Source organism: Bradyrhizobium sp. GW821-FHT13H06 (assembly GCF_058803975.1).
Map to the genome: position 1 here is coordinate 1,215,715 of NZ_JBXAPN010000001.1, position 113,470 is coordinate 1,329,184.

General features: G+C 63.9%; 107 protein-coding genes (1 of these 107 cut by a window edge). 35 read left to right on the plus strand and 72 right to left on the minus strand.

All coding sequences use genetic code 11. The features are described 5' to 3' along the window. Positions 1-559, plus strand: a 559-nt coding sequence (locus tag AC1RQP_RS05855) for a tetratricopeptide repeat protein (protein WP_492936215.1), incomplete at its 5' end; no start/stop codon positions are given. Positions 560-875: 316 nt separating this feature from the next. Here the strand turns inward: AC1RQP_RS05855 and AC1RQP_RS05860 are convergent. The 5 genes from AC1RQP_RS05860 to AC1RQP_RS05880 form a co-directional block, all read right to left on the minus strand. Further along, positions 876-1,040 (minus strand): hypothetical protein, encoded by a 165-nt coding sequence (locus AC1RQP_RS05860; protein ID WP_492936216.1) that lies wholly within the window; start codon positions 1,038-1,040, stop codon positions 876-878. Between the two features lie 450 nt (positions 1,041-1,490). Then, entirely contained in the window at positions 1,491-2,075 is a 585-nt protein-coding gene (locus AC1RQP_RS05865; RefSeq protein ID WP_492936217.1) for a hypothetical protein, read from the minus strand. Between the two features lie 1,927 nt (positions 2,076-4,002). Further along, positions 4,003-4,614: a DnaT-like ssDNA-binding domain-containing protein gene (locus AC1RQP_RS05870; protein WP_492936218.1), complete on the minus strand. Its 612-nt coding sequence runs from the start codon at positions 4,612-4,614 to the stop codon at positions 4,003-4,005. Between the two features lie 18 nt (positions 4,615-4,632). Next, on the minus strand, positions 4,633-5,253 hold the full coding sequence (locus AC1RQP_RS05875) for a hypothetical protein (protein ID WP_492936219.1): 621 nt from the start codon (positions 5,251-5,253) through the stop codon (positions 4,633-4,635). Positions 5,254-5,333: 80 nt separating this feature from the next. Further along, a complete protein-coding gene (locus AC1RQP_RS05880; RefSeq protein WP_492936220.1) occupies positions 5,334-5,870 on the minus strand; it encodes a hypothetical protein in 537 nt (178 codons plus the stop codon). Positions 5,871-6,838: 968 nt separating this feature from the next. Here AC1RQP_RS05880 and AC1RQP_RS05885 point away from each other — a divergent pair. Further along, positions 6,839-7,129 (plus strand): helix-turn-helix transcriptional regulator, encoded by a 291-nt coding sequence (locus AC1RQP_RS05885; RefSeq protein ID WP_492936221.1) that lies wholly within the window; start codon positions 6,839-6,841, stop codon positions 7,127-7,129. Next, positions 7,116-8,300, plus strand: coding sequence for a hypothetical protein (locus AC1RQP_RS05890; protein WP_492936222.1), 1,185 nt, complete (start codon positions 7,116-7,118; stop codon positions 8,298-8,300). Before AC1RQP_RS05885 ends, AC1RQP_RS05890 begins: the two co-directional genes overlap by 14 nt. A 23-nt stretch (positions 8,301-8,323) precedes the next feature. On the opposite strand, the gene AC1RQP_RS05895 is transcribed toward AC1RQP_RS05890, so the two are convergent. The 7 genes from AC1RQP_RS05895 to AC1RQP_RS05925 all read right to left on the minus strand — a co-directional run bounded on the left by AC1RQP_RS05895 (position 8,324) and on the right by AC1RQP_RS05925 (position 17,659). Further along, positions 8,324-9,742, minus strand: coding sequence for a UvrD-helicase domain-containing protein (locus AC1RQP_RS05895; protein ID WP_492936223.1), 1,419 nt, complete (start codon positions 9,740-9,742; stop codon positions 8,324-8,326). After that, positions 9,735-11,450 (minus strand): ATP-dependent nuclease, encoded by a 1,716-nt coding sequence (locus tag AC1RQP_RS05900; protein ID WP_492936224.1) that lies wholly within the window; start codon positions 11,448-11,450, stop codon positions 9,735-9,737. Before AC1RQP_RS05900 ends, AC1RQP_RS05895 begins: the two co-directional genes overlap by 8 nt. 462 nt (positions 11,451-11,912) lie before the next feature. Next, a complete protein-coding gene (rnz, locus tag AC1RQP_RS05905) occupies positions 11,913-12,815 on the minus strand; it encodes a ribonuclease Z (RefSeq protein WP_492936225.1) in 903 nt (300 codons plus the stop codon). Positions 12,816-12,864: 49 nt separating this feature from the next. Next, entirely contained in the window at positions 12,865-13,848 is a 984-nt protein-coding gene (locus tag AC1RQP_RS05910; RefSeq protein WP_492936226.1) for an antibiotic biosynthesis monooxygenase, read from the minus strand. A 15-nt stretch (positions 13,849-13,863) separates the two neighbouring features. Beyond that, positions 13,864-15,261 carry a guanine deaminase gene (guaD, locus tag AC1RQP_RS05915; RefSeq protein WP_492936227.1) on the minus strand — a complete coding sequence of 466 codons (1,398 nt, stop codon included), beginning with the start codon at positions 15,259-15,261 and terminating at the stop codon, positions 13,864-13,866. A gap of 14 nt (positions 15,262-15,275) precedes the next feature. Beyond that, positions 15,276-16,493: a multidrug effflux MFS transporter gene (locus AC1RQP_RS05920; protein WP_492936228.1), complete on the minus strand. Its 1,218-nt coding sequence runs from the start codon at positions 16,491-16,493 to the stop codon at positions 15,276-15,278. Positions 16,494-16,885: 392 nt separating this feature from the next. Further along, the gene (locus AC1RQP_RS05925) at positions 16,886-17,659 is read right to left on the minus strand and encodes an alpha/beta fold hydrolase (protein WP_492936229.1); all 774 of its coding nucleotides are present in this window, start codon (positions 17,657-17,659) and stop codon (positions 16,886-16,888) included. Between the two features lie 155 nt (positions 17,660-17,814). On the opposite strand from AC1RQP_RS05925, the gene AC1RQP_RS05930 reads away from it, so the two are divergent. The 3 genes from AC1RQP_RS05930 (at position 17,815) to AC1RQP_RS05940 (ending at position 21,433) form a co-directional block, all read left to right on the plus strand. After that, positions 17,815-18,465, plus strand: a complete 651-nt coding sequence (locus AC1RQP_RS05930; RefSeq protein WP_492936230.1) for a GntR family transcriptional regulator — start codon at positions 17,815-17,817, stop codon at positions 18,463-18,465. Beyond that, entirely contained in the window at positions 18,462-19,991 is a 1,530-nt protein-coding gene (locus AC1RQP_RS05935; RefSeq protein ID WP_492936231.1) for an aldehyde dehydrogenase, read from the plus strand. The genes AC1RQP_RS05930 and AC1RQP_RS05935 overlap by 4 nt, the downstream gene beginning before the upstream one ends. Positions 19,992-20,065: 74 nt before the next feature. Next, positions 20,066-21,433, plus strand: a complete 1,368-nt coding sequence (locus AC1RQP_RS05940; RefSeq protein WP_492936232.1) for an MFS transporter — start codon at positions 20,066-20,068, stop codon at positions 21,431-21,433. Positions 21,434-21,625: 192 nt separating this feature from the next. On the opposite strand, the gene AC1RQP_RS05945 is transcribed toward AC1RQP_RS05940, so the two are convergent. Beyond that, positions 21,626-22,231: a TetR/AcrR family transcriptional regulator gene (locus tag AC1RQP_RS05945; protein WP_492936233.1), complete on the minus strand. Its 606-nt coding sequence runs from the start codon at positions 22,229-22,231 to the stop codon at positions 21,626-21,628. A gap of 200 nt (positions 22,232-22,431) precedes the next feature. Here AC1RQP_RS05945 and AC1RQP_RS05950 point away from each other — a divergent pair, with 200 nt between their 5' ends. After that, positions 22,432-23,676, plus strand: coding sequence for an efflux RND transporter periplasmic adaptor subunit (locus AC1RQP_RS05950; RefSeq protein ID WP_492936234.1), 1,245 nt, complete (start codon positions 22,432-22,434; stop codon positions 23,674-23,676). Positions 23,677-23,840: 164 nt separating this feature from the next. Continuing rightward, a complete protein-coding gene (locus tag AC1RQP_RS05955) occupies positions 23,841-27,029 on the plus strand; it encodes an efflux RND transporter permease subunit (protein ID WP_492936235.1) in 3,189 nt (1,062 codons plus the stop codon). Positions 27,030-27,081: 52 nt separating this feature from the next. On the opposite strand, the gene AC1RQP_RS05960 is transcribed toward AC1RQP_RS05955, so the two are convergent. The 6 genes from AC1RQP_RS05960 to AC1RQP_RS05985 all read right to left on the minus strand — a co-directional run bounded on the left by AC1RQP_RS05960 (position 27,082) and on the right by AC1RQP_RS05985 (position 32,075). Beyond that, positions 27,082-27,579 carry a hypothetical protein gene (locus AC1RQP_RS05960; RefSeq protein WP_492936236.1) on the minus strand — a complete coding sequence of 166 codons (498 nt, stop codon included), beginning with the start codon at positions 27,577-27,579 and terminating at the stop codon, positions 27,082-27,084. Positions 27,580-27,672: 93 nt separating this feature from the next. Beyond that, a complete protein-coding gene (locus AC1RQP_RS05965; protein ID WP_239623091.1) occupies positions 27,673-28,119 on the minus strand; it encodes a MaoC family dehydratase in 447 nt (148 codons plus the stop codon). A 388-nt stretch (positions 28,120-28,507) separates the two neighbouring features. Then, positions 28,508-28,930: a hypothetical protein gene (locus tag AC1RQP_RS05970; RefSeq protein ID WP_492936237.1), complete on the minus strand. Its 423-nt coding sequence runs from the start codon at positions 28,928-28,930 to the stop codon at positions 28,508-28,510. 12 nt (positions 28,931-28,942) lie between these two features. Continuing rightward, the gene (locus AC1RQP_RS05975) at positions 28,943-29,164 is read right to left on the minus strand and encodes a hypothetical protein (RefSeq protein WP_007592399.1); all 222 of its coding nucleotides are present in this window, start codon (positions 29,162-29,164) and stop codon (positions 28,943-28,945) included. 201 nt (positions 29,165-29,365) lie between these two features. Next, positions 29,366-30,184, minus strand: a complete 819-nt coding sequence (locus AC1RQP_RS05980) for a lytic murein transglycosylase (protein ID WP_239623089.1) — start codon at positions 30,182-30,184, stop codon at positions 29,366-29,368. Between the two features lie 37 nt (positions 30,185-30,221). Continuing rightward, positions 30,222-32,075: a flavin-containing monooxygenase gene (locus tag AC1RQP_RS05985; protein WP_492936238.1), complete on the minus strand. Its 1,854-nt coding sequence runs from the start codon at positions 32,073-32,075 to the stop codon at positions 30,222-30,224. Positions 32,076-32,254: 179 nt separating this feature from the next. Between AC1RQP_RS05985 and AC1RQP_RS05990 the strand changes: the two genes are divergently transcribed. Both AC1RQP_RS05990 and AC1RQP_RS05995 read left to right on the plus strand, forming a co-directional pair. After that, positions 32,255-33,880 carry a long-chain fatty acid--CoA ligase gene (locus AC1RQP_RS05990; protein WP_492936239.1) on the plus strand — a complete coding sequence of 542 codons (1,626 nt, stop codon included), beginning with the start codon at positions 32,255-32,257 and terminating at the stop codon, positions 33,878-33,880. Between the two features lie 54 nt (positions 33,881-33,934). Further along, complete coding sequence (locus tag AC1RQP_RS05995) at positions 33,935-35,146, plus strand: acyl-CoA dehydrogenase family protein (RefSeq protein WP_492936240.1); 1,212 nt, start codon at positions 33,935-33,937, stop codon at positions 35,144-35,146. 431 nt (positions 35,147-35,577) lie between these two features. On the opposite strand, the gene AC1RQP_RS06000 is transcribed toward AC1RQP_RS05995, so the two are convergent. Beyond that, entirely contained in the window at positions 35,578-36,807 is a 1,230-nt protein-coding gene (locus tag AC1RQP_RS06000; protein ID WP_492936241.1) for a hypothetical protein, read from the minus strand. 2 nt (positions 36,808-36,809) lie between these two features. Next, positions 36,810-37,190, minus strand: coding sequence for a hypothetical protein (locus AC1RQP_RS06005; protein ID WP_492936242.1), 381 nt, complete (start codon positions 37,188-37,190; stop codon positions 36,810-36,812). Positions 37,191-37,490: 300 nt separating this feature from the next. On the opposite strand from AC1RQP_RS06005, the gene AC1RQP_RS06010 reads away from it, so the two are divergent. Next, a protein-coding gene (locus AC1RQP_RS06010; RefSeq protein WP_492936243.1) for an IS3 family transposase occupies positions 37,491-38,659 on the plus strand; the annotation gives its coding sequence in 2 pieces (ribosomal slippage) (positions 37,491-37,779 and positions 37,779-38,659; 1,170 coding nt in all). 176 nt (positions 38,660-38,835) lie between these two features. On the opposite strand, the gene AC1RQP_RS06015 is transcribed toward AC1RQP_RS06010, so the two are convergent. From AC1RQP_RS06015 to AC1RQP_RS06035, 5 genes are all read right to left on the minus strand, one after another. After that, positions 38,836-39,744, minus strand: coding sequence for an amino acid ABC transporter substrate-binding protein (locus AC1RQP_RS06015; protein WP_492936244.1), 909 nt, complete (start codon positions 39,742-39,744; stop codon positions 38,836-38,838). Positions 39,745-39,881: 137 nt separating this feature from the next. After that, the gene (locus AC1RQP_RS06020) at positions 39,882-41,315 is read right to left on the minus strand and encodes an amidohydrolase family protein (RefSeq protein WP_492936245.1); all 1,434 of its coding nucleotides are present in this window, start codon (positions 41,313-41,315) and stop codon (positions 39,882-39,884) included. Between the two features lie 16 nt (positions 41,316-41,331). Continuing rightward, entirely contained in the window at positions 41,332-42,357 is a 1,026-nt protein-coding gene (locus AC1RQP_RS06025) for an ABC transporter substrate-binding protein (protein ID WP_028179218.1), read from the minus strand. Between the two features lie 39 nt (positions 42,358-42,396). Next, positions 42,397-43,173, minus strand: coding sequence for an ABC transporter permease (locus AC1RQP_RS06030; protein WP_194387869.1), 777 nt, complete (start codon positions 43,171-43,173; stop codon positions 42,397-42,399). Further along, a complete protein-coding gene (locus AC1RQP_RS06035; RefSeq protein ID WP_239623083.1) occupies positions 43,173-44,030 on the minus strand; it encodes an ABC transporter ATP-binding protein in 858 nt (285 codons plus the stop codon). The genes AC1RQP_RS06030 and AC1RQP_RS06035 overlap by 1 nt, the downstream gene beginning before the upstream one ends. Before the next feature lie 190 nt (positions 44,031-44,220). On the opposite strand from AC1RQP_RS06035, the gene AC1RQP_RS06040 reads away from it, so the two are divergent. Continuing rightward, the gene (locus tag AC1RQP_RS06040; RefSeq protein WP_239623082.1) at positions 44,221-44,979 is read left to right on the plus strand and encodes a GntR family transcriptional regulator; all 759 of its coding nucleotides are present in this window, start codon (positions 44,221-44,223) and stop codon (positions 44,977-44,979) included. Here AC1RQP_RS06040 and AC1RQP_RS06045 read toward each other — a convergent pair. After that, entirely contained in the window at positions 44,976-45,392 is a 417-nt protein-coding gene (locus tag AC1RQP_RS06045; RefSeq protein ID WP_239623081.1) for a nuclear transport factor 2-like protein, read from the minus strand. The genes AC1RQP_RS06040 and AC1RQP_RS06045 overlap by 4 nt on opposite strands. Before the next feature lie 150 nt (positions 45,393-45,542). Between AC1RQP_RS06045 and AC1RQP_RS06050 the strand changes: the two genes are divergently transcribed. Continuing rightward, positions 45,543-46,799: an amidohydrolase family protein gene (locus tag AC1RQP_RS06050; protein WP_492936246.1), complete on the plus strand. Its 1,257-nt coding sequence runs from the start codon at positions 45,543-45,545 to the stop codon at positions 46,797-46,799. 81 nt (positions 46,800-46,880) lie between these two features. Here the strand turns inward: AC1RQP_RS06050 and AC1RQP_RS06055 are convergent, their stop codons facing one another. Genes AC1RQP_RS06055 through AC1RQP_RS06080 form a run of 6 tightly spaced genes read right to left on the minus strand, consistent with a single transcriptional unit; the run spans position 46,881 to position 51,770 of the window. Then, positions 46,881-47,804: a DUF1932 domain-containing protein gene (locus AC1RQP_RS06055; RefSeq protein ID WP_492936247.1), complete on the minus strand. Its 924-nt coding sequence runs from the start codon at positions 47,802-47,804 to the stop codon at positions 46,881-46,883. Beyond that, complete coding sequence (locus AC1RQP_RS06060) at positions 47,804-48,673, minus strand: substrate-binding domain-containing protein (protein ID WP_492936248.1); 870 nt, start codon at positions 48,671-48,673, stop codon at positions 47,804-47,806. The genes AC1RQP_RS06055 and AC1RQP_RS06060 overlap by 1 nt, the downstream gene beginning before the upstream one ends. A gap of 24 nt (positions 48,674-48,697) precedes the next feature. Next, positions 48,698-49,381 carry a 4-carboxy-4-hydroxy-2-oxoadipate aldolase/oxaloacetate decarboxylase gene (locus tag AC1RQP_RS06065; RefSeq protein WP_492936249.1) on the minus strand — a complete coding sequence of 228 codons (684 nt, stop codon included), beginning with the start codon at positions 49,379-49,381 and terminating at the stop codon, positions 48,698-48,700. Next, the gene (locus tag AC1RQP_RS06070) at positions 49,378-50,091 is read right to left on the minus strand and encodes a PIG-L deacetylase family protein (RefSeq protein ID WP_008552603.1); all 714 of its coding nucleotides are present in this window, start codon (positions 50,089-50,091) and stop codon (positions 49,378-49,380) included. Before AC1RQP_RS06070 ends, AC1RQP_RS06065 begins: the two co-directional genes overlap by 4 nt. 51 nt (positions 50,092-50,142) lie before the next feature. After that, on the minus strand, positions 50,143-51,021 hold the full coding sequence (locus AC1RQP_RS06075) for an amidohydrolase family protein (protein WP_492936391.1): 879 nt from the start codon (positions 51,019-51,021) through the stop codon (positions 50,143-50,145). A 38-nt stretch (positions 51,022-51,059) separates the two neighbouring features. After that, entirely contained in the window at positions 51,060-51,770 is a 711-nt protein-coding gene (locus AC1RQP_RS06080) for a TetR/AcrR family transcriptional regulator (RefSeq protein WP_239623076.1), read from the minus strand. A gap of 117 nt (positions 51,771-51,887) precedes the next feature. Here AC1RQP_RS06080 and AC1RQP_RS06085 point away from each other — a divergent pair, with 117 nt between their 5' ends. Continuing rightward, positions 51,888-52,865 (plus strand): tripartite tricarboxylate transporter substrate binding protein, encoded by a 978-nt coding sequence (locus AC1RQP_RS06085; RefSeq protein ID WP_492936250.1) that lies wholly within the window; start codon positions 51,888-51,890, stop codon positions 52,863-52,865. 226 nt (positions 52,866-53,091) lie between these two features. Here the strand turns inward: AC1RQP_RS06085 and AC1RQP_RS06090 are convergent, their stop codons facing one another. Next, positions 53,092-54,234, minus strand: a complete 1,143-nt coding sequence (locus AC1RQP_RS06090; protein ID WP_492936251.1) for a mechanosensitive ion channel family protein — start codon at positions 54,232-54,234, stop codon at positions 53,092-53,094. 127 nt (positions 54,235-54,361) lie between these two features. Here AC1RQP_RS06090 and AC1RQP_RS06095 point away from each other — a divergent pair, with 127 nt between their 5' ends. Continuing rightward, positions 54,362-55,612, plus strand: a complete 1,251-nt coding sequence (locus AC1RQP_RS06095; RefSeq protein ID WP_492936252.1) for a DUF763 domain-containing protein — start codon at positions 54,362-54,364, stop codon at positions 55,610-55,612. A gap of 33 nt (positions 55,613-55,645) precedes the next feature. On the opposite strand, the gene AC1RQP_RS06100 is transcribed toward AC1RQP_RS06095, so the two are convergent. The 6 genes from AC1RQP_RS06100 to AC1RQP_RS06125 form a co-directional block, all read right to left on the minus strand. Continuing rightward, the gene (locus tag AC1RQP_RS06100) at positions 55,646-55,888 is read right to left on the minus strand and encodes a hypothetical protein (protein ID WP_492936253.1); all 243 of its coding nucleotides are present in this window, start codon (positions 55,886-55,888) and stop codon (positions 55,646-55,648) included. Positions 55,889-56,037: 149 nt separating this feature from the next. Beyond that, entirely contained in the window at positions 56,038-56,238 is a 201-nt protein-coding gene (locus AC1RQP_RS06105; RefSeq protein ID WP_061877671.1) for a hypothetical protein, read from the minus strand. A gap of 15 nt (positions 56,239-56,253) precedes the next feature. Beyond that, positions 56,254-56,439 carry a hypothetical protein gene (locus AC1RQP_RS06110; protein WP_061877672.1) on the minus strand — a complete coding sequence of 62 codons (186 nt, stop codon included), beginning with the start codon at positions 56,437-56,439 and terminating at the stop codon, positions 56,254-56,256. A 143-nt stretch (positions 56,440-56,582) separates the two neighbouring features. Then, positions 56,583-57,848, minus strand: a complete 1,266-nt coding sequence (locus tag AC1RQP_RS06115; RefSeq protein ID WP_492936254.1) for a cytochrome P450 — start codon at positions 57,846-57,848, stop codon at positions 56,583-56,585. Between the two features lie 92 nt (positions 57,849-57,940). After that, a complete protein-coding gene (locus tag AC1RQP_RS06120; protein ID WP_061877674.1) occupies positions 57,941-58,261 on the minus strand; it encodes a hypothetical protein in 321 nt (106 codons plus the stop codon). A 106-nt stretch (positions 58,262-58,367) separates the two neighbouring features. After that, positions 58,368-59,141: a ferredoxin--NADP reductase gene (locus tag AC1RQP_RS06125; protein ID WP_492936255.1), complete on the minus strand. Its 774-nt coding sequence runs from the start codon at positions 59,139-59,141 to the stop codon at positions 58,368-58,370. Between the two features lie 157 nt (positions 59,142-59,298). Here AC1RQP_RS06125 and AC1RQP_RS06130 point away from each other — a divergent pair, with 157 nt between their 5' ends. Beyond that, complete coding sequence (locus tag AC1RQP_RS06130; RefSeq protein ID WP_197965871.1) at positions 59,299-60,495, plus strand: amidohydrolase family protein; 1,197 nt, start codon at positions 59,299-59,301, stop codon at positions 60,493-60,495. A 167-nt stretch (positions 60,496-60,662) separates the two neighbouring features. On the opposite strand, the gene AC1RQP_RS06135 is transcribed toward AC1RQP_RS06130, so the two are convergent. The 8 genes from AC1RQP_RS06135 to AC1RQP_RS06170 all read right to left on the minus strand — a co-directional run bounded on the left by AC1RQP_RS06135 (position 60,663) and on the right by AC1RQP_RS06170 (position 68,902). Then, positions 60,663-61,118: a MarR family winged helix-turn-helix transcriptional regulator gene (locus AC1RQP_RS06135; protein WP_239623071.1), complete on the minus strand. Its 456-nt coding sequence runs from the start codon at positions 61,116-61,118 to the stop codon at positions 60,663-60,665. Positions 61,119-61,131: 13 nt separating this feature from the next. After that, the gene (locus AC1RQP_RS06140) at positions 61,132-61,836 is read right to left on the minus strand and encodes an ABC transporter ATP-binding protein (RefSeq protein WP_492936256.1); all 705 of its coding nucleotides are present in this window, start codon (positions 61,834-61,836) and stop codon (positions 61,132-61,134) included. Further along, complete coding sequence (locus AC1RQP_RS06145; RefSeq protein ID WP_061877678.1) at positions 61,833-62,624, minus strand: ABC transporter ATP-binding protein; 792 nt, start codon at positions 62,622-62,624, stop codon at positions 61,833-61,835. The genes AC1RQP_RS06140 and AC1RQP_RS06145 overlap by 4 nt, the downstream gene beginning before the upstream one ends. Further along, on the minus strand, positions 62,621-64,510 hold the full coding sequence (locus AC1RQP_RS06150; RefSeq protein ID WP_492936257.1) for an ABC transporter permease: 1,890 nt from the start codon (positions 64,508-64,510) through the stop codon (positions 62,621-62,623). Before AC1RQP_RS06150 ends, AC1RQP_RS06145 begins: the two co-directional genes overlap by 4 nt. 150 nt (positions 64,511-64,660) lie before the next feature. Next, positions 64,661-65,863 carry an ABC transporter substrate-binding protein gene (locus tag AC1RQP_RS06155; RefSeq protein ID WP_239623068.1) on the minus strand — a complete coding sequence of 401 codons (1,203 nt, stop codon included), beginning with the start codon at positions 65,861-65,863 and terminating at the stop codon, positions 64,661-64,663. A gap of 77 nt (positions 65,864-65,940) precedes the next feature. Then, a complete protein-coding gene (locus tag AC1RQP_RS06160) occupies positions 65,941-66,525 on the minus strand; it encodes an amino acid synthesis family protein (protein WP_024338309.1) in 585 nt (194 codons plus the stop codon). A 26-nt stretch (positions 66,526-66,551) separates the two neighbouring features. After that, the gene (locus AC1RQP_RS06165) at positions 66,552-67,448 is read right to left on the minus strand and encodes a UPF0280 family protein (RefSeq protein ID WP_492936258.1); all 897 of its coding nucleotides are present in this window, start codon (positions 67,446-67,448) and stop codon (positions 66,552-66,554) included. Next, complete coding sequence (locus AC1RQP_RS06170) at positions 67,445-68,902, minus strand: 6-hydroxynicotinate reductase (RefSeq protein WP_492936392.1); 1,458 nt, start codon at positions 68,900-68,902, stop codon at positions 67,445-67,447. The genes AC1RQP_RS06165 and AC1RQP_RS06170 overlap by 4 nt, the downstream gene beginning before the upstream one ends. 239 nt (positions 68,903-69,141) lie before the next feature. Here AC1RQP_RS06170 and AC1RQP_RS06175 point away from each other — a divergent pair, with 239 nt between their 5' ends. Further along, entirely contained in the window at positions 69,142-69,624 is a 483-nt protein-coding gene (locus AC1RQP_RS06175) for a (2Fe-2S)-binding protein (RefSeq protein ID WP_239623066.1), read from the plus strand. Then, positions 69,624-73,145 carry a molybdopterin cofactor-binding domain-containing protein gene (locus AC1RQP_RS06180; protein WP_492936259.1) on the plus strand — a complete coding sequence of 1,174 codons (3,522 nt, stop codon included), beginning with the start codon at positions 69,624-69,626 and terminating at the stop codon, positions 73,143-73,145. Before AC1RQP_RS06175 ends, AC1RQP_RS06180 begins: the two co-directional genes overlap by 1 nt. 206 nt (positions 73,146-73,351) lie before the next feature. Here the strand turns inward: AC1RQP_RS06180 and AC1RQP_RS06185 are convergent, their stop codons facing one another. Beyond that, entirely contained in the window at positions 73,352-74,317 is a 966-nt protein-coding gene (locus AC1RQP_RS06185; protein WP_239623064.1) for a catechol 2,3-dioxygenase, read from the minus strand. Between the two features lie 435 nt (positions 74,318-74,752). On the opposite strand from AC1RQP_RS06185, the gene AC1RQP_RS06190 reads away from it, so the two are divergent. The 3 genes from AC1RQP_RS06190 (at position 74,753) to AC1RQP_RS06200 (ending at position 77,730) form a co-directional block, all read left to right on the plus strand. After that, positions 74,753-76,492 (plus strand): ATP-binding protein, encoded by a 1,740-nt coding sequence (locus tag AC1RQP_RS06190; RefSeq protein WP_370113871.1) that lies wholly within the window; start codon positions 74,753-74,755, stop codon positions 76,490-76,492. A 145-nt stretch (positions 76,493-76,637) separates the two neighbouring features. Beyond that, on the plus strand, positions 76,638-77,216 hold the full coding sequence (locus tag AC1RQP_RS06195) for a peroxidase-related enzyme (RefSeq protein ID WP_492936393.1): 579 nt from the start codon (positions 76,638-76,640) through the stop codon (positions 77,214-77,216). A 10-nt stretch (positions 77,217-77,226) separates the two neighbouring features. Further along, positions 77,227-77,730, plus strand: coding sequence for an MgtC/SapB family protein (locus AC1RQP_RS06200; RefSeq protein ID WP_239623061.1), 504 nt, complete (start codon positions 77,227-77,229; stop codon positions 77,728-77,730). A 107-nt stretch (positions 77,731-77,837) separates the two neighbouring features. On the opposite strand, the gene AC1RQP_RS06205 is transcribed toward AC1RQP_RS06200, so the two are convergent. The 3 genes from AC1RQP_RS06205 to AC1RQP_RS06215 form a co-directional block, all read right to left on the minus strand. Next, positions 77,838-78,005 (minus strand): hypothetical protein, encoded by a 168-nt coding sequence (locus AC1RQP_RS06205; RefSeq protein WP_239623060.1) that lies wholly within the window; start codon positions 78,003-78,005, stop codon positions 77,838-77,840. 149 nt (positions 78,006-78,154) lie between these two features. After that, positions 78,155-78,298 carry a hypothetical protein gene (locus AC1RQP_RS06210; RefSeq protein ID WP_239623059.1) on the minus strand — a complete coding sequence of 48 codons (144 nt, stop codon included), beginning with the start codon at positions 78,296-78,298 and terminating at the stop codon, positions 78,155-78,157. Between the two features lie 139 nt (positions 78,299-78,437). Then, positions 78,438-79,061: a ParB-like protein gene (locus AC1RQP_RS06215; protein ID WP_492936260.1), complete on the minus strand. Its 624-nt coding sequence runs from the start codon at positions 79,059-79,061 to the stop codon at positions 78,438-78,440. Positions 79,062-79,379: 318 nt separating this feature from the next. On the opposite strand from AC1RQP_RS06215, the gene AC1RQP_RS06220 reads away from it, so the two are divergent. From AC1RQP_RS06220 to AC1RQP_RS06250, 7 genes are all read left to right on the plus strand, one after another. Continuing rightward, positions 79,380-79,721, plus strand: a complete 342-nt coding sequence (locus AC1RQP_RS06220) for a hypothetical protein (protein WP_492936261.1) — start codon at positions 79,380-79,382, stop codon at positions 79,719-79,721. Between the two features lie 235 nt (positions 79,722-79,956). Beyond that, positions 79,957-80,244 carry an acyl carrier protein gene (locus AC1RQP_RS06225; protein ID WP_007592476.1) on the plus strand — a complete coding sequence of 96 codons (288 nt, stop codon included), beginning with the start codon at positions 79,957-79,959 and terminating at the stop codon, positions 80,242-80,244. 10 nt (positions 80,245-80,254) lie between these two features. Then, a complete protein-coding gene (locus AC1RQP_RS06230; RefSeq protein WP_035673180.1) occupies positions 80,255-80,725 on the plus strand; it encodes a 3-hydroxyacyl-ACP dehydratase FabZ family protein in 471 nt (156 codons plus the stop codon). Beyond that, a complete protein-coding gene (locus tag AC1RQP_RS06235) occupies positions 80,722-81,927 on the plus strand; it encodes a beta-ketoacyl-ACP synthase (RefSeq protein ID WP_239623057.1) in 1,206 nt (401 codons plus the stop codon). The genes AC1RQP_RS06230 and AC1RQP_RS06235 overlap by 4 nt, the downstream gene beginning before the upstream one ends. Before the next feature lie 21 nt (positions 81,928-81,948). Next, a complete protein-coding gene (locus AC1RQP_RS06240; RefSeq protein ID WP_061877691.1) occupies positions 81,949-83,226 on the plus strand; it encodes a beta-ketoacyl-ACP synthase in 1,278 nt (425 codons plus the stop codon). Positions 83,227-83,234: 8 nt separating this feature from the next. Continuing rightward, a complete protein-coding gene (locus AC1RQP_RS06245) occupies positions 83,235-84,167 on the plus strand; it encodes a lipid A biosynthesis lauroyl acyltransferase (protein WP_239623056.1) in 933 nt (310 codons plus the stop codon). A 404-nt stretch (positions 84,168-84,571) separates the two neighbouring features. Then, the gene (locus AC1RQP_RS06250) at positions 84,572-85,015 is read left to right on the plus strand and encodes a toll/interleukin-1 receptor domain-containing protein (RefSeq protein WP_492936262.1); all 444 of its coding nucleotides are present in this window, start codon (positions 84,572-84,574) and stop codon (positions 85,013-85,015) included. Here the strand turns inward: AC1RQP_RS06250 and AC1RQP_RS06255 are convergent. From AC1RQP_RS06255 to AC1RQP_RS06285, 7 genes are all read right to left on the minus strand, one after another. Further along, entirely contained in the window at positions 84,978-86,090 is a 1,113-nt protein-coding gene (locus tag AC1RQP_RS06255) for a polyamine ABC transporter substrate-binding protein (protein ID WP_492936263.1), read from the minus strand. The genes AC1RQP_RS06250 and AC1RQP_RS06255 overlap by 38 nt on opposite strands. Before the next feature lie 7 nt (positions 86,091-86,097). Continuing rightward, a complete protein-coding gene (locus AC1RQP_RS06260) occupies positions 86,098-87,291 on the minus strand; it encodes an aminotransferase (RefSeq protein ID WP_492936264.1) in 1,194 nt (397 codons plus the stop codon). Between the two features lie 8 nt (positions 87,292-87,299). Continuing rightward, positions 87,300-87,626: a rhodanese-like domain-containing protein gene (locus AC1RQP_RS06265; protein ID WP_492936265.1), complete on the minus strand. Its 327-nt coding sequence runs from the start codon at positions 87,624-87,626 to the stop codon at positions 87,300-87,302. Positions 87,627-87,782: 156 nt separating this feature from the next. Beyond that, on the minus strand, positions 87,783-89,711 hold the full coding sequence (locus AC1RQP_RS06270; RefSeq protein WP_492936266.1) for a potassium transporter Kup: 1,929 nt from the start codon (positions 89,709-89,711) through the stop codon (positions 87,783-87,785). 140 nt (positions 89,712-89,851) lie between these two features. Next, positions 89,852-91,753 carry a potassium transporter Kup gene (locus AC1RQP_RS06275; RefSeq protein WP_061877698.1) on the minus strand — a complete coding sequence of 634 codons (1,902 nt, stop codon included), beginning with the start codon at positions 91,751-91,753 and terminating at the stop codon, positions 89,852-89,854. A gap of 173 nt (positions 91,754-91,926) precedes the next feature. Next, on the minus strand, positions 91,927-92,757 hold the full coding sequence (locus AC1RQP_RS06280) for an OmpA/MotB family protein (protein WP_061026303.1): 831 nt from the start codon (positions 92,755-92,757) through the stop codon (positions 91,927-91,929). A 22-nt stretch (positions 92,758-92,779) separates the two neighbouring features. After that, positions 92,780-93,553: a motility protein A gene (locus tag AC1RQP_RS06285; RefSeq protein ID WP_239623050.1), complete on the minus strand. Its 774-nt coding sequence runs from the start codon at positions 93,551-93,553 to the stop codon at positions 92,780-92,782. 303 nt (positions 93,554-93,856) lie between these two features. On the opposite strand from AC1RQP_RS06285, the gene AC1RQP_RS06290 reads away from it, so the two are divergent. Then, positions 93,857-94,147, plus strand: coding sequence for a hypothetical protein (locus AC1RQP_RS06290; protein WP_492936267.1), 291 nt, complete (start codon positions 93,857-93,859; stop codon positions 94,145-94,147). A gap of 16 nt (positions 94,148-94,163) precedes the next feature. Here AC1RQP_RS06290 and AC1RQP_RS06295 read toward each other — a convergent pair whose 3' ends face one another. The 4 genes from AC1RQP_RS06295 to AC1RQP_RS06310 form a co-directional block, all read right to left on the minus strand. Beyond that, positions 94,164-94,883 (minus strand): RraA family protein, encoded by a 720-nt coding sequence (locus tag AC1RQP_RS06295; RefSeq protein ID WP_492936268.1) that lies wholly within the window; start codon positions 94,881-94,883, stop codon positions 94,164-94,166. A gap of 123 nt (positions 94,884-95,006) precedes the next feature. After that, the gene (locus AC1RQP_RS06300; protein WP_492936269.1) at positions 95,007-95,888 is read right to left on the minus strand and encodes a CDP-alcohol phosphatidyltransferase family protein; all 882 of its coding nucleotides are present in this window, start codon (positions 95,886-95,888) and stop codon (positions 95,007-95,009) included. A gap of 86 nt (positions 95,889-95,974) precedes the next feature. Continuing rightward, on the minus strand, positions 95,975-96,697 hold the full coding sequence (locus tag AC1RQP_RS06305) for a phosphatidylserine decarboxylase (protein ID WP_448035407.1): 723 nt from the start codon (positions 96,695-96,697) through the stop codon (positions 95,975-95,977). A 54-nt stretch (positions 96,698-96,751) separates the two neighbouring features. Beyond that, complete coding sequence (locus AC1RQP_RS06310) at positions 96,752-98,710, minus strand: ABCB family ABC transporter ATP-binding protein/permease (RefSeq protein WP_492936270.1); 1,959 nt, start codon at positions 98,708-98,710, stop codon at positions 96,752-96,754. Between the two features lie 201 nt (positions 98,711-98,911). Between AC1RQP_RS06310 and AC1RQP_RS06315 the strand changes: the two genes are divergently transcribed. Beyond that, a complete protein-coding gene (locus tag AC1RQP_RS06315) occupies positions 98,912-99,517 on the plus strand; it encodes an LOG family protein (protein ID WP_028179969.1) in 606 nt (201 codons plus the stop codon). 4 nt (positions 99,518-99,521) lie between these two features. Here AC1RQP_RS06315 and AC1RQP_RS06320 read toward each other — a convergent pair whose 3' ends face one another. From AC1RQP_RS06320 to cysS, 4 genes are all read right to left on the minus strand, one after another. Next, positions 99,522-99,899, minus strand: a complete 378-nt coding sequence (locus AC1RQP_RS06320) for a VOC family protein (protein WP_492936271.1) — start codon at positions 99,897-99,899, stop codon at positions 99,522-99,524. A 118-nt stretch (positions 99,900-100,017) separates the two neighbouring features. Then, positions 100,018-101,625, minus strand: coding sequence for a citramalate synthase (cimA, locus tag AC1RQP_RS06325; RefSeq protein ID WP_492936272.1), 1,608 nt, complete (start codon positions 101,623-101,625; stop codon positions 100,018-100,020). A gap of 178 nt (positions 101,626-101,803) precedes the next feature. After that, complete coding sequence (locus AC1RQP_RS06330; RefSeq protein WP_239623042.1) at positions 101,804-102,295, minus strand: GNAT family N-acetyltransferase; 492 nt, start codon at positions 102,293-102,295, stop codon at positions 101,804-101,806. A gap of 115 nt (positions 102,296-102,410) precedes the next feature. Beyond that, complete coding sequence (gene cysS / locus AC1RQP_RS06335; RefSeq protein WP_492936273.1) at positions 102,411-103,790, minus strand: cysteine--tRNA ligase; 1,380 nt, start codon at positions 103,788-103,790, stop codon at positions 102,411-102,413. Between the two features lie 290 nt (positions 103,791-104,080). On the opposite strand from cysS, the gene AC1RQP_RS06340 reads away from it, so the two are divergent. Beyond that, positions 104,081-104,386 (plus strand): hypothetical protein, encoded by a 306-nt coding sequence (locus tag AC1RQP_RS06340; protein ID WP_492936274.1) that lies wholly within the window; start codon positions 104,081-104,083, stop codon positions 104,384-104,386. A gap of 144 nt (positions 104,387-104,530) precedes the next feature. Next, positions 104,531-105,721: a DUF2865 domain-containing protein gene (locus tag AC1RQP_RS06345; RefSeq protein WP_492936275.1), complete on the plus strand. Its 1,191-nt coding sequence runs from the start codon at positions 104,531-104,533 to the stop codon at positions 105,719-105,721. Between the two features lie 233 nt (positions 105,722-105,954). On the opposite strand, the gene AC1RQP_RS06350 is transcribed toward AC1RQP_RS06345, so the two are convergent. The 3 genes from AC1RQP_RS06350 to AC1RQP_RS06360 all read right to left on the minus strand — a co-directional run bounded on the left by AC1RQP_RS06350 (position 105,955) and on the right by AC1RQP_RS06360 (position 109,556). Further along, positions 105,955-107,712: an NAD+ synthase gene (locus AC1RQP_RS06350; protein WP_492936276.1), complete on the minus strand. Its 1,758-nt coding sequence runs from the start codon at positions 107,710-107,712 to the stop codon at positions 105,955-105,957. A gap of 97 nt (positions 107,713-107,809) precedes the next feature. Then, entirely contained in the window at positions 107,810-108,163 is a 354-nt protein-coding gene (locus AC1RQP_RS06355) for a diacylglycerol kinase (protein WP_028179961.1), read from the minus strand. 4 nt (positions 108,164-108,167) lie between these two features. Further along, positions 108,168-109,556, minus strand: a complete 1,389-nt coding sequence (locus tag AC1RQP_RS06360; RefSeq protein WP_492936277.1) for a class II 3-deoxy-7-phosphoheptulonate synthase — start codon at positions 109,554-109,556, stop codon at positions 108,168-108,170. A 180-nt stretch (positions 109,557-109,736) separates the two neighbouring features. Between AC1RQP_RS06360 and AC1RQP_RS06365 the strand changes: the two genes are divergently transcribed. Beyond that, the gene (locus AC1RQP_RS06365) at positions 109,737-110,633 is read left to right on the plus strand and encodes an alpha/beta hydrolase family protein (protein ID WP_492936278.1); all 897 of its coding nucleotides are present in this window, start codon (positions 109,737-109,739) and stop codon (positions 110,631-110,633) included. A 7-nt stretch (positions 110,634-110,640) separates the two neighbouring features. Here the strand turns inward: AC1RQP_RS06365 and AC1RQP_RS06370 are convergent, their stop codons facing one another. Together AC1RQP_RS06370 and AC1RQP_RS06375 are read right to left on the minus strand one after the other, a co-directional pair. Beyond that, positions 110,641-110,904, minus strand: coding sequence for a hypothetical protein (locus tag AC1RQP_RS06370; protein WP_492936279.1), 264 nt, complete (start codon positions 110,902-110,904; stop codon positions 110,641-110,643). Between the two features lie 155 nt (positions 110,905-111,059). Beyond that, a complete protein-coding gene (locus AC1RQP_RS06375; protein WP_492936280.1) occupies positions 111,060-111,833 on the minus strand; it encodes a response regulator transcription factor in 774 nt (257 codons plus the stop codon). 382 nt (positions 111,834-112,215) lie between these two features. Here AC1RQP_RS06375 and AC1RQP_RS06380 point away from each other — a divergent pair, with 382 nt between their 5' ends. Further along, complete coding sequence (locus AC1RQP_RS06380) at positions 112,216-113,448, plus strand: acyl-CoA dehydrogenase family protein (protein WP_492936281.1); 1,233 nt, start codon at positions 112,216-112,218, stop codon at positions 113,446-113,448. A gap of 18 nt (positions 113,449-113,466) precedes the next feature. Continuing rightward, a protein-coding gene (locus AC1RQP_RS06385) for an NAD(P)H-dependent oxidoreductase (protein ID WP_239623032.1) crosses the window boundary here: on the plus strand, positions 113,467-113,470 show its beginning. The gene runs 545 nt beyond the window's last position; 4 of the gene's 549 nt are visible here — the first part of the coding sequence; the start codon lies at positions 113,467-113,469; its stop codon lies beyond the right edge, outside the window.

Genomic DNA, 113,470 nt, shown 5'->3' on the forward strand with positions numbered 1-113,470 from the left:
TGGCCTCCCGAAAGACGATCGTGAAGCAGCTCGTCTATACAAGCTAGCGGCCGATGGGGACGATGATGATGCTCGAGTCGCACTCGCTCGGTTATACAAAACCGGCCGTGGAGGCCTGCCGAAGGACGACCGGGAGGCAGCGCGCTTGTACAAAGTTGCTGCCGACAATGGTGATTCTGTAGCGCTAGCCAATCTCGCTGTGTTCCACGAATCTGGCCGCGGCGGCTTGCCGCAAGACGATCGTGAGGCAGCGCGCCTCTTTAAGACGGCAGCGCAGAAGGGCAATCCCGGAGCGCAGTTCAAGCTTGCTGGATATCATGAGACCGGCCGCGGTGGCCTGCTGAAGGACGATCGCGAGGCCGCGCGCCTCTACCGGCTTGCTGCCGACCAAGGCGTTGCCAAAGCGCAAGTTAAGCTTGGAGGCTTCTACGAAGCCGGCCGCGGTGGCCTGCCAAAGGATTTCGGCGAGGCGGCTCGCTATTACGAACTTGCTGCGAGGCAGGGTAACGCAGACGGAGCGGCTTCAATCCGGAGATTGGGGCTGGATTTCCCAGAATGAGCGGCTTCATGAACGTCGATAATCGAGCGTTATCGAAAGCGACCCCTGCGGGTTAGAACAGGGTCCATGGCTCGCAGACTAACGTTCGTGAAGCTCAACTTGCCGACGGTGGTCGCCAGCTCTCTCCTGTTCGATACCAGCCAGCCCTCAGCGTTAGCCGCGGCCTTTTCGTGACCCGAGTCAGTCGCTGCCGATAACGATCGAAAGCGAACCGAGAACTTCGGACTGAATCATCCGATTTTCTCAAAGACTGTGGTTGCGGGCGTTGGGCGGTGAGACCACTCTACGCCCGCATTATTGAGGGGGACTGTTCGACCTACGCGGGATGATCCAGCATCGAGACAGGGTTGAAGCCGAGCGTGTCGCCCTTGATTGTCCGTCCTCCGATGCAGTTGGCTGCGCTAAAGTTCACTGCCTGCTGATAGGCAGCATACGCGTCGGGCGTATCGAACTCGGCCTGCAAAGCCGAGTGGCGGCCCATTCGGCTTTCCATGCGTCAGCTGTAGCTTTGGTCAGCATTTCGAAGATTCCTTTCTCGTTGAGTTCGGCGGCGCGGAAGCCGTTGAAAGGGAGAAAGCCGACTTCCACACCGCCGGTGGCTACCGAGCCCACGTTCACTGACTACGCCGAGGCGGTGTCTAGGAAAGAACAGAAAGGGTGAGAAAGGTGGGTTTTCGTCGCCAAACCGAGCCACAGCTCCGCGATGGATTGACCCTGGCAACCGGCCAGGGCCAATTCCGGAGGAAGAGCCGGCCGCCGATACTGTTCCCAAAGAGAACAGTTTTGATCGGCTGTCCACTATTGGGAGTTTCTGCGCGAGAACAGCGCAAGCTCCGGCTTTCGGAAAGAATTCTGACAAATCGGCAGAATTCTTTAGCTGCAGATCCCAACACACGCTGGGTGAATTAATGCCAGGCTGGCCGCTGTCCGGTCAGTCCGGCGCGGCACTTTGATCATCTGCGAGCTGCTCAATTCGCTGCTCGAGCCCTAGGCGGACATTGCGGATCAAACTCTTCAGAACATTTCGAACACCTAGGGCGCCGTCCCGCGTACCCGCGGCGAGGATCTCATCCGCAAAATTGGGAATATCCTCCAGCTCGCGAACGATTGTGGAAGCGATCTTCTCGATAGACTGCTTGACGTCGTCGGCGAGCAGCAGCTTTCCTACCTTTTCATCAAACTCGAGCTCGGCCATTCGCGCACGATAGATCTCGGTGGCCGTTCGCGCTCGCGTGAGCGCGGCGATGTTCTCGCCTTGCAGGGATCGTGAGGCACCGGCATTCGATCCGAACGTAGGGTCAAAGGCTTCGGGATCATCGCCCCCGGCATCCCCGACTAGAACACGCTCGCGCGTCTCACCGAGCGCGAAATCAGCGGCCGCAGCATCGATCAAACGCTTGCCGTTCTCGTTGACGAATGCGGAGTCTGGAATCCGGCCCGCCGTGATTAGATGGCTGATCGCTTGACGAGTGACGCCGCGATGCCGAGCGTATTCTGCTTGTGTCATCCCGCTCATGACGAATCCCTTCGCGAGAAAGTCAGTTGTAAAGTGTCAAGCACGTCAAGTGTGTCAAGGCAGCTTTTTATAAACTCCGGCTAGCGAAAGTCCGGGGTGCGAATTACCCGCGTCGATTCTGCATAGCCAGAGGGACCCATGCTTGGACTTAATCTTCGCAATCTGCGAAGTTTTCACCGTGCATTGGCACCAAGCCTTCAGTGTCACGGCGTTCGGCACGAGCCTGTGACCTCGGCCACCTGTTCCGTGGGAGAACAGGTGGAGGCTACAGCGTCATCCAAAGCCAATACTTCCGTTTTGGAAGGATTGGGGGTGCCCACAGGTGGGCACCCCTGATGAGAACCGACGGGATACACTGAGATCCCGCAATGCGGTCTCCGGCAGGTCGGGCTCGCAAACCTGTAACAACTCCTCACTGGTTTTTCCAGATCGTGGGCGCCCGCCCTTCGCCACGTTCGTAAGATGATCGCGTCGATGCCGGGCGGCCTGCCGACACTTAAGCTGTTCGCCCGCGTCGATGCCCAGAACCCGCTGCCGGAAGGCCTCGCGGCGGCGTGCAAGCCGTCGTCGCCTACGTCGATCGTGGCATCTCCGGCGGCATGGAGGCGGGCATCAAGACCGCTGAATTCCTGGGCCTTCCCGTCGAGCGCCGTTGATCCTGCGTTTACCGAATGCCTTCCGGCGATCGAATAGGCCAGGCCTAAAGGGTTCTCCAGGATAGCAGCTGAAGCCAAAACCCTTCCAATCAGGAAGGGTTTCGATGCAACGTCTTGCTCGAAAACTCCTGACAATTCGTCAGGGGTTTGTGGGTTCGCCCACGCGTCGCTCCGCACCGTCGCGCTCTAATTGTTCCGATTGAGAACAATTAGACTTGGGCACCGCGGGCGTCTCGTCATGCGCATTGGAAGCGGCGGATTCAAAGGCAAGCAACGGTCAAATGCACAGCAGGTGAAGGTTTGTTGCGGAGGACATAGGCGAGCTATCCCGACGCTTTCGCAATCGAGATGCTTCCCATGTCCTCGACGATCATGCACTAGCGGAGCCAGGATGTCGCTATCGGACCCCGCACTGCCGATGGCAGGCGTACGGGTTGCGTCTACTTACGACGATGTCCACTCGCCGGCAGCCACCCTCACGCGTTAGGCCGGGTGTACCCTTTGGCTGCTATCCCACGGTAGGGCATTATCGCAGGCGCCGCCGCCGTTAACCGACCGGTGCCCACGTACACACACAAGTGACCTCGTCCTGGTCGACGAAGCCGCGTTTTGACTCCGAAAACCTGTTCCTTGTCGGAATAGGTTTTCGAGGATAAGCCGGAGTCGCGCGAAGCCGCCGCCGATCTCCCAACTGTTCCGATTGGGAACGGTTGAAAGACGCCAAAGTAGTCCTCAGAAAATGCCGCAGATTGCGGCATTTCCCACTAAGAGACTCGACGCAGCGAAGGCCCGCCTTGAAGACCACCCTCCCCTAACCCAACCTCCTCAGCTCCGCAGCGAGCTCGGAAAACCGACGCTGCATGTTCGCGCAGTGCGCCTCGTCGAACTCGACAAGCGGCTCAGCCGCAAGGAGGCGCTCAATGGGCAGCAACCAGGGCTCTCTCAGCTTCCAGGCGGCCTCGAGGGCTAGCCCACGTAGAGCCGCAGAATCCGGCCGCCATTGGTATTCGTACGGACGGCCGTTTGGAGCCGCCCCACAATCGCCCCTGCACCACCGAAACGCCGCGGCTTTAACGGCCCACCATGGCACGTCCACAAGCGCAACCAGGTAGGCCTCGCCAGAGGCCTCTACGCCAAGCTCGTTTTGGTGCTGAGAGGCGCGGTTCAACATAAGCCAAGTGACGACGGCTAACGTCTCGTCGCGCCACCGGGCCGCTCCGTCGGGCGTTTGAGCGAACAGGGCCCCCATTGCGGCCGCGTACCGTTCGCACTCAGCGCGTTCTGGGGGGCTCAAGAGCGAATTGCGGGGAAGGGTCGGAATATTTCCGTATCGCCCGTGCTTCACCGATTTCTGGTCGACCATTTTGATCAAGGCGAGCCGCGAGCTTACCCATGCCGGCCAAGACGGCATCCGATCCGGATGCTGAACGTCTGGCAGCGCCAGCGGCGCCGTAGTTTGGATCACGGAATCCATGTTGCCGTTCCAATGCGTTTAGAACCCAGTTTCGCCAAGTCGCACTCCAATCGCGCTTGGTCGCACCGGCGCCCGTTCTTGAAAGCCAGTAGTTGCGGAATTTCTCGATCTCAAAGGCTATTCGCTGCTCCGGGAGGCCCGCGCTGATTGCATACGCGAGCTCCGATGACGAAGGTGCCCAGTCGGAAGGAAGCCGCGATCCCTTACTGGCCGCCCCCTCGCGCTTGCGCGCCGGCTGGCGAGACGCGGCACGCTCGATAGCCTCAACGAGCCGCACCGCATCGGCCTTTGAGCCGCCCCTCGCAAAGTACGCATGAAGCTCCGCTGCGATCGGAGTGACCGGCGCTGGAGCAACCAGGGCCAGAAAGGAAGGCTCCGCAGCCTCCGGCTCATCTAACGCTTCATTCATTTGCCGCTCCTGCATCAATTATGAGGGCAGCTCGACGTCCTTCATACGCGCTAAGGCGGGTCCAGCCTTTGGAGATGAAGGGTAATAGCCACGGATGAGCACTCCGGTCACCGGAAACTCCTCAACGTGATGCGAAGTCCCGATGACGTTGCCGAGATGCCACCAAGGGCTGCGGACGATAAGATCGCGCCGATCGTGGCGGAGCACTAGTTCATTCGTGGACCGGAGCTTTTCTTCGGCATCTCGCGCCTTCGATAGAAGATCCGATGCCGCTGAGAAGTGACGGTCCAGCTCGATGTAGACTTGACGGAGATCAGCTTGCACCCGCTTGGCTTCGCTCGAAAGCCCTTCCAGCCGCTTGCGCTCTTCATCAGCTTGCGCCGACTTCTGACGACGGAGCGCTACTTTTCGCGCGGTCGAGAGTGTTTCTTGCTCGTCCTCGTTTTCACGAATCGCCTTGCGGACCGATTGAACTTTGGTTGGAGAATCACAGATCGCCGCCTCGAGCTCCTCCGCCAGATCAGCACGCTGCTGCCTCAGCCGCTCAAGGCTTGCTTCAATTTCGGGAAGAACATTCGCGAAGTCTTCCGACCTCGTTGAGCGAGAGAGCTTTTCCACGATGCTCGAAAACAGGCCCATAGGCCACCTCCATGTGTTTGAATCGAATGAAGGTGACTTACGGGCTTCGCATGACTTCTCCCAACGGAAAGGGGCGGGAATTAATTTCCGCTGGCGGGCTTCCGAGCCCGGCACCGCTCAACAAGAGGAGCAGCGTGCTCCTTCAGCCAGTCACCGGCCGACGATTCTTGCGGTCTTTTTTGGGGATTAAAGCTTTTGCCGGGACGCCGTATTGGAAGGCAATGGTCCGCAAACCCGGCTTCCAGGTTGCCAATCGTGGAGGGAAACGCCGACGGAGCATTTTCGGCAGGCTCCTTCGGATATGCCTTCCGATGGAGATCTCTCATTCTCTGATCTGCCTCCTCCAACAATGACATCAGGTAGGTCAAAAGGCCGGTGCTGTACAAATACTCCTCGCGACGTCCGCGCGCTTGTTGGGGTGATGTCTTTATCGAACCATCGCAGAAGCGAACGTCATAGAGTCGTTCACCCGGTCCACTCAAAACACCTGTTTCGATATCTTCAATGTCATAAAATCGGACCGCGACACCATCGATTTGCACCAACTCCTCGCTCGGACAACCTTTCCTCGCCCAAAATTCGATATCTCCTTGAGCGACCTTTTCCTGCAGATCCACCCAAGCATCTTTCGAATTCCGCCATCGTGTCCAACCACGCGCGGCTGCTGCCGCGAGTGCTTCTGCCGCTTTGGGAGATTTACCCGCTCGACATAGAAAGGGCGGTAGACCAGACGAATGGTCAATCCGCCACTGTCCATATTCCTCCAATGCCGGTCCGAGCGGCAGGAAGTTCTCATCCCTCGATGATCCCATGAATTGTCACCTGGAAAACGCGGGGTGACTGAGATCAGGCGATAAAATGCCGGCGGCAAGCTCGATCAGCCTCGGGGCGACCCCGTTCGGCCTACCCGCAAGCAGCCAATCCAGACTGATTTCGAAGTCGCTCGCGAACGCAAACAACAAATCGTTCTGAGCATCATCGTCCAAGTGAGCCGCCGCTCGCATCGCGCCCCATAGCGTATTGATTGGCACATCACGACAGCAGCTCACGGCCAACACGCGAGACCGGATCGCTTCCGGCGCAACTGCCTCTTCGGAATATGGCAACGGGTGCATAGTGGATTCTCCTTTTTGAAAACCAATTCGGACTGCAAGACCGGGGGCTGAAAAGCCGCGAGTGATTTCGGGCCGGCGGCCTTTAGGGCTTTATCTCATGCCCCTGGACATATTCCGCCGCCCCCGGTCAATTGACAGGCGAGGCAAACTTCGGGATTTCGGCAAATCACTCGACTCGGGTTTTCAGGTCCCGGAAAAAGGGTCCCTCCGTGTCGACAAAACATCAAGTCCTATTTCGTATTTCTCCAAGGCCGGAAATTGATTTCCGCCCTTTTCCGTTGGAGTTGCCGCCGAATCTGCACGTATCTCAGCGGGCGATGAAGGATCGGAGACGAAATTGCTGATCAAGGCCCGCCGCAACAACAAAGCTGATGGCAGCTTACGAACGCGCGCAACGGTGCCTCCCAGAAGAGGGACGAAACGTCGCACGCGCACCTGGTTTGTCCCTCTCCTGGCCGAGACGGTCCGAGATGACCATCCGTAAGGACGAAAACCTGCTTCGCGGGGACCGCACTCCGGCCTATGTCAGCAGAGAAACCGGCGCAGCAGAGCTGCAAATCTCGCCGGACACATGGGACAATTGGGTCAAAGACGGCACTCTGCCCGCCCCGTGCGATAGTTTTCCGACCAGCACTGCTCGCTGGCGCTGGGAAGACGTTGACCGTAAGCTATCTGGCAGGGCGGTTGCCGGTCTCGACGCCGCCCTGAAGGGAGCGGCTAACTTTGGCAAGAAACCGGGAAGCCGGCGTGATGCTGCCTGAGGGCGTCGAAAAGACCATCGTTCGCAAGCCGAACGGCAAGGTCTACACCTACTATTACTGGAATCCTGGGCGCGGCACTGCTCGCGAGGGCGAGCGCATCAAGCTGCCGAGCGCGGAGACGCAGCCGGATGCGTTCTGGCGAGAAGTGAAGCGGCGGCGCGACGCGATGCCGTCGAAGTTGCCGCCCGGATCGGTTGGCGTCCTGATCACCCGCTACCGAGACAGCGATGAATTCAAGCGGCTCTCCGAAGGCACGCAGAGCAATTACAACGTCCACATGCGTCGCTTCGAATCCGCGGAGACCTGGGGCCTCGTTGCCGTCGGCGAGCTGGTGCCGCTCGTTGTACAGACAGCACGCGATGCAATGAAAGACACGCCTGTCATGGCCAACCAGATGCTCTCGGTCGGCCGCACGATCTGGGATTGGGCTATTCCGCTTGCGCTTGCCGAGGTTAATCCATTCGACAAGGTGCGCGACTTCGAGATCCCGGATCGCGGGCACGTGCCCTGGCCAGCCTTCGCGATCGAGCACGTGCGCGCGCATGCCCCGCCCGACCTGGTGCGAATGATGCGGCTCGGCGTCATGACCTGTCAGCGCGGCAGCGATATGATCAGGATGGGGCCGGAGCACCGCGAGCGAAATGGCATCTGGTGCCGGCCGAAGAAGACGCGCAAGCGCCGGCGCGCCTTCCACATCCCGCTCGCGACGGCTGATATACTTGAGCTCGACCGTTGGGCGGAGACGCCGGTGCGCTACACCAACCCGCGCTGGAAGAAGCCGATCGATCGCTTCCGCGAGGACCTGTATCTCTACTCGCCGAAGGGCGTGCAATACACTGGCGACGGTTTGCGTGCACGCTGGAATCGCTGGCTGGAAGACACCGAGCACGGCCGCGCGCTGTGCAAGCGCTGGAAGCTATGGGTCGCCAGCCAGGTCAAAAAGTACGAATGGGACATTGACCCAGAAGACGCCGACCATCCGACCATTCATGGTCTACGCGGCACCGGCATCCTCGCCCGCGCCGAGGCCGGCTACGACGTCGACCAAATTGCCAATGACATCGGCATGTCGAGACAGAACGTCGAGCACTACATGCGTTTTAAGGACCAGATGAAGGTCGGCGCCGACGGGCAGCAGCGGCTGAAGGTGGTCAACGGCAGAGAAGATTGAGGAAGAGGACCTAAGCCTCGAGCTTACCACCGAGGGGTCAAACTTGAGTTGCGGCTGCAGATAACGAGGCGCTTCGCGCCTCTCGTCATTGCCACGTAGAGATTTCGAGCGTTCATTCCACTTGCGTCGAGTATCACGGCAGCGTCGGCCTCTAGACCCTTGAGCGTAAGCGTGCTGCCCACAGACCGTCCGCTGATTTTACGGCCCGTAGCTCGCCCCTGTTCACGAATACGAACGGCCGCCTCTGGGAAGCTGACCGCATCCGGTCCGCACGACAGCTCAAGTGCTCGCATACAGGCGCGCAGCACCGCCGGCCTGAAGACGCGCACGCCGGCATCCTTGTTGATTTCTACTAGCAGATCACGGACGCGCTGTATGCTGGGATCGCTGTGCAGCGCCATTGCTGCGATTTCGACATTGCTCGCCTCCCGGCGCGCCGTACCTCGCAGGAGAGCGCCGACGCGTCGCACCAAGTCTGCCGAACCAACATTGGTCATCAGACTTTCGGCAAAATCAGCAACCACTTCTACGGCTCCCGACGATCGCACATCCAGTCGCGCTGAAAAGGCGACCAGGTCCCGCAGGTCGACGGCCTCGACCGTCACTGCACCTGGGATCGCACTGGCGAACCTCTGCTGGCTTGCCGGGCTGGTGCTTTCTCCAATGATGAGAACGGACCCATCTCCGGGCGGCCTGACGCGGCCAGCTTTGAGCATCTTTTGATAATCGTCGGCTGAACCGTCAAGCTTTATCCAGGTGACTTCGGAGGGAGCGCCGAGCAAATCTATGGGCCTCCCGGCGATCAACCTTTTTCTCGATTCAAGTAGCCACTCGCCCAGGTCCGGGGCTGATGCGTTATGCCAACGCCATGGATAGGAAAGCTCACCAGCTATTGGAAAGTGCTCGCAAACATGCTTATCCCAGTCAGCAAGATCGTCATCGCCAAAATCGAAAATTGACTGCGCCTGATCACCCACAACGCAAGTTGGAAGTACTTTGGCAGCATGGTAAACAATCGCGTGCTGACGAAGCGAGCAGTCCTGGTACTCGTCGACCAGCAGGCGCGAGTAGCTGGCCGCGATCACGTCGTTGACGTGCCTTGATTTTAGAAGCGCTGCCGCTGCGCTTCTGATGGCGGGATAATTCGGCCGCTGCCTTTCGATGATCTGCGGGTCATGTCCCGACCGCAATGGAAAGGTCGAGATCAGTCGAATAGCCCACCCATCAATGGTTGAGAGCCGATATCTCGATGGCAACACACCGGCGCGTTCGAGACGACTTCGTAGAGCAGCAACTCCGGAATTTGTGTGAGTCAGCACGAGGATCGGTTTGCTGCAATCGTGTTCCTCCAGCGCGTTCGCGATCAACTGGGTTTTCCCGCATCCCGCTGGGGCGATGACCAGCCCGCGCTCGATGGCAAGTAGGTTTAGCTTGTTAGTCATCTCGGACCCAACGGAAAATGGAAAGGACCTTGGCCCGAAACGCTCTATCTGCATTGCCGAGTGTCGGGCCTATCACCTCGCGGGCCGCCTGCTCCATCGCCGACACAGTTTTGAACCAGCCAGCGCCGCTCTTCGCCGCTTTCGCGAGAACCGCTCGGGTCTCCCGCGGAATTACTCCACGCTGGATCTGGCGCTGTACTTCCGCAAGGCTAATGCTGTTGTCGGATGCGGAAGTGATGTGATCCCGCACCAACGAGTGTTCCTTGAACTCAATCGCTTTATCCAGAAGCCCATCGATGCCGGTGTCTGGCAGGCTTTCGAACAATTCATCTTCAATGGACCGGCCTGTAGTCCATGAAAAAATAGTGCCACCATTGTTTAAAAAACGCTTTTCCGCGGCAGCATTCAGCGGAGCATCACTATCCCGCAACACTGCGGTTCGGTAGCCAAGTGACCGAAAGGCGTTGGCGCGGCGCAAGGTATTGGTGCCACCGCCGTCGACAAGCGCGACCCCGTTTGCGGCAAGAGCCGATTTGCCTGCGGAGACTCGATGTTGGTCCAAGCCACGCATGAAGCCAACCTCAGTAGCACCTTCACATACGAGGATTGACGGCGCGAGAAGCGCCTCCGGAAAGACACGAATCGTGCCCTGAACGTCATTATTCGTACCGACACGACGGGCTGAATGCTGCCCATCTACTTCGCGCACAACGAAGAGCTGTTCGCCGGAGAGTTCGCGAACCGCGACGGGAGAATGGGTGGTGATGAATACCTGCAGTGTCGGATCCAGCTCCTTTGCGCCGAGCGCATCGACCAACCGAATGATGCGGTGTGGTTCCAAGCCGTACTCGAGTTCATCGACCAGCGCGATCGGCGAGCTCGCGGAAGCTTTGCGCTGCAGTCCAGCAATAAGAAGTCTGGCTGAGCCAAGGCCAAGCTCCCTGAGTGGCACACCGTTCTGATCGTGAAGGGAAATAGTGCCTCCGCTAACCGACACGGAATGCGAGTCGAGCAAGGCTTTGATACCGCCGCCGAGGGAGATTCCCAGTTCCTTCGCCGCGCCGGCAACGATCGCCAAAGTCTCGCTCAATTGTTCCTCTGCTTGCTCGCCAAAGCTCGCACGAACTTCTCTCGCGGCGGCAACAAGTGCGGCTGATGCATCCGGGCGCTCCTCGGTTAGCCGGTTGAGAATCGAGCCCCTGCGCCAGCTCAGATTGTGGTCTGAAAAGGCTCCAAGCCGCGTTGGAGCAATCCTCAGCCTATCCTGCCAGCCGAGATTGCGGGTAAGCCCCTGAGAGGCTGCACGTTCGGAGACAAGGGTCCACTGAGGCTCAAGATCGGCTGTGACTACCAATTGCAGCGTCAGGACAGTCTCGAGTGAGGCGTCCGGTTCTTCGGCAACGTCACCAGTCAGGGCATCAAACCCACGAAGAAAGGGGCCGTAGGACTCGATGCTCTTCAAAGCATCATCGAGCTTACCGAGCGTGACGGTGATGTTGATAGGCTGCGAGACGTCAAGGCAGTGGAAGTCGCTATCTGCAAACTGAAGATTGCGTCTTGCGCCCAGGCAGTAATCGATCGCGTCAAGGATCGTCGATTTGCCGCTATCTCCAGGACCGATAAGGGCGTTGACCCCTGGTTGCGGCTCCCAGCTGAAGTTCTCGAGGCTTCTGAAATTCGTGACCACAATCTTGCGAACGATTGCCATACCTGTCCGGGGCGTGAGAGACGCGACCTCTGCCGCAGCGGCCGCCTACAACCTCCGCGGACTGTAGCAGCACTCGTTCCCGCTGGCTCCCCTGAGCAAGAGCCGAGTTTTGCAAACCCGCGGTTTTACCCGGAATTCCTCGGGCGCAGACCGGGGTTACTTACAAAACCATCGTTGGAAAATCAAAGGGTTAGCCGAAAATCAGAAAGGCTACCGTTACACCATTCCCCACCGAAGCGCTTGAAATTGCTAAGCTTTCTCCGGAAGTCCTGCAAGGCTGGCTGACGTTCGGCAAATCAGCGCTCGCAGGCCGCTCATATAGCCGCGCTGACCTTCGGGGTCCAGTCCTTCTGTGAATATCGTCGCGTGTTCTCGCTGCGTTCGCGCTCGAGCGAAACGTCTTGCTGCTCCCTTTTCAGCCGGTCTTGGCCTCAACCTTGGCCAAGCCTCGCGGCAGGCTGATCAGACGACGATGCGATCGAAGTCCGCGGCGATCCGGGTGCTCGGGAAGATCTTTGCGGCTTCGGCGAGAATCTCCTCGTCTTCGTAGCGTCCCGACAGATGCGTCAGCATGAGCTGCCCGACGTTGTTCGTGGCTGCAAAGGAAGCTGCTTCTGCCGCGGTGAGGTGGCCATAATTCCGCGCGGTCGGCGCGTCGCGATCGAGAAACGTCGCCTCGATCACCAGCATGTCGGCGTCGGCAACGTATTGCGACAGCCCCTCGGTGGTCTCGGTGTCGCCGATCACGACGAGCTTCGTGCCGCCGCTCGGCGGGCCTAGGACGTCTTCCGGGTCGACGGTTCGGTTGGCAAGCACGATCGGCCGGCCCGCGGCCAATTCGCCGCGCAAGGGACCGTCGGGGACACCAAGCGCTTTGAGGCGATCAGGCCGAAGACGACGGCGCGCGGGGCTCTGGAACACGAAAGCAAAACTGTCGGTGTCGCGATGGCGAACCGGAAAACAGTCGATGGCGAATTCACCGGCGTCAATGACCTGTCCTTCGGTCAGCGGCGCGAACTCGACCGGGATCGGCGCCCTGCCCGCACCCCACAGGCCTGCGAGCATTCGGACGACGATGTCGAGCGTTCCTTCCCCGCCGTGAATTGTCATCACGTCGGAGGTCTGCCGCAAGCCCAACGTCGAGAAGAGGCCGGGGATGCCGAGCATGTGATCGAGATGCGCGTGCGTCAGCAGCATGCGGTCGAGCCGCCGAAAGCCGGCGCCGCTGCGCAACAACTGGCGCTGCGTGCCCTCGCCGCAATCAATCAGGACACGCTTGCCCGCGGCCTCCACGAGGAGCGCCGGATGGTTGCGCTCCGCCGAGGGAACGCTGGCGGAGGTCCCGAGAAATGTCAGGGCGAACATGGTCGTCACGAGCCCAGAAGGTGGTTGAGGCCGCCCGTCCGGCCCGGCCTCACCGTCCCCAATGCCACGCGAGCAGCAGCGCGTACAGGGCCATCGACGCGACGTAGAGCGCGGCAAGCAACGCGTAGCCCGCGATCTGGCGGCCGAGCGTTGCCGTCGGCCTCACCCACCAGTCGAGCGCCCTGAAGGCGGCGGGCACCAGCCACCAGCCGAGCAGCTGCGTGCTGACGAGATTGCCGACGAAAAGCGACAGCCAGACCGGCACGCCGTTTCTGTCGATCAAGGGCGCGCTGATGAAGTAGCCCCAGAGATAGACCACGGGATAGAGCACCAGGAGGACGATCAGGTTGCTCTTCCAGATGAATCCCGGCCCTTGCTCGGGAGCCGGCGCCTTGCCGGTCGGGAACCAGAAATTGAAGCCGTAGCTCGCCCGCTTCACGTTCATGCCGGCGTTGAAGCGCTCGCCCTCCTCGAGAAGGGTCTGTCGCAACGGCGAGTCGAGCCACGCATTGAGGTTGGCATCAGAGTCGAACGACAGGATGATGATCCATTCGTCGTGCACGCCCGGAATCGGTCGCTCGATCTTGTGCCGCAAGAACCCCTTGAACTCGGCCTCCGCCGCCTGGATGCGCTGCTGCCATTTCAGGAACGCATCCTCGAGCCCATCAGGGACTTTGAACGAGATGACGGCCGAGACCGCGCTGTCGCGCTGAACGCCGGTGTCGGGCAGGATATGGACGTCCTCCGAACCGACGAAGAAGCGCTGCACTTCCACGATGAGTCGTGCCCGCACATCGCTCTGGAGCCAGGCGCGTGCTGCGGAGGGGCTGGCGAAACGCAGGATCGTCACCCAGTCCACATGCGCCGGCGGTTGCGGCGGCACCACCTCTTGGCCGAGAAAGCCGGGCCATGCCTTGAGCACCTCGCCGACCTCGCCGTTCCACCGTGCGAACGCAGCAAAGCCATCGTCGGCAATGCGGCGTTGGATGACGAGGGCGACCGGCTGGCCGGCCGCGTCAGGAGTTGCGCTCATTGGCAGCCGTCCGCTTCAGCTCTTCTTGTAGAGACGCTTGCCCATCACCCAGGTCTCGTCGACGCAGCGATCGTCGCCGACCATCATGACGGCAAACAGCATGCTCGCGGCCTCATCCATCGTACGCGGGCCGGCGCCTTCGGCGATCAGCGACTGGTGCCAGGGCTGCGCCATCTGCCCGCCGTTGGGATCGAGCGCCACGAAATCGGCCTCCTTGCCGGGTTCGAAATTGCCGAGCTTGTCGTCGATGTAGAGGCCTTCGGCACCGCCGAGCGTAATCGACCAGAAAGCCCGATAGGGCGAGAGCTTGTTGCGCTCGGCCTCGGCGAGGTCCTTGCGTACCGGGTCGATGCTGCCGTCGAGCAGCGTGTTGTTGCACATGCCGACCTTGTAGGCGTCGTCCAGTACGGAGATCATCGAAAAGCGGTTGCCGCCGCCGACGTCGGTGCCGAACGACATCTTCACGCGATGCTCGGGATCGGTGGCGCGGCCGAGGCGAAACAGGCCGCTGCCGAGAAACAGGTTCGAACACGGACAGAACACCACTGCGGCGCCCTTCTTCGACATGCGGCGGAACTCGTTGTTCGAGAGATAGACGCCGTGGCCGCCGGAGAACTTTGGACCGACCAGGTCGAACTTTTCGTAGACGCCGAGATAGTCCTGACAGTCCGGATGCTCGACCAGCACGCCGCTGCATTCGGCCGGGTTCTCGGAGATGTGGGTGTTGACCCAGCAATCCGGGTGCTCGTGCTTGAGGCGCTGACACGCTCTCAGCAATTCCGGCGAGGCACCGAAGGCGAAGCGCGGCGTGATGGCGTAGAGGTTGCGGCCCTTGTTGTGGTACTGCGCAATCAGCCGTTTGCTGTCGCGATAGAAATTGTCGGGGGTATCGATGAAATCGGCTGGCGCGTTGCGATCGATCCCGGTGAGGCCCGCGATGACGCGCATGTTGCGTCTGCTCGCTTCCTCGAACAGCTCTTCGGTCGAGACCGGCGAGGAGCTGGTAAAGGCTTGGCATGTGGTGGTTCCGCCGGCCAGCAATGCGTCAAGAAAACGCTTCACGCCCTCGCGCGCGTAGTTGCGATCCCGGTATTTGAGCTCTTCCGGATAGACCCACTTCTGGAGCCACGGCAGCAACTGCTCGCCATAGGCCCCCAACACGCGGGTCTGCGGCAGATGAATATGGCCGTCGATGAAGCCCGGGACGATGATGCGGTCCGTGATATGGGTGATCTCGACGCCCGGATGCGCGGCGGAGATCTTGTCATAAGGGCCGAACGCCTTGATCACGCCGTCGGTGACGACCATGAGGCCATCCTGGTGAAAGCGCGCCGCGGCCTGCTCGTCGCCGACGTGCTTCCAGGGATCGTCGACGAAGTCGAAGAACGTGCCGCGAATAGCAACGGTGGTCATGATTGGTTCCTCCCTTAGGTCTGTGTCGAGTGGCGCGCCGATGGCAGCGAGATCGCGAGCAACGTTCCGGCGACGGCGCAGAGGCCGAGATAGAGCCATCCGATCGGCGCCGGCGTCGCTTCAGGCAGGACCGCCGCGATCGCCATGGCGCCGCTCACCGCGAGATAGCAGAGTGCGCTGATCAGCCCGCCGATCAGGCCGTGGTCGCGTTCGAACAGGCCGAGCGCCATGCCGTACATCATCGGGCACAGCACGCCGCAGCCGCCGAGCACCAGCGCGCCGCCGATCGTGATCGACGCAAAATCGAGGCCGAAGAGCGTGCCGGTCGCGGTCAGGACCACGGCGCCGGCGAGAAACAGCGCGAAGGCGCCGAACCCCAGCATGCGCGCCGGCACGAAGCGCGCGAAATGTGCGCAGCCGAGCTCGCCGGCGAGATTGACGCCGCCAAGGCCGAGCGCGACGAGGCCGTAGATGGCCGCCGAATAGCCGAGGCCGGTCTGGTAGAAGAACGGCGCGACGACGCCGAACGCCAGTTGCGCGCTGGCGGCAGCGGCGAAGACCAGCACGAAAGCCAGGAAGCCCCGGCGAACGAGTGCCTCGCGCAAGATACGAGCGGTGCGGCGCGGATCGAACGGCGCACGCCGTTCCGCTGGCAACGTTTCAGGCAGAAGAAATACGACGACCGTGGCAACGATTGCCGCGGCGATGGCAATGACCGCGAAGACACCGCGCCAGGACGTCAGCTCGACGATGAAGCCGCCGGCTGCCGGCGCAAGCACGGGCGCCAATCCCCACGCGGCTCCTAGCAGTCCCGAAATCGCGGTGAGCTCACGTCCACGAAAGCAGTCTGCGGCGACCGCATAGGCGACGACGAGACAAGTGCAGCCGCCGATGCCTTGCAGGAAGCGCAGCGCGAGCAGGAGCGAGGCGCTGGTCGCCAGCGCACAGGCGATGCTCATCGCGATCAGCACCGACAGGCCTGCGAGCAGGACGTTGCGGCGGCCGAGCATATCGGAGGCGATGCCGACCGGCACCAGCGCGAGACTCATGCCAAGCATGTAGGCGGTGACGGTGTTCTGCATCGACGCCGCGTCAGCGGCGAGATCCACCACCATCTGCGGCAGGCCTGGCGTATAGGCATCGAGCGGAATCTGGCTGAACGGCACGACGCACAACAGGATCGGCACGATCCCGCCCCTCGCGCGACCGGCGTCCGAAGCAAGTGCAGTCATGGCTTACGCCCCTCCGATGCCCGCGGCCCGGTCTTTTCGTGCGCGCAATGAGACGCGCCGATGCAGGGTGCAGGTGTTGACGCGCCAAAGTGCCAGAACTGTATGTAGAAACCCTTAGGACGCTCCGTATCGATACGGTTTCCGGCGGACGACGTTCAGGTCTTCGCTGCAAGCGGGACGCTCAAAACAAAAAACGCGAAAACAACCCCATGCACAGTACAAATCATTGAAGAATTTCGCGCCGCCTGGTGCGAGCCCTGTCGGCAGGCACGCTTGACACGTCGGGCAAAACAGGCGCCGAATTGCGCGATCGCCGATTTTGGCTTTGCCCTCGCGCCAATGCCAATAACCGCTCGGAAAGCATCGAGTTCAGACGCACGCCCGAACGGCGATCAAAGCAAGAAGCCCTTGACAGCGCCAAGAAACAGTTGCGGCGCTTGCAGCTGTGGCACGTGCGCGCATCCTGGAATGATCTTGAGTTCGGCGCGCGGCAATCCCGCGGCCAGCTCATGCGACATCGGCGGCGGCGTCGCCTCGTCCTGTTCGCCGACCATGACGAGCACCGGCACGTTCACGCCGGCGAGCTCGGCACGAAGATCAAGGCTTGCCAGCGCATCGCACGCGGCGCGAAACACATCGGGGTCTGTCCGCAGAAAGGCTTCCCGACGCCCGCGCATCAGGTCGGGATGCTGGGCCTGAAAGTCGGGTGCGAACAGGCGCCGCATCGCGACGTCGCTGATTGCCTCCAGCCCCTTCTCTCGCGATATCTTCGCCATGTTGCGGAACGCCTCGCGGCCCGGCTCGGAGAAAGCCGCGCCGCAATCAGCCAAAATGAGCCGGCTGGCAATTCCCGGATGGCGGATCGCCATCTGCAAGGCGACGAAGCCGCCATAGCCATTGCCGAGCACGATCGACGGCGCGCCGCCCGCGGCATCCCGCACAGCCTCTGCCATCCGGTCCGCGACAGCAGCAAGCCCGCCCGCGACCGGGCGTGAACGGCCGAACCCGGGCAACTCCGGCACGATGGTCTGAAACGACCCCGCAAGCTCCGGCACGATCGCATCGAAGCTGGCCCGATCCGATAGCAGCGAATGGAAAAGAAAGAGCGGCGGCCCCTCGCCCGCCTGCGCGGCGTTGACGGTCTCATTGGCAAGAAGCCTGTCCATGTCCGGCCTGTCCCAAACTGCATCGATCGGATCACGCTCTCTCGCGTGCCCTGGAAGCTCCGATTGATAAATCAATTGACAGGAAATTCAAGCATTCGGCACTTGACGTGAAATATCACCAGTAGGATATTAGTCGGCAGGAGACACCAATTCCCATGCTTTTGCGCGAAAATATCTACGATCTTCTGCGGGCTGATATTTTAGCCTGTCGCTTTGCGCCAGGCGATGAAATGCGAGAGCAGGATCTGGCCGAACGCTATTCGGTGAGCCGGCAGCCGGTTCGGGATGCGCTTCTGCGGCTCCAGCGCGAGCACCTCGTCACGGTCCAGCCCCGTCAGGGCTATCGGGTCACGCCGATCTCGCTCTCGGACGCCCGCGATCTCCTGCGCTTCCGCCTCGCGCTGGAGCCGGCCTGCGTCACCGAGGCGATCGAGAGCGCTCCGGACAGCGTTTTGAAATCGCTCGACGAATTTCGCCGGTTCTCGGGCAGCCACGAAGACTTCATCGCCTACAATCGCGGCTTCCACACTACGCTGGCCCATGCCTCCGGCAATCGCCGCATGGCGACGGCGCTGTGCGACCTGATCGGCCAGGCCGACCGGCTGGTCCGCGTCAGTATTTCCAACCTGAAAGGGCACGACCCGGCCAAGCTCGTCGCAGAGCACGTCGCACTGATCGACGCCATGCAGCAGCGCGAAACGCGCACCGCGGCGCGCATCATCAAGGCCCACATCGGGGACACCGAAAAACGCGTTCTGCCGGCGCTCAAGCGCAACGCCGTCATCGTCGAAGAGAGGTCATCATGAACGTTCCCTCGAAACCCGCGTCGATCGACGTCGAAACCCACGGCAACTTCATCGATGGACGGGAAGTCGAAGCCGGAGACGGCGCGATGCTGGACGTCCGCAATCCCGCGACCGGCGATGTCATTGCCCGCATTCCCAATTCAACCGCTGAGGATATCGACCGCGCCATGAAAAGCGCGCGCACCGCGTTCGACGGCAAGGCCTGGGGCGGCATGGACACCCGCGCCAGGGCCAGGCTGGTCAACAAGCTCGCCGATGCGTTCGAGGCCAATCTCGACAGCCTGTATCGGCTCGAGACTCTCAACAACGGCCGCCCAGTCAACGAGACCCGCGCCCAGCTCTCCCGCCTGCCCGATTTCTTCCGCTACTTCGCAGGCCTCGCTTTGTCGCGCCGCGATTCCGTGATCCCCGTCGAAGGCGCCTATCTGAACTACACGCTCCGCACCCCCATCGGCATCGTCGCCAATTGCACGCCGTTCAATCACCCCCTGATGATCCTGTGCAAGTCGCTCGCCGTTGTGCTGGCGACCGGATGCGTGACCGTCGTCAAGCCGTCCGAATACACGCCGCTGACGACCCTGAAGCTGGCGCAGATCTTCACGGATGCGGGCCTGCCGCCCGGCGTCTTCAATATCGTGCTGGGCCTCGGCCCCAGCGCCGGCAAGATGCTGGCCGAGCATGGCGACATCAACAAGCTGGTCCTGACCGGCGGCACCGAGGCGGGCCGCATCGCCGGCAGTGCAGCCGCAAAAGTGTTTGCGCATCAGACCATGGAGCTTGGCGGCAAGACGCCGGTGATGGTGTTCGACGATTTCGACGTCGACCGCGCCGTCAACTATGCCGCCTTCGGCGCCTTCATCGGCGCCGGGCAGACCTGCGTCTGCGCCTCGCGCCATCTCGTCCAGGCCTCGATCTACGACGAGTTCGTCGAGAAGCTGCAGGCCAAGACCCGCACGATCCGCGTCGGCGATCCCTTTGATCCCAGCACCCAAATGGGCCCCGTGATCTCGGCCAAGCAGCGCGACCGCGTTCTCGCCTATGCGGGCTATGGTCACGCCGACGGTGCGCGTCTCCTCACCGGCGGTGTCGCCGCGAAGGTACCGGGCCATGACAACGGCTATTTCGTCGAGCCGACGGTGTTCGCCGACGTCAAATCCAATATGCGCATCTTCCAGGAGGAAGTGTTCGGTCCCTTCACCTCGGTGACGCCGTTCAAGGACGAGGCCGATGCGCTTCGGCTCGCCAACGACTCGCCGTTCGGCCTCGCCGCAGCCATCCGCACCCGCGACGTCGCCCGCGCTCACCGTGTCGCCGCCGCGGTCAAGGCCGGCATCGTCTGGATCAACGATCATCACCGGCTCGATCCGGCTTCGCCCTGGGGCGGCGTCGACGATTCCGGCATCGGCCGGGAATGCGGCACCGAAAGCTTCAACGACCACTTCAACACCAAGAGCGTGATGGTCGCGACGCACGAACAGCCGTTCGACTGGTATCGCGACACGGCCAATCAGAAGCGGCTGAACTAGCAGAACTGCACCCGGCCGACCGCCCATAGAAGGCGGGCCGCATCAATCAGAATGACAGTCAAGGGAGAGCGTCAATGTCGACATCGGTGAACGCGGGCAGCCGTCTCGATCGGCTTCCGATCGGTCCATTCCACCGCCGCATCATGCTGCTGATCGGCATCGGAATGTTCTTCGACGGTTTCGACATCTACATTGCCGGGACGGTGCTCAGCGTCACCCTGAAATCAGGCTTTTCGACGCTCGCTCAGAACGCGGCCTTCATCTCCGCGACGTTCGTCGGCATGATGCTGGGATCGTTCGGCACCGGCTTCCTCGGCGACCGCCATGGGCGCCGCTTCACCTATCAGTTCAATTTGCTCCTTTTCGGCATCGCTTCCCTTGCCGCAGCATTCGCGCCGAACATGGCCTTCCTGATCGCCTGCCGCTTCGTGATGGGCGTCGGGCTCGGCGCGGAGAACGTCGTCGGCTATTCGACCATGACGGAGTTCGTACCCGCCCGCACCCGCGGCAAATGGCTCGGCCTCACCGCCGTATGCGTCGTGACGGGCCTGCCAGCGGCACTTTTGATCGCATCCGTGCTCGTTCCGCAATTCGGCTGGCGCTCGATGTTCGTGCTCGGCGGCATCGGCGCGCTCGTCGTCTGGTACATGCGCAAGTCGCTGCCGGAATCCCCACGCTGGCTCGAAGCCGTGGGACGCACCGCCGAGGCGGAAGCGTTGATGCAGGCGATCGAGAAGGAAGCGGCGCAAGGACAGCCCTTGCCTGCTCCAGCGCCCACGACACCCGCTCCGGTCGCTCCCGATCTCGGCACGTTGTTCACTGCGCCCTTGCTGTCACGGATGATCGTCGGCGCCATCTGCCTGATCACGATCAACACCCTGCTCTATGGCTTCGTGACCTGGCTGCCCGTGTTCTTCGTCAAGCAGGGCCTGTCGGTCGCGACATCGTTCGGCTATTCGCTGCTGATGGCGCTCGGCGCGCCGATCGGCGCGGCCATCGGTGCATTGACCGCCGACCGCTGGGGCCGCAAGCCAACGATCATCGGCGCGTCGCTGATCTCGGTGGCGCTGGGAATGCTCTATCCCATGATCTCGGATCCGATCCTGCTGCCGGCCGTGGGCTTCGCGCTGACGGTGCCGATCTACGTCCTGGTCGCGCTCCTGTTCGGCATCTACATTCCAGAGCTGTTTCCGACCGAGGTCCGGCTGCGTGCGTCAGGCATCGTCAATACGATGGGGCGCGGCGCCACGATCGTCACGCCGTTCCTGGTCGTGTCGCTGTTCGAGTCGCGCGGCATGGCGGGCGTCATGGCCCTGATGATCGGCTTGCTCGTGGTGCAGATCGTCACGGTCTGGGTACTCGGCATCGAGCCCCGACATCGCAGCCTCGAAGAGCTCAAGGCCGAAGAGACTGCCGCGCCGGTCCTCAAGGAAGCGTCCTGAGAGGCCGCCGGAGGCGCAGGACCTGCAAGATTCGAGACGCCCGCTTCGGCGGGCTCCTCACCACGAGGGTCGATCGTGCCGCAAAACGCCACCTCATCCTCAGGGCCCTCCGTAGGCGTGCGTCGCGAAGGACGGGACCGCAGGCAAGCTTGCCACCCCGACCGATGGGCAGATCTGCGATCCGCGAGATAGCTACGTCTTGTCAGTCGATTGCGCTTCCACCGCCTGCACCGCGACGCTCGCGACCTGCCGCAGCGCTTCGCGGTCCGCGCCCGAGGACGCCATCACGCCCATGCCGACCGACACCGCGGAGACATAGCGCGCAAGCGCGGCGGGATCGGACGTTGGCTTGAGATCACCTTCGGCCTTGGCGCGAATGAAACGGTCGCGGAGCTGGTCCTCGTTCTGGGCGCGGCGCGCGGCCAGTTCGAAGGGGACGTTCTCGGAGCCGGTGCCGCAGGCGATGCCGCCTTGCACCAGCAGGCAGCCGGGCGGATTGGCAGGATCGGTCTGCTTGTCGGCGATGCCCATCAACATCCGCTCGGCGACGGCACGGGCGGTGGGCGCTGCCACCACCTCCTCCATCCAGATGTTCCGCAGCTTGGTGTAGCGGTCGAGCGCGGCCTTCAGCAGGCCCTCCTTGTTGCCGAAGCAGGCGTAGAGACTGGGCGGGTTGATGCCCATGGCCTCGGTGAGCTGGGCAATGGTCGCGCCCTCATAGCCATGGCGCCAAAACACTTCCATCGCCTGGTCCAACGCCATTTCGGCGTCGAATTCGCGGGGGCGTCCCATGCCCATATGCCTGTCTCCTCGGAATTCGCGTTCTGCAGAAGGCTTAACGTCGAATCCTAACTATTTGTTCTAATTCTACTTTCCCAGGGCCTTCCAATTCTTGCGGTATGCCGCTACAATTTTCTTAGTGAATGGTACATAAGTATCTTGCACTGCGGTATCCAGCTCCACATCTGTAGTGAACACTACATATCTGGAGCGCGCAAATGCCCCCCTCCCAAAACACTTCCCGCACCGGCCGTTTCCGCCGCCTTCTGGGCGGCGTCGCCATCGTCGGCGCCCTCGCCGTGGCCGGCTCGATTGCGACCGGCCGCTACTTTCACGCGGCGCAAGCGACGGCACCGGCCGCCGCGGCCGAACAAGCCGTTTCCGTTACCGTCGCGATGATCGAGCCACGGCAGACCGTGCTGTGGGACGACTTCTCCGGCCGGCTGGAGGCCATCCACCGCGTCGAGCTCCGCCCGCGCGTTGCGGGTGCGATCCTGTCGGCGAACTTCACCGAAGGGGCGCTGGTGAAGGCCGGCGACGTGCTGTTCAAGATTGATCCCGCCCCTTATGCGGCCGAGGTCGACAAGGCCGCAGCCCAGCTCGAAGCTGCGAAAGCGCGCGTCGTCTTCACCCAGAGCGAGCTCGAGCGCGGTGCGCAGCTCGTCGGCAACGCCGTGGTGACGCGCCGCGACTATGACCAGCGCGACAACGCCAACCGCGAAGCCATCGCCAATGTGAAGGCGGCCGAGGCGACGCTCCAGACCGCAAAGCTCAATCTCGACTACACCGAGGTGCGCGCTCCCGTGGACGGCCGCGTCGGCAAGATCGAGGTCACCGTCGGCAATCTCGTCGCCGCCGGCACCGCGTCCCCGGTCTTGACCTCGCTGGTCTCGGTCAATCCGATCTACGCCTCGTTCGATGCGGATGAAGAGCTCGTGCTGCGCGCGCTGAACTCGATCGCGGATGCCTCCGGCAGGCGCGGCGAGCTCGACCAGATCCCGGTCGAGATGACCACGTCGGGCGGCCTGTCCGCGAAGGGCCACATCCAGCTCATCGATAACCAGGTCAACGGCCAGAGCGGCACCATCCGTGTCCGCGCGGTATTCCGCAACGAGGACGGGCGCCTCATCCCCGGCCAGTTCGCCCGCGTGCGCATGGGCCAGCCGAAGCAGCAGGCACTGGTGATGATCGACGAGCGCGCGATCGGCACCGACCAGGACAAGAAGTTCGTGATGGCGGTCGGCGACGACAACCGCGCCGTCTACCGGCCAGTCACGCTCGGCGGCACCGTCGATGGGCTTCGCATCGTCACCTCGGGTCTGAAGTCCGGCGAGCGCATCGTCGTGAACGGACTACAGCGTGTGCGGCCCGGTGCCCTGCTCAAGACGGAGATCGCGGCAATGGGTGCGCGCGGGCAGCAAGCGGCTTCCAACCACAGCAACCAGGACGTGGTGCAACGCTAGTGCTTTCCGTCATCCCGGGGCGCGCGTAGCGCGAACCCGGGCCAGCAGTTACGAGACTCCGATCGCTTCACCTCCAGATTCCGGGTTCGCGGGCTTCGCACACGCCCCGGAATGACGGTGGAGCTATCTCGAGACGCACAAGATATTGCGCAGGGGCAAAGCCAATGAATCTCTCGAAGTTTTTCATCGACCGTCCGATCTTCGCCGGCGTGCTGTCGGTGCTGATCTTCCTGGCGGGCCTGATCTCGCTGTTCGCGATGCCGATCTCGGAATACCCGGACGTGGTGCCGCCCTCGGTCGTGGTGCGCGCGACCTATCCCGGCGCCAATCCCAAGGTGATCGCGGAGACGGTGGCAACCCCGATCGAGGAGCAGATCAACGGCGTCGAGAACATGCTCTACATGTCGAGCCAGGCGACCACCGACGGCGCGATGACGCTGACGGTGACGTTCCGGCTCGGCACCGACCCCGACAAGGCGACGCAGCTGGTGCAGAACCGCGTGCAGCAGGCCGAGCCGCGCCTGCCGTCCGTGGTGCGCCAGCTCGGCATCATCACCAAGAAGTCGTCGCCCGACCTCACCATGGTCGTGCACCTGCTGTCGCCGAACGGCCGCTACGACATGACGTATCTGCGCAATTATGCGGTGCTCAACGTCAAGGACCGGCTGGCGCGGATCGACGGCGTCGGCGACGTCCAGCTTTATGGCGCCGGCGACTATTCGATGCGGGTCTGGGTCGATCCTCAGAAGGCCGCCGAGCACGGCCTGACCGCGAGCGACATCGTGCGCGCGATCCAGGCGCAGAACGTCGAGGCCGCCGCCGGCGTGGTCGGCTCCTCCCCGAACGTCAAGGGGATCGACCTGCAATTGTCGATCAATGCGGAAGGCCGGCTCGCGAATGAAGAGCAGTTCGGCGACATCGTGGTCAAAACCGGCGCACGCGGCGAGGTCGTACGCTTGCGCGACGTCGCGCGCGTCGAGCTTGGCGCCTCCGAATACGGCCTGCGCTCGCTGCTCGACAACAAGCAGGCGGTGGCGATCCCGATCTTCCAGGCGCCCGGCTCCAACGCGCTGCAGATTTCCGACAACGTTCGCGCCACCATGGCCGAGATCAAGAAGAACATGCCCGAGGGCGTGTCCTACCAGATCGTCTACGACCCCACCCAGTTCGTGCGTTCCTCGATCGAAGCCGTCATCCACACGCTGCTGGAGGCCATCGCCCTTGTCGTGCTGGTGGTGATCCTGTTCCTCCAGACCTGGCGCGCCTCGATCATCCCGCTCCTGGCCGTGCCGGTGTCGATCGTCGGCACGTTCGCCGTGATGCACGTGTTCGGCTTCTCCATCAACGCGCTGAGCCTGTTCGGCCTGGTGCTCGCGATCGGCATCGTCGTCGACGATGCCATCGTCGTGGTCGAGAATGTCGAGCGCAACATCGAGTCCGGCCTTTCGCCGCGCGATGCCACCTACCAGGCGATGCGCGAGGTGTCGGGTCCGATCATCGCAATCGCCATGGTGCTGATCGCAGTGTTCGTGCCGCTGGCCTTCATCTCCGGCCTCACCGGGCAGTTCTACAAGCAGTTCGCGCTGACGATCGCGATCTCGACCGTGATCTCGGCCGTCAACTCGCTGACGCTGTCGCCGGCGCTGTCGGCGCTGCTGCTCAAGGGTCACAACGAGCCGAAGGACAAGCTGACGCTGGTCATGGAAAAGAGCCTCGGCTGGTTCTTCCGCGGCTTCAACAAGGCCTTCACGCGCTCCTCCGAGAACTACAGCGGCAGCGTTGGCAAGGTGATCTCGGGCAAGGCCGCCGTGATGGGCCTCTACGTGGTCCTCGTCGGTATCACCGCGCTCTTGTTCCAGCAGGTGCCGAGCGGCTTCGTGCCGGGACAGGACAAGCAGTACCTCGTCGGCTTCGCCCGCCTGCCCGATGGCGCGACGCTCGACCGGACGGAAGAAGTCATCCGCAAGATGAGCGACATCGCGCTGACCCAGCCCGGCGTCGAGAGCTCGGTGGCATTCCCTGGCCTGTCGATCTCCGGCTTCACCAACTCGTCCAACGCCGGCATCGTGTTCTCGACGCTTAGGCCGTTCGACGAACGCAAGGATCCCTCGCTCAGCGGTCCCGCCCTCGCGGCCGAGCTGAACAAGAAGTACGCGGGCATCCAGGAAGCCTTCATCGCCATGTTCCCGCCGCCGCCGGTCAACGGCCTCGGCACCATCGGCGGCTTCAAGCTGCAGATCGAGGACCGCGCCGGTCTCGGCTATGACGCCTTGAACGAGGCGACGAACGCATTCATGGCTGCGATGCAGAAGGCGCCGGAGATCGCCGGCGTGTTCTCGAGCTTCCAGGTCAACGTACCCCAGCTCTTCGCCGACATCGACCGCACCAAGGCGCTGCAGCTTGGCGTCCCCGTCACGGAAGTGTTCAACACGCTCCAGATTTACCTGGGCTCCTATTACGTCAACGACTTCAACAAATTCGGCCGCACCTATTCCGTCCGGGTTCAAGCCGACGCGCCGTTCCGCGCGCGCGCCGACGACATCAGGCAGTTGAAGGTGCGCTCGTCCTCGGGCGACATGGTGCCGTTGTCCGCGCTGCTCACGATCCGCCAGAGCGCGGGTCCGGAGCGTGCGATCCGCTACAACGGCTTCCTGTCCTCGGACATCAACGCGGCGGCCGCGCCCGGCTTTTCATCAGGCCAGGCGCAGGAGGCGGCGACGCGGATCGCCGCAGAGGTGCTGCCGCCAGGCTTTGCCTTCGAATGGACCGACCTGACCTATCAGGAGTTCATCGCCGGCAATTCCGGCATGTGGGTGTTCCCGCTGGCGATCCTGTTGGTGTTCCTGGTGCTGGCCGCGCTCTATGAGAGCCTGACCCTGCCGCTCTCGATCATCATGATCGTGCCGATGGGCCTCCTGGCAGCGATGTTCGGCGTCTGGATCTCCAAGGGCGACAACAACGTCTTCACCCAGATCGGCTTGATCGTGCTGGTCGGCCTCTCCGCCAAGAACGCGATCCTGATCGTCGAATTCGCGCGGGAGCTCGAATTCGCAGGCCGCACGCCGATCCGGGCCGCGATCGAGGCGAGCCGGCTGCGGCTGCGTCCGATCCTGATGACGTCGATGGCGTTCATCATGGGCGTCCTGCCGCTGGTGCTCTCGACCGGCGCCGGTTCGGAAATGCGGCGAGCCATGGGCGTTGCCGTGTTCTCCGGCATGATCGGCGTCACGGTGTTCGGCCTGTTCCTGACGCCGGTGTTCTACGTACTGCTGCGGACCGTCACTGGCATGAAGCCGCTGACGCACCACGGCAGCGACATCAGCGCGGCTCCGGTCCAGGGGCCTGCCGAGTGAACCGCGTCCCGCCGCGGCACGCCCCCCGGCGGGACCAACAAGATCGGATCGATTATTTCCGATTCTCTTCGCAGAATTTCAGCGCCGCCAGCGCCTCGCCGGCACGCGGGATCTGCATCTCGATGCTGTCGTCATCGTCGTCCTCGAAATCGAGCGTGAGGCGCTTGGCCTTCGCGAGCCGATCCATGATCGACTGGTCGTAGGCGAAAATGCCGCGCACGGTGGTCTTGTCCATGACCTCCCACTTGGCTTTCTTCATGATGTCGGCGTCATCGGTGCCAAGGTCGGCCCGGAGGACCTCGCCGGCCTTATCCCATTCCCAACCATCGTAGATCATCACGATCACGATCGCCTGCTGGGAATAGGTGATCACGACGACGTAGTCGCGGTTCTCGTCATCCTTGTCCTTGTAGCCGCGGCTCGCATTGCAATGCGTGTCCTGCGCCCGCCTCTCGATGGTCCAGTCGCCGACTTTGGATTGTTGCGCAAGGGAGGGCCCGGCGCTCGAGATGCCTGCAAGCAATGCAGCGCCGAGACTGAATCGATTCATATCGGCCTCCAGCACGCTGCCCCGTGCTGAGATGACCACCTCTGCCGGCAGCCCGCAAGGATTTCAGTCGCCCGCATGGAACGCGGCTGTGCCCTACCCTCGCCGCGGCACGATCGCGATCGGAGTAAAGGTGTAAACCTCCTCGCCGTTCTGGTTGAACATGGTCCATTTCACCAGCGCTATACCCTGCGGCTTCGACTTGGATGGCGTCAGGCTCATGACCTCGCCGACCAGATGCAGTCGGTCGTCGGGGCGCACCGGCATCGTCCAGCGCAGGCCGTCGACACCAGCGCCAATCAGCGGATGCGGCCCGAACGGGCGGGTCTGGATTGCGAGGTTCATGGCGATCGCGGCGGTGTGCCATCCTGAGGCGGCAAGCCCCTTGAACAGGGTCGTCTTGGCGGCCTCGTGATCGAGATGCATCGGCTGCGGATCGAACTCGGCGGCAAAGCGCTTGATGTCGGCCTCGGTGACCACAACTTCGGGGGACTTGAACCGCATTCCGACGGTGAGATCGTCGAACCACTCGACCTGCGCCATGATTTTGCCTCGCAGTATGATGCGCCGCCTCGAAGTGGCGGCCTGAAGGGCTTGGGCAATGACGGGATATAGCGGGCCCGCACCGCGTTAACCAGCGCCGGGTTCCGCGCGAAACCCCTTTCCCGATGCGACGAAACACGCCTGAAACAGATGGCCGGTTAAGTGGTTGTCAAAATAAGTACAGGGACGGCCACCATGCAATTCATCCTCGACCTGATCTACGAATACTCCTGCTGCCAAAACCTCGTCGCCCAGCCGCTACGGGAGGATGAGCTATGATCGAGTTGATCTCAGCCGTGCTCGCCCTTTGCAGCATCGGCGTCTTCGCGGCGCATGCGCTGGACGCCTACCGTTCTACGCATTACTGACGGCCTCGGCCTTCCCGGCGCTAGAAGGGCCGCCGGTAGAAATGCTCGGAATGCGTGGCCGGCGGAAACCGGTTGGCGAGCGCCAGCGCTCCCTTTTCGTCCGTCTCGAGCGCGATCTTCTGCGCCAGCATCACGTCGCCCGGCACCAGGAAGCCTGACGGGACGAAGCACCACCCCATCGTCGCGCGCCCATCGCCGTCGATCTCATGCACATTTGCGGCCGTGCCGTAGTGGATGCGATAAATTCTGCCGGTGTCGCAGCCGACGACGTCGAAATACCGGTGCTGCTCGAACTGCGCACGCTGCGCCGGCGACAGCCATTCGGCCAGAAGCCGGCGGCCGCGGGCGTCCGGCGTGTTTTCGCCGAAGAAGCGGCGGTAGAGTTCACGCAGCGCATGCAGACGCGCACGCGCCGGCGCGCGGAGCCAAACTGCCGCGATCATGGGCAGCTCAGATCAACCGCCGACCAGGCGGGGATAGAACAACGTTTCCTGCGCGGTCGGGTCGAACGATCGGATCCGGGTAACTTCGCCGGGTCCGGTTCGAAGAGCGGCGGTGAAGCCGGCTCCGGTCAGCTCCCGAAAGCGCCGTTCGGCTCGCGCCAGCGCTTCGGCATTGCCAGGATCAAACTCGTGGCGCGTGTCGCCAGTTTGGTCCATCACGATCTGGGTAGCCATGTTGAGTCTCCTCATGCCCAGCCCTGAACTCGATCAAAGCAAACGTCGTGCCGTCAGTTCCAGTTGGCAACAACTTTCTCGCGCCGGCGCATCACTCCTTGCTGAGCAGCCCAAAACGAGACGAGATTGTCATCGCGTTCTAGGCTCTTGTTTAAGCATGATCTTTTCGGAAAACCGCTGCACACTCCTCCGGATCATGCTTTAGCGCAAGGCCGCGGCGCCTCCGCCCTCGTCGATCTGCCGGCCCATCAGCGCGATTGCCTTCTGATAGACGCCTGCAGCATTCCAAGCCTCGATCGCGGCAAAATTCGGCTCGCCGGGCTGGTACCCGGCTCCCGCGCGCCAGCCATGGGCCTTGAGGAAATTCGCGGTCGAGTTCAGCGCATTGGCGGCAACTTCGAGGTTGCCGGTGCCATAGGCCAGAATGCTCTTGGGCATGAACTGGGTCTGACCGACCTCGCCATGCATGGAGCCGCGGGTTGATCCCGACAGCGTACCGCGGTCGATCAGCTTCAAGGCTGCATAGAGCTGGTCGGTGAAGAATTCAGGCCGGCGGCAGTCATAGGCAAGGGTCGCGATCGACGACAGCATGTTCTGATTGCCGCGCTGGCTGCCGAAGCCGGTCTCCATGCCCCAGATCGCGATCAAGGGTCCCGGCGGGACGCCATAGCGCTGCTCGATCGAGGCGAACAAGGCGGCATGCGACTGCTTGAGCTGCCGTCCCTTGGCAACGATGGTGGTGGCGCCGCGCTTGGCGAGGAACTGGTCGAGCGTCAGCGAAAAGCTGCGCTGGCCGCGGTCGGCCGCGATGGTGGCGCTGGCATAGTTCGTCTGCATCAGGGCCGAGAGTGCGGTGGGGCCGACGCCCTTGCCCTGCGCCTCCGCGCTGAATTCGCGTTTCCAGGCCTCGAAACCCGCCGGCGAGCTGCCGCATTGCGCAGCCTCAGCCGAGGAGACCAGGCAGCCGAGCAGCGTCATTGCGCCAAAAACCGCTCCCGCAACAGCCCTGCCCCTGATCATACCCAATCTCCGTCCTGTACCGCTCGGCGGCGCCATCTTAACCGGTGGAACGCGCCGACTCCATGGCCGGATCATAGGACAATTCGAGGCCTTCCAGACTGCCTTCCTTGCGCCATTTGTCGAGCAGCCGCAGGAATGCCATCGGCCCGCGCCAATATTGGCTGTTTCTTGCCGCGATCGGATCGAACACGCCTTCGTTGTTGTAGTAGCCCGGCGTGCATTCGGCGAGATAGGTCTGCCGGCCGAGTGCGGCCCTGACGATCTCGTCGACCCAGGCGTTCTCGGCGGCAAGCGTCGGCTCCAGGGTGCGCGCCTTACGTTCTCGGGCCTCCTTGATGACGTAGGCGATGTGCTGCGATTGTTCGTCGATAATGTGCGGAAAATTGGCGCTCTGTCCGGCCTGCACCGTGACGATCAGGAAGCAGTTCGGGAAACCGCGGCTGTAGAAGCCGTGCAGCGTCTTGACGCCGTCGCGCCACCGCTCGGACAGGCTCATGCCGTCGCGGCCATACACCTCGAAGCCCATGCGGCGCGCGTAGTCGGTGCCGACCTCGAAGCCGCTGGCATAGATCAGGCAGTCGAGCTCGTAGGCCTTGCCGTCGACGACGACGGCATTCTCCGTGATGCGCTCGACGCCCTGCCCTTTGGTGTCGACGAGATGCACGTTGGGGCGATTGAAGGTATCGAGATATTCGTCGTGGAAGCACGGCCGCTTGCAGAATGCCTTGTACCAGGGCTTGAGCGCAGCCGCGGTCGCCTCGTCCCCGACCACCGTGTCGACGCGAGCGCGGATCTCCTCCATCTTGCGGTAATCGGCCTGCTCGATCACCTTCAGTGCCTCGTCCATCGAGGTCACCGGATGGGGCTGACGGCGCGGTGCCAGCAGGATCTCGCCGAGCAGGCCGGTCCAGCCGTCCTGCACCAGATCCTGTTCGAACGGCTCGCCTGAAATCACGGCCGTAAAATTGTCCATGCGTTCGCGCTGCCAGCCTGGCTTGAGGCTTCGCGCCCAGGCCTGATCCGTCGGACGGTCGTCGCGAACGCCGATCGCAGACGGCGTGCGCTGGAAGACATAGAGCTCCTTCGCCGAACGGCCGAGATGCGGCACACATTGCACGGCGGTGGCGCCGGTGCCGATGATGCCGACGCGCTTGTCGGCGAGTCCGATCAGGCCACCGTCCGCGTTGCCGCCAGTGTAGCCGTAGTCCCAGCGACTGGTATGAAAGCTGTGGCCCTTGAACGTCTCGATGCCGGGAATGCCCGGCAGCTTCGGACGGCTCAGCGGACCGCCGGCCAAAATGACGAAGCGCGCGCGGATGCGATCGCCCCGATCGGTCTCGACCAGCCAGCGAGCCTCCTGCTCCTGCCATGTCATCCGCGAGATGACGGTCTGAAACAGCGCGCGCTCGTAGAGCCCGAAATGACGGCCGATGCGGCGCGAATGCTCGTAGATCTCTGGCGCCCGCGCGTATTTGCGCACCGGCATGTAGCCGGTCTCTTCCAGCAGCGGCAGATAGATGTAGCTCTCGGTATCGCAGGCGGCGCCGGGATAACGATTCCAGTACCAGGTGCCGCCGAAGTCGGCGGCCTTTTCCACGATGCGAAAATCCTCGATGCCGGCATCGCGCAACCGCGCGCCACACAACAGACCACCGAAGCCGCCACCGACGATGAGCACTTCGGTCGCTTCGCTGACGGCGGCGCGCGCAAAGCCGGGATCGGCCCAGGGATCGTCGAGATAGCGGCCGAATTTGCCCGTAACCTCGACATACTGCGCCTTGCCCTCGGCGCGCAGACGACGATCGCGCTCGTCGCGGTAGCGGGCACGGAGCGCGGAAACATCGACCGTAGATGCGCCGGTTGTGCCGGTCTTGTGTCTTTCCGCTGACATTCATCTCCTCCACCGCGAACGCTGCTTCGCCGGCAGCTCACCTCACGTTAGCTCTGAAAAAGTGCCGCATGCAATCATGCTCGCTGTTTTTTGCGTGAACGCCGCGTGGCGTTCCGCTAACCTCGCGCGCAAAATCACAGGCCTGCGCCGTGCAACGACGCGGCGATCCGGAGGAGACCATGCAGGGATTGATGATGGACATGCCGCTTCTGATCAGCGGCCTGATCCAATACGCAGCCGACTATCACGGCGAAGCGGAGATCGTCGCGCGCGAGATCGAAGGCGACATCCATCGCTACACCTATGCGGACGCCCATCCCCGCATCAAGCGCATGGCGCTGGCGCTCAAGAGGCTCGGCATGAATCCCGGCGACCGCGTCGGCACGCTGGCCTGGAACACCCATCGCCATTTCGAGATGTTTTACGCCGCGCCTGGCATGGGCTACGTGCTGCATACCGTCAACCCGCGGCTGTTTCCCGAACAGCTCGTCTACATCATCAATCATGCCGAAGACCGTCTCCTGTTCATCGACCGTGCTACGCTGCCGCTCGTCGAGGCGATCGCGCCGCAGCTCAAGACGGTCGAGGCCTATGTCGTGATGTCCTCGCGCGAGCGCATGCCCGAGACGAAGCTCGCGAACGTCCATTGTTACGAAGAGCTTCTGGAGAAGGAGAACGAGGCCGGCTTCGCCTGGCCGGAATTCGACGAGAAGTCCGCCTCGACCATCTGCTACACGTCGGGCACGACCGGCAATCCCAAGGGCGTGATCTATTCGCACCGCGCCGCGATCCTGCAGACCATGACCTGCTGCAATTTCGATTTCCTGCCGGGCCATGTCGAGGGCGTGCGCGAGGTGATGATGCCGATGGCGCCCCTCTTCCACGGCAATGGCTGGAACATGCCGTTCACGGCTCCCTATACCGGCTCGAAGCTGGTGCTGCCCGGCCGCAACTACGAGCCCGACAAGCTCTATGAATTGCTCGAGGGCGAGAAGGTCACGCTCTCGGCGGGCGTGCCCAGCTTCTGGCTGATCCTGCTCGACTGGCTCGGCCGCACCGGCAACAAATTCTCCACGTTGCGCGCAACGTTGTCGTCCGGCTCGGCGCCGCCGCGCGCGATGGTCGAGAAGCTGAAGCGCGACTATGGCATCGACTATATCCAGGCCTGGGGCATGACCGAGGCCCTGGGTTGCTCGATGCCGGGCTTGCGGCCCGGCTCGGAGCATCTCAGCGAGACGGAAAAATTCGACCGACGCCAAGTCTCGGGACGCGCCTGTTTCGGTACCGCGTTGCGCATCGTCGACGATGCCGGCAACGAGTTGCCGCGCGACGGCAAGACCGTCGGTCATCTGCGCGCCCGTGGCCCCTGGGTCGCTTCCGGCTACATGAAGCTGGAGGAAGGCCTCGATCGCGACGGCTGGCTGATCACCGGCGACATGGCGGTGATCGACCCGCAGGGTCACGTCACCCTGACCGACCGCTCCAAGGACGTGATCAAGTCCGGCGGCGAATGGATCTCGTCGATCCAGCTCGAAGACATCGCCTTGTCTCACCCCGACGTGCTGCAAGCCGCCGTCGTCGCGATCGCGCACGAGAAATGGCAAGAGCGTCCCCTGCTCCTCGTCGTCCGCAAGAAGGGCGCGACCGTCGACGGCAAGACGCTGCTCGACCATATGCGCCCGAGGATCGCGAGCTGGTGGATGCCGGACGCGGTGGAATTCCTGGACGAGTTCCCGATGACCGGCACCGGCAAGGTGCTGAAGTCGGCTCTGCGCGAGAAGTTCAGGGAATACCGCGTCGCGTGACGCGACGCTTCATCGCGCGGAAGTCCGCGCCACCCTCGATCCAGGAGACGAACGATGCTCTACCCGATGTCACCCAAAGTCGTGGAGCTCAAGCGCAAGCTCGAGAGCTTCATGGACCGGCGCATCTATCCGAACGAGGAGCGCTTCTATCGCGAGGCCGAGGAGCTCGGGCCATGGAAGGTCTATCCCGTCGTCGAGGAGCTGAAGCCGCTGGCGCGCGCCGAGGGGCTCTGGAATCTGTTCCTGCCCGAAAGTAGTCACGGCGCCGGCCTCACCAATCTCGAATATGCCCCGCTCTGCGAGGTGATGGGCCGCTCGCATCTCGCCCCCGAAGTGTTCAATTGCTCGGCGCCCGACACCGGCAACATGGAGGTGCTGGAGCGCTACGGCACCGAGAAGGACAAGGAGCGCTGGCTGAAGCCGCTGCTCGCAGGCGAGATCCGCTCCTGCTTCGCCATGACCGAGCCGGCGGTCGCCTCGTCGGATGCGACCAACATCGAGAGTTCGATCGTGCGCGACGGCGACCATTACGTCGTCAACGGCCGCAAATGGTACACGACGAATGCGACCGACCCGCGCTGCAAGATCTGCATCTTCATGGGCAAGACCGATCCCGACAATCCCGACCGCCACAAGCAGCAATCCATGATCCTGGTGCCGATGGACACGCAAGGCATCGAGGTGAAACGTCCCCTGCCCGTGTTCGGCTTCTACGGCGTGCCCGACCGCGCCTCCGAAGTGGTGTTCACCAATGTGCGCGTGCCCAAAGAGAACATGCTGCTCGGCGAGGGCCGCGGTTTCGAGATCGCACAGGGCCGCCTCGGGCCCGGCCGCATCCATCACTGCATGCGGCTGATTGGATTAGCCGAGCGCACGCTGGAGAAAATGTGCCGCCGCGTGCGCAGCCGGGTCGCCTTCGGCAAGCCGGTCTCGGAGCAGACGGTGACGCAGGAGCGCATCGCGGAAGCCCGCATCATGATCGAGCAGGCCCGGCTGCTGACGCTGAATGCGGCCCACGCGATGGACACGGTCGGCAACAAGGTGGCGAAGGCCGAAATCGCCATGATCAAGGTTGCCGTGCCCAACATGGCCTGCCAGATCATCGACTGGGCAATTCAGGCCCATGGCGGCGGCGGGACCTCGAACGATTTCGGCCTGACCCAGGCCTATGCGACCGCGCGCTTGCTGCGACTTGCAGATGGCCCCGATGAGGTCCACCGCAACCAGATCGCGCGGCTCGAGTTGAAGAAATATTCGAACGCTTGAGGTTTCTCCTCGCAAGGCGCCCTTCCCTTCTCCCCTTGTGGGAGAAGGGAAGGGCGTGAAATGCCAATGAGATCAATGCGAACCGGCTTTGGTAACCAACCAGTATCAAAACCAGCGCGACGGGCGATTGCCGCTGCATGGCCCCTGCAAAGCCTGTGATCCGGGGTAGGCTTCTGTCAAGCTGTATGCAGCGCTATAGCCGTTGGGCTGGCGCGCGGATTGAAACGCTGATCGTTTTCAGGAGGGCTTTCCTCGTACCCGCGCATCGATGAGAAGCGCGAGGCACCGCAGCTGCGGGCCGATGAGATATCAGGCGCGTGATCGGACATGCTACCGAGGAATTTTAAGCGACCGGTGCTGTGCGCCGAGTTGCTTGAGATTCATCGCCCGCCCTTTTGTTGGTTCTAGGGTGAGCCTTTTTTCTCACCTCATCAACTTCGATTTAGCCGTTGGCTGAGCCGATCCATCCACATCCACGCTGCAAACGTGCGCGGTCGGCTTCTTGCCGTCCATTCTTCAACAGCCCGGATCGAGCGCTCCGCTCCGTCTAAATCGGACTCCTGCAAGAGTTTCAGCAATCGCTCGCCCAATGAGGCGTATCCTTGAGAGACGAGAGCACAAAAGAGTATCATCAGCGCCGGAGTGATCAGCGAAAGTGGTCCCGGCCAAGAGACGTTCTTGACGAGGAACAGAGAACATACGACCAAGGCCGATGCGAAGCCCGCAACAAGCAGGCCTTCTACATGCATTCCGTGTTGCCGGGTCGCCGAGTCTGTATAGTGGTCAAGATCGCAAGTGCCGTTATTTCGGATGTCAGCGCGCATTTCGTTGAAAATGTCGCGGCGGATCAGCTGAAGACGCTCGGGCAATTTGGTTTCGAGGCCTTGCAACGGCGCGCCGTCGTACAGCGGCCCTGAATTTCTTTGATGGTCTTGTGCGACGAAAACGCCGGCATCTGTCAAGCGTAGCAAGGTCGTCAGTGCGAAATGATCAGCCGCAACTTCGGCTTGAAGTGTCTCGTCATCGTACGCGAACATGGAGGCCCAGCAGGCGAATGCGACCAAAAGCAGGAGAAGCCAACAGTGCTCGGAAGTCGCGAAACTGATTACCAAGGCCGCCGTGGAGATGTATCTGAAGGAATTGCGGGCCGGGAAAGCAATGGCAAGCGCGTGAAGGCGGCCGACATGGCCGAACTCATGGAGCAACGGGTAGTACCGATACAGATTTATCATTTGATCGGGCCTCGAGTGAAAAGCCACGACCGTGCGATCTCTTGCTACTGGCACGGCGGCGGGCGCGTCTAGCGTGGGTACTACGATGACCGACACCGAAACCGGATCGCCGCTCGGCCAGATATTCTCAGCCTGCAATCCGGAAAAATAGTCGGTGGGCTCGTAGACTCGTATTTGGGGGTCGGCCTCTATCCGCTCCACCAGCCATCTCACTAAGTCGTATTTAGCATTCGCACTCGCCGTCGTGTGAACTAGCCACGACATGCTGACGCAGCAAACTGCTATTAGCGCAGAGATATCCCATTGATTGGCGGCAGCCGCGGCGGGCAGAAGTAGAAGCAGAGCCGGCTGCTTGATGATAGGGCGAAGCCAGCTCAGGTTGTCGTAAGCTCGACGATTGATCTCTTGCACAAGTGGCTGAAGAGACATCTCTAAGGCTTCAGAGCACGCGCTACGGCGTTCTCGATCTCCTCACGTTTGTACGTCGAGCCTGGCGTTTTCTCGCGGAGTTGGCCGATCACTTCGTCGGTAATCTCAGTTACGCTTGGTGCTTTTTCAGGAAGCAATGCTTTCTTTATGTTAAAATAATTGCTTACGACTGATACGACGGCTGAAACGACAGGAAGCCACTTGATGGTTTCTTCGATCAAAGGCCACAGATCCAGATTTAGTGCAGGACCGCCGCTACCTGATCTAGGATTTTTACCTTGGATAAGGTCATTGATCATCGCGTCGCTCAGGGCCGCTGCAGCTGGTCGGGTTTGCAGAAGCAACGATCGTACTGCTTGCTCGTGCTCTGAGAGATCCGCCATGGCTTCCTCCTCCCAAGTTGTGGACCTGCATTATAGTCGATCTGAAAGAGTGTCGGCTACTGACAGATTCGGTCGCATGACTTCTTTTTTGTGTGACGAGGACGCGCGACTTGGGTGCGCAGAAAGGAGGCGGCAGCGCGATCAAGGGCGGCATCGACCTCCCTGAACTTGTCGTTCGATCCTACTATTTTTATCAGGCGCTTGGCTTTGAAAACTCATCTTGCATTGCCCAGCACGCTATTGAACCTCCTCCGAATGAGTGGACACCTGTAGTAGGCTCATCGAGCCCGGAGGTGTCGAATGGAACGTCAACGTCGGTCGTTTACCGAAGAGTATAAGCGCCAAGCCGTCGAGTTGGTGTTGTCGAGCCGTCGCTCGGTCACGTCGGTTGCCAAGGAACTCGGTCTGCGCGACTCGGTGCTGCGGCGCTGGGTGAACAAGTTCCGCCAGGAGCCGACATCGACGGCGTGGCGCCCCACCACGCAGGCGACGCCGATGTCGGCGGACCAGGCTTCGGAGATCGCCCGGCTGCGCCAGGAGAACGAACGGCTGCGCATGGAGCGCGACATTCTAAAAAAGTCGATCGCGATCTTTGCCGGAACCCGGACATGAGCTTCCGCTTCATCGAGGACCATCGCAACACCTATCCGGTCCGGCTGATGTGCGCCGTGCTCGAGGTCTCGCCGGCCGGCTATTACGCCTGGCGTGATCGCCCCGTGAGCGAGCGGGCAAAATCCAATGCCACGCTGTTGGCCGAGATCCGGCAAGTTCATCAGGACAGCAGCGGCCGCTACGGCAGTCCCCGCGTCCACGCCGCCCTGCACAGGCAGGGCCGTGGTGCCAGCCGCGGCCGGATCGAGCGGATGATGCGTCGGCACGGCATCCGGGCCATCATGGCGCCGCCCCGTCGTGTGCGCACCACCGACAGCCGTCACGACCTGCCGATCGCGCCGAACCTGGTCGCACGCGACTTCACCGCCAAAGCCCCGAACCGGGTCTGGCTCGGCGATATCACTTACATCCCGACCGCGGAGGGGTGGCTGTATCTGGCCGCCGTCATGGATCTGTTCCGTCGAAAGATCGTCGGCTGGGCCATGCACGATCACATGCAGGTCGAACTCGCTTCCGCAGCGCTGACCATGGCGATCCGGCAGCGACGACCGCACGCCGGACCGATCCATCACTCCGATCGCGGCGTGCAGTATGCCTCACACGCCTATCGCGACGCTCTCTCGGGCGCCGGCATCACCCCATTGATGAGCCGCAAGGCCGATTGCTACGACAACGCCCCGATGGAGAGCTTCTTCCATACCCTGAAGACCGAGCTCGTTCATCATGGCAACTACACGACCTGCGCCGAGGCCCAGCGCGATATCATCGCCTTCATCGAGGGCTTCTACAACCGAACCCGGCTCCATTCCTCCATCGGATATATCGCTCCGATCGAGATGGAGCTAAGAGCCGCCTAAACCCGTCCACTTTTTCGGGGGAAGATCAGTCTCTCGCCGCGGAGACAGACCCCTCACCCGAGCGAGGTCGTATCAGCCAGCGGAGCTGCCCTCTCCCACATCCGCCTTCGCCAAGGCTTCGGCGGACATGAGGGACGAGGGCATAGCGATGCGCCGTGCGATGGCGCGACCTCGCCTCAGTTCACCACATAGACATCAGGGTCGGCGCTCGAGCTCGGCTTCTTGAAGGCGTTGCGCAAGGCCGAAGACATCGGGACGTTGTAGTTGAGGCCGTTCGGCGGGGTCGGCGATTGCAGCCACTTCTTGTAGAGCACCTCGATCTCCGGGCTTGCATAGAGCTCCGCTGTTGCACGGTCGGCGAGCGCCTTGAATGGCGCATCCTCCCGCCGCAGCATGATGCCGTACGGCTCCGGCTTGGAGAACGCCTCCTCGCTGATCATGTAAGCTTGCGGCTCCTTCGACCGCGCGATGGCGACCGCGAGCTGCACGTCGTCGAGCGCGTAGGCCTGGGCGCGGTCAGTTTCCAGCAACAGGAAGGCCTCGGCCTGGTCCTTGGCCGGCATCACATTGATGCCGAGATTGCGCTCGGTGTTGACCTTGGCAAGCTGCGTCAGGTTGACCGATCCCGCCACCGCCGTGACCGCCTTGCCCTTGAGATCGTCGATGGCGTTGATCTTGGCGGCCTTCTTGGCCGCGAATCGCGTCGCGCTGAGGAAATGCGTGTTGGTGAAGGCGACCTGCTTCTGGCGGTCGGCGTTGTTGGTGGTCGCCGAGCAATGCAGATCGAGCGTGCCGTTGACCATCAAGGGGATCCGGTTCGACGAGGTCACGGCGAGCGTGTCGACGGCGATGTCGGGCATGCCGAGCTGCTTCTTCACGGCCTCGACGATCTTGAGGCAGATGTCCATGGCAAAGCCGACCGGCTTCTGGTTGCCGTCCAGATAGCTGAACGGGACCGAGGCCTCCTGGTAGCCCATCGTGATCTTCTTGCTCTCCTTCACCTTCTGGAGCGTGCCCGTGAGGTCCTCGGCTGACGCTGCGCCCGCAAGACATGTCAGGGCCAGAATAAGGGTGGGTAGACGCATCGGCTGCTCCTGGATGGGTCATCGACCGGGGTCGAGACGAGATAGCGGAGGTGATAACCCGCACAGGCAGCGCCCACCAGACGGGACAGCGACTACCAGCTATCGCGCTTTTCGATCCTGCCCGAACGGGAGGCGCTTCACTGACATGTCAGCTGCTGTTCGAACCAGCCGTTCAAGCGCTCCGACAGGGGTGGCCAGATCCGCTGGAAGCTCGCGAGCTTGCCCGCGCCGGTCCGATACAGCGCCCGCAATTCCTGCTCGATGGCCGGCAGATCAACGCCGGAACAGACCCCGTCCCTCACGATCGTCTTGCCGGCGACGACGACCTCCTTCACGAGGGACGCATTGCCGCGCGCGAACAGCAGCGCCATGGGGTCGACCGGCATGATCCGGTCGCGGTCGAGCCGGTCGAGATCGATCACGACGTAGTCGGCGGGATTTCCGATACCGAGCTCGCCGCTCCCGGGCGCGCCGGTGGTGCGGCGCCCGTTGCGGATGGCGAGCGAGAACATCTCGGCCGGCGTCCACGTCTGCCTGAAGCCGAGGCCGCCATGGGCCATCTGCACCAGCCGCATCTCGCGCAGGATGTCGTCGTCCTCGTCCAGCGCCAGCCCGTCGACGCCGACAGCGATGGCGCAGCCGCATTCGTGCGCGGCGGCAATCGGAGCGAGCCCCGAGCGCAGATGCATGTTCGAGCTGAAATTGGTGACGATGCGCGTACCGGAGGCCGCGATCATCTCCAGCTCGTCCGGGCGGGCGTGGATGCAGTGCGCCAGCGTCAGCCGCTCGGAGAGCAAGCCAACGTCGCGAAGCCAGCGCACCATGTCGGGAAAATTCTGATCGGCCCAGGCGCGCTGGTACACGGTCTCCAGCAGATGCATGTGGATCCGGCGGCCGGTCCGCGCCGAACTCTCCGCCACCGCTTCCAGCAGCGGCTTCGAGCACCATTGCACGCCGGCAGGCCCGAGCTGCACGTCCACCATCGGACCGGCGATGGCCGCGGCAATGGCGTCCGTCAGTTCAACATACGCCTTTGGCGACATCGACGCGCGGACGAACAGCTCCTCGACGGTCTTGCGATCAGGGCCGGAGAGACCCGAGAGCACCGGCTCGGTATCACCGTAGACGATCGGATTCTGGTCACGCACGGCCATCGCAAACGCGATGCGGATGCCGACGTCGGACGCAGCCTTCGCGATGGCTTTCGCCTCGTCGACCAGGGGCATCGTCCCGCTCGGGCGCGTGTAGTGCACCATCATCGCCGCGCAGCCGGCCCTTGCGGAACGCGCCAATGCGGAGGCCGCGGTCAGATAGGGATCGACAGGCGTGCCCAGCGCGGTGCGCAGGATCCAGCTTTCCAGGGGCATGCCGACCGCGCCGAAGGACGATGCGGTGGCACGGGCGTGGTCATGGGCGTTGACGAAGGCCGGGATGACGAAGGAACGTGGCCCCGGCCCCGCTCCTTCCGCGATATCGGTAATGACGCCGCCATCGTGCCGCAGCGCGACGTTGTCGCTGACACCGAGGTCAGGGCCGCGGAACAGGCTCGTTGCCGAAATCTCCGTGGCCATCGCCGTCGCTCCGGGATCAGTTGGCCGTATACACCAGCTCCCGCTCCGCGCGCGGCGGCAGGAACTCGCGCGAGAACACCTCCGCAGGCGTCGGCGTCCGGGCGAGCTGATAGCCCTCGACCACGATGCCGATGGCGCGTGCCATGCGGTCATCCTTGATGTCGCCGATGCCGATCTCCTTCATCTCCGGCGAGACGATCAGCTTCTCGAAGGAATATTGCAGCCGGCGCTTCTCGACGTCGGCGTTGATGAGGTTGTCGTAGTTCGTGGCCGCCTTCATGCCGGCGTTCTGGTCCTTGGCAACCGCGATCGCGCCCTTGTTGATGGCGCGCACCAGGCCCGCGACGGCCTTCGGGTTCGACGCGATCAGCTTGCGGGAGACCATCACGCCATTCGAATAGAGATCGAGGCCGTACTCACCGAACGAGAACCATTTGAAATCCTTGTCCGGATCCTGGCGGTTCAGCACCAGGTTGAAATAGCTGGTGATGTTGAAGACGAGGGCCGCATCGATGTCGCCCTTGATCAGCATCGGCTCCTGCAGGTTCGGCGCCATGTTGGAGATCTTGATCTTCTCGCCGTCGAGACCGTTCTTGCGCGTGAACACCGGCAGGAGACGCGTCGTCGGCGTGCCCTGCGCGCCGCCGAGTGTGTGGCCTTCGAAATCCTTGATGGTGTTGATGCCGCTGGTCTTCTTGGCGACGATCGCGAACGGCGGCTGATTCCACATCATGTAGACCATGACGGGCGCCTCCTGCGGCTTGCTCGAGGCATTCTGGATGATGGCATTGACGTCGCCGAAGCCCGCGTCATAGGCGCCAGACATCACGCGCGTGACGGTGGCGCCGGAGCCCTCGCCCTGGTCGATGATGACGTTGAGGCCTTCTTCCTTGAAGAAGCCGTTGTCCTTGGCATAGAAGAACGCCGCGTCGCTGCCCTGGGTCTTCCAGCCCAGCGTGAACTTGATCGTGGTTTCTTCCGCCGTGGCGGCTCCCGCGGACAGCGCCAATCCCACCAGGGCCGCACTTAACTTCCTCAACATCGAGACCTCCTCAGCTTCGTTGCGTGACGGTTCAAGAATTCAGGTTGCGATCACGTCGTTCTTGCGCGTCGCCCAGCCGGTGACCCGCCCCTCGATCAGCGAGAACACGACGTAGAGTGCGACGCCGAGCCCGGCGAGCACGAACAGGCCGGCGAACACCAGCGGCACGTTGAAATTGGAGGACGCGGTCATCATGACGTTGCCGATGCCGCGGTTGGAGGCGACGGTCTCCGACAGCACCGCGCCGACGAAAGCGTATGAGATCGCGACCTTCAGCGAGGCGAAGAAGAAGGGCATGGTCCTGGGCAGGCCGACGTTCCAGAGGATGTCGAGCTTGCTGGCGCCGAGCGCCTTCAACACGTCTTCGAGCTCGGGCTCGGTGGTCGCAAGGCCCGTGGCGATATTCACGACGATCGGGAAGAAGCAGATCGACAGCGCGGTCAGCACCGCCGGCACCGTGCCGGAGCCGAACCACAGCACGAAGATCGGCACCACCGCGACCTTGGGGATGGAGGAGAAGCCGATCAACAGCGGATAGCAGGTGTCATAGGCCGTCTTCGACACGCCGATGATCGCGCCGAGGGCGACGCCGAGCGCGACACCGAGGACGAAGCCGAACATGGTGGTCGCCAGCGTCTGCACGATGTGCGGCCACAGCACCGGGAAGCGTTGGTACAACGTCAAGAACACCTGCGAGGGTCGCGGCAGCACGAGATCCGACATGCCGGTCATCAGGCAGAACAGCTCCCAGGCGACGAAGAACAACACGATCAGCCCCGCCGACCACGCTTTCTGCCTGATATCGATCCCGAACATCAGCCTGTCCCCTGCTCAGCCGCGCTGCGCGCATCCTCGATGAAGGTCCGCAGCTTCTGGTTCAGCGCGACGAATTCCGGCTCGAAGGTCATGGCGACGGTGCGCGGTCGGGCGAATTCGACACGGCTGTCGTCGAGGATGCGGCCGGGACGCGCGCTCATCACGCAGATGCGGCTGGCGAGAAAGCCGGCCTCGCGCAGATCGTGGGTGACCAGCAGCACAGTCGGCTTGTGCGTCATCCAGAGGTTCTGCAGGATCGCCCATAGCTCTTCGCGGGTGAACTGGTCGAGCGCGCCGAACGGCTCATCCAGCAGCAGCATGCGCGGTTCGTGGATCAAGGCGCGGCAGAGATTGGCGCGCTGGAGCATGCCGCCGGAGAGCTGCCAGGGGTAACGACTGCCAAAACCCTTGAGGCCGACCTGCTCCAGCAGCGCGTTGGCCTTGTCGCGGAATTCGGTCTTGCGCAGCTTCCGGAAATTCGAGCGGAACGGCTCGACGATCTTCAGCGGCAACATGATGTTCCGCTCGATGGTCATCCACGGCAGCATGGTCGGATTCTGGAAGGCCATGCCGACCCGCATTGCGCGCGCCGCGACTTCGCGGCCGCCCACGATGACGACGCCGCTGGTCGGCTGCACGAGGCCGCTGACGAGACGCAGAATGGTCGATTTGCCGCATCCTGATGGGCCAACCAGTGCGACAAACTCGCCGTCGGCGATCTTCAAGGTGGTCTTCGACAGGGCGGGCACGGCGCGGTCGCCGCGCCCGAAGGTCACGGAGGCCTCGGACAGCTCGATGGCCGTGGCGCCTTCGGGAACGGGCTGGCCGTCAAACTGGGCGTTGGGTTGCATGCGCATCACAGCCAAAGTGCATGCAAGCTGGGTGCCAGTCCGCGCCCCCCGCAAATTCAATGATTTGCCAAATCCCCGCGGCGGCCGGTCGGATTCGATTTAGGCAATCTCGACATCAAACTGCATGCAATTGGAGCGCCGGATCACTGCAGGACTGTGCTAAAGAGAGGCTTCGACCCATCCCAAGGATTCGCCGATGGCGGCGCGCCCCAGCAGCAAGACTTCTGAATCGTCGGACAAGGTCAGCGTGATCTGCCGCGCGCTCAGGCGCGCGATCATCGAGCAGGCGCTGGAGCCCGGCGCAAAGCTGCCGGAGGATGCGCTCGGCGAGCGTTTCGGCGTCAGCCGCACCATTGCCCGCCACGCGCTTGGGCAACTCGCCGCGGAGGGCCTCGTCGAGCTGCGCCGCAACCGGATCGCGGTGGTGGCAACGCCGAGCTGGCAGGAGGCGCGCGACGCCTTCGACATCCGCATCGAGCTCGAACGGCTCGTCGTGCGCCAGCTCGCGGGCAAGCTGACCAAGGCGCAGATCGCCGAGCTGAACGCCCATGTCGACGCCGAGGATCGTGCGCGCGGCGGCACGGATGCGGTCTCGATCCGGCTCGCCACCGAATTCCACATCCTGCTCGCACACATGACGAACAGCCCGATCCTGGTGCGCTATGTGAGCGAGGTCGCCTATCGCTGCTGCCTGACGCTGTCGCTCTACAGCCGGCCCCATTCCAGCGAATGTGCCATCAACGAGCACCGCGCCATCATCGCCGCGCTCGCCAGGGGCGACGAGGTCAAGGTGATGGAATTGATGCATCATCACCTGGATTCCGTGGCCAGTCGTGCATTGGTGGCCCCTGCTCCGCAGCGCGGCCGCGACCTCCTCGATATCCTCGCGCCCTACGCCGACGAGGTGACGAGCGACCGCGTCGTCAAGCTGACGAAAATCGCACGAAGGGGCTAAGCCTCGATGCCGCGCTGAACGAGGATGCGCTCCGCGCTGTCGTTCCACACGTCCATCTTCACGATCTGGCCGCCCCGGACGACGAAGCGATCGACATAGCGATTGCCCTCGAATGGCGTGCCGTCCATCCACTCGCCGTAGAGCGTGCCGACGCTGTAGACCACAGTCTCGTCCGCACCGGGGCAGACATCAAAGCGGTCCATCTTCTTCTTCACCCAGCGATAGCGCCTGGCGTTGAAGCCGGTCGGCCCGCGCGGATGATCGAACTCGCGCCCGCCGGTGAACGTAATCACGGTGCCCGGCTTCATATAGGCCGCCGCGGCATCGGGATCGGGGATCATCGACGCCGTGAGATAGGCTTCGACGATCTCGGCGTCGGTCATCGGACGTTCGGCTTTTGCGGGGACGGACATGGCGGGGGCTCTCCAGGTGGGAGATATCTTACGATCCGTGGGCCAAAGTGCATGCATATTTTTTAGACAATGGAGCGGCATAAGTGCACACAATCTGGAGCTGCCTGCTCCTCCAGCTTCGGCTAGGTTGCCGAAGCTGAATCCGACGCCATGGCCACCGAAACCGCCTTCGACCTGATCTTCCGCAACGCGCTGTTGCGCTCATCCGCCGCACCCGTCGATATCGGCGTGAAGGGCGGCCGCATCGCCGCGATCGAGCCGAAGCTGACCTGCGAAGGGCTTGGCTGCGAGGCCGTCGAGGTGGAGGTCGGTGGCCGCCTCGCCCTGCCCGGCTTCGTCGATACCCACATCCATCTCGACAAGGCCTGCCTGCTCGGCCGCTGCGGGCACGATCACGGCAGCGTCTCGGAAGCAATCCGTGCCGTCGCCGGGATGAAGAAGGATTTCACCGTCGAGGACGTCTACGCGCGCGGCGCAAGAGTGCTCGAACGCGCCATCGTGCACGGCACCACGCGCATGCGCACGCATGTCGAGATCGATCCGCGCATCGGCTTGCGCGGCTTCGAGGCGATCAAGTCGCTCAAGCGCGACTACGCCTGGGCGGTCGATCTCGAACTCTGTGTCTTTCCGCAGGAGGGCCTGACCAACGATCCCGGAGCCGAGGAACTGCTGATCCAGGCGCTGCGCAACGGCGGCGAGGCCATCGGCGGCTGTCCCTATATGGACACCGACCCGAACGCGCATCTCGCGCGCATCTTCGATCTCGCCGAGGAATTCGACGTCGACGTCGACCTTCATCTCGATTTCGATCTCGACCCCTCCTGGTGGCACCTCGATGAGGTCTGCCGCCAGACCGAGCGGCGAAACTACGGGGGACGCGTGGCGATCGGCCACGCTACGAAGCTGTCGGCTTTGCCGCCGGAGCCGCTCAAAGCCGCCACCGCGCAACTGGCAAGAGCCGGCGTTGCCGTCACCGTGCTGCCCGCGACCGATCTCTATCTGATGGGCCGCGAAGCCACCCACAACGCGCCGCGCGGACTGACACTCGCCCACAAGCTTGCGGGCGACGGCATCGTGTGCTCGGTCGCAACCAACAACGTGCTCAATCCCTTCACGCCGTTCGGCGACGCCTCGCTGCTGCGGATGGCAAATTTCTACGCCAATGTCGCACACGCCTCGGTGAGCGATTTCGACACCTGCCTCGATCTGGTGACCGAGTTGCCGGCCCGGCTGATGAACCTTGGCGATTACGGCATCAAGGTCGGCAATCCCGCCGACCTCATCGTGCTCGATACGCAAGACAGCCGCTTCGCTATCGCCGAGTTGCCCGATGTCCTGATGGGCTTCAAAGCCGGCCGACAGACATTTGCGCGGCAGCGGCCCACCCTGTTCACTCCCAGGAGCTGAGAGCGGCTTCGCTCATATCCCGGACATTCCGCGATGCTACACGCGGAGAGTTTTCAGACCGGCGGCGCGGTCTTGGGCTGATTACGTGGTGCGTTTGATCTTCGCGAGGATCCGGTCGGCCTCGGTCCGCCAATCCGCGCTGCGGGCGAAGTCCTCCGTGCCCCTGGGGCCGAACAGCCCTTCATCGGCGAGATCAGCCACCCAGGCCTGCCGTTCGGCCGTGCCTTGCGCGGACCATGGCGTCAAACCCGCCTCGCGCACGGTTTCAGCGACCTCACGCACCTCCTCGGCGCGGCGACGGCCGTGCTCGATCACGCGCTGGAAGCAATAGGCGCCCTGTTTCTCCCAATTGATGCCCGGGAACGTCTCCGCGAGCGAGGCCAGCACCGCATCCTCGACACCATAGGCGCGCGCGGTGGTGAAGCTTTCGATGACCATGGCCTCCAGGCCCTTGATCATGATGCTGCGGCACATCTTCACCGCAGAGGACACGCCGAGCTTGTCGCTCGCCACCTTCGCCGCAAAGCCGATCGCGTTCAGCAGCGGCTCGAGCTCCCTCGCACCGGGCCCGCCGAGCAGCAGCGGCACCTTGATGCGATAGGGCGGCACCGAGGTCATCACGGCACCCTCGACATAGCGCCCGGCAGCGCCGTCGATCAGGGCGGCGGCGCGCTGCTTGGCGCCTGGAGAAGCCGAATTGAAATCGAGAAACCAGGTGCCCTGATTGATCGCCGCCGCGCAGGCCTTTGCGACCGGAACGGCCTGGCTGGCGGTGACCGCGGAGACAATGAAATCGGATTTGGCGGTCAGCTCGGCGTGAGACGCTGCGAGCACCACGCCGAATCTCGCCGCATGCTCCTCCAGCGGCGCACCCTGCTCGCCACCGAGCTTGACGTCATAGGCGGAGACCCTGATGTCCTGCTGACGCAAATCCTCGGCCAGAATCCTGCCAACCTCGCCATAGCCAACCAGTCCGATCTGCCAGCGCCTGGGATCACCTGCCATCAGTTCAATCCTCGTATTGTCTCGTCGAAGAGTTCCTCGACCGCATAGCGGCGCGGAATCAGCGCCTGCTGGAATGCATAGTCGATGATCAGATCGAGCGGCTTCCTGTTCGCTTCGATCCCGAACGGAACGAGATCGGGCGTTGCCGCAGGCCCTGCCTGCTCCTTGCTCTGCTTGAGCAGATCATAAACGCCCGCGACCACGTCGGGCCGCGATCTGGCAAGTTGCTTGGTCACGACCACGAGATGGTTGACAGGCACGACGCCGCGACGGGCGTACCATTTGGCGGCCTCGGCGGCGGGATCAGGGAATAGCGGCTTCAGCTTGGGATGGTCAGAGGTCTCGCCGAGCACCGCATCGAGCTCGCTGTCGATCAGCATCTGGAGAATCTTCTTGTCCTTCGGCGCGCGCTCGGTGGCGTCGACATATTCGGCCACGTGCGGATCCTCGAAGGTCACCCAGTGGACCCTGTCGAGATTGACGCCGTAGTCGTTGGCGAGGATGCCCCTGATCCAGGCACCCGTCGTGGTCGTGAAGGAGCGGATACCGACACGCTTGCCTTCGAGATCGGTCGGCCCCAACGTTCCCCGGGCGCGATTGTAGAGCGCGTAGGCATGCTGGAAGCGTCCGAGCATGGTCGCCGGCAGCAGCACCAGCGGCTTGCCGTGCGCTTTCGCCATCAGGTAGGTGACGATCGCCATCTCGCAGACGTCGAAGGCCTGCTCGCGCACCATCGGCTTGAATGCCGTGTTGGTCGGCGTGTAGGTGATGAAGTCCAGATCGAACAGATCAGAGCGGAGCTCGCCGCTCTTCACCGCCTGGACATGAGGGTGGCTGCCGAGAACGGCTTTCAGCTTGAGACGATCCATCCGCCCGCTCCGCTTTCCGTCGCTTCAGACGTCCTCGGGATTGTCGACATACACCAGTCCGGCCTTCGTCAGCGCCTCGCGCATGCCGTACATGTCGAGACCGAGCTCGCCGGAGGCAAGCCGCTTGCGCTTGCCGCCTTCGTCAGCGTTGCGCTTCTTCGCCTTCTCGGCGACCTCCGCGGCGTAGCGTTTCGGCACCACCACGACGCCATCGTCATCGGCGACGACGATGTCGCCGGGATCGACATTGACGCCGGCGCAGACCACGGGAACGTTGACCGAACCGAGCGTGGCCTTGACCGTGCCCTTGGCCGAGACCGCGCGTGACCACACCGGAAAGCGCATCTCGTGCAGCGCTTTGACGTCGCGGCATCCGGCGTCGATGATCAATCCCTGGACGCCGCGCGCCTGCAGCGACGTCGCAAGCAGCTCGCCGAACATGCCGTCGGTGTTGTCGGTGGTGCAGCCGACGACGAGGACGTCGCCCTTCCTGCATTGCTCGACGGCGACATGGATCATCCAGTTGTCGCCGGGCTGCGCCAGCACGGTGACCGCCGGTCCGGCGATCGACGCGCCCGGCCAAACCGGACGCAGATAGGGCTTCATCTGGCCGATGCGGCCATAGGCCTCGTGCACGGTTGAGACACCGTATTCTGCCATCCCGGCGGGATCGGCGCGCTTGATGTTGCAAACGACGACCGGCTTCATGCCAATTCCTCGGCGACGGTCGGAAACAGGCGCTGATAGGCCTCGCCATAGGTCATGGGCACGCCGGTGTTGCGGCTGCCCTGGATGCCGCGGTTGAGCGCGACGCGCTCGTAATAGCCCCAGAGATGCTTTTGCGCGGCAAGAATCTGGAACGCCTCGTACTTTTCCTTCCAGACCTCGTCGATCTTGAGGAGGAGGTCCGGCTTGTAGTTGCATTGCTCCGGCTGGTGCGGCTCGAACAGAAACACCGGCGGCGCGGAGTATTTGTACTGCGCGCCGGGCTTATGGCCCATTGCCTGCGCGACCACGCGCGTCTCCTGTGCGAAATGCGCCGCATTCGGATGGTCGAAATTATAGGGATCTTCCAGCGCGTGCGTCAGCACGAAGCTCGGATTGAGCTCGCGGTAGATGTCGACCATGCGGTCGAAATGCGCTTCGGTGAGCTTCAGCGGATAATCACCGCAGTCGAAGAACTCGATCTCGGCACCTAACAGCTTTGCCGCCCGCTCCGCCTCGTCCTTGCGGCCGGCCTTGACCGATTCAAGCGTCGCGCCTTTCTCCTTCCAGGCGAACTGGCTTTCGCCGCGCTCGCCGAACGACAGGCAGACGATCTTCATGCGATAGCCCTTTTTCGCATGCAGCGCGATGGCGCCGCCGGCGCGCCAGACGAAATCGCCGGGATGGGCGGTGATCACGAGACCTGTTTTCATGGGACGAACTCCCTTCTTTCGTTTGTAGGCATCATATTGATCGCGGCCCCTTCATTGATCGAAGCCAAATAGGCGCGCGGGATTGTCGACCAGAATCTTCTGCTGAAACTCCGGCTCCGGCGCGAACAGCGGGATCAGATCGACGAGGTCGCCATCATTCGGCATCACCTTGACGTTGGGATGCGGCCAGTCCGTGCCCCAGATGACGCGATCCGGCGCGGTCTCGACGATCTTTCGCGCGAACGGCACCGCATCCGTGAACGGCGGACCGGCCGAGGACACCCGCTCCGAGCCGCAGATCTTGACCCAGCAGTTCTCATCGCGCTGCATCAGCTCGATCAGGATCCTGAACGGCAGCTGATCGAGCCCGTCGGCAGCCCTCACCCGCCCCATATGGTCGATGGTGTAGGTCAGCGGCAGCTTTGTCAGCATGTCGGCGTATTCCGGCAGGTCGATCGCATCGAAGTGCAGATCGATGTGCCAGCCGAGCGGCGTGACCATCGCGACGATGCGGTTGAACACACGTCTGTCGGGCACGCCGCCGAGATGGCGAACGAAATTGAAGCGGCAGCCGCGGAAGCCGCCGTCATGCAGCACGCGGAGCCCGCGTTCGGTGATGGTGTCGTCGATATTGGCGACGGCACGGTAGGCGCCGCTGCTCTGCGCGATGGCATCCAGCGCGACCGTGTTGTCGGTGCCGTGCACGCTGGCATTGACGATGACGGCGCGCTCGACGCCGAGCTTGGCGTGCAGCGCGCGAAAATCCTCCAGCGGCGCGTCAGGCGGCGTGTAGGAGCGATCCGGCGCGTAAGGATATTTCGCGCCGGGCCCGAAGATGTGGCAATGCGCATCGCAGGACAGCTTCGGCAGCTTGAACTTCGGCGTGCGCGTGTTCGGATCGGGCGGCGGAATGGTCGGCGTGTACATCATCGTCGTCAGGTGAGCCCGCCGAAGCGAGACAGCTTGTTTCAAGGCTTGCTGCTGATGACCGGCCGCCGCCGCGCCGGCGCGGCTTGATCGAGCGCGGGTGCCTGGAATGCGGCGACCGTGGCCTGCACCAATTGCTCGATGGCGCCTGCGGCATCGCTGCCGTCGGCCTCGCCGCGCGACAAGCGCGAAACGCGCTCCGGCGTCACCAGCGAATAATAGAGCGCACCGAGCAGAAAGTGGCTGCGCCAGACGATGTCCGTACGCGGGATGTGCGGCAGGCTCTCGTGGATCGCATCGATGAAGGCGTGGCTGGTGTCGTCGAAGGTCTGCGCGATGATTTTTCGCGCGACCTCGTTGCCCTCCGCCGACATCACCGCGCGCAGCCGCGTGAAGCGCGCCCCGCCGCCCGCGAGATCGCTGCCGGAGGTGAAGGCCGGCACCACATAGGCGCGCACGATCGCCTCCAGCCGGTCCTGGAGATCGCGCACGCGCCTGGCAGCGGCAAGCAACTCGGAACGGCGCAGGTTCATCGGCCCGCAATGGCGCCGGTAGATCTCCAGCAGCAACCCGTCCTTGGTCCTGAAATGATATGTCACGCTGCCCGGATTGGCCCCGGCAGCATGCGCGATATCTCGCACCGACACGGCATTGAAGCCGTTGGTGGCGAACAGCTCCTCGGCCGCGGCGAGGATCGCCTCGCGCATGTTCGGCTTGCGGGCCGTTTCCCTGCTGGTGGGCTTGCGTATCATGTAATTTGTACTATCGTACAAAAGATCAGGTCTCGTCAACAAAAACGATGGCAGGGTTCAGTCGGCGTGGAAAGAGCGCCGCTGGAACGCGAACGCCGCCGATGGAGTGCTGGGAATATGTTGGATTTGAACAGGAAGATCGGCTGCCTGCTGCTGGGCGCCACATTGCTGCTGGCAGCGGGCGCAGCTCAAGCCGACAACTATCCGAGCAAGCCGGTCCACATCCTGGTGCCCTATGCAGCGGGTGGAGCAGTCGACGTGCTCGCGCGCACGTTGGGCCAGGCGCTGGCGAAGACCTGGGGGCAGCAGCCCGTGATCGACAATCGTCCCGGCGCGGGCGGCATCGTCGCCTCGCAAACGCTGACCAAGTCCGCGCCTGACGGTTACACGCTGATCCTGGTCGCGAGCGGCCATCCGCTCAACCAGTTCATCTATCCAAGCGTCCCTTACGACACATTCAAGGATTTCACCGCGATCACCGAAGTCGCTTCGTCCCCGCTCGCGATCGTGGTGGCCAAGGACAGCCCTTACAGGACGCTCGGCGATCTCCTCGCCGCCGCCAAGAAGGAGCCGGACAAGCTCTCCTACGGCATGTCCGGCAACGGCACCTCGGCGCATCTTGCAGGCGAGCTGCTGAAATACATGTCCGGCACCAAGATCGTCGCGATCCCCTACAAGGGCGGCGCACCGGCGCTGACAGCCGTGATCGCCGGCGAGATCCCGCTCAGCATCAATCCGCTTGCCGAAGCGATCGGCCAGCTCGAGGGCGGCCCCGTGCGCGCGCTGGCGGTGACCTCCGCCGAACGCTCGAAGGCGCTGCCGGATGTTCCGACCATCGCCGAGGCCGGCGTGCCCGGCTACGACGTCTCGGTCTGGTGGGGCGTTCTTGGACCGGCAAACATGCCGCCGGAGATCGTGTCCAAGCTTGAAACCGATCTGAAGGCCGCGCTGCAGGATCCCGGCGTGCTATCGACGCTCAGCAAGATCGGCGCAGCGCCGGTCGGCTCCTCCGCCAGGGAGTTCGACGCCTACATGCACGCCGAGGCGACCAAATGGGAGCCGGTGCTGAAGGCCGCCAACATCCGCGCGCAGTAAAGCGCCCTTCCAGGTGCATCGCGCACCGCACTGCTTGCATCTGCGGTCATTGCTTCGCTGACGGCGCCCGCCCACGCCGACGGCGAAGCAAGGCTACTGGCGCCGGACAGCAAGCCGCTCCGCCAAGGCAGAACGCGCAAGGCAGAACGCGAATGGGTCGCATTCGCTGTCGGCGCGCGGATCGGCCAGCCGACGCAGCCGCGGTCGGCGCCGGCTGATCGCGGAGTCAATTGCGCCCGCCTGCCCGCATCTTCTCCGGCGGCGTGACGCGCCGCACGAAATCAGCATCATCGTCGCCAGACGGGATCAGGATCGCGCGTTCGCGCGGCAGCGCCTCCGGCATCTCGTCGCGGATGAAGGCCACCAGCTTCTCCCTGATCTCGCAGCGGAGGTCCCAGGACTGCGGTGCATTCCTGGCGCTGACCAGCGCCCGAAGCTCGATGGTGCGCGCATCGGCATCGATCACCTGGAGATTGACCACCTCGCCGTCCCACAGCTTTGACTGCTTCACCGCCTGCTCCAGCCAGCTCCTGATGCGTTGGACGTCGGCACGATAGTCGACATGGAGCGCGATCACGCCGATGAGGGATGCGGTGTCGCGCGTCCAGTTCTGAAACGGCTTTTCGATGAAATAGGACAGCGGCACCACCATGCGACGCCAGTCCCACAGCCGGATCACGACATAGGTCGAGGCGATGTCCTCGACCCAGCCCCATTCGTTCTCGATGATCACGGCGTCCTCGATGCGGATCGGCTGGGTGATCGCGATCTGCAAACCCGCGATCAGATTGCTCAGCAGCGGGCGGGCGGCGAGACCGACGATGATACCGGCCGCGCCCGCGGAGGCGAACAGGCTGACGCCGTATTGCCGGACCGAATCGAACGTCATCAGCGCGGCAGAGATCGTGATGACGACGATGATGGTATCGGTGACGCGCTTGAACACGCGCACTTGCGTGACGTGCTTGCGTGCGACGAAATTCTCGGTGACGTCGCGAAAGTTCTGGAGATAGCGCGCAGCACTCATGTCGACGATCCGGATCGAGATCCAGCCGATCAGCGCGATGAAGGCCACGACGAACAGCCGCATCAGCGGCGTGCGGATCGCGTCGTCCAGCGGCGCGAGCGGCAGCACCAGTGCGACGGCGGCGAGACAGAGAGCGAGTTGGGCGGGGCCCGCGGTCCGATCGATGAACACGCTCAGAAGGGGAAAGCGGGTGCCGAATGCGCGGCCAAGCAGCCATATGGCGACCCGATAGACCAACAAGGCGAGCAGGATCGCGCCGGCAACGAGGCTGAGGCCAATGAACCATGAGGGTATCCAGCCGAACATCCTGTCGATGTCGGCCATGAGGGCCTGCCAATTCATTGCCATCCCCGTCATTGCATGCGCACCAGCGCGCTCAACGCGCTCCGGCCGGCTTGGCTCCCCCCGTTCAGTGCAACGCAGCATTCCGCTGATGCAACCGTCGCCGAATTGCACTAGATTGAACCGCATGACTCGACGAACCGGCAGCGCCGATCTCCCTCTTCACACCGGACGGGTTCCGCCGTGGCTGGCAAGTCGCATGTCGTCGCTGGGAGCGATCGTCACCCAGGCGATCGTGCATCATTACGGCCGCGATGCGTTCCTCCAACGGCTGTCGCATCCGTTCTGGTTCCAGTCGTTCGGCGCCGTGATGGGGATGGACTGGCACTCTTCCGGCATCACCACCTCCGTGATCGGCGCGCTGAAGCGCGGGCTCGGACCGCTTCAGGACGAGCTCGGAATTTATGTCTGTGGCGGCAGGGGCCAGCATTCGCGCAAGACGCCGGACGAGCTGTTGCAGCTCGGCGACCGCGTCGGATTCGACGGCCCCAGACTGACCCGCGCCAGCCGTCTGGTGGCCAAGGTCGACAGCGCCGCGGTCCAGGACGGTTTCGACCTTTACCTGCACGGCTTCTTCGTGACGGCCGACGGCAAATGGACGGTGGTGCAGCAGGGTATGAACGGCGACAAGCGGCAGGCGCGACGCTATCACTGGCATTCCGAGGCGCTGAAGAGCTTTGTCGATGCGCCACACAGCGCAATCGACGGGCCGCAGCAGGGGGAGATCGTCAATCTCACCGATCATCGCGCCGACGTTTCTCGGACGGCGCAGCTCGAACTGCTCTGCGATCTCGGCCCCGATCGCATCGTCACCGAATTCGAACGGCTCATCGGGACCGAGTCCACGCCGGCACAAGGCACGCTGCCGCATCTGATCATGCCTGCCCATCACGACGTCCGTCCCAAGGACGTGTTCGCGCGCCGCCTGCACGGCACGCTGGCCGCCGCAGCCGAGCGGGGCCCGGTCGATTTCCCGGAACTGCTGCTGACGCCGGGCGTCGGCGCGCGCACCGTGCGTTCGCTCGCGATGGTCGCGGAGGTCGTTCACGGCGCACCCTATCGCTTCAGGGATCCCGCGCGTTTCTCGCTCGCCCATGGCGGCAAGGACCGACATCCCTACCCCGTTCCGATCAAGGTCTATGACGAGACCATCCGGGTGCTGAAGGGCGCGATCCAGAACGCGAAGCTCGGACGCGAGGAAGAGATGCATGCGATCAAGCGTCTGGACGATCAGGCGCGGCGGCTGGAGCGGACCGCGCGCGGCCCTTCGATTGGGGCTTTCATCGCCACTGAGCGTGCGGCCTCCCCGGATCTGGATGGTCGTTCGGTGTTCGGCTGGGAGCGCGATCTAGCGCCCACACGAAAACGGACCGGCTGAACACCGGTCCGCAAGTTGGCGGGAGGAACGATCTCAGGTCTCGTCGGTCTCCGGCTCTTCCTCAAGCCGGTTGGCTGCGTGGTCCTGATATTGTTCAGTCTGGATGGACTTGCCGTCCATGCCACGAATGTCCGAATGCTGTTTCTTGTCACGGTTGGACAGCACCATGTTGTCGCCGATCATATCCTTGGGTACGTCGGTCAGGCCGCCGGTGCCGTCGCCCTTGCCGTGCATGCCCGATCTGAAATGCGTCTTGCTGCCGTGCCCACCTGGCATTTGTCTCTCCTGTTGCAGTGACCTTCCGAAGACCTAGCGCTTCATGGTGGTCCCCTTCGATCCCCCGATCAGGGGATTTTCACGAATGTCCTTCTCGCTCGGCGCGTATAGTTTGGGTTGCCTGCTGCTCATGAGTCACCTGTCTCCAGTCACCTGCCTCCGCCCTTTCCGGCCTCGTCGTGCCTGTGATGGGAATCGTGCTCTCCACCGCCGCCGGAAATCCGGCTGTGGCTGCGCTGCGGGTCGTCCGCCGGTGGCTTCTTGATTTCCAGCGGCGCCTTCGCGTTCTCGTGCGATGCGCCGGGTCCACCCTGACGGATGCTGTTCGGGGTCTTGGTGGATGTCGACATGGGATGTCGCCCTCCTCAACGATCTTGCTGGTAGCCTTGATTGGTCGTGTTCTGCTTGATGTTGCCCTGCTGTCCCTGCTGGTCCGGATTTTGCGCACGTTGCTGGCCGTGTGGCGCCTGATCGGCGGACGTTTGCTTGCTGTCGCCAGTTCCCTTGCGGCTCTGATTGTCCGGCGGAACAGGTGGCATCCTGCTGGTCATGATCTTGTCTCCCGTTAGGACGTCGATCTGCGACGTGCACGGCCAAGGAATTCGTAGCCGCGCGTCCAAGAGACAACAGGTCCAGCGGCACACCGTTCCTGACTGATCACGCGCGACGAAGATTTTCCGAAGGGACGCTGATCTCAGCTCGCCGCGGTGAGGGAATTCTCAAGGCTCGCTCCTGCTCGCCCCAGTGTTCCACGGCTCTCAGCCGTGACGGGAAGTTTCGCGATCGCGCGCAAGCCCGGCCGCCTGCGCCAATGGACCTCGGCGGGATCGACGGCAAGACCGAGTTTCGGCCATCGCACGAACAGCGCTTCCAGGGCGCAGGCCGCCTCGATGCGCGCAAGCTGATGGCCGAGGCAGAAATGGATTCCGGTGCCGAATGAAATATGGCGGTTCGGCTTGCGCTCGAGATCGAGGCGCTCGGGACGATCATGCACCGCCGGATCCATGTTCGCAGCGGCGAGCATCACCATGACGCGGTCGCCCTTCTTCAAGCGCACGCCTTCGACCTCGACGTCGCGGCGCACATAGCGAGGCTTGGAGAATTGCACCGGCGACACGAAGCGCAGGAACTCCTCCACCGCAAGCCCGACGCGGCTCCAGTCCTGCTCCAGCCAGTCACGCAATCCGGGATTCCTGAGAAGCTCATACACCGAACCGCTAATGAGATGAGTGGTCGTCTCGGATCCCGCCGCGAGCAGCAGAAACACCATCGAGACCATCTCGCCCGGCGTGATCTGACCGCCTTCGCGCTCGACCTGGACCAGTTCGGCAATCAGGCCCTCGCCGCCTTGCACGCGTGCAATCTGCAATTGCCGTTCGAGGTAGACTCGCATCTTGCGGAACGCGAACAGCAAGCGGAAGAAGCTGACGACATTCGTCAGCGAGGACATCTCGTTGGCCCAGGCGATGAACTTCGGGCGATCGGCCGGCGGCAGGCCCAGGAGCTCCGAGATCACCGCGAGCGGCAGGATGCGCGCGTAGCGCTGGACGAGATCGGCCGGACTTCCCGCTGCGAACAGTTCGTCCGCAAGCGTGTCGGCGATGGCACGGATGCGCGGCTCCATCGCAACGATCGCGCGGCGGCGAAACGCCTCGTCCACGATGCTGCGCAGCCGGGTGTGATCCGGCTCGTCCATCGTCAGCATGTTGTTGGCGATGGTCCTGACGTATCTCGGCATCCACCAGCGCAGACCCGCGACGTCGCCGTCCTCCTTGCGCAGCGTGAAGGTCGCGCCGTCCTTCAACACCTGCGCTGTCGCATCATGGGTCGTGGTGATCCAGACGTCGCCGACGATTGGGAATCGCGTCGCAACCACCGGGCCGGACATGCGCAACGTCGCGATGGCCTTGGGCGGATCGCGGAAAAAAACCTCGCTGGTAAAATCGAGGCGCACAGTCATGGAATCACCGGACTGATTGCTGACGTTTCACCCAGATGGTGCGCGGCGCGGCCCGTGCAAGGGTCGCCTCGTCGATCGTCAACGAGAGGCGTCTATCCGCGCCCGGGCGAACGCTGGCCGGTCTTGCGCTGCTGGGTGTAGGCGTCCCAATGGCTCCAGCTGCCGTTGCTGAGGCTCTGCAGGTCGGTTGCGAGCGGACGGCGCGTGCGCTTGTCGTGATCGGCGATCACGCGCTCCGACTGTGCGATCTTCCGCTTGAGTTCCGCGATCGACTTTTGGGTCTGGCCATCCCGCTTCGATGAGGCGATCTCGCCCATCGTGAAGCGCGCGGTCTCCAGCGCCTTCAACTCGGCGCGGTTCTTCTTCAACTGAACCCGGTGCCAGGCGATGTTGCTGTCGCTGTCCGCAACCATGTGGGAACTCCGCTGATTCGCTCCCACATAGTATCAAGCGCCGAATCGGCGCCGCAACGGGCCCCACGCGGCGAAAATACGGTCTTATCGCGCAGGAATTGCGGGATTACCGCTCGGCGAAGGCCTTTTCGACCACGAACTGGGCCGGCTCGCCGTGATTGCCCTCGGCGAATCCGCGTTCGCCCAGGAGCACGCGGGTGTCCGCGACCAGCGCCGGGCTGCCGCAGATCATGACGCGGTCATGCGCGGCTTCCAGCACCGGCAGGCCGATATCGGTGAACAGCTTGCCTGACGTGATGAGGTCCGTGATGCGGCCACGGTTGCGGAAGGGATCGCGGGTCACGGTCGGGTAGTAGATCAGCTGATTGCGAATGTACTCGCCGAGCAGTTCGTCCTTCGGCAGATGCTCGGTGATCATCTCGCCATAGGCGAGCTCCTTCACGTGGCGGCAGCCGTGCAGCAGCACGACCTTGTCGAACCGCTCATAGGTCTCGGGGTCCTTGATCACGCTCAGGAAAGGCGCAAGGCCCGTGCCGGTGCCGATCAGGTAGAGGTTGCGCCCCTCTTCCAGATTGTCGATCACCAGCGTGCCGGTGGCCTTGCGGCTGACGATGATCTCGTCGCCTTCCTTCAAATGCTGGAGACGCGAGGTCAGCGGGCCGTCCGGGACCTTGATCGAGAAGAACTCCAGCGTGTCCTCGTAGTTGGCACTGGCGACGCTGTAGGCCCGCAGCAGCGGCTTCTCGCCGACCTTGAGCCCGATCATGGTGAATTCGCCGTTGCGGAAGCGGAAGGTCGGGCTGCGGGTGGTCTTGAACGAGAACAGCGTGTCGGTCCAGTGGTGGACGCTCAAAACGCTTTCCTGATTGAAATTGCTCATCTCACCCTTCCGTGTCGCTTGCTTGCGGTCCCGAGGCGGTCAGCTATGCGTCGTTTGTACACGATCATTCGTATACTAATGAATAATCCTGCTTGATCCCGCGGTCAAGGCTGCCCAAGATCGAAAGCGTTGCAGTTAGGAATAAGGAGCCCCTTCCATGGCGCATGACGCACCCCAGGCCACCGGACCCTCCAAGCTCGTGATCCGGAATATCGGCCTGATCCTGTCCGGCGCTCTGGAAAAGCCGATCCTGGACGGCGACACCATCGTCGCCGAGAACGGCAAGATCACCGCGATCGGCCGCTTCAAGGACGTCAACACCGAGGGCGCGACCACCATCGTCGATGCCCAGGGCACCACGGTGGCGCCGGGCCTGATCGACAGCCACGTCCACCCCGTCGCGGGCGACTGGACGCCGCGCCAGAACCAGATCAACTGGATCGACAGCTACCTCCATGGCGGCGTCACCACCATGATCTCCGCCGGCGAGGTGCACATGCCCGGCCGGCCCCGCGACGTCGTCGGCCTGAAGGCCATGGCCGTGTTCGCCCAGCGCGCGTTCTGGACCTTGCGTCCCGGCGGCGTGAAGGTTCACGCCGGCGCGCCGGTGATCGAATGCGAGATGGTCGAGGAGGATTTCAAGGAGATGGCTGCCAACGGCGTCAAGCTGCTCGGCGAAGTCGGCCTCGGCGGCGTCAAGGACGGCCCGACAGCGCGGAAAATGGTCGGCTGGGCCCGCAAATACGGCATCCAGAGCACCATCCACACCGGCGGCCCGTCGATCCCCGGCTCCGGCCTGATCGACAAGGACGTGGTGCTGGAGGCCGACACCGACGTGGTCGGCCATATCAATGGCGGCCATACCGCACTGCCCGATGACCAGATCCGCTGCATCTGCGAGGGCTGCAAGCGCGGCCTCGAGCTCGTGCACAACGGCAATGAGCGCTCGGCCTTGTTCACGCTGCGCACCGCGCGCGAGATGGGCGATCTGCATCGCGTCATCCTCGGCACCGATGCGCCCGCCGGCTCCGGCGTGCAGCCGCTCGGCATCCTGCGCATGGTCTCGATGCTGTCCTCGCTCGGCGATCTGCCGGCCGAGATCGCGTTCTGTCTTGCCACCGGCAACACTGCGCGGATGCGGCAGCTCGATTGCGGCCTGATCGAGGTCGGCCGTTCCGCCGATTTCGTCATCATGGACAAGGCGCAGCACTCGCCCGGCAAGAACATCCTGGAGAGCGTGCAGCTCGGCGACCTCCCCGGCATCGGCATGACCATCATCGACGGCATCGTGCGAACGCAACGCAGCCGCAACACCCCGCCGGCCGGGAAGGTGCCGGAGGTGGTGGCGAAGTAGCAAGGGCTACACAAGTACGTATCCCGTCATCCTGAGGTGCGAGTGCACGGCGCGATAGCGCTGTGCGCGAGCCTCGAAGGATGAACGGCCGAGATGTAGCCGGGCCGTCGCCCTTCGAGGGCCGCTGAAGAAGCGGCCACCTCAGGGTGACGGTTAGGAAGCGGAATTCACCTTAGCTTGTTGAGTAGCGCCATCAGCAGCTCACGCTCTTTCGCGTCAAGCGGTGCCAGCGTCTCGCGCGTGATCGCCAGCGCATTGGGCGCCAGCTTCTCCGCAAGCTGCTGACCCGCCCGCGTCAGGCTGACCAGGAGCCGCCGCCCGTCGTCGGGATCCTGGCTGGTCTCGGTCAGGCCGCGCGCGGTGAGACGATCGATCACGCCCTTGATGGTGGCGACGTCCATCGCCGTCAGCCGCCCGAGCTGGTTCTGCGAGCACGGCCCGGTCTCGGCCAGTTTCGACAATGCCGCCCATTGTGTCGGCGTCAAATTGGTGCCGATGTCGCGGGCGAAGATCGAGCTATGGCGCTGCCAGACCTGGCGCAGGATGAAACCGACCTGCTCGTCGAGCACGTAAGGCGGCTTCGCCGGTTTGACGTTCTTCTTCGCCGTCACGCTTCTCGCCATCCGTTCCCCGCTCTCACAACGACAGATGCGCGTCGCGGATATCTGGACGCGCGTCGAGCTCGGCCATGGTGCCGCCGAAGCAGATCCGGCCGCGCTCGATGATGTAGGCGCGGTCGGAGATCAAGCGCGCGAAATGCAGGTTCTGCTCGGAAACGACGATGCTGACGCCCTCCTTCTTCATGGTCAGGATGGCATCGACCATCTGCTCCACGATCTTCGGCGACAGGCCTTCCGAGGGCTCGTCGAGCAGTACCAGCGAGGGATTGCCCATCAGCGTGCGGGCAATGGTGAGCATCTGCTGCTCGCCGCCGCTCATGCGGCCGCCCGGACGGTTCTTCATCTCGCCCAGATTGGGAAACAGCGCGAACAGCTTTTCGCGCGTCCAGTATGGCGCGTTCGCACGCTTCGGCTGCTTGCCGACTTCGAGATTCTCTTCAACCGTCAAATCGGTGAAGATGCGCCGCTCCTCCGGAACGTAGCCGAGCCCCTCGCGCACGATCTCATGCGTCGGCTTCGCCGAGACGTCCTTGCCCTCGAATGTGATGCAGCCGGTGCGCTGCGCGACGAGGCCGACGATCGAGCGGAAGGTCGTCGACTTGCCCGCGCCGTTGCGCCCAAGCAATGCCACGACCTCGCCCTCACCGACCTCGAAGCCGATGTCGAACAGGATATGGGCCGGGCCATAATGGCTGTTGAGGTCTTGCACCGTGAGCTTCATGCCGAGGTTCCCTCGCGGTGGCGGGCATCGTAGACGAGGCCCTCGCCGAGATAGACTGCCTGCACCTGCGGATTGCCGCGCACCTCAGCCGGCGAGCCCTCGGCGATCAACGTCCCGCGGTTCAGCACGATGATGCGGTCGGCATGCTCGAACACCACGTCCATGTCGTGCTCGGTGAAGAGCACGCCGATGGATTTCTCCCGCGCGATGCTCGCGGTCAGCCGCATCAGATCGACGCGCTCGCGCGGCGCCATGCCCGCGGTCGGCTCGTCCATCAACAGCAGCTTCGGCTGGTTGGCGAGCGCTACCGCAAGCTCGAGCCGCTTGAGATCGCCATAGGCCAGCTCGCCGCAGGGACGGTCCGCGTAGCCGCCCATGCCGACCAGCTCGAGCAGGCGGCCGGCCTCGCCGCGGTCGAACTTCGGCGCCGAGCCCCAGAGGTTGTAGAGCTGCTTCTCATGCGAAATCAGCGCGACCTGGACGTTCTCACGCACGGTCATGGTGGCAAAGGTCGCGGTGATCTGGAACGTGCGCCCGACGCCGAGCCGCCAGACCTCACGCGGCTTCCTGCCCGTGATCTCTTCGCCGAGCAGGCGGACATGGCCGCTATCGGGCTTGTTCTGGCCGTTGAGCATGTCGAAGCAGGTGCTCTTGCCGGCGCCGTTCGGACCGATCAGCGCCAGGATCTCGCCCGCGCGCAGCGAGAACGACACGCCGCGCACCGCATGGATGCCGCCATAGGATTTGGTCAGGCCTTCGACCGCGAGAAGTGGGGGTGCAACGCTCATTCGGCAGACTCGATCGGCTTGGCAAGCAAGGGAGAGCCCGGCGGCGAAGACTTTCGCCGGCGCTGCGCCAGCATCTCGAGCATGCCGACGATCCCCTTCGGGAAGACGACGACGATCAGCATGATGAAGCCGCCGAGCACGAGCTTCGACAGATCGGTCTGGCTCACCAGCCAGATGTTCAAGGCCTTGTAGACGATGGCGCCGATCACGGCGCCGGACACCGTCTCGACGCCGCCGAGCAGCACCATGACGAGTGCGTCGACCGACAGCGAGATGCCGAGATTGTCGGGGAACACGCTGCCCTTGAGGTAGGCGAACAGCGCGCCGCCGATGCCGGCGGTCGTGCCGGCAATCACGAAAGCGGTCCACTGGATCCGCTTGGCATCGATGCCGATCGCTTCGCTGCGAAGCAGCGAGTCGCGCGTCGCGCGCAGCGCGTAACCGAACGGCGAGAACACCATGGCCCGCAACGCGACGGTCACCAGCGCGGCGACGCCGAGCGCAAGCCAGTAGAAATGCGACGGGCTCGCCGCCCAGCTCGACGGCCAGAGACCCAGAATGCCGTTGTCGCCACCGGTCACGCTCACCCATTGGAATGCGATCGACCACACGATCTGCGCAAAGGCGAGCGTCAGCATCGCGAAATAGACGCCGGAGAGCTGCACCGCGAAGAAGCCGAACACGGCGGCACCCATGCAGCCGAGCAGCGGGCCGAGGAACAGACACACGATCATCGGCAGCCCCGCCATCTTGGCGAGGAAGGCGATGCCATAGGCACCGAGCCCGAAATAGGCGGCATGCCCGAACGACGCGAGGCCGCCGACCGACATCAGGAAGTGCAGGCTGACCGCGAAGATCACGAAGATCGCGATCTCCGAGCCCACGGTCAGCAGATAGTTGCCCGCGAACAATGGCAGCATCGCTGCGACGACGAGCGCCGCAACCGCCGCCAGCCGTTCGTTCGACGTCAGCGGCCGCCAGGGATTGACGGTGAGGCCAGGCGTCTTGCGCGCGGCCGCCTCCGGCTTGCCGAACAGGCCCCAGGGCCGCACGATCAGCACCACCGCCATCACCAGGAAGACGAGAATGATGGAGATCTTCGGGAAGATCAGGATGCCGAAGGCGTTCAGCTCGGAGACCAGCACGGCAGCGACGAAGGCACCGACGATGCTGCCGAGGCCGCCGATCACGACCACGACGAACACCTCGACGATGATGCGCAGATCCATGGCGTGATGCACGGCATCGCGCGGGATCTGAAGCGCGCCGCCGAGGGCTGCGAGGAAGACGCCGACCGCGAACACTGACGTGAACAGCCATTTCTGGTTGACGCCGAGCGCCGCGACCATGTCGCGGTCCTGCGTCGCCGCGCGCACCAGGACGCCCCATCGCGTGCGCTGGAACAGCAGCCAGAGAATGCCGAGCACGACGGGGCCCAGCACGATCAGAAACAGATCATAGCTCGGAATGTTCTGGCCGAAGAAATCGATGGCGCCCCTGAAGCCCGGCGCGCGGCGGCCGACGAGATCGTCGGGTCCCCAGATCAGCACCACGAGGTCCTCGACCATCAAGGTCAGGCCGAAGGTCGCGAGCAGCTGGAACAATTCGGGTGCGTGATAGATGCGGCGGAGCAGCACCATCTCGACGATCACGCCGATCATCGCCACGGCCAGCGCGGCCAGCACGATGCTGCCCCAGAACCCAAACGCACCCGAAAGCCGCTCGGTGAGCGTAAAGGCGATGTAGGCGCCGATCATGTAGAAGGCGCCATGCGCGAAATTCACGATCCGGGTCACGCCGAAGATGATCGACAGGCCCGAGGCCACCAGGAACAGCGATGCTGCGCTGGCGAGACCGGTCAGAAACTGTACGACATAAAAGGCCATCGGCGGTCCGGGTTGGTTGGATCTCAGTGCTGGGCTTCATCCTTCGAGACGGCGCTCCGCGCCTCCTCAGGATGAGGTCCGGGACCCTCATGGTGAGGAGCGCGGCGACGCCGCGCGTCTCGAACCATGGAGGCCCCGGTCTCTCTTGCTTCAATCTTTCGGGCGCAGCTTCGCGACCTCGGCATCACCAGGCAGATAGTCCGCACCCTTCTTGTATGAAGAATCCACCATCACGCCCTTGCCGTCCTTCAGCGCGGTCTTGCCGACATAGGCACCGAGCGTCGACTGGTGGTCGATCTTGCGGAAGGTGATCTCGCCGAATGGCGACGGCATGGACAGCCCTTCCGCCGCGGCAATCAGCTTCTCCGGATCGGTCGAGCCGGCCTTCGCGAGAATGGCGGCGGCGGCCTTGATGGTCTGGTAGCCGACGATCGAGCCGAGACGCGGATAGTCGTTGTACTTGGCCTGATAGGCCTTGAGGAACGCGTCATGCTCGGGCGTCTTGATCGAGTACCAGGGATAACCGGTGACGATCCAGCCCTCCGGCGTCTCGTCCTTGAGCGGATCGAGATATTCGGGCTCGCCGGTGAGGAACGAGACGACCTCGCGCCCCTTGAACAGGCCGCGGGTGTTGCCTTCGCGCACGAGCTTCACGAGGTCGGCGCCGAAGGTGACGTTGAGGATCGCTTCGGGATTGGCGGCGGCAACCGCCTGCACCACCGGACCTGCGTCGATCTTGCCCTGCGGCGGCCATTGTTCGTCGACCCACTGGATGTCGGGACGCTTCTCCGACATCAGCTTCTTGAACACGGCGACCGCCGACTGGCCGTATTCGTAGTTCGGCGCGATCGTGGCCCAGCGCTTGGCCGGCAGCTTCGCTGCTGCCTCGACCAGCATCGCCGCCTGCATGTAGTTGGAGGGACGCAGGCGGAAGGTGTACTTGTTGCCCTTGGACCAGGTGATGGCGTCCGTCAGCGGCTCGGCCGCGAGGAAGAACACCTTCTTCTGGTTGGCGAAGTCGCTGACCGCAAGGCCGATGTTGGACAGGAAGGTGCCTGCGAGCATCGCAACGCCTTCGCTCGAGACGAGCTCGTTGGCCGCGGTCTGCGCGTCGGCCGGCTTGCCGCCATCATCCTTGGAAATGACGACGAGCTTCTTGCCGTTGATGCCGCCTGCCGCATTGATCTCCTCGACCGCAAGCTGCCAGCCCTTGCGATAGGGCTCGGTGAACGCCGGCAGCAGCGAGTAGCTGTTGATCTCGCCGATCTTGATGTCCTGCGCCAGGGCCGAATGAGCCATGCCGCCCGCCAGAAGCGCGAAGGCCGCGCCGACGATAGTATTTCTTGCTCGCATCCCAACCTCCAGTTTGAAATCTACTTCTTGAGCATGATCTCATCGGAAAACCGGTTTCCACTTTTCCGGATCATGCTCTATCTCAGACCATCTTCGCCCTTGATCTCCGCGACCGTCAGCCCGCCGACCCGCGGCAGCGGACGGCCGCTGTCGGTGACGGCGACCGCGACCATGATCTCGTTGGCGCGCGGTGCGTCGTTGATCTGCACTTCCATGCCGTCGAAGTGACTGCGCACGAAGGCAGCATCCTTGTGCCCGAGTGGAATATCCAGCGTCGTGCCCGGACCGCTACGCTTCTTCGAGGATGGGATCAGAGCGGCGCCCTTGCCCAGCACTTTGCGCACCGGCGCGCCCATCTTGGGGTGGAGGATGGCGGCGGCATGCTCCAGCTCGCCGTTCTCGCCGACGGCGGCTGCCTTGCCGTAGCTCTGCGCCTTGGCGCCATCGATGCCGAGCGCGGCCACCGCACGCTTCGACAAGAGCTCACCCAGCTCCTCGCCGATCGCGATCAGCGGCGACAGATCCTCGACATATTTTCCGGCGAACGGATTCTCGATGACGGCAATCGCAGCCGCACGCCGGGTCGGCGGCGACACCTGCCGGCCCATCTCCATCTGCGTCTCTTCGACGACGGTGACGATCTTGCGGATGATCGCGCTCATGATTGTGTCCTCAGACTCTTCCCTGTTCAGGCATGAACCACGTTCTCCAGCTGACGCGGGCGCGCTTCCTGCCGTTCAATATCTTTCGGTCCGATGACAAGCATATTACCACAAAGCTGCAACACGGCACCCTCGATCAGTCCGCGATCGAACAATTGCCGTGCACGTTCCGCGCCAGATTCGAGCGCGACGGCGATCTCATCATGAGACAGCTCGCCGACATCGCAGGTGACGGGGCGCACGCCCAGATCACTGTCGGGTTGAAGCTCGTTCGCAGGCTTCCGGATGATGACGGGATGCCCGGGCAGATCGACGGCATTCGCGATCACTGTCGCCGCCGCATCGGCCTGCGATGCGGTCGCCGCAAGCACCGTCACGGCATCGGCGATGCCGAGCGAAAAGCTGCGGCCGTGGCGTCCGCTGGTCGCGACGCCCCGCGCCGGGTCATTCGCATCGATCCTCATCGTCCGCATCACGCCGTCGCGGTCGGGCCGGTCCATCAAGCCGATGGAAAAATGCGCGTCTGCATCGAGATAAAGCGCGATGTCGCCACCATTGTTGACGTAAGCGCGATCGAGCGTCGCAGCGCGCAGCATCGCCCCCAGAATCTCCTCGGCCACGCCGCCGGCCACGGCCGCCATCGGCGTGATGAAGCAATCAGCGGCATAGGGCGCGACAGCGGCGTGCATACGGCGCGCGACGGTGCCGGTCAGCGAAGTCCGCGTCGCAGCATCCGCACGCAATTCAGTCAGTTCCGCGCATAGCTCGTCGAGAAGCCCGGTGAACCGGCGCGCCGCAGCCTCATAGGCCGCGCGCACCTCGTCCGCACGTCCCCTCGCCTCCACGATCAGATCAATCGGTCCATCCTGCAAATGCAGCCGCCGGCCATCAGACAGCAATGCGATTTGCGGACGCCTCGTCATGTCCGGCGCCCCGGAATCGGGTGATGCCAGGGCAACTGGCGGACATCGTCGCCGTTCCGCACCTCGGAGAGCGGCTTCACATAATCCATGTGGCCGCCGAGCGCGGCGTAGTCGGACAGCTTCATCGTGAACTCGATCGGCGCGACCAGCGCCGGCGTCGGCACATAACCGAACGCGCCTGACGGCATCTGCGTCACGTCGACCATGTAGGTGATGCCGCCGCCGGGCCAGACATAGACCGGCGCGCCACCGCTGGTGACGCGCGTCAGCGCATCCTTCACCGAGCGCGTCAGTCGCACCGGATTGTCGGTGACACCGGCACGCAGCGAGCCGCCGGCGCCGGCCATGAACAGCACGGTGCACAACGCGGGCTCGCAGTTTTCCTGGATGCGCTCGACCGAGAACTTCAACTCGGCCGGCATCTCTGTCTCGATCGGCTTCAAGGCTTCGTCGAGCACGTAATACGACGAATGCTCGCCCGTGGTGGAGACCATCAGCATGGTCAGACCGGGCTTCGCTTCCTTGGCATCGAACGGCCCGAGGATCGACAAGGGATCGGAAATGTTGGTACCGCCCCAGCCCGTGCCGGGATCGGCGACCTGGAAATAGCGGCCGGGCGTCGAGCGCCGTCCCTTCATCTTGATGCCGGTGTCGGCGATGTCGAGAAGCTTGCCGGCCTGATGCTCCGAGAGCACCCCGGTGATGTGGTCGTCGACAACGACGACCTCGTCGACCTTGCCGTGCCATTGCTTGGCGAACATGCCGATCGTCGCCGAGCCGCAGCCGACGCGCATGCGCTCTTCTTTCATGCCGTTGACGATCGGCGGCTGCCCGGCCTGCACCACCACGGTGGCGCCACCGTCAATGGTGAGCTCGACCGCCTTGCAGTTGGCAAGGTCCATCAGCGTGTCGCAGGTGACGCGGCCTTCCTTCTTGGAGCCGCCGGTGAGATGATGCACTCCGCCGAGCGACAGCATCTGCGAGCCGTATTCGCTGGTCGTGACGTGGCCGACCGCCTCGCCCTGTGCGCGGACGGTCGCGGTCTCCGGACCAAGATAGCGGTCGGTGTCGATTTTCACCTTGATCCCGCAATAGGAGAAGATGCCCTCGGTGACCACGGTCACCATGTCGACGCCGTCGACCTCAGCGGAGACGATGAACGGCGCCGGCTTGTAGTCGGGATAGGTCGTGCCTGCGCCGATCGCGGTCACGAAGGTCGAGGGTTCGTGGACGATCTTGCCGTCCCAGTCTTCGGTGCGACTGAAGGGAACGAGCTTGCCGCCATGCGAGACCGTGCGCTCCAGGATCACATGCGGATCGACACGGACGAGCTTGCCGTCGTGATTGGCGTAGCGGTCGCAAGCACCCGCTGCGCCCGGCTTGATGTAGCACATCACCGGACAAGCATCGCAGCGGATCTTGTCGATGACGGCGCTCGTCGTTTCAATCACCATGTCGGAGCCGGCGGCCACTGCGGTTATCATTCGTATACGAACAATGTTGCGCGCGGTCCCCTGGCGCTGTCAAGCGGCGGTGCAGCGCAAAAGATGCGGCTGCCGCATAAAACCTCATTTGCCTATCGGCTCTGTCCACAAAGAAGGCAGCCACGCTGCAGTGCGGGATGCACCGCTTGCACGTTTGTGTACAAACGGTATCGTTCGCCACGTAGAGTTACGCGCGCTTGGGAACGAGGATGACGCAGACACCGATCCGCCTCACCGTGAACGGCAGGATCCACGAAGTCACGGCAGAGCGCCTGACGCCGCTGCTCTATGTGCTGCGCAACGATCTTGCGCTCAACGGCCCGAAATATGGTTGCGGCCTCGGCGAATGCGGCACCTGCACTGTCCTGATCGACGGAGTCGCGGCGCGCTCCTGCGTCATTCCGGTGAGCGGCTGCGCCGGCCGCGACATCGTGACGCTCGAAGGGCTTGGCACCCGCGACAAGCCTGATGTGGTGCAACAGGCCTTCATCGACGAGCAGGCCGCACAATGCGGCTATTGCCTCAACGGCATGATCATGACCACCAAGGCGCTGCTCGCGGTCAATCCGCGGCCCACCGAACAGGAGGCGCTGGCGGCGCTGCGCTACAATCTCTGCCGCTGCGGCACCCATGTCGAGATCCTGCGCGCGGTGATGCGCGCATCCGGCCAGCTCACCGAGGCCGCGGACTGATGGCCTCCCCTGTTTCGAACGGAGATGAGCGGCCGTCGGGTTCGCTCGTCGTCGCCCGCACCGTGGACGAGGTCACATCCGAGACCTTCGTCCGCATCACCGCGGACGGGGCGGTCACGGCCTATAACGGCCATGTCGATCTCGGTACCGGCATCCGCACCGCCCTTGGCCAGATCGTCGCCGAAGAGCTCGACGTCTCCTTTGCGCGCGTCGTGGTCGTGCTCGGCGACACGTCGGTGGTGCCGAACCAGGGCGCGACGATCGCCAGCGAAACCATCCAGATCACCGCCGTGCCCCTGCGCAAGGCCGCGGCGCAGGCGAGGCACTTCCTGATTGAACGCGCGGCCGAGCAGCTGGAGCTGCCGGCCTCCGAGTTGCGGATCGAGGACGGCCTCGTGCGCGGGCGCGACAATCGCAGCGTCAGCTATGGCGAGCTGATCGGCCGCGAAGAGCTCCGGCTCGAGCTTGCCGACGATGTCGCAGTCAAACCTGTCGGCGACTACGCGATCGTCGGCCAGTCGACGCCGCGCGTGGATCTGCCCGCCAAGGCCACGGGCGAGCTGACCTTCGTGCACGACATCCGCTTGCCGGACATGCTGCACGGCCGCGTGGTGCGGCCGCCCTATGCCGGCGTCGATGCCGGACCGTTCGTCGGCACCAGCCTGCTCGCGGTCGATGAATCCTCGGTGCGCGACATTCCCGGCCTCATCGCCGTGGTGCGCATCGGCGACTTCGTCGGCATCGTCGCCGAACGCGAGGAGAATGCGATCCGCGCGGCAGAGCGGCTCGAGGTGAGCTGGAAGCCGACGCCAACCCTCACCGACCTTGCCGACGTCGAAACCGCGTTGCGCGCCAATCCATCGACACCGCGCACGCTGATCGACAAGGGCGACGTCGACAAGGCGATATCGGGCGCTGCCAGGCCGATGCAGCGCAGTTATCTCTGGCCGTATCAGATGCACGCCTCGATCGGCCCGTCCTGTGCCGTCGCCGATTATAGCGACGGCAATATCCGCGTCTGGTCGGGCACGCAGAACCCTCACGTGCTGCGCGGCGATCTCGCGCTCCTGATCGAACGTCCCGAGAGCGAAATCGAGGTAATCCGGCTCGAAGCCGCAGGCTGCTACGGCCGCAACTGTGCCGACGACGTCACCGCCGACGCGCTGCTGCTGTCACGCGCGGTCGGCCGGCCCGTGCGCGTGCAATTGACACGCGAGCAGGAGCACGCCTGGGAGCCCAAAGGTACCGCGCAGCTCATCGACGTCAACGGCGGGCTCGATGCCGACGGCGGCATTGCCGGTTACGATCTCGCCACGCGCTATCCCTCGAACGCCGCGCCAACTCTGGCGCTGCTGCTGACCGGCCGCATCTCGCCCGAGCCCGCCGTGCTTCAGATGGGCGACCGCACCGCGATCCCGCCCTACGACTACGACCACATGCGTGTCGTCGCCCACGACATGCCGCCGATCGTGCGCGCCTCCTGGTTCCGCGGCGTCTCGGCACTGCCGAACACCTTTGCGCACGAATCCTACATCGACGAGGCCGCGACCGAGGCCGGCGTCGATCCAATCGAATATCGGCTGCGCTATCTCAAGGACCAGCGCGCCGTCGACCTGGTCAACGCAGTGGCCGAGCGTGCGGGTTGGACGCCGCGGCCAGTCCGCGAGGAGAAAGACGGCGAAGTCGTGCACGGGCGCGGCTTTGCCTACGCGCTTTATGTCCACAGCAAGTTTCCCGGCTATGGCGCGGCGTGGTCGGCCTGGGTCGCCGACGTCGCGGTGAACAGGACGACCGGCGATGTCAGCGTCACGCGCGTCGTCGCGGGACAGGACTCCGGCCTGATGATCAATCCGGACGGCGTGCGCCACCAGATCCATGGCAACGTCATCCAGTCCACCAGCCGCGCGCTGATGGAGGAGGTTTCGTTCGAGCGCGGCGCGGTGGCGGCACGCGAATGGGGCGCCTATCCGATCATTCCCTTCCCCGACGTGCCCAAGATCGACGTGCTGATGCTGCCGCGTCAGGATCAGCCGCCGCTCGGCGTCGGCGAATCCGCCTCGGTGCCGAGCGCGGCGGCAATCGCCAACGCGATCTTCGATGCTACCGGCGTGCGTTTTCGCGAGCCGCCGTTCACGCCCGAGCGCATCCTGAAAGGGCTGCACGGCGATGCACCGGCGACACCACAGGCCCTGCCCGCTCCTGCGGCGCCCAAACCGTCTCGCATCTGGGAAAATCCCTTCGCCAAACGCGCCGGCATTGTCGCAACGATCGCGGCCGTCTGCACCGCCGCGGTCGGAATTGGCGCTGCGTTATTGCCGGGGCGCGCCATCGCGCCAATCGCGCCACCGGATGCATCGGTCTACTCCGCGGCAACGATTGCGCGCGGAGAGCTGCTCGCTGCGCTCGGCAATTGCGCGGAGTGCCACACCTCGACCGGCGGTGCGCTCAACGCCGGCGGTCGCGCGCTTCAGACGCCGTTCGGCACGATCTACGCGACCAACATCACGCCCGACGTCGAGACCGGCATCGGCGCCTGGTCCTATCCGGCCTTCGAGCGCGCCATGCGCGACGGGTTGCATCGCGACGGGCGGCAGCTCTACCCCGCCTTCCCCTACACGCATTTTGCGAAGACCAGCGACGCCGACTTGCAGGCGCTCTACGCCTACCTGATGGCCCAACCCGCGGTGCGCGCGACACCGCCGGCGAATGCGCTCGCATTTCCGTTCAATCTTCGCCCGCTGCTCGCGGGTTGGAACGCGCTGTTCCACCAGACGCGCGAGTTCAAGCCCGATCCCGCCAAGTCCGAGCTTTGGAATCGCGGCGCCTACCTGGTCGAGAGCCTCGGCCATTGCAGCGCCTGCCATTCGCCACGCAACGCGCTCGGCGCCGAGCAGCGCGAAGCCTATCTTGCCGGCGGCTTTGCCGAGGGCTGGGAGGCGCCGGCGCTAACCTCACTCTCGCAGGCACCGATCCCGTGGAGCGAGGATGAGCTTTTCGCCTATTTGCGCACCGGCCATTCGCGCTATCACGGCGTCGCGGCCGGCCCGATGGCGCCGATCGTCCGGGACCTCAAGGCCCTGCCCGACCAGGACATCCGTGCGATGGCGGTCTATCTCAACTCGTTCAACGACGCTGCCGCCGATGCGCCTACTCTCGCAGCGAGGCTCGAGAGCGCAACGCAGGTCACCGTCGCCTCCTCCACCGGCGCGCGGTTGTACCTGGGCGCCTGTGCCGTGTGCCACGAGGTCGGCGGCCTGCCGCTGTTCGGCACCCGCCCCTCGCTCGCGCTGAACAGCAACCTGCACAGCGGAACGGCGGACAATCTCGTGCAGGTGATCCTGCATGGCATTACTGACCCCGCCTCCAGCGACCTCGGCTACATGCCCGCATTCAACGCCAGCATGAGCGACGCGCAGATCGAGGAGCTCGTCACGTTCCTGCGCAGGCAGTTCGCGCCGGACAAGCCGGCATGGACCGGCGTCCGCGAAACGATCGCGCGGGTGCGTGGGTCGACGCACTGAGGTAAGACGAAGGAAGGCGTATAGCTCGCCTGCGGCCATCCTTCGAGACGCCCGCCTACGGCGGGCCCTCAGGATGAGGACGGAATGCTTGGCAGCAGTTCAATAAGGCAAAGCTGCCGCTTAGCCTCATCCTGAGGAGACCGCGAAGCGGTCGTCTCGAAGGACGAGGCGCTTGCCCAGACCTCGCCCAGCTCACCCGCTTTAACTCACCCGTGCTTCATCTCCACCGGCGGCGTGCCATGGGTGTGGAACGACTCGATCGTCTTCAGGCCCCAGGCCTGGCCCTTCTTGCGCTCCTCCTCGGTCCACACGATCGGCTTCCAATCGGGCGCGAGGATCAGGCGCGCGCCAGCATTGGCGACTTCGACGCGGTTGCCGCCGGGCTCGTAGACATAGAGGAAGAAAGTCTGCTGGATCGCGTGCTTGTGCGGGCCGGTCTCGATATGGACGCCGTTCTCCAGGAAGATGTCGGCAGCGCGCAGAATCTCCTCGCGGCTGTCGAGCGCATAGGTGACGTGGTGGAAGCGGCCGGGCACGCCGGAATGATCGAGCGAATAGGCGAAGTCGTAGCTCTTGTTCGACATCGTCAGCCACATCGCCGCTTCCCGGCCGTCATTGAGCACGATCTGCTCGGTGAGACGGCAGCCGAGATAGGTCTCGAAGAACTCGCGGTTGGCCTTGATGTCGACGGCGAGGCAGTTGAGATGGTCGAGACGGCGGACATTGACGCCGCGGGCCGGAAAGCGCTGCGCCTGGTTCTTCAGCGCGGGCCTGAGCTCCGGCGGCGCCTGATACCATTCGGTCTCGTAATAGAGCTCGACGATGTGGCCATCGGGATCGCGGCAGCGGAAGGTCGGCCCCTGCCCCATGTCGCCGTCGATCCAGCCGATGTCGAAGCCGGATCCTTTCAGCGCGGCAACGCGTCGCTCCAGCGCCTGCTGGCTGCGCGCGCGCAACGCCATGTGGCCCATGCCCGAGCTCTTCGACGCCGTGAGCTTGAGCGAATAGCGCTCGTAGTCGTCCCAGCCGCGCAAGTAGACCGACTCGCCCCGTCGTCCGCTGACGGTCATGCCCATGACATCGACGAAGAATTTCAGGCTCTCGTCAGGCTTCGGCGTCAGCAGCTCCATGTGGCCGAGATGGGCGAGATCGAGGATTGGTTCAGGCTGCATGATTTCCTCCCAGGGACGTCGCTACGGTCCGCCTCACCGGACGGCGCGATTGAACGCGGGGCTCAACGACGCGCGCCCCGCACGGCGCCGATGGCAGCGATTTCATTTGTACTAATGTACAAATGATTAGGTCCCGTCAACAAATCAAGCCGCCATGCCCCCTGTAATGGCAACCGGCAGGGGCCGGCGGGTCTTCCAAACCGGCGGTCGCCCGCCTGAATGGTAAAGTCTTCCTTAAGTCCGGCCCGACGCATCGGCCCGGAAAAGCAGCAATTTCCCGGCGATTCCGCCCACAAGTATGCATCAGGGCCAAACCTGTTGACCGAATTACCGCTGATTTAACGGAGCGGGCGCGCCCGGCGTTTAACCCTTTGTCCAGCGACGGCCGCGCATAGTCCGGAGCAAATCCCTTAGCTCTTGCCGGGTTCATTCATCGTGACATCCTTTGGACGCGTGATTTCGGTTCGCGGATCGCTCGCCCGGGTCGGGCTATTGGCGGCAAGCCAGATGCCGATCTCGGAGGTTCGGGCGACCGTCGGCCGTTTCGTCAGCATTCGCTGCGCCAGCTCGGTCATCGTTGCGATGATCACCGAGGTCTCCTGCGAGAATCTGTCGAGCTCGGACGGCTACATCGCCATCGCCTCGGTCGACCTGCTCGGCGAGATCCTCAACGCCGCGGACAAGGCCAAATTCCAGCGCGGCGTCACCAACTATCCGACCATCGGCGATGCCGTCGACCTGATCACCAGCCAGGAGCTGCGCACGATCTACGCGCCGACCGGATCGGATCAGATCAATGTGGGCTTCCTCCAGCAGGACCGCTCCGTCGTCGCCTATGTCGATGTCGAGGAAATGCTGTCCAAGCATTTTGCGGTGCTGGGCTCGACCGGCGTCGGCAAATCGACCGGCGTCTCGCTCCTGCTCAACGAGATCCTGAAGGCCCGGCCGAACCTGCGCATCTTCCTGCTCGACGTGCACAACGAATATGGCCGCTGCTTCGGCGACCGCGCGCTGGTGCTCAACCCGCGGAACCTGAAGCTGCCATTCTGGCTGTTCAACTTCGAGGAAATCGTCGACGTGCTGTTCGGCGGCCGCGCCGGCGTACCCGAGGAGCTCGACATCCTCGCCGAGGTGATCCCGCTCGCCAAGGGCGTCTACACCCAGTACCAGAACGCCGACCGCATCGGCCTCAAGCGCATCGATCCCAAGCAGATCGGCTACACGGTCGACACGCCGGTGCCCTATCGCCTGGTCGACCTGTTGTCGCTGATCGACGAGCGCATGGGCAAGCTCGAAAACCGCTCATCGCGCATCATCTATCACAAGCTGATCTCGCGCATCGAGGCCGTGCGCAACGACCCGCGCTACGCCTTCATGTTCGACAACGCCAATGTCGGCGGCGACACCATGGCCGAGGTGATCAGCCATCTGTTCCGCCTGCCGGCCAACGGCAAGCCGATGACGGTGATGCAGCTCGCCGGCTTCCCGGCCGAAGTCATCGATTCCGTCGTCTCGGTGCTGTGCCGCATGGCCTTCGACTTCGGCCTGTGGAGCGACGGCGTCTCGCCGTTGCTGTTCGTCTGCGAGGAAGCGCATCGCTATGCCTCTGCCGACCGCAACGTCGGCTTCGGGCCGACCCGCAAGGCGGTGTCGCGCATCGCCAAGGAGGGTCGCAAATACGGCGTCTATCTCGGCCTCATCACCCAGCGCCCCGCAGAGCTCGACGCTACCATCATCTCCCAGTGCAACACGCTGTTCACGATGCGTCTTGCCAACGACCGCGACCAGGCGCTGCTGCGCGCCGCAGTGTCGGACGCGGCCGCGAACCTGCTCTCCTTCGTGCCGTCGCTCGGCACGCGTGAAGTGCTGGCCTTCGGCGAAGGCGTCGCCCTGCCGACGCGCCTGCGCTTCAAGGAGGTGCCTCCGCACCAATTGCCGCGCGGCGAGGCCACCATCAGCAGCGTGCCGTCCGTCACCTCCGGCCACGACATGCATTTCGTCAGCGCCGTGCTCGAGCGCTGGCGCGGCGCCACCTCGCAGCGCGACGTGCCCAACGACCCCGTGTTCTCGGCCCCGCCGGCGAAGATGATGTCCAGCGTCGATGCCCCGATGCTGCAACCATCGATGGGACTCGATCCGGACCGCTTCTCGCTGTTGAAGAAGCCGCTGCGCTAAGCTTCACTCCGTCCGCATCGTCTTTGCGACGGAAGATCAGGCGTCATTCATGGCTGGCGCTTCCGTCGCGGCCAACTCGGCCCGCCAGATTGAGCCCGCCACCCGCATCGACTATGGTTACCGGCCCCAAGCCGGAACCATGCCCATGACAAGAGCCGTGCAACGCTTCCCCGCACCCGCCCTCGATACGCTGCCCGACGACATCCGCACGCGGCTTCTCGCCGTGCAGGAGAAGAGCGGCTTCGTGCCGAACGTGTTCTTGACGCTGGCCTATCGTCCCGACGAGTTCCGCGCCTTCTTCGCCTATCACGACGCGCTGATGGAGAAGGACGGCGGCCTCACCAAGGCCGAGCGCGAGATGATCGTGGTGGCGACTTCGGCGGCGAACCAGTGCCAATATTGCGTGATCGCCCACGGTGCGATCCTGCGCATCCGCGCCAAGAACCCGCTGATTGCCGATCAGGTCGCGGTGAACTACCGTAAGGCCGACATCAGCCCGCGGCAGAAGGCGATGCTCGACTTCGCGATGAAGGTCTCGACTGACGCGCAGCGGATTTCCGAGGACGATTTCGCCGCGCTCCAACCGCACGGCTTCAGCGACGACGACATCTGGGACATCGCCGCGATCGCCGCCTTCTTCGCATTGTCGAACCGGCTGGCGAATTTCACCGGCATGCGCCCGAACGAGGAGTTCTACCTGATGGGACGACTACCGAAGACGTGACGGGCAAGACATGACCGAGCTGGACTGGCCCGAAATCCTGCTTCGCCTCGGCGCGGCGACCCTCGCCGGCGGCGCGATCGGCCTCAACCGCGACCTGCACGGCAAGCCGATCGGGCTGAAGACGCTCGGCATCGTCGGGCTCTCCACCGCAACCGTCGTGCTGCTCGCAGTCCAGTTCACCGAGCCCGGCAAGATGACCGATGCGACGAGCCGTGTGATCCAGGGCATCCTGACCGGCATCGGCTTTCTCGGTGCCGGAGTCATCGTCCACGAGAGCGACCGCTTTCGCGTGCGGGGCCTGACCAGCGCGGCCTGCACCTTTCTCGCCGCCTGTCTCGGCATTGCCTGCGGCGCCGGACAATGGAAGGTCGTCCTGCTCGCGCTGGCTGTCGCCTTCGTGCTGCTCACGATCGGCCGCCGCATCGAGCGCTGGCTGCATCGCGCGCTCGGCGGCAAAGAGGATCCGCACCGGCCGGAGACCACGCCGCCTGCGGGTCCCCGCAATAGCGGCTAGTGATCATACGCCGCGCAATCGCCTCGGAGGCGAGCGCGTGCAAGGCTCCATCGGATCGAAGGGTTCTGGCGAGCACTGCATCTGCCTCAACCCGATCGCCTTGCCGCTCACGTCTTCCGTCGCAGGCTCCAGAGACTTCCAGCGCCCAGAATGGCGGTTACGAGCAGAATCGCAACGAAGGTCTGGATGATCGTGAAATTCAGGGCATCGCGCGCAACGAACAGCGCGGTGACCGCGCCGGCGATGATGAAGAGGATGCGAAAGATGATGCTCATGGCCATGTCTCCAGTCAGCATGACCTTGAGCCCACCTCGCCCTCGACATCGGGACGCAACGCTGCTTCGGCAATCATGCAGGCGGACCATAGCCGCCGGCGGCCGCCGCAAATTTGCGGAAGATCAAGCATGTCCGGGCCGCCAAGCCGCTAGCGTTTTGTCATCAGCTCGAGCGCCGGGGCGAAACGATCGGCAAATGTCAATGTCTTGGCGTGGTGAACTGCGGCAAACGATGCCGAAATCCCTGCTGAGGCGACGGCGAGCAAGGCAATGGCAAAAACCAGACGGCGCATTCCGGCCTCCTGTGTAAGCTCGATACCCCAAAGAGATGGGGTGGCCCTGTTTCAGGACCGCTTCATGGAGACGGGGAAGTGATTTCGCTCAAGCGACCGTGATGTGGTGCGGTTACTGGTGCCGCTGGGCGCCACGGCCCTAATCATCGTCCGCCGGACCGCACCAGCCGGGCAGATAGATGGCATTCTTGCTTCTGGCCGCGGCCATCGCCTTCTCGATCGCCCTGTCGAAATCGGACTCCACCACCTTGCGCGAGACCTGTCGGCGCAGGAAATCGGCCCACAGAAATTCGGAGAACGGCGTGGTGTCTTTGGCGAAGCCGCCCATGCGGCGCAATTCGCCGGCAAGGCTGCGAAACGGATCGTCCTTGAGGTCGGCGACCGATTTCGGCAGGTCGCGGAACGATCGCCGCTCGCCCTTGGCGTCGTAGGGATAGGCCCAGCGCTTGTTGTCCATGACGCCCCAGAAGGCCTTGCGCTCGACCATCCTGAGGTCGCCGACGATGGTCACCAACACCTCCTTGACGCCTTCATCATGCAGCGCGCGGCCGAGATGATGATGATCGATCACGTAGTAGCGCGAATCGGGGCCGTAGACGACGGGGATCATGTGCTTGCCGAGCAGATCAGCCTGCTTCTTCTCGTCGTGCTCGCGCCAGCGCTTGCGCTTCTCCCTGACCTCGCGCATGCCGACCGTCATCTGCGTCGGCCGGAGCGACAGGATCGGGACAGGATGCACTCGCGGCTCACGCGTATTGGTCATGATCGACAGGTCCTCAGATGGTCCGGCTTCCCGCGACTATGCCATGGGCCCCGCGGCGAAAAAATGCGTTCGGAAAGGACGCCGAGATCACAAGTCGGTACTGACGGGACGAAGGGACGAACTCCGTGGCCGTTGTGATCCCTGTCGTTGCGGCGCAACCCGCTCCACCGCCGCGACGGCCGGTTCCCGGAGAGCCCCACACCGGCCCATGCACAAATAGTGCAAATGCACAAATGCACGCGAGCATTGAGAAGATTTTCTGCAACGCGCGCGTCACGTATGCTATCTAAATCGCTGCTTCGGAGTGATCCCCGCCCCATGAACAACCAGCGGCCCATAAGCTCGGATGACGAGCACCGGGTGCTCCAGTTCAGGCCGCGCTCCTCGCCTCCCACGGCGGCCCAGCGCGGCAATGGCACCGTACAACCGTTGCGCGTCGCTCCCGAACGGCTGGACCTGTCGCGCTACGAGCGGCCCCGCCACGAACCCGACAATTTCCGCCAGCGCATGCTTGCCAACATCGCGGCGCTGGCCTTCACCATCGCGCTGACCGCGATCGGGATCTGGCTCGCGGTCAGCATCGCCGACCTGCGCCGGACCCAGGATTGCGTGCTGATGGGTCGCCGCGACTGCGTCAAGATCACGACGCCGCATATTTAGGGACCGGCCCGCCGCTGGCCGCCCGGCGGAAGGGTCCCGGTGGGCATCCCCAGGCCTGTCCCTTTGCGATCCCCTTGGCCTGCCCGGCTCCATTGAACTCAGGGCGGCGCTCCGATATACGGGCTTTCGACCCGGCCAGAGGGGGGTTTGAGGGCGTCATTCGGGGCGCGATGCCCACCCACCGTGCCACTCTGGACAATCTGACAAATACCCGCAATATATCAAAGGCTTAGTGATGTCCTCCACATTCGATCAGGTCGCCACGATCATCGCTGAAACCTGCGACATCCCGCGCGACACGATCACGCCCGATAGCCACGCCATCGATGACCTCGGCATCGACAGCCTCGATTTTCTGGACATCGCGTTCGCGATCGACAAGCAGTTCGGCATCAAGCTGCCGCTGGAGAAGTGGACTCAGGAGGTCAACGACGGCAAGGCGACCACCGAGCAGTATTTCGTGCTGAAGAACCTGTGCGCCCGCATCGACGAACTGGTTGCGGCCAAGGGCGCGAGCGCCTAAGGGCGCAGTCATGCAACTCGAATACTTCCACATGATCGACCGCATCGTCGACCTCAAGGTCGACGAGAAGACGATCGTCGTCGAAGCGCAGGTCCCGAAGGAAAGCACCATCTTCGAGGGGCACTTCCCGGGCTATCCCTTGATGCCCGGCGTGCTGCTGATCGAATCGATGGCGCAGGCCTCGGGCTGGCTTCAACTCGGCGTGTTCAAGTTCGAGCGTATGCCGATCCTGGCCGCCGTGAAGGAGGCCAAGGTCCGCGGCTCGGTCTTCCCCGGCGATCTCATGAGCATCGAGGCGCGCCTCACCCATGAAGGCTCCGGCTATGCGATGACCGAAGCCAAGATCAGAGTCGGCGGCAAGCTGCGCGCCAATTCGGCGCTCACCTTCACGCTGATCCCCTTCCCCAATGCGGATATGCGCTCGCACATGGACGCGATCGCCAAGCGCGTCGGATTTCCGCAACAGGCCGTATCGACATGATTGACACTCCCGCTTCGAAGCCTGGCCAGACCGAGGTCTGGATCACCGGCATTGGGCTCGCCACCTCGCTCGGCGAGGGTCTGGACGCCCACTGGGCCGCGCTTCAGGAGAAGCGCATCAATGTCGACGAGAAGGGCTTTGCGCCCTACATCGTGCATCCGCTGATGCCCGTTGCCTTCGACAGCCAGATCCCGAAGAAGGGCGATCAGCGCCAGATGGAAGCCTGGCAGCGCATCGGCACCTATGCCGCGGGTCTTGCGCTCGATTCCGCCGGCATCAAGGGCAACAAGGACATCCTGTCCAAGATCGACATGGTCGTCGCCGCCGGCGGCGGAGAGCGCGATCTCAACGTCGACAGCGGCGTGCTGACGGCCGAGGCCAAGGGCGCCAACGCACCCGGCTTCCTCAACGAGCGCTTGATGAGCGATCTCAGGCCGACGCTGTTTTTGGCCCAGCTCTCCAACCTGCTCGCCGGCAACATCGCCATCGTGCACGGCCTGGGTGGCACTTCGCGCACCTTCATGGGCGAAGAGGTCGCCGGCGCCGATGCCGCCCGCATTGCGCTTGCGCGCATCGCCTCGGGCGAGAGCGATATCGCGCTGATCGGCGGCTCGCACAATGGCGAGCGCAAGGACCTGTTGGTCCTCTACGAATTCGGCGACTTCAACCTCAAGAACAAGTTCGCTCCCGTGTGGGCGCGCAAGGACCACGCCGGCTTCGCGCTCGGCTCCGCCGGCGCCTTCCTGGTGCTGGAATCGAAGACGCATGCGCAAGCGCGCGGCGCAAAGCCGTTCGCCAAATTGTCGAGCGTCGTCGCGGACCTCGCCAAACGCAAGCGGCCCGGCGACATGGCCGCGACGCTGGAGAAGCTATGGGCCAAGCTGCCGAAGCGCGAGGGCAAGGGCGCCATCATCACCGGAGCGACCGGTGCGGAGCCCGCGACCTCGGAAGAGCGCGGCTTCCTGAAGAGCCATGCCGACTTTCCGGTGCGCTCGACCGGCACGGTGTTCGGCCACGCCATGGAGACGCAATTCCCGCTCGGAATTGCGCTCGCTGCACTGTCGATCTCGCGTGGTGCGCTGTTCCCGCCGAACGATTCGACCGGCACCGAGATTGAAATGCAGGGGGCGCCCACCCAGATTGTGGTGGTGGGAGCTGGACACTGGCGCGGCGAAGGCATGGCGCTGGTTGAAGCAGTTTAGTTAGCTCAAGCGGGGATCGACATGACTGCAGCACGCGACAAATTCGGGCGCCCCGTCGTCGTCGTCACCGGCATGGGCATCTTGACGTCGCTCGGTGCCGGCAAGGCCGACAATTGGGCGAAGCTCGTCGCCGGCGAATCCGGCATCCGCACCATCACGCGTTTTCCGATCGACGGCCTGAAGACCACGATGGCGGGCACGGTCGATTTCGTCAGCGTCGATCCGTTCTCCTCCACCGCCCTGTCCGAACGGATGGCCGAGATCGCGACGCAGGAAGCGCTGGAGCAGGCCGGCATCGGCGCCAAGGCCGATTTCCCCGGTCCCCTTTTTCTTGCCGTTGCGCCGGTCGAGGTGGAATGGCCGCAGCGTCGCGAACTGGGTCGCGCCGTCGGCCAGCTCGACATCAACTATGACGATTTGCTGCGCATTTCCGGCGGCGGCAAGTACAGCGCCTACCATCATCGCTTCATGTTCGGCTCGGTTGCCGCGTCTCTCGCCGAGACGTTCGGCACCAAGGGTTCGCCGATCTCGCTGTCCACGGCCTGCGCCTCGGGTGCGACCTCGATCCAGCTCGGCGTCGAGGCGATCCGCCGCGGCGAGACCGATGCCGCACTGTGCGTCGCGACCGACGGCACCGTGAACCCGGAAGCGCTGGTGCGATTCTCGCTGCTGTCGGCGCTGTCGACCCAAAACGATCCGCCGCAGGCGGCCTCCCGTCCCTTCTCCAAGAATCGCGATGGTTTTGTGATGGCCGAAGGCGCCGGCGCGCTGGTGCTCGAAAGCTACGAGGCGGCGACTGCACGCGGCGCGAAGATCCTCGGCGTGATTGCCGGCTGCGGCGAGCTCACCGATTCCTTCCATCGCACCCGCTCCTCGCCCGACGGCAAGCCGATCATCGGCTGCATGAACAAGACGCTGGCCGATGCCGGCATGACGCCGGACCAGATCGACCACATCAACGCGCACGGCACCTCGACACCCGAAAACGACAAGATGGAGTTCAACACGACATCGGCCGTGTTCGGCGAGCTCGCGCAGAAGATTCCGGTCACCTCCAACAAGTCGATGGTCGGCCACACCATCTCGGCCGCCGGCGGGGTGGAGGCGATCTTCTCGCTGCTGACGCTCGAGCATCAGCGCATTCCGCCGACCATCAACTACGACATTCCTGATCCCGCGATCCTGTTCAACGTCGTCGGCAACAAGGCGCGCGACGCCCGCGTGACCGCGGTGATGTCGAATTCGTTCGGCTTCGGCGGTCAGAACGCCTCGCTGATCCTGACCCGCGAACCGGTCTGACCGGACGCATGTCGCTGCTTCCTGCGAGCATGAAGGCCCGCGCGCGGGAGGCTGCCAAATCACTCGGCGGAAGCCTGATCGGCGCAGCGACGGTCGCGATGCTGCGCACCACGCGCTATTTCGATCCGGTCAAGACCTCGGACTTTTTCGCGCGCGCCGTGAAGCTGATCGGCCCGCGCCTGCGCGAGCACCGCATCGGCCGCGCCAATCTCACCGCCGCCTTTCCGGAGAAATCGCCGGAAGAGATCGAACGGATCCTGATGGGGGTCTGGGAAAATCTCGGCCGCGTCGGCGCCGAGTTCGCCCACATGGACCACGTCTGGGACTACGATCGCGACCATCCGGAGAAGAGCCGGATCGAGATTCCCCAACGCAGCATCGAGCTGTTCGACCGGATCCGCGACGACGGCAAGCCGGCGCTGATCTTCGCGGCGCATCTGGCCAATTGGGAATTGCCGGCGCTCGCCGGCGTCGCTCATGGACTGGATACCGCGATCCTCTATCGCCGCCCGAACATCGCCTCGGCCGACCGCATCATCCAGGAGATGCGGCAGGTCAATATGGGCACGCTGATCCCGGCGGGCCGCGACGCGCCGCTGCGGCTGGCGCAGGCGCTCAAGGACGGCAAGCACGTCGCGATGCTGATCGACCAGTATCTCACCGGCGGCGTTGAGGTCACCTTCTTCGGCCGCAAGACCCGCGCCAACCCCATGCTGGCGCGGCTCTTGCGCCAGATCGAATGCCCGATCCACGGCGTCCGCATCATCCGCCTGCCCGGCGGCCGCTTCCGCGGCGAGCTGACCGAAGAGATCAAGCCGGTGCGCGATGCCGACGGCAGGATCGACATCCAGGGCACCACGCAGGCGATCACCAGCGTCGTGGAAAGCTGGGTGCGCGAGCATCCGGAGCAGTGGCTCTGGCTGCACCGAAGGTGGCGGTAGTTTCGTCAACATCTAAGACGATTGCGCGGCTCTATTGGCCGGCAACTCGGTCCCAGCCGCTCTCGGTCGAAACTCTTTCCGGTCAGCCTCCACGCCATCAGCAAGACGCACCCAGGGTAGAGCCAGATAATATTACACCTGCCGTATTGATACTTTGGCGCTTCAGTGATTAGCTGTCGATTTAACGGCGCAGTCCATTCAACCTCACTAACTGTGGGGCGGTCCATTTTACGCTCAAGAAGCTCGCTTCCACAGCCTCGCCGGATCTAATAACTAAGGTAAGGACCCGGCAAATCAACGAACGCGCATACGCCGAGCCGAACAACTGCCCCCCTATGAGAGCTTCATTGCTTCGCTGCGATTAAAAAGATCATCTGCCATCAAAAATTTCAAATGGAGGGATAATGGAGGGGCATAATCCATTTCCAAGGGCATTTCTGTCTCACTTATCGAAGGACAAAGTCTTCGTACGACAGGTATTCCTAGAGCTTGGCACTGCGTATTGCGAAATGGACGAATTTACGTTCGAGCCGGGACTCTTCAATCGTGAGGTAATAGTCAGAGCACTTGAACGATCAAATGTATTCGTCCTTTTTGCATCGAACGCGGCCCTAACCTCAGACTGGGTCGCCCTCGAAATCCGCGCGGCTATCGAACTCTTTAGCGTTCGACGGCGCATTTTCCGCATTCTAGTCTACTGCATGGACGATAGAGCATTTGGCCTCCTGAACGATCAATTAAAGCAGTTTAACGTTGTCAGAGTAATCAAGACGCCGCGAATTTGCGCTCGCCAAATCCGCGACCAATCAATCACCGCCCCGTCTTCACTTTGGTCCAGAGCCGGTTGATGATCCGCTGCGTCGCCGGCTCGCGCGCGGTGATGACGAACAGCTTTGCGAGCGTCGCCTCGTCCGGATAGATGTTCTTGTCACCCAGGATCTTCGGATCGACCAGCTTCTGGCTCGCAAGGTTGCCGTTGGCGTAGGACAGGAAGTCCGAGTTCTTTGCGGCGACATCAGGGCGATAGAGATAATTGATCAGTGCGTAGGCTTCGGCGACGTTCTTGGCGTCGGCGGGGATCGCGAGATTGTCGAAGAACATCTGCGCGCCCTCCTTCGGGATCGCGTAGCCGATCTCGATGCCGGCCTTCGCTTCGGCGGCGCGGGCACGGGCCTGCATGATGTCGCCGGACCAGCCGACCACGAAGCAGATCTCGCCGGTCGCGAGTGCGCTTAAGTATTCGGACGAATGAAACTTGCGCACGGAGGGGCGGACCTTTGCGACGACGTCCGCGGCCTTCTCGAGGTCGGCCTGCTTGGTCGAGTTCGGATCGAGCCCGAGATAGTTGAGCGCCGCCGGAAAGATGTCGTCGGCGGAGTCGAGCATATGCACGCCGCAATCTCTAAACTTGGCCAGGTTCTCCGGCTTGAAGACGATGTCCCAGCTGTCGATCCTGGCGTCAGGCCCGAGGATCTGCTTCACCTTGGCGACGTTGTAGCCGATGCCCGTGGTGCCCCACATGTAGTTGGCGGCGTAGACGTTGCCGGGATCGTAGGTGGCGAGGCGCTGGGTCACCACCGGCCAGGCATTGGCGAGGTTCGGCAGCTTCGCCTTGTCGAGCTTCTGGAAGATGTTGGCCTTGATCTGGCGCTGCAGGAAATAGGCGGTGGGGACCACGACGTCATAGCCGGACTTGCCGGCCATCAGGCGCGTCTCCAGCGTCTCGTTGGCATCGAACGTGTCGTAGACCACCTTGATGCCGGTCTCCCTGGTGAAGGCTTCAAGGACATCCGGCGCCATGTAGTTGGACCAGTTGTAGAAGTTGACGACCCGCTCCTCGGCCCTTGCGGGAGGCGAAAGCAACGTCAGCGCCGCAGCGATAGCAAGACCGAGGCGAACCCCGAAGCGGCTGACGCTCGTCATCTCGATTCTACCTCTTGCGCCCGCGCACCGCGTCCGACAGCCGCTCCAGCGCGGTGTCGAGCGTCTCGTCCTTCTTGGCGAAGCAGAAGCGCACCACCGAGGTTACCGGGTCCTGCTCATAGAAGGCCGAGACCGGGATCGCCGCCACCTTGTAGTCCTTCACGATGCGCCAGCAGAACTCGGTGTCGCTCTCGTTCAGCCCGAGCGGCGACAGGTCCACGGTGAGGAAGTAGGTGCCTTGCGACTTCAGCACGGGGAACCCGAGGCTCTCCAGCCCCCTGGTCAGGCGGTCCCTGCTCCGGGCCAGGTCCTTGCGCATCGACAGGAAGTAGTCGTCGGACTTGCCGAGGCCGTAGGCGACGGCGGCCTGCAGGTTCGGCGCGGTGGTGAAGGTCAGGAACTGGTGCACCTTGGCGGCGACGCGCAGCAAGGGCGGTGCCGCGCAGACGAAGCCGATCTTCCAGCCGGTCAGCGAGAAGATCTTGCCGGCCGAGCCGACCTTGATGGTGCGCTCGCGCATGCCGGGAATGGTGATGAGCGGGACGTGCTTGTGCTCGTCGAAGGTGACGTGCTCCCAGACCTCGTCGCAGATCGCGATGACGTCGAACTCCTGGCAATAGCGCGCCAGCAGCTCGAGGTCCTCGCGCGGATAGACCACCGCGGACGGGTTCAAGGGATTGTTGAACAGTACCGCCTTGGTCTTTGAATTGAAGACGCTTTTCAGCATGTCCTCATTCAGCCGCCAGTGCGGCGGCTCGAGACGGACCAGGCGCGGAATGCCGCCCGCCTGGCGGATGATGGGCAAATAGGAATCATAGACCGGCTGGAAGCAGACCACCTCGTCGCCGGGCTGGACCACCGCGAGGATCGCCGAGGTCAGCGCCTCGGTGCCGCCGGAGGTGACCATCACTTCGCTCATCGGATCGAGCGCGAGGCCGTGCCAGTGGCCATAATGGGTCGCGATTGCCTGGCGCAGCTCCGGCAGGCCCATCATCGACGGGTACTGGTTGTAGCCGTTCAGCGAGGCCTCGGCCGCGGCGCGGCGGATGTCCTCGGGGCCGGGATCGTCGGGAAAGCCCTGCCCGAGATTGATGGCATTGTTGTCGCGGGCCGCCTGCGACATCGCCTCGAAGATGGTGACGGGAAGGTCGGCAAAGACCTTGTTCAGGGACGAGCTCTTGTTCCGGGAAGAATTAGACATCGGGCCGATCAGCCACCGACCTTGCTGGGGAGCCCCGCCGCCTTCCAGCCCAGCATGCCGCCGGCCAGATGCTTGTTGTAGGGAAGGCCCGCCGCCTGCGCCGCCAGCGAGGCCGTCACGGAGCGTTTTCCCGAACGGCAGGCGAACACGACCTCCTTGCCGGCGGGATCGGGAATCGCCCTGGGATCGAAGGTCGAGAGCGGCACCACGACGCCGTAGGGATAGGCCTCGGCCTCAACCTCGTTCGGCTCGCGAACGTCGACGAGCAGATAGCGTCCTTCCGCGACACCCTTGGAAACCTCGTCCGGGGTCAGATCCTGTACTTGATTCGCCACATCATCCTCCAACGTCGCAGGCGCATGCCGGGGCGACCCGGCCGGCGGCAACCTCGCCTCTCGGGAGGCGAAAATCAAGCGCTACAAAGGCTTGAGCCGTGCGGCGCAAGTTAAAGCTAAATCGCGGCAGCTTGAAGTGCGCTGCGAATCCCCGCCCTAGATGGTCACCTGCGTGCCGACCTCGACCACGCGGCCGGACGGGATCTGGAAATAGTCGGTGGCGTCGTTGGCGGAGCGGCTGAGCGAGATGAACAGCCGGTCCTGCCACCGCGGCATGCCGGAATGGACGGCAGGCTTCAGCGCCCGGCGCGACAGGAAGAACGAGGTCGACATGATGTCGAACTGCCAGCCCAGCTTGCGGGCGATCGCCAGCGCCTTCGGCACGTTGGGCGATTCCATGAAGCCGAACTTCAGCGTCACCTTGGAGAAGGTCGGTGAAATCTGCTCCAGCCTGACCCGCTCGGACGGATCGATGCGCGGGGTCTGCGCGGTCTCGATGGTGAGAATGACGTTCTTCTCATGCAGCACCTTGTAGTGCTTGAGACTATGCATCAGCGCGGTCGGCGCGCTGATTGGGTCCGAGGTCAGGAATACCGCGGTTCCCGGCACCCGCTGGGGCGGCCGCTTCTCCAGCATGGCGACGAGGTCGGCGAGCGGGAACTCGAGCTTGCGCGACTTCTCGAACAAGAGCCGGCTGCCACGCCGCCACGTGTACATCAGGATGATCATGAGCGCGCCGAGCGCCAGCGGCACCCAGCCGCCCTCGAACACCTTGAGCAGGTTGGCGGAGAGGAAGGTCAGGTCGAGGAACAGGAATGGCGCAATGAGAGCGGCGGCGGCGAATGGCGACCACCGCCAGACCTTCCAGATCACGACAAAGCCCATCATGGCCGTGACCACCATGGTGCCGGTAACCGAGATGCCGTAGGCCGAGGCCAAGGCACTGGAGGAGCGGAACATGAGCACCAGCAGCACCACCGCGACCAGCAGCAACTGGTTGATGCGCGGGATGAAGATCTGGCCGGAATGGGCTTCCGACGTATGGCGAATTTCAAAGCGCGGCAGCAGACCGAGCTGGATCGCCTGCCGCGTCAGCGAATAGGCGCCGGTGATGACCGCCTGGCTTGCGATGACGGTGGCGGCAGTGGCGAGCACGACCATGCTGCCCCGGATAAGACCTTGCGGGAAGAGCTGGAAGAACGGACTCACGATCGCGCCGGGGTCGCTTAGGACCAGCGCTCCCTGCCCCAGATAGTTCAGCGCCAGCGAGGGCAGCACGATAGAGAACCAGGCGAACTGGATCGGCCGCTTGCCGAAATGGCCGAGGTCGGCGTAGAGCGCCTCGGCGCCGGTGACGGCCAGGAACACCGCGCCCAGCGTCACGAAGCCGATCAGGCCGTGGTGGAGCATGAAGGACACGGCATAGAGCGGGTTCAGCGCAAGCAGCACCTGTGGCTGCATGATGATCGGATGGATCGCGGCGATCGCCAATACGGCGAACCAGACGCACATGATCGGACCGAAGAAGGCGGCAACGCGCGCCGTGCCGCGCGACTGCACCGCGAACAGACAGACCAGGATCACGACAGTCAGCGGGACAATGTATGGCTCGAACTTGAGGGTGACGTCCTTCATGCCTTCGATCGCCGACAGCACCGAGAGCGCCGGCGTGATCACGGCATCGCCGTAGAACAGGGCACCGGAAATGATGCCGAGCAGGACGATGGCGGACCCGCCGGTGCCCACCGCGCGCTGGGCCAGCGCCATCAGCGCCAGCGTGCCGCCCTCGCCGTTGTTGTCGGCGCGGAGCAGGATCACGACATATTTGAGTGTCACCACGATGATGAGCGCCCACAGGATCAGGGAGAGTACGCCGAGCACGGCCGCAGCCGTCGGCAGGCCGTCGTGCCCGGAAGCTGCCGTCACCGCCTCGCGGAACGCGTAGAGCGGGCTGGTGCCGATATCGCCATAGACGACGCCGATGCTGCCGAGCGTCAGCGCACCGAAACCGGCGGTGGTGTGGGCCTCACCATGCCCATTGACCGCCGCCGTTTCCGGGGCGGTAATCGCTGCGTCGTTTGTCATGGGAGAGCCCAGTGGCCTCTAAAAATGCTTCACTGCACAACGGCGGAGGAGCGCGCGGCTTATAGTCCTGCGCTGTCGGCATAGCCTAGCCCGTTTCCGGACCCTAGACATGCAAATATGCATGTCTCGCGTAATTGCGGTTAGATGGTGACTTGGGTTCCGACTTCAACCACCCGCCCGGTGGGAATCTGGAAATAGTCGGTGGCGTCATTGGCGGAACGGCTGAGCGCGATGAACAAATGGTCCTGCCACAGCGGCATGCCCGACTGCGCCGAGGCCTTCAGCGATCTTCGCGACACGAAGAACGACGTCGACATGATGTCGAACTGCCAGCCCTGTTTGCGCGCGATGGCGAGCGCCTTCGGCACGTTCGGCTGCTCCATATAGCCGAAGCGCAGACGGACCTTGGAGAACTTGTCGCTGATCTTCTCCATCCTGAACCGCTCCGACAGATCGACCCGCGGCGTATGCGCGGTCTCGATGGTCAGGATCACGTTGTGCTCGTGCAGCACCTTGTTGTGCTTGAGATTGTGCAGCAGCGCGGTCGGTACGAAGGCGGGATCGCTGGTGAGGAACACCGCCGTACCCTTGACGATATGCGGCGGCCGCTTCTCCAGGCTCCGGATCAGATCGTCCAGCGGCACCTCGATCCGTCGCGTCTTCTGGATCAGAATTGCGGAGCCCTTGCGCCAGGTCCAGATCGTCCCCGCCATGACGACGCCGAACAGCAGCGGCACCCAGGCGCCTTCGAGCAACTTGAGCAGGTTGGCGCTGAAGAAGCTCAAATCGACGATGACGAAGGGGACGATCACGGCTGCGGCCGTCGCCGCGCGCCAGTTCCACAACTTCCAGATCACGACAAAGCCCATGATGCCGTCGGCGACCATGGTGGTGGAGACCGCAATGCCGTAGGCCGAGGCCAGATTGCTGGGGGTATGGAACAGCAGCACCAGCAGCATCACACCGATCAGCAGCAGGCGGTTCACGCGCGGCAGATAGATCTGGCCCGCGTGGGATTCGGAGGTGTAACGCACCTCGAAACGCGGCAGGAGCCCGAGTTGCACGGCCTGGTAGACCAGCGAATAGGCGCCGGTGATCACCGCCTGGCTCGCGATCACGGTTGCGGCAGTCGCAAGTCCGACCAGCGGCAGCACCAGGCTCTCGGGCACCATGCGGTAAAAGGAGTGTTCGATCGCGCTGGGATCGGACAGCACCAGTGCACCCTGCCCGAAATAGTTGATCAGGAGCGCGGGCAGCACGAAGAACATCCAGGCCGACTGGATCGGCTTGCGGCCGAAATGGCCGAGATCGGCATAAAGCGCCTCGCCGCCCGTCACCGCCAGGAACACGGCGCCGAGCGTCACGAGGCCGATCACGCCGTGCGACAGCACGAACTGCACCGCGTAATAGGGATTGATTGCCGCCAGCACGGAAGGGTCGTCAGCGATGTGGACGGCCCCCATCACGGCGATGACGGTGAACCAGACCACCATCACCGGCCCGAAGGCCGAGGCGACCAGTGCGGTTCCCTTGCTCTGGACAGCGAACAGCAGCACCAGAATGAGGACAGTGAGCGGCACGACGTAGTGCTCGAGCGCGGGCGTCGCGAGCTTGAGGCCCTGGACCGCCGAGAGGACCGAGATCGCCGGCGTGATCATGGAATCGCCGATGAACATGGAGGCGCCGACCACACCGAGCGCGAGCAGGACCCAGCTTCGCCGCCCGAGCGCGCGCTGGCCGAGGGCCATCAGCGACAGCGTGCCGCCCTCCCCGTTGTTGTCGGCGCGCAGCAGCAGCAGGACGTATTTGGCGGTGACGACGATCAGCAGCGCCCACAGGATCAGCGAGAGCACGCCCAGCACGATGACCCGCGAGACCGGTTCGCCGTGGGCCGCGCCCTTGACGGCCTCGTGGAATGCGTAAAGCGGCGAGGTGCCGATATCCCCGAAGACGACGCCGATGCTCCCGAGCGTAAGGGCCCAAAAGCCTGATGTGACCGGCTGCCCATCCTGGGTCTCGGTCGATGTGATGCTCGCCGTCATGGGGGTGAGAAACGCTTCGTCCCTGAATTTGATCCGGCGCCTTTTGACGCTTCCGTCGCGCCTGTCAATCGGCCCAGCACCATAGCAGGCGCCGCGACAGAAGCTGTGACGCCGTGGCAACGTTCATCGCCAGCGCGACGACATGCCTCAGGTAGAATGGTAGCGCAAGGGGGTTACGGCTTCAGATTCGGCGGCAGCGGCGGATCCTCACGCATCAGGGTGATGGTCACCCGACGGTTGGCCGCGAGCGAGGGATCGTCCGGAAACAGCGGCTGGGTATCCGCCTTGCCCGAGACGGCGAAAATATGCGACGGCGGCAGGCCTTCGCGTTCGAGGATCTGGCGCACGGCGTTGGCGCGGTCGGCCGACAGATCGAAGGCGCCGTAGTCGCTGCGGGTCGGTACAAATCCTGCCGCGGTGTGGCCGGCGATGGAGACGCGCAGCGGCGTGGCCTTGAGCGGAATCGCAAGCTTCTCGACCAGGCGCCGGGTACGGTCATAGGGCACCTTGGAGCCGTCGGCGAACATCGAGCGGCCGTCCTGGTCGACGATCTCCAGGTTGAGGCCCTGCTTGGTCTCCTCGAACATGATGTGCTTGGACATCTCGGTCAGTTCCGGCATGTCCTGCAACGCTTGGCGCAGCGAGGCCGCGGCCAGCGCGAAGTTGCGGTCGACCTTGATCTTCGCGCCGGACGTCTTGTCGCGGTCTTCCTGGTCCGGCGTCGGCGTGTTGGAGGCGTCCTCGGGCTGGATGTGATCGACATTCTTCAGCCGCGGGCGTGTCGGCAGGCCGTCAGACTCGACGATGCCGGAGTAGCGCGCTTCGCTCTGAACGCCGAACGCCTCGCGCATCGAGCCCGCGACGATCTTCAGCTTGTTGGCGTCCTGCGTGGAGAACGCAACCAGCATCACGAAAAACGCCAGCAGCAGCGCCATCAGGTCGGCGAAGGTCACGAACCAGCCGTGACCGCCGCCGTGAGCATCGCCGCGCTTCTTCTTGGCCATCTCTCAAATCCCGGCGGCGGCCTTAGGCCGGCACCGGCTCTCCCTCGGTGTGACGATGCTTCTCCGGCAGGTAGGCCAGCAGCATTTCGCGCACGAGTGTCGGGCTCTTGGAGTCCCGGATCATCAGGATGCCGTCGATGATCAACGTTCGGTTCGTTTCTTCGTCGAGCAACTTGCCATGCAGCTTGTCGGCAATCGGCAAGCAGATCAGGTTGGCGACAACGGCGCCATACAGCGTCGCAAGCAGCGCGGTGGCCATGAATGGGCCGAGCTTGGAAGGGTCCGACATGTTGGAGAACATCTGCACCATGCCGAGCAGCGTGCCGATCATGCCGAATGCCGGGGCGCAGTCGCCGACGGCGCGATAGATCTTGCTGCCTTCGTCGAGGTGCATCAGGAAGTTGTCGCGGTCGCGCTCCAGATTGTCGCGAATGAAGTCGAGGTCGTAACCGTCCGCAACGTAGCGGATTCCCTTGGCAAGGAACGGCTCGTCAGTCTCGACCTTTTCCAGCCCGACCGGACCCTGCTTGCGGGCGATTTCGGCGATGCGGGCGAGTTCGTCGACGAGGTCGTGGGCCGAAAGGCGGCTCAGGGTGAAGGCAAACTTTGCGCCCAGCGGTACTCCGTGCACCATCGCCGACAATGGAAAGCGGATCATCGTTGCGGCGAACGAGCCGCCGAAGATGACGATCACGGCGTGGATGTCGTAAAACATCCCGAAGCTGCCGCCCATCAAGATCAGCGTCGATACAACAGTGGCGCCCGCGACAAGGCCGACAAGTGTTGCGATATCCATTATCGACTCCAACGCGTACGCGACAACGGCCATCCTGGCCGCTGGTGCGGCCCGACCCCGAACCGCACCGCAAACCCTAGAGCGCCGCCCTTAAAGCCGCGTAAAGGTTAAGTCTGGACAGTGTGCTGCATGCCGCAGCGCCGCTGCGATTGCCGTCCGGCGATAGGAACTTCAACACTTCGCTAACCATTGGCGGGGCACGCCACGACGTCACATCGGCTGCGGCCCTCCGCCACATCGTGGCCAGGGATCGATTGGTGTCTGGTAGTGGGTGCGGTATGCTCGATCGCGGGAGCCATCGCGATGTTGACGCTTTTCGGTGTTCTCACCGCGCTTCCCGCGGTGCTGGCGCTCCACCTGCTGGAGCCGGAACTCGTCCTGCCGGCTTTCAGCCTCGTGCTCTTTGCCGAGGCCGCCTTCGCGGTGATGGCAGCGCGCTTGATTCACCTCCCGGACAATGCGGAGGACATCACGCTATGGGACCTTGCCGGCGGCTTCACCCTGATCGGATGCGCCGCCGCAGTGATCGGCGAGCCGGATCAGGCGGTCCTGTTTCTGACGGAACAAGGCGACCCACGGCCATCGCGGCCGTAGGTCGTTCGATCGCCGTCTAGTGAATCTCCGCCGAGCGCTTCAGCGCGGCCTTCAGCTTCTCCAGCGAGAAGTCGGGGCTGCGGGCGATCTCCAGGATCGGCGTCTCGCGGCGGCCGCACAGTTCGGCGGCTTCCGGCAGCTTTGCCGCGACGTCGAGCGGGATCACGATGGCACCGTGCCGGTCGGCGTGGATGAGATCATCGGACTTCACGGTCATGCCGGCGACGCGCACCTCGCCGCCAAAGCTTTCCGCATGCACCCAGGCATGCGACGGGCCGATCGAGCCGGCCAGCGCCTGGAAGCCCGGGGCCCATTGCGGGATGTCGCGGATCGAGCCGTCGGTGATGACGCCGAGGCAGCCGAGCGCCTTGTGCACGTTGCTCTGCACCTCGCCCCAGAATGCGCCATAGCCGACGTCGGGACCGTCGATGTCCTGGATCACCGAGATGCGCGGGCCATGGCCGGTACCGACATATTCGTAATAGTCGATGCGGCGCTTCGACTGCTCCTCGGCCGGGAGCGATGATTTCAGCACCGAGCGGATCGCAACCGTGCGGGCGTAGCCGACGATCGGCGGCAGGTCGGGAAACGGACAGACCAGTTGCTTGGTGGTGTAGCCGATCAGACGCCGCTCGGGCGCCACGATCTCCATGGCATTGCAGATCGTCGGCGTGTCATAACGGCCCAGCGCCTCGAGGACGGAAGCGGGCAGCGGCCCGGTCGCGGAATTGGTCACGGCGTTCTCTCCCAGATGGGCGGCTGTTGATTGCGCGATGCCGCCGGCACATGGGCGATATAGCCGAGATCGGGCCTCGACCCAACTCAGGCAGGCCTCATGGCAGATATCCGCGAGGAGCGCTCAGTGCAGACGTCCGGGCCGGTCGTCCTCGTGCGCCGGCTCCGACGGATTAGACAGCGTCGGCGCCGAAGTCGGTGACGACACCTCGCCTCCCGCCGGCGCGGCGGCTTCCATCGCACGCGCCTGGTCGCGATAGGATTTGTAGCCGAGCGGCAGGCAGAGCAGATAGAGCACCGTGCCGATCGACAGCACGTGCCAGGGATAGGCGATCAAGAGCGCGATGAAGACGATCACGGCGACGAAGGCCGGCAGCACCAGCTCCGGCGGCACGCGCATGCGCTTGGTCTTGCCGGAGAACACCGGCAGGCGCGACACCATCAGAAACGCGATCAGAAGCGTATAGGCCGCCGTCACCGCCGCGGGGGTGCGGCCGAGCTCGAGGAACGCGATGTAGATCGGCAGCAGCACCGTGATGGCGCCGGCGGGCGCCGGCACGCCGGTGAAGAAATTGGCCGCGAAGGCCGGCTTGTTCGGATCATCCATGGTGGCATTGAAGCGCGCCAGCCGCAGGCCGCCGGAGATCGCGAACACCATCGCGGCGATCCAGCCGGCATTGCCGAGCTCGTGCAGCTGCCAGAAGTACAGCATCAGGCCCGGCGCCACCCCGAAATTGACGAAATCGGCGAGGCTGTCGAGCTCGGCGCCGAACTTGGACTGGCCCTTGATCATGCGCGCGATGCGCCCGTCGATACCGTCGAGCGCGGCCGCGAACACGATGGCGTAGACGGCAAGCGTCATCCGCCCCTCGATCGACAGCCGAATCGAGGTCAGGCCGGCGCAGATCGCCAGCAGCGTGATGACGTTGGGGACCAGCATCCGCACCGGGATCGGTCGAAACCGCCGGCGGCGCACATCGGGATCTCTCAAGTCATAGGGCGTCATGGCTCGTCCTTATCTTAAGGCGAGATATAGCAAGCCCTGTTCCGCTCCGCCATTGCTGCGGAAGGCCCCTTTGGACCGACTATTGGTTAATTGGCGCGGAAGGCGCGGCTCGGGTCTTCGCCGGCAAGGTCGGCCAGGATCGTCTCTCCGGCGATCGCGGTCTGCCCTTCGGAGACCAGCGCCTTGGTGCCCACGGGCAGATAGACGTCGAGGCGGGAGCCGAAGCGGATCAGGCCGAAGCGCTCGCCGGCACCGATCGCCTGCCCCTCCTTGACGAAGCAGACGATGCGCTTGGCGACGAGGCCTGCGATCTGGACCACGCCGATCCGCGCCGTCGGCGTCGTGATGACCAGCGAGTTGCGCTCATTGTCCTCGCTCGCCTTGTCGAGCTCGGCGTTGATGAAGAGGCCGGGCCGATAGGCGATGCGATCCACCCTGCCCGCCACGGGCGCGCGGTTCACGTGGCAGTTGAACACGCTCATGAACACCGAGATGCGCGGCAGCGGCCGGTCGCCAAGCCCGAGCTCGGCCGGGGGCAGCGCCATGGTGATCATCGAGACGCGGCCGTCGGCGGGCGACACAACCAGCCCGTCACGCACGGGTGTCACGCGGACGGGGTCGCGGAAGAACAGCGCGCACCAGACGGTCAGGATCGTGCCGATCCATCCCAGCGGCGACCACAGCCAGAACAGGACCAGGCTTGCCAGCGCGAAGCCGCCGATGAAGGGATAGCCCTCCTTGTGGATCGGCGGGATCTGGCGCTGGATCGAATCGAGAATGGACATCGCTATCTGCCGCTCGGGGTTAATGGCGCGGGTCGTCGCGCGCGCTTGTTTAGGCCAGAGTTGGGACCGGAGACAAGGTCAGTCGACCGCTGCAGGCGTCGTCAGGATGTCATCGACCGGCGGCGGCTCCCGGTTGGGCGCCGCGCTGGTGTCGGCCATCTTGGCCAGTTTCTCGCGTGCCGCCTCGGCCTCGCGCTGCCTGTTCCACATGCTGGCATAGAGGCCGCCCTGCGCGAGCAGTTTGGCGTGGGTGCCGCGCTCGGCGATGCGGCCCTGGTCCAGCACGATGATCTCGTCGGCGCCGACGATGGTCGAAAGCCGGTGCGCGATCACCAGCGAGGTGCGGTTCTTCGCCACGCGGTCGAGCGCACCCTGGATCTCGTGCTCGGTGTGGGTGTCGAGCGCCGAGGTCGCCTCGTCCAGCACCAGGATCGGCGGCGCCTTGAGAACCGTACGCGCGATCGCGACGCGCTGCTTCTCGCCGCCCGACAGCTTCAGGCCGCGCTCGCCGACCTGGGTGTCGTAGCCCTTCGGCGCCATGCGGATGAAGTGGTCGATCTGAGCCAGTCGCGCCGCCTCCTCGACTTCGGTATCGGGCGCATCCCAGCGGCCGTAGCGGATGTTGTAGCGGATGGTGTCGTTGAACAGCACGGTGTCCTGCGGCACCATGCCGATCGATGCCCGCAAGCTCGCCTGCGTGACGTCGCGGATGTCCTGGCCGTCGATCAGGATCTTGCCGCCGGAGACGTCATACAGGCGGAACAGCAGCCGCGAGATGGTCGACTTGCCTGCGCCCGACGGGCCGACGATGGCGACGGTCTTGCCGGCCGGCACCTCGAAGCTGATGCCCTTCAGGATCGGGCGCGACGGCTCATAGGCAAAGCGCACGTCCTCGAAGCGCACGATGCCGGCGGAGATGACCAGCGGCTTCGCGCCAGGCGCATCCTTGATCTCGGCCTCGCGGCCCAGCACATTGAACATCTTCTCGATGTCGATGATCGCCTGCTTGATCTCGCGATAGACCATGCCCATGAAGTTCAGGGGCTGGTAGAGCTGGATCATCATCGCGTTGACCAGCACGAAATCGCCGACGGTGTTGGTGCCGTTGCGCACGCCGATCGCGCACATCAGCATGGTCGCGGTCAGGCCCAGCGTGAAGATCACGGCCTGGCCGGTGTTGAGCACCGCGAGCGAAGTATAGGTGCGGACGCTCGCCTCCTCGTAGCGCTCCACCGATTTGTCATAGCGCTGCGCCTCGCGCGCCTCGGCACTGAAATATTTGACGGTCTCGTAATTGAGCAGCGAGTCGATCGCCTTGGTGTTCGCCTCGGTGTCGGAATCGTTCATCTTGCGACGGATGCCGATCCGCCACTCGGTCGCGATGTAGGTGTAGTACATGTAGAGCATGACCGTGATCAGGGTCACGACCACGTAACGCCAGTCGAACTGCCAGAGCAGCACCGCCATCAGCAGCGAGACCTCGACGATTGTCGGGATCAGCTGCAGGATCACCATGCGCACGATGACCTCGATGCCCTCGCGGCCGCGCTCGAGCACGCGCGTCAGGCCGCCGGTCTTGCGCTCGAGGTGAAAGCGCAGCGACAGCTCGTGCATGTGAATGAAGGTGATGGTGGCGAGCTTGCGCACCGCATGCATGGCGACACGGGCGAAGATCCCGTCGCGCCACTGCGTCAGCACCGCCATCAGGATGCGCATCGCGCCGTAGCTCGCGGTGAGCAACAGCGGCGAGGCGATCACCCAGAGATGCCAGTTGTCGGCCTGCACCGGCGCGGTGTTGGCGCCGGTCAGTGCATCCGTCGCCCATTTGAAGCTGAACGGCACGGCCAGCGTGATCAGCTTGGCGGCGAGCAGCAGCACCAGGGACCAGACCACCCGCATCTTCAGATCGGAGCGATCGCCCGGCCAGATATAGGGCCACAGATGCGCCAGCGTGCCCATCAGCGTGGCCCGCTCCAGCGGTCCTCCGGCGGAAGGATCAGGAACGTCGGCGCCGTCGAACGATTGAGGTCGGTCCATCAAGAAACCTGAAAGCCCGCCGGATGCGGGCGAAACTGCGATTAACGATTTTCGTCCGTCATATAGAGCCTTCCCGATGCCCGCGCACCCCGCCAGATGGCGAATCTTTGATTGTTTATCGTCATTTACCGGTAGATTCCCGGGAGTATCGAATCACCGATTGGGCTTGACGCCTGTTCGCTGCAATGCATCATGGCACCAATGAGCACGATCAAAACCGTCTGCGTCTATTGCGGCTCCGGCCCTGGAACCAATCCCCGCTTCGCCGAAGGCGCCAAGGCGTTCGGCAAGGCGCTCGCCGAGAACAACATCCGCTTGGTCTATGGCGGCGGCTCGCTCGGCCTGATGGGCGCGGTCGCGACCTCCGTGCTCGACCACGGCGGCACCGTCACCGGCATCATTCCCGACTTCCTGCGGATGCGCGAAAACGCGCTGACGCGCGTGCAGGAGATGATCGTCACTCCCGACATGCACGAGCGCAAGCGCTTGATGTTCGAACGCTCCGACGCCTTCGTGGCGCTGCCGGGCGGCGTCGGCACGCTGGAGGAGCTGGTCGAGCAGATGACCTGGAAGCAGCTCGGCCGTCACGCCAAGCCCGTGCTGCTTGCCAACATCGACAATTTCTGGGAGCCGCTGTTCTCGCTGCTGTCGCACATGCGTCAGACCGAGTTCATCCGCGCGGGCCTTTCGATCGACGTCCTCAAGGCCGATCGCGTCGAGGACATTCTGCCGAAGCTGAAGGCGGCAGTTGCCCAGCTGGCCGAAGCGGAAAAGCAGCTCGCCCCGGAAATGGCGCGCAAGCTGTAAGGCCCTACTCTGCCGGAAACGTCACAGCCTCGATCCGGTTGCCGTCGGGATCGGTGACGAAGGCTGCGTAGTAGCGCACGCGGTCGTGCGGGCGAATGCCGGGCGCGCCGTCGGAGCCACCGCCGGCCGACAGCGCTGCGGCGTGAAACGCATCGACCTCGGCCGTGGTTCTCGCCCGCAGGCAGATGTGCACGCCGCTCTCCGGGGCTACGGGCGGCATCGCCTCGCGCAAATTGATCCAGAACTCCGGATAGGCCTTGCCGAAACCGACTGTCCGCGGCCGCGTGACGAGGCGCGTGAGGCCGAGCGATCCGAGCGTCGCCTCGTAGAATCTTGCGGCGCGTTCGAGATCGCTGACCCCGACGGAGATGTGGTCGATCATGGTCCTGCCCGTCCCCTATCGCTCGTAGCCCGGATGAGCGAAGCGACATCCGGGAAAGTCTATCGGTGCGGCATATACCGTCCCGGATATCGCTTCGCTCATCCGGGCTACATCTTTCTTACGCCGGCGCACCCGATTTCACGAGCTTGTAGATCACCGAATCCATCAACGCCTGGAACGAGGCGTCGATGATGTTCGGGGAGACGCCGACCGTGGTCCAGCGCTCGCCGTTCTCGTCCTCGCTCTCGATCAGGACGCGCGTGACCGCGCCGGTGCCGCCGTTGAGGATACGGACGCGATAGTCGATCAGCGTCAGGCCCTCGATGTATTTCTGGTACTTGCCGAGGTCCTTGCGCAGGGCAACGTCGAGCGCATTGACGGGGCCGTTGCCTTCGGCCGCCGAGATCAGATGCTCGCCGGCGACGTCGACCTTGACCACCGCGAGCGCCACGGTGACCCGCTCCCCCAGCGCGTTGTAGCGCTGCTCGACATTGACGTCGAACTGCTCGACCTCGAAATAATGCGGCACCTTGCCGAGCGTGCGGCGCGCCAGGAGCTCGAACGACGCATTGGCGGATTCGTAGGCATAGCCCGCCGCCTCGCGCGCCTTCAACTCCTCGACGAGGCGCGTCAGCTTCGGATCGCTCTTCTCGTAAGGGATGCCGGCGCGATCGAGCTCGGCGATGACATTGGAGCGGCCGGCCTGATCGGACACCAGCACCTTGCGGTGGTTGCCGACCAGCTCCGGCAACACATGCTCGTAGGTCTGCGGATCCTTCAGCACGGCGGAGGCATGGATGCCGGTCTTGGTGACGAAGGCGCTCTCGCCGACATAGGCGGCATGCCGGTTCGGCACGCGGTTGAGCATGTCGTCGAGCGTGCGCGAGACCTTGACGAGCGTTGCGAGCTTCTCCGCGGTGACGCCGATCTCGAACGCGTCGGAAAACTCCTTCTTCAATTTCAGCGTCGGGATCAGCGAGCAGAGATTGGCATTGCCGCAGCGCTCGCCGAGACCGTTCAGTGTGCCCTGGATCTGCCGCGCGCCGGCGCGCACCGCGGCCAGCGAATTGGCCACCGCCTGCTCGGTGTCGTTATGGGCGTGGATGCCGACGTGATCACCGGGGATGTGCTTCGTCACCTCGGTGACGATGGCCTCGATCTCATCAGGCATGGTGCCGCCGTTGGTGTCGCACAGCACCACCCAGCGCGCGCCCGCCTCATAGGCCGCCTTGGCGCAGGCCAGCGCGAAGCTCGGGTCTTCCTTGTAGCCGTCGAAGAAGTGTTCGCAGTCGAGCATCACCTCGCGACCGGCGGCCTTCGCGGCTGCGACGCTGTCGCGGATCGAGGCGAGGTTCTCCTCCTTCGTCGTCTCCAGCGCGACGCGCACCTGATAGGCCGAGGATTTTGCCACGAAGCAGATCGCGTCCGCCTTCGCCTCCAGCAGCCCGGCGACGCCAGGATCGTTCGAGACCGACCGCCCGGCCCGCCGCGTCATGCCGAACGCGGTGAATCGCGCATGATTGAGCTTCGGCTTGGTCGCGAAGAATTCGCTGTCGAGCGGATTGGCGCCGGGATAGCCCCCCTCGACATAGTCGATGCCGAGATCATCGAGCATCGCCGCGATGACCTGCTTGTCGGCCAGCGTGAAATCGACGCCGTTGGTCTGCGCGCCGTCGCGCAGCGTGGTGTCGAACAGATAGAGGCGCTCTTTCTTTGCCGAGCTCATCGCGAGCGTCCGTTCTTGTTACCTCCCCCCTTGTGGGGGAGGTCGGCGTCACGCAGTGACGCCGGGAGGGGGGTGCCACACGGGCGGTCTGAGCGCGAGGCTACCCCCCTCCCCAACTCTCCCCCACAAGGGGGGAGGGAGCGGAGAGAGGCTCGCGCCTGGTGAACAAGCTCCTTGCTCATTGCGGCGCTCCCAGCGTCTTCTTCATGGTCGTGTTGGCGAGCCATTCGTCGTTGATGGTGACGCTGTTGCGCTGCTGGGCGGTATAGCCGCGCTTGGCAAAGAAGCCCTGCGCGGTGTCGCTGGCATCGACCGAGAGGCTCGCCGCACCGCGGCTGCCTGCGAGCTTCTCCAGCGCGTCGACCAGCATGGTCGCGATACCCTGCCCTGCCACGGCCGGATGAACGTAGAGCATGCGGATGTGATCGTTGCCGCGCAGCGATGCGAAGCCGACCGGCGAGCCCTCGAGCGTCGCGATCAGGGTCAGGTCGGACGCAAGCTGCTTGCCGAACTCTTCGTCTTCAGCCGCCTGCATCCAGGCTTCCTGTTGCGCCTCGCTATAGTCATCGCCGGTTAGTTCCTCGATGCTGGCGGTGAAGATCGCAGCGAGCACCGGCAGGTCGTCAGGCAGGAAGGGCCGCAGGGCGGGCTTTGGCAAACTCTGTCCCATCGTCTTCACCACATCCCATAGAGCTTGAGCACCAGCGCCAGGGCGCCGGCGAGCAGCGCGATCTTCAGCGCGATGTAATAGAGCCAGTGCCGCGGGAAAGGCGTGTCGGGCCGCTTCATCGCGCGATCTCCCAGGTCGTGCCTTCCTTGGAGTCCTTGATCGCAACGCCCATCGCGGCGAGCAGATCGCGGATGCGGTCGGATTCCCTGAAGTCCTTGCGGCTACGGGCGGCCGTCCGCTCCGCGATCAGGCGCTCGATTTCCGTGGCATCGACGCCGCTCGCCTGCTGCTTGCGCCCTTCCCATTGCGCCGCGCTCTCGGCCAGGAATCCGAGCAGCCGCAACGAGCCCGACAATGCAGCGGCATCGCCACGCAGGCCGTGCAGCGCCGCGATCGCCTGCGGCGTGTTGAGGTCATCGAGCAGCGGCTCGATCACGGACGCGGCCGGCTTGCCGGGCGCGACATCGGCCGCGACGCGATACCAGTCATCGAGCGTCTTGGCGCTCTCCTCCAGCGACTTCATGGTCCAGTCGATCGGCGAACGATACTGCGTCTTCAGCATGTTCAGCCGAAGCACCTCGCCCGGCCAGTCCGCCAGCAGCTCATGGATGGTGATGAAGTTGCCGAGGCTCTTCGACATCTTCTCGCCCTCGACCTGGAGGAAACCGTTGTGCATCCAGGTGTTCGCCATGCGCTCGCGGTGGAAGGCGCAGCAGGTCTGCGCCACCTCGTTCTCGTGATGCGGAAACACGAGATCGATGCCGCCGCCGTGAATGTCGAAATGCTCGCCGAGATGCTTCCAGGCCATGGCCGAGCACTCGATATGCCAGCCGGGGCGGCCCTGCGCGGCGATGCCGGCCGGCGACGGCCATGAGGGCTCGCCGGGCTTGGACGGCTTCCACAACACGAAGTCGGTGTTGTCCTTCTTGTAAGGCGCGACATCGACGCGGGCGCCGGCGATCATCTCGTCCAGCGAGCGGTTGGACAGCGCGCCGTAGCGCGGCAGCACCGAGTTGGCGGCGTTCATCGCCTGCGGCGAGAACAGCACATGGTCCTCGGCGACGTAGGCAAAGCCACCGGCGACCAGCCGCTCGATGATCTCGCGCATCTCGCCGATATGCTCGGTCGCACGCGGCTCGACGGTCGGCCGCAAGCAACCAAGCGCATCGACGTCGGCATGAAACTGCCTGCCGGTCTGTTCGGTGACCTTGCGAATGGCCTCGTTCAGCGGCAGGCCGGGGAAATCCCGCGCGGCGCGGTCGTTGATCTTGTCGTCGACGTCGGTGATGTTGCGGACATATTTGACATGCGCTTCGCCGTAGAGGTGACGCAGCAGCCGAAACAGCACGTCGAACACGATCACCGGCCGCGCATTGCCGATATGGGCGAAGTCATAGACGGTCGGTCCGCAGACATACATGCGGACGTTGTTCGCATCGAGCGGCACAAAGGTCCGCTTTTCCCGGCTCAGCGTATCGTAAAGACGCAATTCCATGGCAACCCATCCCTCTCGGCCGGGCGTCCAAGGCTCTCAATGCATTTGAGAAAAGACGGCTCCAGCCAGCGAATCGCTAGCTCGTAATCTCGCGGCAAATGGCGCAGATGGCGAGGAGACCGTTCATGGGCGACATATGGGCTATGAGGCGGCCCCACGTCAAGAGAGCCGCGAAAACGCCGTTTTTATCTCCGCAAAGCGCACGGCTCGCCCTGATGGTTCACGATCCCCTAACCATTTGAGGCCATTCTGGAACCGGCGGTTCCTTCTTTTTTTGCCCCGGTATTTTCATGCGATCTGCACTCGCGCTCATTTTCAGCGCCTCGATCCTTGCGGCATCCAGCGCGTTCGCCGAGACCCGCGTCTTCATTATCGCCAATCAGGCGGATGGCTATGGCAGCGGCCAGTGCCTGGCCAAGGGCGAGACCTGCGGCGCCTCCCTCGCGCGCACCTATTGCCAGTCACGAGATTTTGCCCAGGCATCAAGCTATCGCCTGGTCGATCCCGACGAAATTACCGGCTCTGTCCCCAAAACCGGCGCAAACTGCTCTCATGGCCGTTGCAACGAATTTGTCGCAATCACCTGCCAGCGCTGAATTCGCTCGGAGCTGGCGGACCTTAGGCCCAATCATTGGCCCCTGAAACGACGTGACGATGCCGCAGGAAGCGGCTATTGGAGGGCGCGCTTCGGCCCCCCAAGAGTCACTTGGAACGTCACATTGGGCCGTGACCTCGCTAGAATGGCGGATATGCCTGAATTGTTGTCCCTGCCCCGTGCCCGCTTCTCCCTTGCCTGCACCGTGCTCCTGAGCGCGGTCGTGCTCGCCACCGGCGCTTTCGCGCAGGCCGGACCGCCCGGGCCGCCGCCTCAGCCCGGCCAGAACGGGCTGGGACCGAACCCGATGTGCGTGCGGCTGGAGGGCCAGCTCGCCGCGCTCGATCGTGGCGGCGGCGGTGACCCCGCGCGCGAAGAGCAGATCCGCCGCTATCAGGATTCCCAGGCCAAGCAGCAGGCCGAGCTAGACCGCGTCACCATGCAGGCCAAGCGCATGGGCTGCGATTCCTCCGGCTTCTTCTCGCTGTTCAACGGCCAGTCGGCGCAATGCGGCCCGGTCAACACCCAGATCCAGCAGATGCGCGCCAATCTGGACCAGATCACCGTCAATCTCGAGCGGCTGCGCGGCGGCGGTCCCGGCGGCTCCAGCCCGGAGCGCGACAACCAGCGTCGCTCGGTGCTGATGGCACTGGCGCAGAACAATTGCGGCCCGCAATATGCCAATGCCGCGCAGTCACAAGGCGGCGGCAACTTCCTGACCAATCTGTTCGGCGGCGGCAACAACCCGAACAATCCGCAGGCCGTGCCGCCCTCCGATCTCGGGCCGCAATCCGGCACCTACCGCACCGTCTGCGTGCGCACCTGCGACGGCGCCTATTTCCCGATCTCCTTTGCCACCGTTCCGGCGCGCTTCCCCGACGACGAGAAGACCTGCAAGGCGCTGTGCCCGGCTGCCGAAGCCGTGCTCTACACCCATCGCAATCCCGGTGAAGACATGAATTCGGCGGTCTCCATCGGTGGCCAGCCCTACACCGCGCTGCCGACCGCCTTCAAATTCCGCAGCGAGTTCAACCCGTCCTGCTCCTGCAAGGCGGCGGGCCAGACCTGGGCGGACGCGCTGAAATCGGCCGACGACAAGGCCGCGGCCGAGCAGCAGGGCGACATCATCGTCACCGAAGAGAGCGCCAGGAAGATGCAGCAGCAGCGGCTCAACAAGGGCACGCCTGCGAACGCGAAGAAGGGCGCAGCTCCCGCTCCGACGACGGCGAATGCGCCGGCCGCGGCACCGCCCGCGGATACAGGCACCGCTGCGAGCTCCGAGAACAAGCCGATCCGCTCCGTCGGCCCGACCTTCCTGCCGCAACAGCAGAAGTAATCACGTTTCGATGAGGTCAGGTCCCTCGGCTCGAGCGTTCCTTCTCCCCTTGTGGGAGAAGGTGGCGCGAAGCGCCGGATGAGGGTCTCTCTCCGCGCTCACACGTGGACATGAGAGCTCGCGGAGACAACCCCTCACCCGACCGAGTTCGTTGCGGCGGCGGTGCTGCCCTCTCCCGCAAGGGGCGAGGGCGCAATAATGCCCATCTCGCTCGCGGCCACGACAATCCAATCCTACCCCTCGAACGCGTCGATCGACGCCTGGCTCCCGCGCGACACCAGCGTCTCGTCAGGCGCGGACACCCCCTCGCCCTTGTCGCGAAAACGGTTGGTGATGGGATAGCGGCGGTCACGGCCGAAGTTCCTCGCCGTCACCTTCACGCCCGGCGCGGCCTGGCGGCGCTTGTATTCGGCGACGTTGAGGAGATGGTCGATGCGGGTGACGACCTCGCGGTCGAAGCCGGCGGCGATGATCTGCTCCAGCGGCTGCTCGCGTTCGACCAGGCGCTCCAGGATGGCGTCGAGCACGTCATAGGGCGGCAGCGTGTCCTGGTCGGTCTGGTTCTCGCGCAGCTCCGCTGTCGGCGGGCGCGTGATGATGTCGGGCGGGATGACCTCGCCTGCAGGGCCGAGCGCGCCTTCCGGCTTCCAGCTATTGCGCAGCGCCGCGAGGCGAAACACCTGCGTCTTGTAGATGTCCTTGATCGGGTTGAAGCCGCCGTTCATGTCGCCATAGAGCGTGGCGTAGCCGACCGACATTTCCGACTTGTTGCCCGTCGTCACCACCATCAGGCCGGTCTTGTTGGAGATCGCCATCAGCAGCGTGCCGCGGGTGCGGGCCTGGAGATTCTCTTCGGTGATATCAGGCGGCAGATTCTTGAAGATGCCGGACAGGATGGCATCGAAGCCGTTCACAGCTTCGGCGATCGGCAAAACCTCGTAGCGGATGCCGAGATGGCCGGCGAGCTCGCCGGCATCGGCGATCGAATGTGGCGCGGTGTAGCGATAGGGCAGCATCACGCCATGCACCTGGTCGGCGCCGAGCGCGTCGACCGCGATCGCCGCGCACAGAGCGGAATCGATGCCGCCGGAAATCCCGAGCAGCACGCCGGGAAAGCCGTTCTTGGTGACATAGTCGCGCAAGCCCAGCACGCAGGCGGCGTAGTCGGCCTTGTCGCCCTCGGGCAGTTCGGCGATCGGGCCGGTGCAGCGCCAGTCGTCGCCGTTACGGGTGAATCGCAGAGTGACGACGCTCTCCTCGAAGGCCGGCAGTTGCGCCGCAAGCGAGAGATCGCCGTTGAGCGCAAAGGAGGCGCCGTCGAACACCAGCTCGTCCTGGCCGCAAGCCTGGTTCAGGTAGACCAGCGGAAGTCCGCTCTCGGTCACGCGCGCGACCGCGACCGACAGGCGCACGTCATTCTTGTCCCGGGCATAGGGCGAGCCGTTCGGCACGAGGATGATCTCGGCGCCGGTCTCCGCCAGCGTCTCGACCACGTTCTCGTAATCCTCGGACTCCTCCAGCCAGATGTCCTCGCAAATCGGCACACCGATGCGCACACCGCGCACGATGACGGGCCCTGCGGCAGGGCCGCGCGCAAACAGCCGCTTCTCGTCGAACACGCCGTAGTTCGGCAGGTTGCACTTGAAGCGCAAGCTCGCGATGCGGCCGCCGTCGAGCAGCGCGCAGGCATTGTAGAGCCTGCCCTCCTCGACCCAGGGCGTGCCGACCAGCATGGCCGGACCACCGTCCGCGGTTTCGCGCGCGAGGCTTTCGATCGCGGCGCGGCACGCGGCCTGGAAGGCCGGCTTCTGCACCAGGTCCTCCGGCGGATAGCCGGCGATGAACAATTCCGGAAACAGCACGAGATCGGCGCCATCGGACTTGGCCTGCGCACGCGCGGCACGCGCCTTGGCGGCATTGCCCTCGATATCGCCCAGGGTCGGGTTGAGCTGGGCGAGCGTGACCGCGAATTCATTGAGACGTTCGGTCATCGAGCTCTCTCCGGCACCTCTCCCGAAGGGAGAGGTCGAATTGCATCGAAGGTGAAGAGACCTCGGACATCCACGCGCAATGGACCTTCTCCGCGAGCTACAGGAACCCCAATCGCTCGATGATGGCGATGATCCAGAACGCGCCTGCCATCAGCAGCGCAACGCCGACCGCGGCCGAGCCCATGTCCTTGACGCGCCCGATCTGCTTGTCGTGGTCCATCGTCAGCCGATCGGCGAGCTTCTCGATCGCGGTGTTGAGCAGCTCGACGACCAGAACGAAGGCGACGGAACAGACCAGCTCGACCGCGCGCATCGCGGTCGCGCCGATGAACCAGGCGAGCGGCACCGACAGCAGGAGCGCAAAGATCTCCTCGCGGACGGCCTGCTCCGATCGGAACGCAAAGGCCAGACCGTTCCGGGAATTGATCGTGGCCTTCCAGATCCGCAGCAAGGTTTCAGAGCCCCGCAGCGGCCGGAATCGGCTGGGCCTTGCCGGCGCGCTCCTGCTTGAGGAGCTCCGCGATCAGGAAAGCCATGTCGATGGATTGCTCGGCATTGAGACGGGGATCGCAGACCGTGTGGTAGCGGTCGTTGAGGTCCTCGTCCGTGATCGCGCGGGCGCCGCCGAGACACTCGGTGACGTTCTGGCCGGTCATCTCCAGATGCACGCCGCCGGCGTGGGTGCCTTCGGCCGCGTGGATCGCGAAGAACGACTTCACCTCGGACAGGATGCGGTCGAACGGCCGCGTCTTGTAGCCCGACGTGGAGGTGATGGTGTTGCCATGCATGGGATCGCACGACCAGACCACCACCCGGCCCTCGCGCTTCACGGCGCGGATCATGTTCGGCAGGTGCTCGCCGATCTTATCCGAGCCGAAGCGGCCGATCAGCGTCAACCGGCCCGGCTCGTTGTCGGGATTGAGCACGTCGATCAGCTTCAAGAGCTCGTCGGCCTTCAGCGAGGGGCCGCATTTGAGCCCGATCGGGTTCTTGATGCCGCGGAAATACTCGACATGGCCGTGATCGAGCTGGCGGGTGCGGTCGCCGATCCAGATCATGTGGCCCGAGGTCGCGTACCAGTCGCCGGTCGTGGAATCGACGCGGGTCATGGCCTGCTCGTAGCCGAGCAGCAGCGCCTCGTGACTGGTGTAGAAATCGGTGGCACGCAGCTCGGGATGGCTTTCGAGATCGAGGCCGCAAGCGCGCATGAAGTTGAGCGCGTCCGAGATGCGGTCGGCCAATTCCTTGTAGCGGCGGGACTGCGGCGAGTCCTTCAGGAAGCCGAGCATCCATTGATGCACGCTGCCGAGATTGGCGAAGCCGCCGGTGGCGAAGGCGCGGAGCAGGTTCAGCGTCGCCGCCGACTGCCGATAGGCCATCAGCTGGCGCTGCGGATCCGGCACGCGCGCTTCCCTGGTGAAGGCGATGTCGTTGACGATGTCGCCGCGATAGCTCGGCAGCTCGACGCCGTTCACCTTCTCGGTCGGCGATGACCGCGGCTTTGCGAATTGGCCGGCAATGCGGCCGACCTTCACCACGGGGACTGCGCCGGCATAGGTCAGCACCACCGCCATCTGCAGCAGCACGCGGAAGAAGTCGCGGATGTTGTTGGCGCCGTGCTCGGCGAAGCTCTCGGCACAGTCACCGCCCTGGAGCAGGAAGGCGTCGCCGGCCGCAACGCGCCCCAGGGCCCTCTTAAGATTGCGCGCCTCGCCGGCGAACACCAGCGGCGGAAAGGTCGCAAGCTGCGCCTCGACGTCGGCCAAAGCCTTGGCGTCGGGATATTCGGGCACCTGTAGCACCGGCTTGCTGCGCCAGGACTCGGGCGTCCATCGCTCGGACATTGCAATCTCTCCGTGAAGCAAAAAGCACAACCTGATCTGTGGGTTGCGAGGGCCGCCTTATACACAGGCTGGCTTCCGACCGCCAGTTGTAAATCCATTTCGTACCGCAAACCCTTGCGGCCAAAGCCGAATTCGCATTTGTTTGGCGCCGGCAAGAAACCGGCAGGACACAAACCGCCCATGGACGCGGCGCTGGACGACGTTTTCATCGACGAGATCAGCTTCCCCGCGACCGACGGCTATGCGCTGACCGGCACCCTGTTCCTGCCGCGCGGCGCCAAGCGCCATGCCGTCCTGATCAATTCGGCGACCGCCGTGCCACGCAAGATCTATCGCGGCTTTGCCTCCTACCTCGCCCATCGCGGCTGCGCGGTGCTGACCTACGACTATCGCGGCATCGGGGACTCCCGGCTGCCGGCGATGGTCGGCTACAACCGGCCCAAATCGCTGGCCGGCTTCAAGGCCTCGATGTCCGACTGGGCCGAACTCGACGTCACCGCCGCGGTCAGCTGGATGCGCGAGCGCTACAACACCCTGCCGCTTGCCTATGTCGGCCATTCCTTCGGCGGCCAGGCGCTCGGACTGATTGCGAACAACAGCGAAATCTCGCGCGCCGCGTTCGTGGCCTCGCAGGCTGCGACGTGGCGATTGATGACCTCCCCGGAAAAATACCGCGTCGTCGCCTTCATGAACCTGATTGGGGTACCGCTGGCCCACGCGCTGGGCTACGCGCCGGGCTGGGCCGGCGTCGGCGAGGATTTGCCCAAGGGCGTCTTCCTGCAATGGGCCGAATGGGTCTCGAGCCCCCGCTACCTCTTCGATTCCAGACTGCCGGCGCTGGAGAACTTTGCGAGGTTCAAGGGCGAGCTGCGCGCGCTGTGCTTCTCCGACGATCCCTGGGCCACGCGGCCTGCGGTCGAGTTGCTCACGAGCGGATTCACGGCGATCAGGCCGGAGGTGCTCGACGTCAAACCGTCCGACGTCGGCGCCAAGGCGATCGGCCATTTCGGCTTCTTCCGCCCCGATCACCGCGACACCCTGTGGCGCGGCGTCGCCGAATGGATTCAGGGAGAATGAGGCTGCGTCATCGGATGATCGTCGTCAGAGACGAGTAGCGCCTGTTCGGCTTGGCTTCGCCCGGCGCGAACTGCGCGAAGGCGTCGCTGACGCGCACCGCCGGCGGCGTATCACCGGCGAAGCGGAATTCCATCGGCCGCGGCGCGTAGAAGCTGGCGCGGTAATATGAGTCGTCGAAGCGTGCCTCGCCGACGCCGAACAATGCGTCGCAGACGAACAGGAGCGCGTAGACTCCCGCGACCGCTGCGATGATCTCCCTAAGAATTGACATGCCGATGCCCTGCCCTTTTGCGGGCAGGATGCAGATCGGTTCCAAAATCGAGGTTTAAGACTCAGCGGTTCTTGTCCGCTGGGTTTGCCGCCGCTGAACGGATAGCAGACAATTTTATCGATCCGGAGGCCGAACGCCCGCTGCAGTCGGCGGCTTTACTGCCGCGCGCTGAGAAGGCAGGCTGCAAGTTCGGTCCGGTTGTGCACGCCGAAGCGCCGGCACAGATTCGCGACGTGCTCCTTCACGGTCTGGTCGGAAATCCCCATTTCGCGGGCGATCTCCTTGTTGGTCTGGCCACGGCAAACCCGGATGGCGACATCCGCCGAGCGCGGCGGCAGCGATGCCGACAGCATCCCGGCCGTCTGGGGCTGACGGCCCGGGCTACGATCGGCTTGCAGCTCGCCCGCATTCATCATGTTGGTCAGCGCCAGCGAGCCGGCGCGGCATAGCATCTCCATGCGCAATCGTGCCCGCGGCGTATAGGGTGCGCCCGTCTCCGTCGTCGCAGTGAAGAGCACGCCGATGATCTTCCGGCCGCACCACAGCGGCCCACCCATATTGTAGGCGAAGCCCCATTCATGCAGCATCTCGAAGCTCGGGCTGTGCCGCCATTGCTGCGGGCCGATCACGGTTTCGCCGTCGACCGCGCAGCCGCGGGTCATGATGCAGTCGAGCACGGGGTCGTGCTTCCAGAATCCGGCCTTGTAATTGTCGAGCAGGCCGTCGGCGACGTAGCGGCTGTAGACCAGGGCAGGCTCGAGCCCGTCGAGCAGATAGAGGCCGACAGTCGGCGATCCCGTGAGTTCGGTGATGGCTGAGCAACAGGCCACGCCAAGCGCACGCACCGAACGGCTCTCGGCGATCGACATCAAACGATCCGCCAGCCGGCCTTCGGGCAGACCGTCCAACTGCTCCTGCTCGGCCCTCACCGCCACTCCTCGCGCGACGTGCGCCATTCCGTTTTGTTATAGGCTTAAAACTTCTTCTTCGCCCGTTCTCCGGTCAAGCGAAAAGAAGCGGCAGAACCGTGCTTCTCCGGCTCAGCTTTACGGCACAGCAGCAACGGCGATCCCCCCATGATGGGGGATTGCCGGTCTGCCCGCTTCATCCCTAGCATTCGCCCATCGTGATCGCGTGACGACATCACGCGGTTCCGACGGGGTCACGTCACCATCGCGAACTGTGCTCACCCGCGCGCCAACGGCCTTGGCGCGCGACGGCAGAGCTTTGCCGACGGACGCCGTTCCCGCGGTCCCGATCCTTCCCGCCGATCGCGCGGCGGAGCAACAGCTTGACGTGGAGATACCGACCATGAGCCTTTCCATGCAACGCGCCGCCAGGCCTTCCACGACGCCGTCAGTGGCCGAGTTCCACGCGCGCCTCGACGCCGTGCTGCCGCTGGTCGAGTCCCGCGCGGCCGACGCCGAGGCGCAGGGCTATCTCACCGACGACGTCGTCGCCGCGCTTCGCAAGGCCGGCATCTACACGATGCTGTTTCCCCGCGAGGTCGGTGGCGCAGAGCTTCTGCCATACGACGCCATGACCGTGATCGAGCGCCTTGCCTATACGCATGCATCCGCCGGATGGTGTGCGATCGGCAACAACATGGAAGGCACGACGCTCGCGATCTACGTCGAGGACGAGGGCATCAAGAAGGTCTTCGCAAAAGGCGCCGACATCACCATCGCCGGCAACGGCGTCCCGCGGGGCTTCGCCCGTCCGGTCGATGGCGGCTACATGATCCGCGGCAACTGGGCCTATGGCAGCGGCATCCAGCACGCCGAATGGGTCCATTCCGGCTGCTTCGTCACCGACGCCTCCGGCAAGGACATGGTGTTCGGTCCCAACGGACAGCCCAAGATCGTCGTCACCCACCATCCGCGGGCAACCATCAAGCTGATGGGCAATTGGGACGTGCTCGGCCTGCGCGCCACCGGAAGCTTCGACTACACGCTCAGCGAGGGCGACGAGCTGTTCGTGCCGACACACATGACCTACGATTTCGACATCGGCGCGCCGCGTCGCGGCGGGGTGCAGGGCGCGCTGGGGCTCGCGGGCTATAGCGCCTGGTCGCACTCGAGCTGGGCAGTCGGGGTCGGCCGCCGCATGCTCGACGAACTCGTGAAGGTCATCGTCCCGCGCCAGGATCCCTTCGGCAAGTCGTGCGAGAGCGCCAGCTTCAAGTTCCAGTTCGCGCAGGCCGAGGCTCGTTTTCGCGCGGCACGTGCGCTGGTACACGAAACCTGGAAGGAGGTCTCGGAGACCTGCGCCGACGGCGAAAGTCCCTCGCTGGCGCAGATGACGATGATCAAGCTGTCGCTGCGCCACATCCACGACGTCCTGTCCGACGTCTCGACCTTCGCGCACCGTGCAGCCCGGGGCGCCTCGCTTCACAACACGCCGATGCAGCGCTTCTATCGCGACATCCACTCAGGCACCCAGCACATCCTGATGGCCGACCAGATCGTCGAGGAATGCGGTCGTGCGCTGCTCGGCCTTCCCGGGCCGGACGCGCAATGGACAGTGTTCGGGGTGACTGGCTGAGCGCGCAGGAGAGTCGGCGTGA

Coding starts and splice junctions, on each gene's coding strand:
- AC1RQP_RS06065 (WP_492936249.1), bottom strand. CDS start 49,381: ATGAAGCCGGTCGTCGTTTGCAACATCAAGCGCGCCGATCCCGCCGGG.
- guaD (WP_492936227.1), bottom strand. CDS start 15,261: ATGACCACCGTTGCTATTCGCGGCACGTTCTTCGACTTCGTCGACGAT.
- AC1RQP_RS06110 (WP_061877672.1), bottom strand. CDS start 56,439: ATGACCAGCAGGATGCCACCTGTTCCGCCGGACAATCAGAGCCGCAAG.
- AC1RQP_RS06235 (WP_239623057.1), top strand. CDS start 80,722: ATGATTGACACTCCCGCTTCGAAGCCTGGCCAGACCGAGGTCTGGATC.
- AC1RQP_RS06250 (WP_492936262.1), top strand. CDS start 84,572: ATGGAGGGGCATAATCCATTTCCAAGGGCATTTCTGTCTCACTTATCG.
- AC1RQP_RS05935 (WP_492936231.1), top strand. CDS start 18,462: ATGAACGTTCCCTCGAAACCCGCGTCGATCGACGTCGAAACCCACGGC.
- AC1RQP_RS05885 (WP_492936221.1), top strand. CDS start 6,839: ATGACCATCCGTAAGGACGAAAACCTGCTTCGCGGGGACCGCACTCCG.
- AC1RQP_RS06280 (WP_061026303.1), bottom strand. CDS start 92,757: ATGGCCAAGAAGAAGCGCGGCGATGCTCACGGCGGCGGTCACGGCTGG.
- AC1RQP_RS05995 (WP_492936240.1), top strand. CDS start 33,935: ATGCTCTACCCGATGTCACCCAAAGTCGTGGAGCTCAAGCGCAAGCTC.
- AC1RQP_RS06330 (WP_239623042.1), bottom strand. CDS start 102,295: ATGGGACAGAGTTTGCCAAAGCCCGCCCTGCGGCCCTTCCTGCCTGAC.
- AC1RQP_RS06045 (WP_239623081.1), bottom strand. CDS start 45,392: ATGTCCGTCCCCGCAAAAGCCGAACGTCCGATGACCGACGCCGAGATC.
- AC1RQP_RS06350 (WP_492936276.1), bottom strand. CDS start 107,712: ATGACCGAACGTCTCAATGAATTCGCGGTCACGCTCGCCCAGCTCAAC.
- AC1RQP_RS05925 (WP_492936229.1), bottom strand. CDS start 17,659: ATGGACAGGCTTCTTGCCAATGAGACCGTCAACGCCGCGCAGGCGGGC.
- AC1RQP_RS05910 (WP_492936226.1), bottom strand. CDS start 13,848: ATGAGCGCAACTCCTGACGCGGCCGGCCAGCCGGTCGCCCTCGTCATC.
- AC1RQP_RS06310 (WP_492936270.1), bottom strand. CDS start 98,710: ATGGACCGACCTCAATCGTTCGACGGCGCCGACGTTCCTGATCCTTCC.
- AC1RQP_RS06020 (WP_492936245.1), bottom strand. CDS start 41,315: ATGGCCACGGAGATTTCGGCAACGAGCCTGTTCCGCGGCCCTGACCTC.
- AC1RQP_RS06365 (WP_492936278.1), top strand. CDS start 109,737: ATGGACGCGGCGCTGGACGACGTTTTCATCGACGAGATCAGCTTCCCC.
- AC1RQP_RS05990 (WP_492936239.1), top strand. CDS start 32,255: ATGCAGGGATTGATGATGGACATGCCGCTTCTGATCAGCGGCCTGATC.
- AC1RQP_RS06315 (WP_028179969.1), top strand. CDS start 98,912: ATGAGCACGATCAAAACCGTCTGCGTCTATTGCGGCTCCGGCCCTGGA.
- AC1RQP_RS06060 (WP_492936248.1), bottom strand. CDS start 48,673: ATGGATCGTCTCAAGCTGAAAGCCGTTCTCGGCAGCCACCCTCATGTC.
- AC1RQP_RS06000 (WP_492936241.1), bottom strand. CDS start 36,807: ATGTCTCTTCAGCCACTTGTGCAAGAGATCAATCGTCGAGCTTACGAC.
- AC1RQP_RS06240 (WP_061877691.1), top strand. CDS start 81,949: ATGACTGCAGCACGCGACAAATTCGGGCGCCCCGTCGTCGTCGTCACC.
- AC1RQP_RS06210 (WP_239623059.1), bottom strand. CDS start 78,298: ATGCGCCGTCTGGTTTTTGCCATTGCCTTGCTCGCCGTCGCCTCAGCA.
- AC1RQP_RS06340 (WP_492936274.1), top strand. CDS start 104,081: ATGCGATCTGCACTCGCGCTCATTTTCAGCGCCTCGATCCTTGCGGCA.
- AC1RQP_RS06230 (WP_035673180.1), top strand. CDS start 80,255: ATGCAACTCGAATACTTCCACATGATCGACCGCATCGTCGACCTCAAG.
- AC1RQP_RS06225 (WP_007592476.1), top strand. CDS start 79,957: ATGTCCTCCACATTCGATCAGGTCGCCACGATCATCGCTGAAACCTGC.
- AC1RQP_RS05870 (WP_492936218.1), bottom strand. CDS start 4,614: ATGAATGAAGCGTTAGATGAGCCGGAGGCTGCGGAGCCTTCCTTTCTG.
- AC1RQP_RS05875 (WP_492936219.1), bottom strand. CDS start 5,253: ATGGGCCTGTTTTCGAGCATCGTGGAAAAGCTCTCTCGCTCAACGAGG.
- AC1RQP_RS06080 (WP_239623076.1), bottom strand. CDS start 51,770: ATGATACGCAAGCCCACCAGCAGGGAAACGGCCCGCAAGCCGAACATG.
- AC1RQP_RS06105 (WP_061877671.1), bottom strand. CDS start 56,238: ATGTCGACATCCACCAAGACCCCGAACAGCATCCGTCAGGGTGGACCC.
- AC1RQP_RS06270 (WP_492936266.1), bottom strand. CDS start 89,711: ATGACAAACGACGCAGCGATTACCGCCCCGGAAACGGCGGCGGTCAAT.
- AC1RQP_RS05865 (WP_492936217.1), bottom strand. CDS start 2,075: ATGAGCGGGATGACACAAGCAGAATACGCTCGGCATCGCGGCGTCACT.
- AC1RQP_RS06205 (WP_239623060.1), bottom strand. CDS start 78,005: ATGAGCATCATCTTTCGCATCCTCTTCATCATCGCCGGCGCGGTCACC.
- AC1RQP_RS06160 (WP_024338309.1), bottom strand. CDS start 66,525: ATGAGCGCGATCATCCGCAAGATCGTCACCGTCGTCGAAGAGACGCAG.
- AC1RQP_RS06090 (WP_492936251.1), bottom strand. CDS start 54,234: ATGAATTGGCAGGCCCTCATGGCCGACATCGACAGGATGTTCGGCTGG.
- AC1RQP_RS05945 (WP_492936233.1), bottom strand. CDS start 22,231: ATGGGCATGGGACGCCCCCGCGAATTCGACGCCGAAATGGCGTTGGAC.
- AC1RQP_RS05960 (WP_492936236.1), bottom strand. CDS start 27,579: ATGAATCGATTCAGTCTCGGCGCTGCATTGCTTGCAGGCATCTCGAGC.
- AC1RQP_RS05970 (WP_492936237.1), bottom strand. CDS start 28,930: ATGATCGCGGCAGTTTGGCTCCGCGCGCCGGCGCGTGCGCGTCTGCAT.
- AC1RQP_RS06185 (WP_239623064.1), bottom strand. CDS start 74,317: ATGCAGCCTGAACCAATCCTCGATCTCGCCCATCTCGGCCACATGGAG.
- AC1RQP_RS06050 (WP_492936246.1), top strand. CDS start 45,543: ATGGCCACCGAAACCGCCTTCGACCTGATCTTCCGCAACGCGCTGTTG.
- cysS (WP_492936273.1), bottom strand. CDS start 103,790: ATGGAATTGCGTCTTTACGATACGCTGAGCCGGGAAAAGCGGACCTTT.
- AC1RQP_RS06380 (WP_492936281.1), top strand. CDS start 112,216: ATGAGCCTTTCCATGCAACGCGCCGCCAGGCCTTCCACGACGCCGTCA.
- AC1RQP_RS05950 (WP_492936234.1), top strand. CDS start 22,432: ATGCCCCCCTCCCAAAACACTTCCCGCACCGGCCGTTTCCGCCGCCTT.
- AC1RQP_RS05930 (WP_492936230.1), top strand. CDS start 17,815: ATGCTTTTGCGCGAAAATATCTACGATCTTCTGCGGGCTGATATTTTA.
- AC1RQP_RS06130 (WP_197965871.1), top strand. CDS start 59,299: ATGGCGCATGACGCACCCCAGGCCACCGGACCCTCCAAGCTCGTGATC.
- AC1RQP_RS05895 (WP_492936223.1), bottom strand. CDS start 9,742: ATGACTAACAAGCTAAACCTACTTGCCATCGAGCGCGGGCTGGTCATC.
- AC1RQP_RS06165 (WP_492936258.1), bottom strand. CDS start 67,448: ATGACGAGGCGTCCGCAAATCGCATTGCTGTCTGATGGCCGGCGGCTG.
- AC1RQP_RS06145 (WP_061877678.1), bottom strand. CDS start 62,624: ATGAGCGTTGCACCCCCACTTCTCGCGGTCGAAGGCCTGACCAAATCC.
- AC1RQP_RS06100 (WP_492936253.1), bottom strand. CDS start 55,888: ATGCCAGGTGGGCACGGCAGCAAGACGCATTTCAGATCGGGCATGCAC.
- AC1RQP_RS05965 (WP_239623091.1), bottom strand. CDS start 28,119: ATGGCGCAGGTCGAGTGGTTCGACGATCTCACCGTCGGAATGCGGTTC.
- AC1RQP_RS06095 (WP_492936252.1), top strand. CDS start 54,362: ATGACTCGACGAACCGGCAGCGCCGATCTCCCTCTTCACACCGGACGG.
- AC1RQP_RS06215 (WP_492936260.1), bottom strand. CDS start 79,061: ATGACCAATACGCGTGAGCCGCGAGTGCATCCTGTCCCGATCCTGTCG.
- AC1RQP_RS06055 (WP_492936247.1), bottom strand. CDS start 47,804: ATGGCAGGTGATCCCAGGCGCTGGCAGATCGGACTGGTTGGCTATGGC.
- AC1RQP_RS06200 (WP_239623061.1), top strand. CDS start 77,227: ATGACCGAGCTGGACTGGCCCGAAATCCTGCTTCGCCTCGGCGCGGCG.
- AC1RQP_RS06155 (WP_239623068.1), bottom strand. CDS start 65,863: ATGCGAGCAAGAAATACTATCGTCGGCGCGGCCTTCGCGCTTCTGGCG.
- AC1RQP_RS06360 (WP_492936277.1), bottom strand. CDS start 109,556: ATGTCCGAGCGATGGACGCCCGAGTCCTGGCGCAGCAAGCCGGTGCTA.
- AC1RQP_RS06255 (WP_492936263.1), bottom strand. CDS start 86,090: ATGACGAGCGTCAGCCGCTTCGGGGTTCGCCTCGGTCTTGCTATCGCT.
- AC1RQP_RS05920 (WP_492936228.1), bottom strand. CDS start 16,493: ATGACTGCACTTGCTTCGGACGCCGGTCGCGCGAGGGGCGGGATCGTG.
- AC1RQP_RS05980 (WP_239623089.1), bottom strand. CDS start 30,184: ATGATCAGGGGCAGGGCTGTTGCGGGAGCGGTTTTTGGCGCAATGACG.
- AC1RQP_RS06075 (WP_492936391.1), bottom strand. CDS start 51,021: ATGATGTACACGCCGACCATTCCGCCGCCCGATCCGAACACGCGCACG.
- AC1RQP_RS06260 (WP_492936264.1), bottom strand. CDS start 87,291: ATGTCTAATTCTTCCCGGAACAAGAGCTCGTCCCTGAACAAGGTCTTT.
- rnz (WP_492936225.1), bottom strand. CDS start 12,815: ATGTTCGCCCTGACATTTCTCGGGACCTCCGCCAGCGTTCCCTCGGCG.
- AC1RQP_RS06150 (WP_492936257.1), bottom strand. CDS start 64,510: ATGGCCTTTTATGTCGTACAGTTTCTGACCGGTCTCGCCAGCGCAGCA.
- AC1RQP_RS06085 (WP_492936250.1), top strand. CDS start 51,888: ATGTTGGATTTGAACAGGAAGATCGGCTGCCTGCTGCTGGGCGCCACA.
- AC1RQP_RS06220 (WP_492936261.1), top strand. CDS start 79,380: ATGAACAACCAGCGGCCCATAAGCTCGGATGACGAGCACCGGGTGCTC.
- AC1RQP_RS06025 (WP_028179218.1), bottom strand. CDS start 42,357: ATGTTGAGGAAGTTAAGTGCGGCCCTGGTGGGATTGGCGCTGTCCGCG.
- AC1RQP_RS06035 (WP_239623083.1), bottom strand. CDS start 44,030: ATGCGCATGCAACCCAACGCCCAGTTTGACGGCCAGCCCGTTCCCGAA.
- AC1RQP_RS06300 (WP_492936269.1), bottom strand. CDS start 95,888: ATGACGCCCTATGACTTGAGAGATCCCGATGTGCGCCGCCGGCGGTTT.
- AC1RQP_RS06170 (WP_492936392.1), bottom strand. CDS start 68,902: ATGGTGATTGAAACGACGAGCGCCGTCATCGACAAGATCCGCTGCGAT.
- AC1RQP_RS06115 (WP_492936254.1), bottom strand. CDS start 57,848: ATGACTGTGCGCCTCGATTTTACCAGCGAGGTTTTTTTCCGCGATCCG.
- cimA (WP_492936272.1), bottom strand. CDS start 101,625: ATGAGCTCGGCAAAGAAAGAGCGCCTCTATCTGTTCGACACCACGCTG.
- AC1RQP_RS06005 (WP_492936242.1), bottom strand. CDS start 37,190: ATGGCGGATCTCTCAGAGCACGAGCAAGCAGTACGATCGTTGCTTCTG.
- AC1RQP_RS06015 (WP_492936244.1), bottom strand. CDS start 39,744: ATGCGTCTACCCACCCTTATTCTGGCCCTGACATGTCTTGCGGGCGCA.
- AC1RQP_RS06320 (WP_492936271.1), bottom strand. CDS start 99,899: ATGATCGACCACATCTCCGTCGGGGTCAGCGATCTCGAACGCGCCGCA.
- AC1RQP_RS05955 (WP_492936235.1), top strand. CDS start 23,841: ATGAATCTCTCGAAGTTTTTCATCGACCGTCCGATCTTCGCCGGCGTG.
- AC1RQP_RS05860 (WP_492936216.1), bottom strand. CDS start 1,040: ATGGGCCGCCACTCGGCTTTGCAGGCCGAGTTCGATACGCCCGACGCG.
- AC1RQP_RS06070 (WP_008552603.1), bottom strand. CDS start 50,091: ATGAAAACAGGTCTCGTGATCACCGCCCATCCCGGCGATTTCGTCTGG.
- AC1RQP_RS05985 (WP_492936238.1), bottom strand. CDS start 32,075: ATGTCAGCGGAAAGACACAAGACCGGCACAACCGGCGCATCTACGGTC.
- AC1RQP_RS06135 (WP_239623071.1), bottom strand. CDS start 61,118: ATGGCGAGAAGCGTGACGGCGAAGAAGAACGTCAAACCGGCGAAGCCG.
- AC1RQP_RS06285 (WP_239623050.1), bottom strand. CDS start 93,553: ATGGATATCGCAACACTTGTCGGCCTTGTCGCGGGCGCCACTGTTGTA.
- AC1RQP_RS06125 (WP_492936255.1), bottom strand. CDS start 59,141: ATGAGCAATTTCAATCAGGAAAGCGTTTTGAGCGTCCACCACTGGACC.
- AC1RQP_RS05940 (WP_492936232.1), top strand. CDS start 20,066: ATGTCGACATCGGTGAACGCGGGCAGCCGTCTCGATCGGCTTCCGATC.
- AC1RQP_RS06120 (WP_061877674.1), bottom strand. CDS start 58,261: ATGGTTGCGGACAGCGACAGCAACATCGCCTGGCACCGGGTTCAGTTG.
- AC1RQP_RS06195 (WP_492936393.1), top strand. CDS start 76,638: ATGACAAGAGCCGTGCAACGCTTCCCCGCACCCGCCCTCGATACGCTG.
- AC1RQP_RS06245 (WP_239623056.1), top strand. CDS start 83,235: ATGTCGCTGCTTCCTGCGAGCATGAAGGCCCGCGCGCGGGAGGCTGCC.
- AC1RQP_RS06030 (WP_194387869.1), bottom strand. CDS start 43,173: ATGTTCGGGATCGATATCAGGCAGAAAGCGTGGTCGGCGGGGCTGATC.
- AC1RQP_RS05975 (WP_007592399.1), bottom strand. CDS start 29,164: ATGGCTACCCAGATCGTGATGGACCAAACTGGCGACACGCGCCACGAG.
- AC1RQP_RS06370 (WP_492936279.1), bottom strand. CDS start 110,904: ATGTCAATTCTTAGGGAGATCATCGCAGCGGTCGCGGGAGTCTACGCG.
- AC1RQP_RS06290 (WP_492936267.1), top strand. CDS start 93,857: ATGTTGACGCTTTTCGGTGTTCTCACCGCGCTTCCCGCGGTGCTGGCG.
- AC1RQP_RS06140 (WP_492936256.1), bottom strand. CDS start 61,836: ATGAAGCTCACGGTGCAAGACCTCAACAGCCATTATGGCCCGGCCCAT.
- AC1RQP_RS06180 (WP_492936259.1), top strand. CDS start 69,624: ATGGCCTCCCCTGTTTCGAACGGAGATGAGCGGCCGTCGGGTTCGCTC.
- AC1RQP_RS06275 (WP_061877698.1), bottom strand. CDS start 91,753: ATGACGGCGAGCATCACATCGACCGAGACCCAGGATGGGCAGCCGGTC.
- AC1RQP_RS06345 (WP_492936275.1), top strand. CDS start 104,531: ATGGCGGATATGCCTGAATTGTTGTCCCTGCCCCGTGCCCGCTTCTCC.
- AC1RQP_RS06040 (WP_239623082.1), top strand. CDS start 44,221: ATGGCGGCGCGCCCCAGCAGCAAGACTTCTGAATCGTCGGACAAGGTC.
- AC1RQP_RS05900 (WP_492936224.1), bottom strand. CDS start 11,450: ATGGCAATCGTTCGCAAGATTGTGGTCACGAATTTCAGAAGCCTCGAG.
- AC1RQP_RS06175 (WP_239623066.1), top strand. CDS start 69,142: ATGACGCAGACACCGATCCGCCTCACCGTGAACGGCAGGATCCACGAA.